The sequence below is a fragment of the Halorubrum pallidum genome (genome assembly GCF_055380345.1).
The window spans coordinates 114,484-227,746 of the sequence record NZ_AP043944.1; the positions used below are offsets into that span (position 1 = coordinate 114,484).

Genomic DNA, 113,263 nt, shown 5'->3' on the forward strand with positions numbered 1-113,263 from the left:
GTGTCATTCGCTGAGGAGGCTGGAGTAACGGAGACGGAACAGCTCCGGACAAAAATTCAGGAACAAGCCTACGAATCACCGGTTCGAGAGACGAGTCAGGCAGCAGCCGACGCCGGCGTTTCGGGAACCCCCGCCCTTGTGATCGATGGTGAAACAGTCAACCCGCTGAGTGACGAACAACGAACTCGTACCCTTATCGAACAACTCGCAGATGGATCGTGATCGGATCTGGCTCGTATTGGGTAGTGCAACCCTCATCGCCGGGATCGCAACAGCTGGGAGTCTCTGGTTTAGCCTCGGACTGGTACCGTGTGACCTCTGTTGGTACCAACGAATTCTGATGTACCCACTAGTAATGGTTATGGGTGTCGCAGCGATCGAAGCTCGCCCTACTGTTTGGCGGACTAGTATTCCCTTGTCAGTTCTGGGTGGAGTGATCGCAACGTATCACACAGTGTTGCAAGCGCGACAACCACCTGCTCCCTCAAAGGACCGTGTGCCGCTGTACAATAGCAGTTCCTGTAGAAAAGATGACAATTCTGAATCTCTCACTTCTGGCATTCACGCTCATTACAGCCGCAGGAGCTATCTGTATAATTGTATCTGTGAGACAAACGAAGACAAAACCACGCAACCAATGATCAAACCCAATTTACAAGCACAACCCAGTATCAGAACTCGACGTATCGCTTTCACAGATCGATCAGTGACCAGTATTTTCAAATGACAGAATCAACGACACGGATTCAGTCTGTCGGGAGTGCAGTTGGGCTCACGTACGGCTCAACGGTTATCGGGTCGATAATTGTCACCATCGCTGCCGCACTGCTGGGCGCATTCGGGGTCGATGTAACCGCTCGTCCATCGTTGCGCCTCGTAATGAGCACGATCCTATTACAGGGGGTAACATTCGGAGGGCTCTCAATCCTCTATCTCAGATTTCGCGATCTCGACTTCGAATTCGTTTCGCTTTCGATTCCGGACAGGCGGGATATTGCTGTAATCATCGGGGGAATAGGTACACTTCTCGGATTGCTCATTGTCGCATCACGCGTTATCTCCTCACTCGGACTGGAATCGGCGGAAAACCAGGTAGTAACAGTTGGCCAGCAGAATCCGACAGCGTTTCTGATTCTCATCCCTCTATCGTTTCTGCTAGTCGGTCCGGGCGAAGAGCTGTTATACCGAGGACTGGTTCAGGGAACACTTCGAGAAACGCTACATCCAACCCGTGCAATCGTTCTTGCGAGTGCCCTCTTCGCGTCGATCCATCTCTTCTCGTTGAGTGGAGAAGGAAAGCTTGTGTACGTCGGTATCGCATTCGTGCTAGCTCTAGTACTCGGTGCGACCTACGAGTACACCGATAACCTCGTTGTTCCGGCTCTGATTCACGGTGCGTATAATGCGATACAGTTTACGAGCGCATATTTGACGGCCACAGGTGGAATGTAACTGTTTGCTACCCGTTGACCCCGGATACTAGCTCTCGTGACGGAGAACTAAGCGTTTGCTTGCCGGATCCGTCCGGCTGTTACCGAACATGTTAGCGTGCCCTCTCACAGACAGAGATTCTGCAGTCTCCCTTTATCGCGACAGCACAACGTCCAAATGGACCATGACCCGATCTTTCGGTGCCCCTGGAACTGGACTGTCCCGGCGGGAATTTCTCGCTGCAACCGGCGTGACGGGTGTATCGGCGTTGGCAGGCTGTTCATCAAAAACAATTAACGCGCCGACGGCGGCCGCGAACGCCCCGAACGAAGGACAGACGTCGTCTGACCTTCCCTACACCAGTCCTCCAACGGTGGTCAACGTCGACGAGCAGGGAGGTTCCGTAACGATGGGGACGCAGCCGGCGCGACACGCCGTCCACCCGCTCGATTCAATGGGTGGCCCGGTCGAGTTCCCGCGCGTCTGGGCGTGGCAGGCCGACGACAACGACCCGAGCGTTCCGGGCCCGATCCTCCGAACGACCGAAGGTAACGACATGGAAGTGACGCTCGACAACACGAACGGACGCCGGCCGCACACGATCCACTTCCACGGCGTCACGAAGACGTGGAAGAATGACGGCGTTCCGACGTCGACCGGCATCCAAGTCCCGGCAGGCGAGAAACACACGTACGAGATCCCGGCGAACGTTCCGGGGACGCACTTGTACCACTGTCACCTCCAGACCCACCGCCACATCGATATGGGGATGTACGGGATCTTCCGGGTCGACCCCGAAGGCTACGAACCGGCGGACCGGGAATACTTCATGACGATCAAAGACTGGGACTCGCGGGTCCCGAAGAAGTGGGCCGGTGAAGCGGACTTCACGTACGACACGGCCTCGCGCAATCCGGACGTCTTCACCGTCAACGGGAAGAGCGCACCCCGAACCCTCCATCCCGAACAGGGCTCTCCGATCATCGTCGATAAGGGAGATTTAGTCAGAATTCACCTCGTCAACGGCGGGTACATGTCCCACCCGATGCACATCCACAACCACCGCTTCCAGCGCGTCGAAAAGGACGGTGGAGTCGTCCCGGAAGCAGCCCGACACGACATCGACGTCACGAACATTGCCCCCGCCGAGCGGCACACGATCGAGTTCACGGCCGACGCGGACCCCGGCATCTACCTCATGCACTGCCACAAGGTCAACCACGTCATGAATGGGACGTTCTATCCCGGCGGGATGCTTACCGGAGTCGTGTATCGCTCCGTCATGGATTCGGACATCTTCAGCCAGCTCATGGAGTACGCCGGATACGAACCGAACTGATAAGATCGGACATTTTCACAAAACAACCTGATCGGGCTCTCTCCAAAACGTTTTGCCCGGACGGAAATTTCCGCGGAGTCACTTCAACGATTTCGTGAGGGCCGAAAGAGACAGATAATTGTATGCGGATCGCTAAACTTGGGTAATGCTTCCGAGAGGACGCCAACAGGATACAGACGGTGACAGAGAGGGCTCTCATCGAAGGTTCTCCCGCTTATGTATCCTGTTTTCAGTCGGGGTTATCCTCCTCTCTCTGATCCCGACCGTGGCCGCTCACGGTGGCTCCGAAGCGTCAGGCCTCTCGCAATCGCACGGACTGGCGATCGTTCTGATCGGCGTCCTGTCAGTCGGTACTCTCGTACTGCTCAAACGAAGCGGGCGAATCTCTCCGACAGCCGCTCTGTACGGGATTGCGGTCGGCATCGGGATTACTGTCGCCGGAGCGATTCTGTTCGAGGGGCTGGCCCCGGACCCGACGTATCAGGCCAGTTCGATGCCGTTCCCCCGGTCGTGGTATCAGCCGCTCGCGATCGTAACGGGTCTTTCGGTCGTGGTTGTGAGTTTCATCGTCGGGGTCGTGCGTTGGACAACATGTCCCCGGTACATGGTTCTCGGAATGATACTTGGAGGATGGATACTGTATCCGTACCTACTTCCGGGTTTTAGCGGCTACACGAATCCGATAGGTTACGGGATTGTCCTCGCAACACCACTGCTCGTTGGATATATTCTCTGGAAAGATGTGGGCCCGACGCTGTCCGTGATTCTTCAGGATCCGGTAGCACGTCGGTTCGGATTCGGTATCGGAGCCATGGTGAGTATCTTTTTTATGGCGACATCGGGGTATCTGTCGTTCTTCAGTGAGGAAGGTGCCCCCGAAGAGACAACTGTGGCCGTCTTATCCGTACTGTATCAGATCGTACGGTGGCCCACACTCGAAATACTCCTTCCGGACGTTCCGTTCTTCATCGCTATCTCTCCGGGAGTACTACTGGTACTCGGATCGCTTGGCGTTCTCGTGGGCCTGAATGCGGCCGCCGTTGCTCACTCTTGGCGTCTCAATCGTGAGGCAGGAGCGACACAGGGCACCGCCGGGACGGCGACGGTCGTCGGTGCGTGTACGTGTGGATGCTGTGGGCCGCTCGTCTCCCAAGTCGCAGTAATCGCCGCGGGTCCCACGATTGCGGCGCCGATATACTGGATCTTCGTCGATTCGGCGTCGCCGCTCAACTCGATATTCCTCTTGGGTAGCATCGCGCTATTCACCGGGACGCTCATCTATTCGATCGATTCCGCTACACCTACCCGAAAAGACGTGTTTGAGGTTAGTGCGGATTAGATAGACTCAACTACATCTGTTGATATCCTCTGTCGGTGATTGTTCACCGAGGTCTTGTTGAAATAAAGAGCGTATTGATCAGCAATATCAATCGGATAGAGACAACGCAGGGCGAGCATGGATCTCGACCCTGTGAATCTCACGGACTGGGCTGTACCACTACGGACTAGCGCGGAACTCACCGTGCTTCATCCCGAAGAAGAACGCGATGACCGAGAAGACGATCATTGAGGGGAGGACCATCATGAAGACCGTCGAGGGGGTCATCATAACCGTTAGCGCGACTGTTGCGACGGCGACGATCACAGCAAGTGGAATCACCGAGCGCGTGAAGTCGAATTCCATATCAGGAATGGTGGCTGGACAAACAAAGTGTTTAAGAAAGCAAATCTGATGATCAACTGATTTACAATTATCGCCGTGAAATCACACTGGCCGAGTGCTACATAGATCCTCTGATGGCACCGTAGAAAGGGGTGTTCTGACGAGAACACCCCGGCCCGATCACCGGTGATTCTCTCATCAAAACGGAGCCGTCACCACACAGGGACCAGCTGACAGCGACAAACGACACTTCTTGCCCGGCTATCCTGTCGATTTCTCTTGCTTCGCCTCCGATTCCAGGAATCTGGAGGCTCGCTTCAGGTTTCTCCCCATTGCTTTCGCTATCGAGGCGTTTTTCACCTTGATTTTCCCCGTGAACTTCGTTTTCTCACCGTCTTTGTGATACATCTCGTTCATCAATGACTCAACTCCGGCACGTAAGTTCAGGAACTCCTGTTCCGCTGGATCATCCAACCGCCTCCGTCGCTGAGCCACTTCTACCCGCCGTTCCCTGAACCCGTAGCTATAGTGTTCTTGCTGTTCCTCGACGAAACAGTTCTCTTGGTGCTGGCAGCCATCACAGAACTTCTTGTCCATCTTCCCCGAGATACGGCCGGTCTCGTAATGGTTCTGCTCGAATGGTTCGTGTCCGGCAGGACACGCAACCATTCTCGTCCCATCCCACTCTGGGGCGGCAAGCGACATCTTCTCCGCCGCAGGCCGTTGACCCGTGATTCCTGTGAAGTGCTGCGTGATCTCCTGATCACGGCAGCACTTTTCTACTTCCTTGTGCGTGTACCCACCATCTACGAGCAGGTCACGTAATCCCGTTTCCTCGGCGAGATTCCTCGCGTCTTCGGCCAAGAGGTCTCCATCATCCGTGTTGTTCGTATCGACTCGAACCGCCGTAATTAGACGAAACGGATTTTCACCATCGCATGTCTCAGCGATATTCGACTTGTAGCCGAAGTAATCTTCCGCGTCCTTGGAACGATACGTCGCTTCGTCGTCGTGAGGGTTTTGCAGTGAGCTGCTGTCGATCTCGTCGGACTCTTCCAGTCCGATGTGATCGTGTCTGTCTTCGGCGTCTCTTTCTAACGACTCGGAGTCGGGTTCATCTTCGGCAGTCTCTGTAGAGTCACTTGAAGAGGTGTACGTTTGGAGTGGCTGCCAGCCCGGTGACTCGTCACCGGGATGGCCCTGATCATGCCTTGTTTTGCCGCCTAGTGACGACGTTCTCAGACGCTCTTACTGTAATATTCCGTTAGATTAACCCGGAAATGGACGCCGTCTGGCGATATGGCATCGCTCAGACGGCTTGCTTGGATGTGTCGAGATCTTGCCAAACAGCATGTTGATGATCCGGACGTACCCGCCGCGCCGGACGGCGCGGACGGGTACGCCGAGTGGGTGCAGATCGCGTTGATCCTGTACCGCGTCGAACTGGAGAAGAGTCTCCGTGAGACCGAAGACTACCTCAACGAAATGCCCGGCGTCCTCGCCGTGTTTGATCTTGACGACGCACCGCACTACAGCTCGTTTTGTCGGTGGGAAAAGGAGTACCGAATGCGTGAACTCCGCCGCCTGCTCCGCGCTTCGGCGGAGCAGGCGGGCTGGAGTGGTGAAGCCGCAATTGACGCAAGCGGCTTTCAACGCGATCAAACCAGCTACCACTACCGCGACCGCGCAGACTTCTCGTTTCAGTCGATGAAGACGACGATTTTGATCGACGTGAATTCGCTAGCGATCAAGGACGTTCATTTCACGACGCAGAAGGCATGGGACGGTCATATTGGGATGCAGGTCTTCCGCCGGAACGCGGAAGACCTGCGCGTGTTATCTGCCGACGCAAACTACTCATGGAGCGATCTCCGTGAGGAGTGTCGCTCCAACTCAACGCGACCACTGATCAAGCACAGAGAGCAAACACCGCTACAGAAGGCTCACAACGCCCGGATGAATGAGGATTACAACCAGCGCTGGATGAGTGAAACGGGCTTCTCGCAGTTGAAGGAAGACGACGGCGAGAAGCTACGCTCCCGGAGCTGGCACGGCCAGTTCCGGGAGCTCACGCGGAAGTGCATCATCCATAACCTAACGCAGGCGGCGAGTTAGGGCTCGCCGCCTGCTCCCCCTTCTCCGGACATATTTGGGAGAGGCATCGCCATCGTCATCTGATCAAGGGAGTAAGATGGCATAGTTTTGACTCTTCGAGCAACACCGTCAGCGGCAGCTACTACATCTTCTGAGTGTAAGAACCGTGCTTTAACGCCGTGAAACCGTGAGTTACCGACCCTACCCCGACGCTGTCTTGCGTTCAACAAGGCACCTGATCAGCAGAATCCTGATTATCGTCATCGTCTTCGAGATCAGGAATGCGATAGCATTGTTCGTCGAGGACACGCTGTAGATGAGCGAAGCTGTTCAACCCGGCGTATTCATCCTCGTCTCCGAATCGATCAACAAGCCACGCAGTATGCTCGGCGAGCGTTTCCATCGTTGCGGGAATTTCGCCCGGTTCAAGATGATAGGACAGCTCTAAGTTCTCGATGTCGGCGAACTCGTCATTCCAGCAGGAAGTTCCTGTGCGATCTCCCGAAGGAGATCGCACAGGAAATTGTGAAGCACTTTAGCGAGGAGATCGACACGAGACAGTTGCTTGATGTTGGCCTCAATGAACGTCGAATCCATCCGTTGAGTACTCGCATCAATCTCAAATTCACCCTGAAAGTAGGTACGGTGATTCTCGAAAACCTCGTTTAGCAGGTCGTGACCGGTCTCTTCTTCGTATTCCATCAACCGACGGCGGAAATTGGTGAGTGTCTTCTCACAAATATTGTCTCCGAGTGTCTCCTTTCCTAATACGTTCCTGACGCGAAAGTCGAAGACGTAGGCGTGTTCGAGCTCTTTGTCGGACATACCGGCAGGTGTTAGATAATCTCCAAGGAGACAAGCTCGTTGACTGGCTTGTTCGGACGGCTATACCCGTCGTGGTATAGCCGTTCGAACTTTGTTTCATCAATTTGGGTGAAAACATGTTCGCAGAAGTGAGTAGACCAGTGATTCTGCAGTTTCTTTCGTATCCTGCCTGAAAGGTCTTTCAAAGGCGAAAAGAGCATCTCTTGCTCATGTTCAGTATTTTCTCTAAACACGTTATTACCCAATTTATTGACTTAACGAAACTCTGATGTAAATAACTTACAAATATTATTTTAGACACCTCAATTGAAGTCACATAGAAAACTCAGGTAACTCATCAATACACCTTTCTACGGTGCCGTCATCCTCTGAATTTAGCACGAAAAATCTATCAACTCCTGAGGATTTCAACCGAGCGACTCAACTCTGTTCTCGTCTTGGCTCGTACATGCTACTGAAGCAACTTTCGTCGGGTGTTCACAGCGACTAGACCGCCGCCGGCAATGACTGCGATCGCTGCTGACAGCGGATTGAAGAACCCGACGGCCAACGCCAAGAGAGCGATTCCGTTGTAGGAGAACGCGAGGAGGTTGTTCTGTTTCACGCGACGACGAGCCGCACCCGCTAGGTCGAAGGCGGTTTCGACGGAGCGGATGTCGTTGTCGACGATAGCGATATCGGCGGCGTCAGCAGCTAACGCCGTGCCGCCGCCCAACGAAATACCGAGGTCGGCGGCTGCGAGTGCCGGGGCGTCGTTGGTACCGTCCCCGATCATCGCGACCTGACCGTCTGATTTGAGTCGCCGGATCGTCGCCGTCTTTCCTTCCGGTGGAACCTTCGCGAAGACGTGCGTCACGGCTTCGTGCTGCTTGAAGAAGTCCGTCGCTTCCTCGTCGTCACCGGTCAAGACGACGATGTCCGTGTCTCGTGCTCCGAGCCGAGAGATGGTGTCGTCCCAGCCGTCCCGCGGCTCATCGCCCACGACGATCAGCCCCTCTGCTGTCCCGTCGCGACCGACGACGACCGAAAGCTGACCGAAGCCCCGAGCGTCGGCGACACGAGACCGGATGTCGTCGTCCACGGTCCACCCCTGTTCCGCGAAGAGATCGAGGTTTCCGACAAGATACGGAGTTCCATCGATCACCCCTTCGATACCGGACTGGTGATTCGTGAACTCGCTTATCTGGCCTGTTTTCTCTGTCTCATTACCGTTATTGTCCGAGTTCGATTGATCGTCAAGGCCTTGGTCGGTCGCATTCCTGTGGGCGAAAGCCGTTGTGATGGCGTTTGCAGCGGGATGTGATGCTCGTTGTTCGAGCGCTGCGACGGCGTCAAGGAGGTCCGCAGGAGCGTCCGCTTCGATCACCTCCATCTCTCCGGTCGTGAGGGTCCCCGTCTTGTCGAAAACAACGGTATCGATGTCTCGGAGTCGTTCGAACACCGTCTCGTCGAAGATAATGATCCCCCGACGGAGTGCACTTGCGAGGCTCTTCGCGACCGAGAGCGGCGTCGCAAGTCCGAGGGCCCACGGCGAACCGGCGAGGAGGACCAGCAGTGCGAGGAGGATCGCGTCCGGGATGCTCATGTCGAACGCGATTACACTGGCACCACCGATCGCAACGGCGGCTCCGACAACGAGAAGTACCGCGTACGACGCGAGTTGGTCGGCGTGGCGTTGGACGCCGTGAGTCGCGCTCTGGAGGTCCCACACGGCTGTGGTTATCCGATCGATACTGCTCGTCACGTCCGTGCCGACACGAACCAAGGCCGCGCCGTCCGTGACGATCGATCCACCAATGATCTCGTTGCCGGCGCGTTTTAGCACCGGAAGCGACTCGCCAGTGACGATCGCTTCGTCGACGGTACAGCTGTCTTCGACCAGTTCACCGTCTACTGGGACTCGTTCACCCTGTCGAACGAGCACGACATCCCCTGAATTGAGGTCCTCCACGCGAACTTCCTCAGTCTTCCCGTCCGAGTCATACGTTCGTGCGCGCTCGACTTGTGATATCGTGAGTTCGGTGAGGCGATCAAGGGCGCGCTGCTTGATCGACGACTCGTAGAACACTATCGCGGTGACTGCGGCCGTGACGACGATCGCGAGGTCGTAGAAAATGTCGTTTTGTCCGAGGATGACAGCGGCCGTACTGTACGTGTACGCGCTGATCGCGGTGATCGCGACCAACAGGTCGGTGTTCGGGCGTCGCATTTTGAGACTGAGGTATGCGCCGCGCAACACCGGGAGACCGGTGAAGAGGAGAATAATGCCGGTCATCACGAAATACAGCCGGAGGAAGACGAACGCTCCCTCGCTATCTAGACGGAAGGCACCCTCGAATATTTCGAGCGCTTGCCAGTCAAATATTGACGCAAGGTGAGCGGGATAGATAATTGCGACGTACGGGACCAACAGAAACGCACCGAAGAGGAATCCGACGGAGTATCGCATTCCCAACAGCTGGTCGTCTCGACGCTTTCGAATTCCACCCATCTCTCGTGCTCGGCGCGTCGTCCCACCGGTTTCGCTCACGTCTGACGAGGCATCCTCACGGAGATACGCCGTATACCCGAGGGTACTCAATACATCACGCAGCGACTCCTTCGAAACAGTGTCTGGGTCGTGTTCAACTCGGATCGTCTCGGTGACGTAACTCGCCTCGGCACTGATCACTCCCTCTTGTTTCTCAGCGAGAGATTCAAGATACGCCTCACACGTCGCGGAGTACATGCCGTCAATCCGGAGGAACGTCCGAGAACGATACTGATCGGGAGGAACAGTGTCGTCTCCCTCATCAATCTTGTTCTCAGTTGTGGTCTGGGTGACATCGAGAGAATCGGGAGCCCCAAGCGTCGTGTGTACATCGTGGCACCCGCTCGAACAGAACGAGCGTTCACCATCAGCCTCGAACGTGGAAGACTGAATCTCTCGACCACACAAATAACATTTTTCAGTCATATATTAGTGGGAGTGGTTCATGCTGTCTGTCTGAGAGCACACCGGTCTGAATGGACACTATGAACCATGTTTTTTATAGAACGTATTCGGATGATAGGGTGTCTGTCGCTTATGATTCGGTAAGTGGGTCGTGTTTATGTGGTTGTTGATACTCTCTGTGGTGGATCTGTGTCAATCAGTCGTATCCACACCTACGTAGCATCCTCGGAAATATGCGACCACCACCCTCGCTCGCTGATCGCTATGTGTACTTGAGCGATGATCCCCAACAGGGGCAGTTCCAAGAGCGGACCGATCACAAGCGCCAACGGAATGAGTGGTTCATTCGGGAACGCGACGACGGCGATCGCGAGTGCAGTCGGTGAGTTTCGCGACAGGATAGTGTTGTTGAAACACACGAGTTCCTCGTACGAGAAATCAAGCATACGACCAATAGCGAATCCGACACCGAGGTTGATCACGTAAAAGGCGATCACGGGAATCGCCATCACAGCGAGCAGTCGCGGATTCTCGACGATTACCTGAATTGAGGCGCTAAGGCCCCTTCCTCATTCGTCTTTAGTTAATACTCTTAGTAATACTTAGTAGCTTCATATTCGATCCAGATTCGACACGTTCGTGCCGGCAATAGGTGGAAAATGGCGGTTTTGAGGGTTGCTTGTCGTTCGATATCAGCAACAACAGAATCTCAGCCGTGATTTCTACTACATCTAATACTCTTAGACATAATTTAAACTCAAGTATTACTACTGGGCTTAACTAAAGACGAATGGCCCCTTCCTCAACGAGCGACCGAAGGGAGCGAGTAAGGAGGGGATACAGCGCCGCGGCTCTGTTGAAATCCTCAAAGAGTTACATGTTTAGCCTGTAATTCGACGAAATGAAGGCCCTCCCGAAGTCGCAGATTCTCCGTTTTGCTGAGAAGGCGATCCATCTGGCGCGTCGAGCGGTCTCCCGATACTCCTCGAAATTTTCTAAACACCGCTATACACTTCCCCAACACGTTGTTCTGTTGTGTCTCAAAGTTCAAAAGAACACAACCTACCGTGGCTTGCTTGACGAACTGATCGAGATGCCACGCATCCGTCGAGCTCTTGGATTAGCTGAACTTCCTACTCCTTCAACGCTCTGTAAGGCGTTCAATCGACTTGATATGACCGTATGGCGTATCATATTGACTCTCTCAGCGACGCTACTTCCGACGAGCGGAGTTGTTGGAGTTGATGCATCAGGGTTCGACCGCAGTCACGCTTCGAAACACTACACGAAACGCGCCGAGCTCACGATTCAGCAGCTCAAAGTGACGCTGCTGGTCGATGCGAAGGTGAACGCAATCCTAGATTTACACGTGACGACGACCCGGAAACACGATAGCCAGGTTGCGCCGTCACTGATCAAACGCAATCCCGAGAATATCGACATTCTGCTCGGTGACAAGGGCTACGACGACCAGAAGATCAGGCGGCTTGCTCGTCAACACGAGGTTCGTCCACTGATCAAGCATCGTGAGTTCACATCGCTCCATAAGGCATGGAACGCGCGCTTAGATGCTGATCTCTATGGCCAGCGGAGTCAATCCGAGACAGTCAACTCTACGCTCAAGCGGAAGTACGGTGCGTTCGTCCGCTCACGACGATGGTGGAAGCAGTTCCGTGAACTCACCATCGCTTGTCTCAGTCACAACATCGACCGATCACTCTGAGTGGTCAAGACATATGATTCACAGACCGCTCAGGATCAGGGAGTAATGATTCTTGCCAGTCTTCATTCAGTCTCTGCTAAACACCGTTGCTGGATCAAACGGCCACCACTCGCGGTTTCGGATCGCCAAATGGATTTGTGCAATGAAGCCTAACAGCGGAAGTTCCAACAGCGGCCCAATAACCAGTGCGAGCGGGATGAGCGGCTCGTTCGGGAACGCGACGACGGCAATTGCGAGGGCCGTCGGTGAGTTCCGTGAGAGGATCGTGTTGTTGAAACAGACCATCTCCTTGTAGGAGAACGAGAGTACTTGTCCGACGCCAAACCCGATGCCGAGATTGATCGCATAGAAGACGAGAACGGGAACCGCGAGAAGAGCAAGTAATCCGGGGTTTTCGAGGATTAGCTCCCCCTGCGAAGCGAACATTGCGCCGATGGCGAGACTGAGGAAAATAATCTGGAGCGGACTCAATTTCGGCAGGAAGTGCTGCTTGAACCACTGCGTCCCCTTTTGTCGGGTCAATGCCCACCGAGCAAGTCCACCAACCACAAGCGGGACGACGAGTACGAGAACGACGCTTTCGATCAGCAGCTCCATCGGTAACGCGACCAGTTCGCCCGCGAAGACGTACAAGTAGAGTGGAAGCAGTATCAACTGGAGAACGAGGTTGTACGGGAGAATAGAGGTAGCCAGCGGAACATCTCCGTCCGCAATATCGGTGAAAATGAGATACCAATCCGTACATGGTGTCACCATCAGCATGATGAGTCCGACCCACAGGGCAGGGTGATCTCGAAGGAAAACCGCGCCGAGTGCCACCGCTAACAGCGGACTCCAGATGAAATTGACCAGAAGACTAGACCCGACTACACGACGATTTCCGAACGCTGCCCGGAGGCGAGAGAGTGGGATTCCGGTGAACGCGGCGAACAGCATCACCATCAAGAACGGGAGAATGAGTGAGTCCGCAATCGGCGGAACACCAGCGATCTGACCGAGCACTAACCCACTCAGAATCGCAATAATAACGAATACACTCTGGTACTTCTCGACGAAATCCATTCTGTTGCGTCTGTGTCGGGAGCCATCCTAAGGATGTTGCTTATTGTAATGACACTAAAGAGATAGATTGGGAATACAATAGACAATTTTGTGACAACGTGAGACAGTCACTGGCCATTTCTGGTCCATATGTAGCGAGTGAATTAGTCTCAACTGCAGAAGATCCCACGAGCGCAAAACCGAGGGGGAGAGAAGGAGACACGTGGAGGCTCTCGTCGATGGCGACCGCGTCGAAATGGTGGTCGTTGATACAGTTGGAACGTCGTTCATGAGCTGGAATACAGTCATATCGAACGCGCGACGGAAGGGTATCTGTCTCGGTTTCGGATGCGTGTCTGATTGCGCAAATCGTCTGTTACAATCTTGCTCTGTCGGCGTCGCCGTAACGTCTCGTCCGAGAGTTCGGTGCGGCCATTCTAGCCGGACGATACAAAATAATAAGTGTACCCTCGTGAAGGGGCGCGCAAGAGTCGAAAGGCAAACATGATAGATCCAATTATCCTGCAACAGGGGAGCGACTGGCGCGCGCAGGCGGAGGTCTTCGACGAGATCTTCTTCGTCTTCCTCGCGCTCGGTACGCTCGTCGGCACAATCGTCGTCGCGTACACGCTGTGGAACGTGTTCAAATATCGCGACGACGGCAGTGAACCGAAGGAGGACTTTGACGCGCCGATCGTCGGTGAACTCCCGACCGGACAGGGCGGTCCGAAAGCGAAGAAGCTCTTCCTGTCGTTCGGATTGAGCGCGATCGTCGTCATCAGCCTTGTCGTGTACGCGTACGGACTCCTCCTCTACGTCGAAGAGGGTCCAGACACGAGCGACGCGGGGAATATCGAAATCACCGTCGAGGGGTACCAGTTCGGTTGGGAGTACATCTATCCGAACGGTTACTCCACGAGGGGCGAGATGATCGTTCCGGCCGATCAGCGGATCGACCTCAACGTGACTTCACGCGACGTGTGGCACAACTTCGGCTCGTCGGAGTTACGGATAAAATCCGACGCCATCCCCGGAGAGTACAGTAGTACCTGGTTCTCCGTGAGTTCCGAGGACGTTGAAGCACAGGGTGGCGAAGCAACTTACCGAGTCGAGTGCTTCGAACTCTGCGGCGCGGGCCACTCTGCGATGACTGGTCAAATCACGGTGCTCCCGCAAGACGAGTGGGAAGAATGGTATGCTGGAACCCAAGGTGAAAACACTTCTAGTGTCGACAGCGCTGGCGCCGGAAATGCCTCCAGCGTTGACAACGCAGTCATTCGAGGTGCCCCCGCATGAGCGAACTCCCGCCAACGACTTCCGTCAAACGATGGCTCGTCACGACCAACCACAAGGACATCGGCATCCTATACACGATTACTGCCCTGTTCTTCCTACTGTTCGGCGGTGTCCTTGCGCTGCTGATCCGTGTCCAGCTCTGGGACCCGATGAATCAGATCCTGTCTGGGCTCGCGTACAACGAGGCCGTCACGGCCCACGGACTGATAATGGTGTTCTGGTTCCTCTCCCCGTTTGCCTTCGGCTTTGCAAACTACTTCGTGCCGCTCCAGATCGGTGCCGACGACCTTGCGTTCCCACGGCTTAACGCGCTCTCCTATTGGATGTACCTGTTCTCCGGCGTACTGTTGTCAATCAGCTTCTTCCAGGGCGGCACGCTGAGCGCTGGCTGGACGATATACGCTCCGCTCAACATACCCGCGTACACACCGAGTATCGGCTCAACGGGAGCGATACTGGCACTCGCGATGTTCACCATCGGAGTCACCGCCTCGTCGGTGAATTTCCTCGTGTCTATTCATCACTCGCGTGCCGAAGGAATGGGGATCATGGATATGCCGATGTTTACCTGGACCATCCTCGCGACCGTGTGGATGATGCTGTTCGCGTTCGCTGCATTGCTCGCTGCGGGACTCATCCTCGCGTCCGACCGCGTGCTTGGGTCGGTGTACTTCTCCGCAACAGAGGGCGGGTCCCTGCTATGGGGCCACCTGTTCTGGTTCTTCGGCCATCCGGAGGTGTACATCGTCTTCTTCCCGGCTCTCGGTGCGATGTTGGAGCTGTTCCAGACGTTCTCAGGGCGCCGGCTCGTCGGACGGAAGTGGGTGATCATCGCCATCTGTCTTGTCTCCGTCCAGTCGTTCCTCGTATGGATGCATCACATGTTCCTGACGACGATCAACCTGGAGATCAAGACGCTGATGATGGCGACCACTATCGGGATCTCCTTACCCTTCGACCTGATCGTGTTCTCGCTGATCTACACGCTCATCAAGGGACGAATACAGTTCACGACACCGTTCCTCTTCGCGTTCGGGGCGCTACTATTGTTCATCCTCGGCGGCATCACCGGAGTGTTCCTCGGCGCCATCGTCCTCGACTACGAGTTCCGTGGCACCTACTGGGTGGTCGCGCACTTCCACTACGTGATGTTCGGGGGGGCGACAGCCCTGATCGGCGCTGCGTACTACTGGTTCCCGAAAATAACCGGGAAGATGTACGATGAACTCCTCGGGAAGATCCATTTCGTGCTGTTCTTCATCGGGTTTAACGCCGTCTACTTCTCGATGTTCCTCGGCTGGGAGACGCCGCGCCGTGTCTTCGAGTACAACCCCGAACTCCAGATCTATCACCAGTTCGGGACGATCGGTGCATTCGTACTCGGATTCTCCTTCTTCATCATGTTCTACAACTTCGCGAAGTCGTACGTTTCCGGCGAGCCCGCCGGCGACAACCCGTGGGACTACTCGCGGACTGCCGAGTGGGCCATCTCTTCACCGCCGCCGCTCCAGAACTGGCCAAACCGGCCGTCCTACGCGTCCGGCAAGCTCGAATTCGTGAAGGATTATGTGCCCGACAGAGGTCCGGCAGTGAAGACCGACGCCAACGGGAACGGGGCGACTGACGGTGGTGACACCCACTCCGAGCACATCAAGGAGTACCCGTACTGGGACAAGCACCCGAGCCACGCAAGCATATGGCCGCTCACACTCTCGTTTGCAGTTGGTGTGTTGTTCCTCGGGCTTACCGGATTCCGCGATAACGTTGTCTTCGAGGTCGGCGAGTCGCTCGCATCGACGAGCGTGACGATCTCGAATCCGGTATACCCGATACTCATCGTTGTCGGATTGGTCGGACTCGTCTGGACCGGGGTGAAGTGGAGCCTCGAGGACTTCTATGCCCCACCGACCGAGTTCGCCGAACGGTGGCCGTTCGAAGGTGTCGAGAAAGTCAAGCTGGGGATGTGGTTCTTCATCGCGTCGGACGTGATCGTCTTTGGCGCGTTCCTCTCCGCGGCCATCTTCGTCCGGTACAACGCCGGCTGGATGACGTGGGAGCCACTGGCCGAACCACTACCGGGACTGATCAACACGTTCGTGCTGCTCACCTCATCGTTCACCGTGATCTTGGCGCTGGTCGCTGCTCGCCGGAAGAGCCGGCAGGGCCTGCTTGCGTCACTCGGCGCAACGATAGTGCTTGGGTTCACATTCCTGGGTATCAAGCTCTGGGAGTGGAACAAAGAGATCTTCGAGCGGGGCGTGACGATTTCGGCGAACGCCCACGGTGACCCAATCCAGGCGTCGATCTATTACGTGACGACGGGGCTCCACGGGATCCACGTAGTTATCGGCCTCGTGATCGCCATCTTCCTGTTCGTCAGGGCGTATCAGGGGCACTACTTAGAGGACGAGCGGCCGATCGAGTACTTCGGCCTCTACTGGCACTTCGTCGACATCGTCTGGGTGTTCATCTTCCCGCTGTTCTACCTCTTCTGAGGACAGCGGCGGAGTCACCGTATTTGACTGTGTTGAATCACCATACAGCAGCGGGGTAGGCCACTAAATCAAAGGAGTTGAAGCGGGAAGATCCGGTTGCCTGTGACACAAATCTCCCGCTTCATCGGGGAAGTTGTGCCGGTTGCTCAAAGAGTTACTGGCGATGGAGGCGAATCTGCCGCCCCGGAAGGCGGCGGCGGATTCGCCGACTATGCACTCGTTTCCCTTCACTGTCTGCGGATTTACCTCGATTCATCGTACCGCATTACGATCGACCTGCTCAAAGAAATGCCACAAATAACCGGAGAGATCGGCCTCAACGCGGCCGATCTCCCAGCGCCGTCCACGTTGTGTAAGGCGTTCGACCGGATCAGTATGAGCGTGTGTCGAGTGCTGCTGCGCCAGTCGGCGCAGCTGCACGATCTCTCTGAACACGCCGCGATCGACGCCACGTTCTACGAACGCTCAGCAGCGAGCCGCCACTACTGCCAGCGAATTAGCTACCGCGTTCAAAAGCTCAAAGTCACGAAATTAGTCGATACAGCGTCTTAAGCCGTCCTTGACGTTCACTGCTCAACGAACCGGGAAGGAAGCGACGCAGACCTTGCTGAGCAGATCGCCCGCCGGAACGCGGGCGATCTGCGGTCTCTTGCGGCCGATAAAGGCTATGACAAGCAATCGCTTCGTGAAGGATTACGCGACCTCGGGATCAGACCGCTGATCAAGCACCGTATCTTCGCTCCGTACGACCACGCACACAACGCCAGAATTGACGATAACAGCTACAATCAGCGCTCTATGACCGAAACCGTGAACTCGGCTGTGAAGCGCTCGCTCGGCTTCGCCGTGCGAGCGCAGACGTAGTTTCGTGAGTTCCGAGAAATCGCTCTGATGTGTGTCGTCTATAACATCAAGCGCTTCGTTAAACAGTGAATCACTACGCCTTACAGCGATTCAACACAGCCTGTCTAAGTTAACACGACCGTCATCTGCTGGGCGAACGTCACGTATCTGTCTGGCGCAGCCCCGCCAGCCGGCGTCCAACAGTGCGTCGAAGACTGCGTTCGTGAACACCCTGCCGTCGAAGGTGTCCACGACACTGCCGTCTACTATATGGGGGCTAATCTCGAAGTTGAACTCCACGTCGAGGTTCCCGGAGACTACACACTTCGCACTGCCCACGAAATCGAAACAGTGCTTATCGACAGGCTTCGAGATCTCCCCGCCGTCGGCGACGCACACGTCCATCTTGATCCGGCAGGAACGGACGAGTGGAAGGACGCCGACGAGGACGGCTCACCCGTCGAGTCTGACGGATCCGGAGACCAGCTCCACGACCAACGCACGAATACAGAGATACGCCACACTCCTGGTGTGTAATCAGTCGGCCGTCTGATTATCGTGGTCCGGCTGAAGGAACATTACGTTGACTCTCCCCACAGCGTCGAAATCGCGAAGCTGGTAGACGAGTTCGCGAATCCGTCCAGCTGACCCCTCACAGAAGATTGTTTCGAGACACCACTCGCCATGATGCATATGCTGAGTCGTCCCGATGATATCATCAAACTCGTGTTGGACAGTGTGGAGATCCCCGATGACGAGCGTGTGCTCGTAGTCGAAGGCGAGCGCAGCGACTGCGGTCCCGTCAAGCCCTTCGAGGGTGGTATGACGCTCTATATACTCTTGGATCGCCTCCCGAACAGCACGCGAGCGCGATTCGAGTCCTTCGTCTTGCCACGTTTCGTCGAACGACTCGAGAATTTCTCCGGGAATATTCAGGCTGGTTCGCATTAAGGGAATGTTAGCCGGGGACGCCTATGAAACTCATTATTACGGGATCCCCGAATCGGCCATAACAACCCCTATCAGTCCGTCAGTCTCGTATTCTTCTATATGGTGACTGGAGTACTTGGTCTTGCACTCGGGGCGAGTGTGCTCGGGCTCTCTCACGGGCTCGCCCCGGGCCACGGGTGGGCAATCGCGGCGAGCTATGCACTCGACAAACCGAACAAGTGGTTCTACGGCGCTGCATCGAGTCTCATCCTCGGGATCGGCCACCTCATCAGTAGTATAGCGATGGTGGTGGTCTACTTCTGGGCGCTTTCGTACTTCGGGCTCACACAACTCAGCTGGATGAATTACGTGGCGGGCGCGCTACTTATCGGGCTCGGAATCTGGCAGTATTTCAACGGGCATGACCACGGTACTGGATTTAATCACGACGGAGAAGAAGAGGAAGATAAGCACGCCCATGATCACGCGGACGACCACGAGCACACACATCGCACTGAAGAGACGTCCACGTGGGGGGCTCGCATTCGACGCGCCCTCCCATTCGTCGGTGAGTCCAGCCACGACCACTCGCACGGTCGCGTCGACGAAACGCCCGAGCGTGGCCTCTACGGGATGGTTGCACTCGCGTTTGCGCTTGGCTTCACACACAACGAAGAGTTTGACATTATTGCCATCTGTACCGGCTCGGCATACTGTCTCGAGTTGATGCTTCTCTACTCGCTCGCCGTCATCGTCTCCCTCGTCGGAGTGACTCTCCTGCTTGTGGCCGGCTATGAGCGGTACGAAGAGCGGCTCGAAGGATATGTCGAGTACCTCCCTACATTTACGGCAGCGATCCTCATCGTGATGGGGATCGGGTTCATCCTCGGGGTCTTTTGAAAGGACTGAATCTATACTTCCACGATGCGCCTATCGCAGGGTTATGTAGACGGTCGGTCGGACACTGTCCACCAAAGAATTGGCAGTGAAATTCCGGAAAGTGATACGAAGAGTGGATGTCCGAAAGACACTTGAGAAAGCACAGGAGAGCTCCGGGGTTGCCCCTGAGTGGATCCTCCTAATACTGCGCGTGGTGATCGTCGCGAACAGAGCTGTAGACGTGACAGTACTCCTTTCGACGTTCCTCGCACCGACGTTTCTCATCCAGCTGGTTAGCCCTGTCTTCCATGATGAACCTGCCGAGATTACGGGTTCCTCGAAATCGCACGCCTCGAGGAGATAGCGACTGCTTCGAGTTAGATTTTCTGGAGCGCGAGGCAATACCCAAACCTGCGATGAAGCTCGGTATGTGCCCTATTTAGCTTAAGTGAATATAGGAAATTGTTTTTATACAACATACGGTGAGGTCAACCGTTGTCCGTCAACCATCCACAACTGGGTACTGAAGACAGATCTCCAGTCGCTCGATGGGGTAAATCCGGATCACGTTGCGGTCGACGAGACTGTGATCCACTGAATGATAACCGAGAAGGGCTTCGTTGAAACCAAAGACGTGGGGCGAAGGACGGACGTAGATCTTACCGAGGAGGGGAAAAATACACTCTCCGCGTTTAGGCATCTCATCGAAAAGTGATTAGTATAGTTAGCGCTCAGTCGAATCGACCTCTTCCAGAGCTTCTGTAGCAACATCACCTAACTCCCCTGCCTCGATATGTGAATACCGTTCTCGAACCATCTCTTCGGAGTTATCGAGATACCGGGCCGCCACCGTGTACCCAAACGCGCGGACAAGTACCTCGCCCATTCCACGTCGACCACCGTGGGGCGCGAGATAATCGTGTTTCGGGTGGTCGATATCGACCTCTGCGGCCTCCGAGAGCCGTTGGAGAATCGTCCGTGCGCCGTCCGTCGTAATCGACGGCGGCCGAATGTCCTCATCGAGCGCCAGCAGTAGATCGCGAGCGTATTCTTCACGGCGCTCAGTAATTGCTTCCGGGAGTTCCCCTCGTTCGGCTAGCTCATCCTGGATGAGTCCTGCGAGCGTCCGTTGGTCGAACGTCGGGAACACCGGCCAGCGTTCCGTCGGTGGGTCCATCAGCCTTCGATAGCTCCGCAGTGGAGAGATTACTGGGTCGGGGAGACTGGCGGCGTCCCATTGCTGCTTCTTCCGGTAGACATCCATACTACCGTCGTCGAGCGAAATTTCCTCCCACCGGACGCCGCGCCGGCGTGGGTCGTTCGGATCCCGGAGCAGTTCCCCGACGCGGACAGCGGTGTACGCGAGAACGAACACCAGCGCCCGGTCACGAGCCGCCTTCAGCGCCGCGTAGCGCGCTCGCTGTCTGTCAAGAGGGTCAGTATCCCCCGGGAGTGTGGTGAACGTCTCGATGGCGTCACGGGCTCGCTCGTCGACGTACCGGGTCAGGGCGTGGCGCTGCTCGGACGTCCAGGCCTGCTGATCACCGGGCTTGCGACCGTCGTCCTCCGGCAGCGGCGCCATCGCACTCGCCCGCTGCGCGTAATGGGCTTCGAGATATCCCTCGTTGACGCACCACCCGCACCACGCGGAGATATAGCGATAATAGGTTTGTACGGTATTCTGTTTGAGCCCGCGATCGCCGGCGAGATGCCGGGCGTACTCCCGGAAGACGCGTTCATCGAGGTCTTCGAAGGTGGGCTCCTGGTCGACGTCGTCGGATACGATCCCGGTCCAGTCGTCGGCGCCGCGGTCGCCGGCGGCCCACTCGGCGAACCGCTCGAGCTCGCGTGCAGCGTTACGTCGGTAGTTCCCGCCGTCGCCACCGCGGCCTTTCCCCTTATCCTGGAGGTAGCGCTCGAAGAAATTCTTGAGTGACTGATCGGCGCGTTCTCGGGGTGTCATGGTTCCTCGTTCGCGTACTGGTAGGTCGGACGGACGTCCTCGAGGAGCTCTTCGACGATTTCCCAGAGAACCAGGGAAGGGGTCTCGTGTTCGAATGTAATCTCCCAGCGATCCTCCGTATCGGCGACTGAGTACTGGAAATGCGCCCGTCCGAGATCGGGATGGTCCTCGTCCTGGTGCCAGCCGGCGTGAAAGCCCGTGTTCGGGTCGGTGTAGTTGATACGGAACCAATCGTGAGGGTCCTGCCGATACCACTTGACGGTCAGCTCCGGCGAATCAGGGCCTGTCGGGGGATCCAGACGGGCCGGATCGAAAATCGCCCGCAGCTGCTTGGCCTCGATATCGTCAGGAACGTACTCGACGGCCGTGATCTGGGGAACACGGTCGAGGACGTCCCGCTTCAATTGGGTGTAGAGGTTCGCGTTCGGATCACCACCTGGATGCGGGACCGACATTCGTTAGCTGCTGGCCTCAGCGGGCTCTGTCGTCGGAGCGAGGAAGTCCCATTCGCGGATGGCGAAGCCAACGATCTGGATACGCCGCTGAAGGTGCTCCCACTCGCGGGCAATCTCACGGCGACGATCTTCCTCCTCAGCGTCAAGAGACTCGTCAGCGAGCGTCCCGCGAAGCTGGTTCGGTGACTCGACCTCGAATTCATTCTCCCAGTCGCGAATCTGCGTCTTCATATCGGCGAGACGGTCCGTGAGTTCCTCGACAGTGTGCCCGCTGTCTCGAAGCCGCATCGCCTCCTGCATTGCTTGGCGGCGGTAATCAGGGTAATACGTGGTGTGAGTCCCGCTTTCGTCACGGTGGAGGATGCCATCGTCGACGAGCCGATCGAGGACGCGTTTGGTCGGCTCGTGTGACCAGCCCGCTTCCGAGGCGATCCAGTTCGCCGTCTGAGGCTCCGAAAGCTGCCGGGCGGTCATCCTCACGCGGTCTTCACCCGTGGTCTGGCGTTCCATCAGGCCCTCGGAGTTCGATTCGTCTTCGGACATACAACACCGTTCGCGCTTTATCTTAATATAGGTTGAGGTCATTAGTTCTATATCGAATGCGTTTCTTCGCCATCGCCTCGACCTCGGCTGAGGAGAGTCAGAGAAATCTCAAACCCCGTTCTTGGCAGTTCTACCCCGGGGGAAGCGCCGTCGTGAGGCGGTTGCAGCATTCGTGCTTCACCGACGGCGGCGGGGTACTTCAAACTGGTCGTGATTACGGGCATAATCAGGACCACTTTCTGTTTTCGAACCTTCGGGAGAATTCGGGAGTCTAGAGTCTCTTACCGTCGGAATTCCGCACCACGGGATATTATATATCGTATATCGCTATACAAAATCTCAGGCCTGGAAGTTGAGACTACAGTGGGTTTAGCGGGGCTGTGATGCGTGGTTTCGACCGAATCGGTGAGTGGATACTGCTTCAGGTTGCCGTCCAAACGGCCATTCTTGTTAAAGTTCCTACCATATGGGCGATTTTCTGCAACTTAGGGTAGCGTTGCCACTCGGACGACGCTCTATCACGGGTAGAGTACCGTACTACCCGATTCCAGTCTCCTTCTTCAGCAGCGTGAGCGTATTGTCGGCCGTCACAATCGGCGCGCGTTCGTACTCACCAGTCAACTCGACTTGGACGAGTAAATCGACTGCTCGCCAAATCGAGTACAACAGACACGCAAACGCGAAGTAGAAGAATCGGAGCCCGAAATCCGTCGACGTCGTCGCAGCCATGAATCGCTTGATCGACCGATAGCCACTCTCAATCTCCCACCGGTATCCGTACTCACTGAGAAAACCACCACCCCGGTTGGACATGAACACCGAGTACTGTCGATGGTCGTCGTGCTCAGAGTCTTCTTTCCGGCGATAGATCAGCGTCGTCTCGTGCCACTCATTCTTGCCGAGATGGAGTTTGCGGTCGGTCTCGTATCGGTCCTGGTCACTCTGGAGCAACCGCTTGGCCTGGGCTTTCTCACTGGTCTGCATCCGCTTTGGCACGACGTAGGAGAGTCCGCGCCGGCTGATCATCTCCAAGACGTGCTGGCTATCGAACTCCCGATCCATCAGCACGTTATCGACGTGAATGAGGTCCTCAGCGGAGTCGAGCAGGTCCTTGACGATCTCCTTCCGTGACTCGCCTTTCCGTACCGGGCGGGCATCAAGGACGAGCGGGACAGCGTTGCCGACCAACTGGACTGTTGCCCACTGGTAGGCGTATTCGTCGGTCTTCTCCTTCGTCCCGATAATCTCGTCCTTGTGCCCACTTCGGTCACCCGTGAACGGGTCAGCTTCCGTGATATCGATCGCGATGATTCCCGCTCGAAAGAACTGCTCTGTCTCCGCGACTTCATCCAGTAGACGTTTCACTGCTTGGCGGTACATCTCGCGAATCTCCGCGATCGAGAGGTCACGAATATGCTCGCGATGGGCGTGCCCGAGTGGTGTCCGATCACGCGTTGACTCGCAAATGAAGCTCCGAGCCCCCTCGTTGGCAGCCAAGTTCTCGCGGAGACCGAGATAGGTCTGTAAGTCCCAGTAGGCGTTCTCATGGATCTCACAACCCTCACCACGGTCCAATGAGAACGCCGGGAAAACGACGCGGCTGATGTGATCTGTGATCGCTTCCGCCTGTTCCAGTACAGTCTGACCGTCTAGGTCGGACTCATCGGTGTCGTTACCTCGTTGGGGGAGCGTCTGTTTTGGGTCACGCGGAACGCTTACACCCGCGTTCTGGGCATTGATCAGGATTGTCCGGGCGGCTGTCTCAACCGTCTCACGCAACTCACCCGTGAAGCGCTCGTGCCAGCTGCGCCACAGCGTCGACTGATTCGGAATTCTACCGAGCTCGAGTTGCTCGCGAAGTTCAGGGTGGCACTCGAGGAATTCGACGAGTGCCGTCTCGTGGTCCCATCCATGGAGTTCTTTCAGCACGAACACTCGAAAGAGGGTGTTCATCTCGTAGCGCGTCGACTCCGTGTAGCGGTCGTGGGCCTCGAATCTGAAGTAGGCGATTGGGAGTGTGCAGATGAACTGCTCCAGTGAGTCGTGTTCGTGGTGAGTAAACCAGACTTCCGAGACGATTTGAATATCCGATTCTAATCCGGCGAGTGAGGTTTGATCGTACAACGGCGTCGAATCATAGACTGGCCACTGGACGTACGGCTGTTGAGCGATTCGTCGAAAGACCGTGCGCTGTGACTCCCAGGTCGCAACCACTACGAGATACTGGCCACGACCCGGCCAAGAATCCGTCTAACTGATCAGTATAGAGGATATATTCAGCAGGCGGTCGCCGTTCGTTTCATGTGACCGAGGTGGAACGGTGGTTCGGTAGGTGTGCAGACTCGATGAGTAGGCCAGCGTGTTCGTCATCGAACTGCCGTCACAGAGTCGACGGTGGGCACCATATGATATATGAATCGGTGAGCGGAAAGCAAAACCAGTGAGGACCGAGTATCAGAACCTCCTCCTGTTCGGCATATACAGCGTCTGTGGTGCGCTCGTCTTCGTCGGCGCGAAGCTGGGCATGCCGGACGTGCCGCCATTACTGTTCGCGGCACTCCGCCTCGACATCGCCGGCGTGGCGTTACTCGCCGTCGCCGGCTGGCGTTCGACGTACTGGCTCCCCCGCACGCGCCGCGATGTGCTCGGCGTGGGGGTCGTCGGCGTGTTCACGCTCGGTGTCATGAACGCCATCTTGTTCGCCGGCCAGCAGTACGTCACCAGCGCCGTCGGTGCGATCGCCTACAGTTTCATGCCAGTCCTGACGACGGGATTCGCCGTCCTCCTGTTGCCGACAGCCTCGCTCGACATCGTCGACGCATTCGGCATCCTTCTCGGATTCCTTGGAGTCGGTATCGTCGCCCAGCCGTCGGCAGCAGCCATTCATGCAGACCGTCTCATCGGATTCGGACTGATGATCGGGAGCGTTGCGATATTCGCACTCGGCACCGTGCTGACCCAACGGGTGCAACCAGCGCTTCCCCGACTCGCGCTCACCGCGTGGGGTGTGCTCCTTGCTGCGGTCGTAAACCACGGTATCGCCGTCGTCTTCGGCTATTCGCTGACCGCGATTACGTGGACGTCCACCGCCATTACTGGCGTTGTCGTTGAGAGCCTCCTCGCGACAGCCGTCTTGTACGCCGTCCATTTCGAACTCATCGACAGAATCGGGCCTGCTCGGACGAGTCTCAATTTCTATCTGCAACCAATCGTCGCAGCACCGATCGGATTGGTCCTGTTCGACAACCGATTGGCGACCGTGAGTCTGGTTGGCTTCCTCATCATCTTCGTCGGGTTCGTACTCATCGAAAGAGAAGTGATACTCAATACCTGCTACTCCGCTACGTAACAACAAACTCGACCCGGATTCCATGACCGGTACGCGGGAGAGTTTAGCAGGAGATTCACTAGTTACTACCCCGAAAAGAAACTGTGCGTGAACTTTTCTATGACACGCTCGCAGAAAGTAGTTTTACTCAAATCTCACTCCGCTACAGAGTGGCGAATACAAGTCGTCCTTCCCATAGGCTATATTACTTAGTAGTATAATTTGGTTATTGATGGCAAAGACTCAGATCCAGCTGGCCAAAGCAGGCGAAATCACATCTGCTATGAAACGAGTTGCCGAGCGCGAAAACTATGATCCGGACTTTGTTCGACAGCAGGTTGCCGACGGACAAGCCGTCATTCCGAACAATCATGCGCACGAATCGCTTGACCCGATGATTATAGGACGGGAATTTTCTACAAAGGTCAACGCGAACATTGGCAATAGCGACACGACTAGTGGTATCGAAGGCGAACTCCAGAAACTCCACACTGCGGTCCACTATGGTGCCGACACTGTGATGGACCTTTCAACCGGCGAGGATCTTGATGACATCCGTAGCGCTAATATCGAGCATTCACCCGTGCCGGTCGGAACCGTCCCGATTTACGAGGCTGTCAAGCGTGTTGACAGTCCCGCCGAAATCACCCACGAACTGCTGCTCGACATTATCGAGAAGCAAGCCAGGCAGGGCGTCGATTATATGACTATCCATGCAGGCGTGCTGATGGAACATCTTCCACTGACAGACGGCCGAAAGACTGGAATCGTCTCGCGAGGGGGGTCTATTCTAGCCCAGTGGATCGAAGAGAATGGGATGCAGAACCCGCTGTACACGAAGTTCGAGGAAATCTGCGAAATCTTCGCGGAACACGACGTGACGTTCTCATTGGGCGATGGCCTCCGTCCCGGTTGTCTCGCAGATGCGAGCGACGAAGCCCAGTTCGCCGAACTCGACACACTCGGCGAACTGACTCGGACCGCATGGGACCACGGCGTCCAAGTCATGGTTGAAGGCCCCGGACACGTCCCAATAGACGAGATCGCCGATAATGTCGAACGCCAACAAGACGTCTGTGACGGTGCACCATTCTACGTCCTCGGCCCGCTAGTCACCGATGTCGCGCCGGGCTACGATCATATCACAAGCGCGATTGGGGCGACCGAGGCTGCTCGTGCAGGAGCGGCGATGTTGTGTTATGTTACACCGAAGGAACATCTCGGTCTCCCTGACGAAGAGGACGTGAGAGACGGTCTCGCAGCCTATCGGATTGCAGCCCACGCTGCTGACGTCGCGAATGATCTTCCGGGTGCACGTGACTGGGATGATGCACTTTCCGAAGCGCGCTACGAGTTCGATTGGCGCAGGCAATTCGAACTCGCACTGGATCCCGAGCGTGCCCAAGAATACCACGATCAGACATTGCCTGGCGACAACTACAAGGAAGCTCGTTTCTGCTCGATGTGTGGTGTCGAGTTCTGCTCGATGCGAATTGATCAGGACGCACGGGATGCCGACGGTGAGATGTCTTCGATTGATGACGAGACTAACCTTGACGCTTCGCCTGCTGCGGATGTGAATCTCCCGCCGGTTGGAACCCATGACACGAGTCGCGTTCCTGATGAAGTCGAAATCAATGGTGTCACATTTACTCCTGCAGAATCACACGCAGACGATTAACCTTCAACAGTTCTGGAATTTATTTTTGGGCCACTCAATACGAGTGATCGCGACTTCGAAACCTGTGCTGACTATGTATCCTGTACTTACCGATTCTTCTCGGTCTATTTCAACCATTGTAGCGTGACCGACTCAGAGCGTCTATCTATCAGTCTGGACACTAGTGATTTCGAATCGTGCGCCTTCCTCGTCGCTGTCGGTCACGGTGATCTCCCACCCGTGAGCGGCAACGAACTGCTTGACGATATACAGCCCAGGCCCTCACCGTTGGTTGAGTCCTCCAATTCAAACACCTGCTCACCTACGTCTTCAGAGATACCCGGCCCAGCGGCTGCCACGTAGAAGCCGTCCTTCAACTCACCAATCGTCATAGGCACGTCCGCAATCCCGTATTCGACCGCATTCCAAATCAAATTCTCCACCACTTGCCGGAGCCGACTCGCATCAGCCTGAATCGTTTGCTCTATGTCGATGACCAGCGTCGTATCGGCTGTTGGAATGGTCTGCCAGCACTCACTGTCTCCGCAAGATCAATCGCCTCGACCTCGCTCCGCCTCACCCTCCATCCTTATCTGAGCACTGCCGTGAATGGAAACCCAAGAATTATATCTTCGTCAACTGGCTTGGCTAGCGTGGTTTACGAGACAGGAAATCGCACCGTCGACGACGCTGTCGCCCGCATACTCGACGGCGAGACACTCGACCGCCGGGATGGACTCGCACTGATTGCCCAGCCGGTCGAGCCCCTCGCCGAGGGAGCGGACTACGTCCGCTCCCAGCTCGGCGACGACACTGTCGACGCGTGTTCCATCGTGAACGCGAAGGCGGGCAACTGCGCAGAGGACTGTGGGTTCTGTGCGCAGTCAGTCCACTTCGACACTGGTATCGACACCTACGGCTTTCTCGACCCCGAACAAATCCTCAAGGCGGCCAAGCAAGCCGAACGCGACGGCGCCCAGCGCTTTGGCGTCGTCGTCGCCGAGAAAGGCGTCTCCAAGGAAAAACGCCCCGACGAGTGGGACGACGTCATCCGCGCAATCCGCTTAGTACGAGACGAAACCGACGTCGAAGTCGACGCCTCCCTCGGGATCCTCACCGAAGAAGAGGCCGCGATTCTCGCGGACGAAGGGCTCAATCACTACAACCACAACATCGAAACCTCGCCGCGTTTCTTCCCCGAAATCGTCGGGACCCATGACTTCGAAGACCGCGTGAAGACGCTCGAAGTCGCCAAGGAAGCCGGTATGGACCTCTGTGCCGGCGTTATCCTGGGCATGGGCGAATCGCCTACCGACCGCGTGGACGCGGCCATCGCGCTCCAGGACATCGGGGTCTCCTCGCTCCCCGTCAACATCCTCAATCCGGTCGCCGGGACGATGTTCGACGACCGAGAGGAAGCACTCATCTCCACGGCGGAGACCATCAAGACCATCGCGGTCTACCGACTGCTCCACCCGCACGCGCGAGTGCGGCTCACCGGCGGTCGCGAGGTCAACTTCGCTGAGGACGAGCAACACCTTCCCTTCGAGGCCGGCGCGGATGGCATCCTCACCGGGAACTACCTCACAACCGAGGGCCAGTCCCCCGGCGACGACATCGAGATGATGGAGCAGGCCGGCATGGAGCCCAATACCGAGGTCAACGATTTCGACCCGGAAGAAGTGAAATCCCGTGATGGCGACTCGGCCGACCCCGCGGATACGGCGGTCGGGACAGCCACGAGTAAGGCGGAACTGTCTGATGACTAACACAGAGATACAGCAACAGCTATGAACGACATCAACTTCGCCGTTCTCGGCACTGGTGGTATCGGCCGTCGCGCACTCGAATTCTCCGCGGACAAAGACGAACTCACCCCTATCGCAGCCTGCGACCGCCATGGGGTTGCCGTCAACCACGACGGCCTTGATGTGGACGAACTGCTGGCCGCAACGGAGGGGAACATCGCTTCCGACGGCGGGACTACCGTTGAATCCGGCGGTGACGACATCAAGGAACACGGCGACGACAAGGGCGTCGTCGCCTCCACACAGGCCGAGCCGACGGAGACGCCCATCGAGGACATCATCGCCGAACACGAGGCCATCGACGCGGTACTCATCGCGCTGCCGAACCTCGAACACGACTTCATTCCGACTGTCGCCGAGCGCTTCGCGAACGCAGGCTACGAGGGCGTCCTCGTCGACGTGCTCAAGCGTTCACGTGTCATCGGCATGCTGGACGACCGTGAGGAACAACTGGAAGAATCAGGCATCACATTTGTCTGCGGTGCGGGCGCGACACCCGGCCTCCTCACGGGCGCGGCGGCACTCGCCGCCCAGTCGTTCATCGAGATCGAGGAGGTCGAAATCTGGTGGGGCGTCGGCCTCAAATCCGGCTACGAGGACAACCGCGGCACCGTCCGCGAGGACATCGCCCACCTCCCCGACTACGATATCGAATCGGCACGCGCCCTTTCGGACGAGGAGATCGAGGAAATCGTCGACGCTCACGACGGCGTCATCGAGTTCAACGACATGGAGCACGCCGACGACGTGCTTCTCGAACGGGCGGGTATCTGCGACGCTGAGGACGTGACCGTCGGCGGCGTCCTTGACCTTCGCAACGACGAGAAGCCCACAACGACGACCGTCAAAGTCACCGGTCGCACGTTCGATGGCGAGGTCGGTACCAACACGTTCGAACTCGACGACGACACGAGCATGGAAGCCAACGTGAACGGCCCTGCACTCGGCTACCTGAAGGCTGCCGTCCGCCGCAACTGGACCGGCGATTACGGCGTCTACGGGCCTGCCGAGCTCATGCCCGGGTTCTGAACCGTGCAGCAGCAGATGGATCGAGGGTTCGACCTCGAAGCACGCCTCCAGTCCCGGGAAGAGCGTGGGCTCCGTCGCGATCTCGCTCCTGTCGACCGTGTCGAGCCGAGGGCTCGCCGGGTGCCCGACCCCGGTTCCGACGTACCGGCCTTCGACGCCGATGCCGAGGAAATGCTGGTGTTCGCAGCCAACGACTACCTCGGGCTCGCGGGAGAAGCCAGACTGGCCGAGGCAGCCGCCCGGACAGCCCATGAAGTCGGCACTGGCGCGGGCGCCAGCCGGCTCGTCGTGGGCGATACATCCGCTCACCGCAAGCTCGAACACGCACTCGTCAAATCGAAAGAAACCGAGCGTGCGCTGGCGTTCTCCTCGGGGTACGCCGCCAACATTGGGACGATTACGGCGCTCGCCCCCGACGCGATCTTCTCCGACGAACTCAACCATGCCTCCATCATCGACGGCTGCCGGCTCTCCGGCGCCGATATCGAGGTGTACGACCACTGTGACGCCAGCGACCTCCGGGCGACCATGGATCGCCGTGCCCGCGAAGCAGATGGGGAGGAATCCTGGCTGGTCGTGACAGATTCGGTATTCAGCATGGATGGCGACATCGCTCCACTCAGAATGATATGTTCGGCCGCTGAGCGCCACGGCGCGTGGGTGATGGTCGACGAAGCCCACGCGACGGGCGTGTACGACGGCGGCATGGTCGGTCAGCTGGGACTCGAAGACCGGATTCATGTCCAGTTGGGGACCCTCTCGAAGGCGCTCGGTGCCCAGGGCGGGTTCGTCGCCGGGAATGAGATGCTCATCGAGTACCTGGCGAATGCGGCCCGTTCGTTCGTCTTCTCGACCGGGCTCTCCCCGCCTGCGGCGGGTGCCGCACAGGAGGCGCTACGTATCGCACGGGAGACGGACCGCCCCCAGACGCTCCAGGATCACGCCGATTACCTCCGGTCGAGGTTTGAGGACCTCGGCTTCGAGGTGCTCGGTGAGACCCACATCCTGCCCGTGCTGGTCGGAGACCGGGAGGATGCGGTCGCGCTCGATGAAGCGCTCCGCGACCGCGGGGTGCTCGCCCCTGCCATCCGCCCGCCGACCGTTCCGGTGGGGATGTCACGGCTGCGCGTCGCTCCCACAGCCGCACACACGCACGAGCAACTCAACCGCTGTCTCGATGCGTTCGAGGCCGCCGGCGAGGAGGTGGGGCTGCGATGAGTTTCTTCGTGCTTGGCACCGGGACAGGTGTCGGCAAGACTGTCATCACTGCTGGCCTCGTGGGCTGGCTCCGCGACCGCGGCCGCGATGCAGTCGGTATCAAGCCCGCACAGACTGGCTTTCCACCGGACGACGACGCTGGCTTCGTCGCCGAAGCCGCGGGAAGCGAGGACGCCAGTGTCTGCCTGCGCTATCTCGAACCCGCGCTTGCCCCGGCAGTTGCCGCAGACATAGAAGATGCTGCCCTCTCTTATGACGAGATCCTACAGGGTTGTCGGAGCGAACTAGAGACTGCCGACCCGGGTGTCGTCGAAGGGATTGGTGGTCTCCGGGTGCCGCTCGCTGAGGGGAAGGAGGTCGTCGACCTAGCCGCCGATCTCGGATTACCGACGCTCGTAGTCGCACGCTCGGGACTCGGCACGCTCAATCACAGCGCGCTGACCGTCAAGGATCTCGAACGACGCGGTCTTGACGTGTGCGGTGTCGTCCTCAACGATTACGCTGGCGAAACGCTCGCCGAGCGGACGAACCCCGACGTACTCGAATCGATGGTCGATCTGCCTGTGTACACAGTGCCAGGACTCGACCTGGACACGCCGGGCAAAGCGGTGACAGCGGTAAAGGAAAACCTTCCGCCGAGCGTATTACCTGAATAGCGCCTACGACGGACGCAGATGAATTGACAGATTCCGGGATTGATCCGCCTCAAAGCCGTATGCATTGAGAAGAACAGTCTCAACTTCTGGTGGGCCTGTAGTTGCTAATACCGGGTATTTGCTGTACGGGATTCCCAGTTTTTGGGCAAATTAATCACGCTTCATCTGCTAATCTCGGGGAAAAGCCCGCTACATAACTATCAAAAAGTCATCTACACACAAAATCCGGTAAATTTGAAGAACAGCGTACTGATGGCTCTACGCGAACGGGCGAATGCGAAAGTCAGAGAGCGGCTATATCAGCCCGGTCAGCTGCCGATCGATAAACGCAATGAATCGCTGTGCAGTTATCCGCGGCTTCGACCGGAAATCCACGTCAAGCCCAGCCTGAACGAGAAAATCGACCATCAACCAGGCGTTGTACAGGAGGACTGCGAATCCGAAATGGAACAGTCGGACGCTGAAATCCTTCGACGTCGTCCACGCGGTGAACTCCTTGATCTTCTTGTACGCCGTTTCAATCCCACCACGACGATTGTACTGCTCGACCTTCCGCTTCGTCTGTCTGCGGTCAAGCGCGATTTCATCCTCTGCGTGCGTGTTCGTATAGAACGGAACCGCAGCCTGATCCTCTTCAGGAATGAGTTCTTCGCCCTCATCAGCTGTCTCACCGTACCCGTACTGGTCGTCGTCAGGGTCACCGGGTAATCCGATGAGCGTTGTCGTGACGCGCTCGTTCGACACGCCGTGTTTCACCGCGCCACGTAATGCCCATTCTTGCTCGACGGACACGATTCCGCGCTCCATGTCCACGTTCCTATTGAGCCAGCGTTTTGTTCGGTCATTCCGTGGAGCTGGCATCAAGTACCTCATGTTGTGCTGTTCAAACGCTGAAATTGTATCTGCGGATGCGAACTCTCGGTCAGCGTACACGCATCGCGGTGTCACGTAGTGTTTCGTCATGGAGAGGAGTTCTCGAACGACATCCCCAATTACGTACGATTTCTCTTTATTACCTGGGTACGCTTGATTGTCGGTGAAGTCTGGGTTGCCGACCGGCAGCATCCCGACGACCATGTGGACGCCGTCTCCAACGAGTGTTGCAGTAGCGAATTTATGACACCACTTGTACTGCTTATGATCGGGTGTGCCGGTCACCCATTCTAGTCCGTCGCGTTCACCATAGTACGCGACGTATGTGATATCAATCGCCATGAAAACGGGGTCTGGGAAGTCAGCGTACGGTTTGATGCGGGTCAACGCACGGCGCGCTGCGTTATTCACCATATCGGTGATTCCCTGAACGGAAAGTTGGTGAATTGCGTTCAACAGCGTTTCTCCTCTCATTCCGTCCTCATAGAACGGGTCTTCAGTCGGGTGAATATCTTTGTTCTCCGCGAGTTTATCGCCGTGGATGTCCGCACCGCCATTCGCGGCTTCACCCTCCATTCCCATGACGGCCATCAACTCTAGAAAATCGTCTTGGTCGTAAATGGCATGCTCAGGACGAGGGATATCAAGCTCGGGAAACACGACACCAGCCATTTCGTCTAGCACTTCTTTCGTTTTCTTCCGAAGGAGACGTTGCTCTGTGCGTTTCGATTTCCCATCTGTTTCTTCGATTTTTAGCCCGGTGTGTCCGCCGATTGGACTGTCGCGTTCCGTGGCGATCTCGTCGATTGTTTTCGCTGTCGGTTCGATAGTCTCCTGTAGAGACTCGAATCGTTCTCGCCATGCACGAGCGAACGTGTCTCCGTGCGGGATTTCCTCCTCGTTGAATCCGAACGCTTCAGCGATCTCTGGGTTCGATTTGAGACGGTCGGACAGCCCAGTAACGGATTCATCCTCGGTTTTTGCCCACAACATTGCCAAGAACATCGGCTCGAAAGCGGTTGTTTCAGCGTGCCACTCAGGGTACGAGTCATCACGCTGGTACATTGAGACATCAAGTTCCTGACCGAGCTCCGCCCAATCAGTACCATGCTCTATGACCTCGTCAGCTTGCTTTGAGATCATATTCAAAGCAGGATCTGCACCGAGCTCATCGACAGTAGACGGATCACTCATCAAGCCACCCGTACACGCGTGAACGCGCGCAATGCGTCCGTGGGATACGACAGAATGCGATTGCGTCAACCATAGAGACAGAAACTCGAATATGGAGCATATGTATGCGGGTGTAGTTTCCGAATAGAGGGTTAAAAACGGTTGTATAAGGCCTATTGTCGGCTGTTCACCGATTTCTTGGCATCTCAAAAAATTCCAAATTGGAGTTAGACTGTATTTCTAAATGACTCGGTCTTGAAACCGAACTTGATGGATGTAACTCTTGAGGAGTTTCTACAGCGGAAAGGCGCAATTGGAATCCTAACGCTCCTTCACGAGCGCCCGATGACGTATTCGGAAATTGAACCGGAAATCGAAGTGACCTCGTCGACGATTGTTACACGGCGTGATGAAGCTGCGAAACTAGGTCTGATAGATGTCTCTCTCGGAAGAGGAGAAGTCGGGACGAAGAAAGTGTACACCCTGACGGATATGGGTGAATTCCTGACGGACAAGATGGCACGGGAGGGAATCCTCAGCAACTATCGAAAAATGCGGACGCTACAGCAGGTGTTGGACGAGCAGACAGAAAGCATCACACAGTGGATGAAAGAGAATCCGTCGCAGCTTCTACAGTTTGAGACTGCTGACGATGGAACTGTTATCAGCAGAGATGAGATGAAGGGGAATTCAGACGGTGAGACAAGTACACAATCTTCCCCATCACCGAATGAACGTGAGGAAGCACCTGACGCTGACAAGTACACAAGCAACTTGGATGACCCAGAAACTGAGCCACCTGAACGGCCGAGTGAGGGAGAAAACTTCCCACCTGAAGAGGAGTTACCTGTAGATCTGACACCAATCCAAGATTCTGATTCAGAAACCAGCGATACAGAGACGGACGATGGCGGGGGAACCACCGATGATGCATCGAGTGGGTCTGCTTCCGGATCAGAGCGTGCTCCCGATTCCGATCAATCAGCAGACTCAGAGGAATTGGGACAAGAAAAACTCGGAGAAGTATCCTATGAGAAATATCCGCCGAACGAAGAGGACGACACTGATTCGTAGGGGGTTACAGCTCTATGGCTCTGTTGAAATCCTCAAAATATGATAGGTTCTGTCCCCCTGCGGTCAATACAGTTTACAACACTATCGATATGCTCTCCGACTATGAGATCGTCGATGGAATTACTGTAAAGGAACGCGGGAAGATCTATCGAATGCCTGAAATTCTCGCAATCGTCGAAGCACTGTGACCTAATGGGCTCTGTTTTCTGAATGAGAGCGGTTAGTCATCTTACCAACGACAAGTTTGATCAGGAATACTATGGTTACGGCAAAAGCGATGTGGAATATCATAGTCACGACACCCCCACCAAGCGTTATTGGCAAACCGTATATGATGAACTCTAGTGGTGAAAGCAAGTAACTGAATGCGAGGTTGATGTTCTGGCTGCTGGTTTGAGTGAAGATGGGACTGTACCATGGGTACAGCCAAGCCAATGCCCAAACTGCTGCCACCTCCTTGTTGAAGACGTACTTTTTTAGAGATTCGCTGTCCACCATCGGTTCATTAATTTTCAGTATGACATAAATATATTCGGTTGATTGGAATTCAAATCCCGTCGATAGACAACGAATCTATTAGAACTTGTTGGGGCCTGCGCAGTTCTCACCGATTGGCTGTTTCACCTAATATTGTGTCTGAAGAATAGGATTTCAACAGAGCCAGCTCTATTGAAGTCCTCAGTAGGTGATACGTGTTACTCCCGTTACGGTCAATACAGGGGACTCACGAATCGCTCACTACAGTACAGAAGAGTTAGCATTTACCCAGTTCGATAATAGAGAGGTCGGAATAATATGTAACACAAATGTATAAGTGGCGCTATTATGAACTTATTTGTATGAAACTTCGAAAAATAGCCCTTTGGTGTGCGGCTGTCACAATGGTTTTATTCCTGATAGCTACGGGAGGTTCATTTATAGCGGGGATTGTATTAATTCCCACTGTCGGTGCTGGTTGGTTTGTCTTTAAGCCTGTCCCAGAAGATAAGAGAATAGTAGTGGTGACAATCGCTATTGTTGGGGCGCTTATTGCAGGTTATATCGCTCCGCTTGGAATTGAGGAGTTAGGTCAATACTTGGAGCTACGTGATCAGTTAGTGATTGGGTTGATTGTACTTGCCCTAACTGTTTCTCTAGGTACATCATTAGAGGCAATTAGGAGAATCACACCCGTAGAATAACGTAGAACTTTGACGATCTGTTGAAAGTATAGTCGGGTAAACTTCTACGCCGTTACGGCTGATACAGACTAATAAGACTCTGTTGAAACCCTCAGCAAGTGATATTTTCTGACCCAGTTGCGGTCAGTACAGGAGACTCACAAATCGCTCAGTACAAGTGAGATACGCACAGATCTGTCAGTACGTACCCTTCAGCAACCAACTGTTTCAGAAGAGAACATACCTAAAGATTCTGCAGGGCAAAGATCCGCTACTTCGTACGAGACTCGCTATTCGGCTCTGCTGTACCCCCGGACTTCTGAGCCGCTAGTTTGGTGAACTCATACGAAATAATTGCCAAAATACTAAGTGATTGCCAAAGAATTATTTAAATAAGAAAATGAATTCGATTGCACGTGTCACCGGGCGAATTCAAGACCTCTCCCGGTGGGAGATAACAATCCTAGCGGTTGCTGGGTTGGCGATTGGACTTGTATCCTCGCGGGTAGGGCTCCTTGGTCCACTCGCAGCAGTTCTATGGGTCCCGTTTATCGGTGTCGCTACAATTTGGATTCTCTTTGACTCAAGAGAACAGGGATTCAAATATCCGTCTGTGGTCGCACTAACAGTTGCTATTCTGCTGTTGCTTATCATTCCGGGAATTGTAGCACTTGCAACCTATTATTATAAAACCCGAATCCAATAAAATGCAGACAGATGATGAGTTGTACCGGTCCTTCTCTTTTAATTCAGATCACTCACAAACCGCTCAGTACAGACCAAAGGCCCACAATCATTATTTCGTCAGGCAACCACCATTATGTATGACAAGAATAATTTGGCTCTGTTGAAATCCTATTCTTCAGACATATTATCGGCTGAAACAGCCGGTCGACGAAGAGTGCTTATTGAATCCGGTTACGCGTCCTGTTCATCTCAAACCTCGCTGAAACCCCGTCCGATCAAGTACCCAACTACTGTAATCACGCCAGAGATGATTGCTCCGCTTCCAACTGGGAATATGAAAGCGCCCGGCCCCGCCATGATCGGGATGAACAGATTGAGTGTGAAACCAAAACATGGGCCGAATGCGAGTATCCAATTCCCAACGAGATCTGCGCCCTGAAACGCCCGGAAGACAACGATGGCGGTAATAAGGAGCGCACCCACCCAGACTATAGCCGATTGTACTGAAGTCGAGGGCTCCAAGTCCCAGACCCGCAACCCAGTCAACGTCCCAAGAACAAAGAGAAAGGCGGCTGTAGCCGCTAAAATCTCACTTGTTCGCTTGTTCAAAATCATATACATTCAAATTGTCCTACATTACGTATGTGCCTTGTGGGTCAAACCGAGATGGTCTAAGCGATCTGCGAGTTTCCTGTATTGACCGTAGCTGTGTCAGGATGTGGTCAGCTGCTGAGAGATTCAACCAAGCTCTGAGATTCAGCCCTCTCGATCCACGTAATTACGGCTCGTTTCTCCGAACGCGGTACGCTTGGTTGGCGTATTGAAATCGGCGTGTCTCGGCGTCAAAGCCAACAATCTCGTCGGCTGTTCGTTTGTTTGTGCGGAGAACCACCCGTTCAACGTCCGAACTCATATGCGCGAGCAGGTTGCGGTATCCGCGATTTTGCATCACCTGTTCAGCGATCATTTTGCGGTCGGCCGTCTGTGCTCGTTCAAGTGTGACTATGCCTCGATCCCCATCATCGGACTCTGTCTGCCACTCCTCGACGGTGACGGTCACTGTGTCTCCGTCTGACTCGCTTGTTACATCGTCCGTTGGTACGACCGAGATCGTCGGTGCGTCGAACTTGACGAGAGCGGCACTCTCTGATGTTGTGTGCCCGTACCCCGCCACGGCGGCGTAGTGGCCTCCACCGAGGTACGGAAAGTGATCCTCATGGTTGCTATCCATCTCATCAGCCGCTACCTCTATTGTCCACGATTCACTTTCACCCGCCGGGAGGTTTTCACAGATGCCGTCGTGGGCGTACGGGCCGATGTGAAACCATTGATCTTCCTGTAATTTGTATAAATCCCAGCCGCCGCAGCTGGTGGATTCCTGTGACCGATTGAAAAACGTAAATTCAATTTGAGTGGGTAATTCCGCTCGTTCGGTGCTTGGGCGGACGAACGCCTGTGTTGTTTCATCAGCTTTGTGGTACCAAGTAACGCCACCCTCACCGGGAAGGTCAGGGATCGACATACCAGAGAATTCTGAGTCAGATTCTGGCCCAGTTGAGTTCGTTGAATTAGTAGACCCAGTTCCCGGCGTATTGCAACCAGCGAGCCCGCCGAAAGTGGCCGAGAGACCAGCAAGGAGAGTCCGTCGGTACATATTCACCCGTTCCGCCTTATTATAAAAGGTCTTGTGGGGAGTTCTATGCTTTCAAACGGATTTCAAACCGAGACAGTTGGTCGTTGAGGGTGTGTACTGAGCTATCTGTCCTTCACCTGTACGGACAGAACCCAGTTCAGATATATCACTCTCTGAGGATTTCAACAAGGCCAATAATTTGGGCACTCGCAGCAGCGTACGTTCTTGTTGGACTCGGTTTATTTTACAGTTTAGCAATAGATTCTAGCGAGCTATTTTTGGGAATGACTGCTCTCATTTATCTTCTAATGAGTCCGTTAGCATATCTTATTTATAAAAAACGAGTGGTGAACAAGTAATCGGTCAATTCGCAGTCTTCAGCGGTCAACTGTTTCGGGCAAGAATCTGTCTAAACATGAGGACGTCCACAGGGCTCACTTACTCGACTGTGCGGTAGGTTCGTCCCCGTGTGTTGCCTTCTGCCTCGATTAGATTGTAGTGCTCAAGCTTCGATAAGTAGTTCCGGACCATGCGTTGCGTCTTCGGATCACCCACGCGATTACAATACTCCTCGTACAATTCATTCGGTGGGATTTCGCCGTACTCGGTGATGGTCTCGTATAGGACTTCCTGGTGGGTAGTGAGACGATCAACGGTTTTCTGCTTGATTTCCGATTTCGCTTCCGGAGTCACTTTCCGAATAACGTCATCGGGGATTTCATTCATCTGTTGAGCGTTAGCAGTGCGAGCAGCTTGCCGAAGGATTCCAATTGCTACGCGAGCATCACCAGCCGCGTTATTCGCAATCGATTCGAGTTTCTTTTTGTCGATAACATCGGGATTAAGCCCCCATCGGACACGATCTTGGAGGATAGCAACCAATTCATCGTGGTGGTATTGTCTGAAATGGATGCGAGTGGCGTTGGCGAGACGACTATTGATCCGGTCATCAACATCTGCGAAGACTCCCTGTTCATTGTTTGCGATGAGGATCATTGTGAGGCCGCGAATCCGGTACAGATCGTACAGGAGACTCTTGTCTTCTAGCTGGTCTACTTCATCGAGGATGACGACGTAGGGTGGGCCGTCGTAGTCGCGGAGACGGTCGAGGAGCTGGTCTCGCGGGGTTGACTGTCGGTGAATATCGATTGTTTTGTTGATGCCCTCTAGGAGAGTGTAGAGCGTTTTGAAGCGGCTGTAGTCCTCCCAGCAGTTGACGTACTGGTGGTTGAGGTCAACGACGTTCTCGCGGAGTCGTTCAACGGTGAACTGTGCGATGCAGGTTTTCCCGACGCCGGATGGGCCGTGGAGGCATCCGTCTTCAGTTAAGCAAGAAACCGCGTAACTGCGGTGGTTTATCGGGACATCTTTCGGAAGGAATGAGGAAGTCCAGTCTGTGCACGACAAGGACTCCTCATCTCGAATTATGCGTCGGCTCACTACACTGTTTCCCTCTGAGTTCCTCAAACAGCACGCCGAGGAACTCGGCGTGGTCGAACGTGACCGAAAGCTTCAGATTCCTGCCTTCGTCTGGACATTCGTGTTCGGCTTCGCCGCAGGCGAAAGCCGAACACTCGCCGGGTTTAGACGCTGTTACAACTCGACTGCCGATGAGACGATCTCACCGAGTGGGTTCTATCAGCGGTTGACTCCGACGCTTGCGGAGTACCTCCGCGACCTCGTCGAGCGCGGTCTCGACGAGGTCGCTGTTCCTGACGCGACAGCTGCTGATATCGACCGGTTCAGAGATGTGATGATCGCTGATGGAACGGTGTTGCGGTTACATGAGTTTCTTTCAGATCAGTTCGAAGCCCCCCATGAGGAGCAGGCTGGAGCGAAGCTCCACCTGCTCCATAATGCCACAAAGCAGACGATCGAACAGATTGATACTGCTGACGAGAAAGCACACGACAGCACCCTGTTCAAGACAGGGCCATGGCTTGAGAACCGTCTCATGCTGTTCGATCTCGCCTACTTCAAGTACCGCCGGTTTGCGCTGATCGACGAGAACGACGGCTACTTCGTCAGCCGGTTGAAGAAGAACGCGAACCCGGTGATTACGGCAGAATTACGGGAATGGCGCGGCCGCGCCATTCCCTTGGAGGGCAAGCAGCTCCGAGCTGTTCTCGACGATCTTGACCGGAGGTACATCGATGTAGAGGTCGAAGTGGAGTTCAAACGAGGACCGTACAACGGGACGCAGTCGTTGGATACGAAGAGGTTCCGCGTCGTCGGCGTCCGCAACGAGGACGCCGACGACTACCATCTGTATATGACGAATTTGACGAGGAAGGAGTTTTTTCCGGCTGATTTAGCGCAGATCTACCGATGTCGGTGGGAAGTTGAGTTGTTGTTCCGTGAGCTGAAGACGCAGTACAACTTGGATGAGTTCGACACGAGCGACGAACACGTGGTGAAGATCTTACTATACGCAGCACTGCTGTCGCTGCTTGTAAGCCGCGATTTATTGGATCTGGTCACTGAACAGGCGGATGATGAGCTCGTGTTTCCGACAGAGCGCTGGGCGGCGACCTTCCGGTCGCACGCCCAGCTTTTCCTCCACAAACTGGGTGAGTACCTCGGCTACTCACCACCGCCGCTGGTTGAACGACTGATCGAAGACGCTCAAAAGATCCACAGGCAGCGACCGATCTTACAAGAGACGCTCGCTACCGCTACACGTCCGAGGTGTGAGTCTTAACTGAAGACGAATGGCCGTGGAGGAATGCGGGGTCAGTAGAGTTTCCATCAAGAATGGGCTGTAGGACGCTTGAGAGCGTGTTGACTTCGGCGTCTCGGTGCGTCACCTCCCGTGGGATGAACTCCGGTTGGAGTACCCGAGCGTCCGTGATCATGGCTGTCGACACGAGAGGCGAGGCTAATAAATGGAAGTGTGGTGTTTCCGAATCTTCCGAATATGTCCTGGCGTTCTGAAACTGTGAGTTCACTGTCTCTCAGCAGAAGAATCGGCTGGGCTTTGTTGAAATTCTTAGTGGGAGCACATTTCTGCCCGGTTCCGATCAGTACAGAGGACTCACGAATCGCCCAGTACAGGCAATCCCTTACCGTATCTGCGGCCTGTATCTTGTACCGCTATCGATACATCACTTCGGACTGGGAGGAATCTTAGTGGTCAATACGCGCTCTCTACTCACCGGATAGTCTCTTTTCTCTTATTAAGTTAAATAATTCAACCAATCCCATAATTATATGCTGGTGAACAATTAACATGGTTGTATGCCTGCGAATACCCCGACACGAACGGCCCTCCAAGCCACCAAGTTACTGTTCGCCGGAGCAGTTCTTCTCGTTGCCGCAATGACGTTCAATTATCTTCCGCAACCATACTCTACGTGGCCAGCCATTGGATCAATACCAGTTAGTCCTGAACTCGTCGTTCCGGCACTACTCGGTGTCGTTGTCGTAATTGAAGCATTGGTAGAGAAATTCAGCATTGCGTCAGTCTTCCTTGCTATCTTCGGAGGGCTAACGTTCCTACTCGGTGCAGCGAGCTTATACACGTTGTACGCAGTCGAATCTGGTGGGGTATTCTTCATTGGATTCTTCACCATTATCGCAGGGATTCTCCTTGCTATCGGAGTTTTTCTCCACACAATCGTACGAACAGAACGCTTCAAAACTGCTTCTAAGGAACTAATAAACTCGATCTCTAATTAGTTTGGTTTGGCTGGCTCTGTTGAAATTCTCAGTAGGTGAGACGTCTTAACCCGGTTGGGGTCAGTAGAGAGGATATATCCAACAATCAGTACACATACTTCTGTCGACGTTTCGTACCGACAGAAGATCGTCACTCCGTCGAGCGTGTCTGAACGGCGAATCCAATGGCGGCATCCATAACGACGAGGAACATCAGAAGCCCACCGGCGGCTGCCGAGAACAATTCACCCCAGTAGACGCCACCTGACGAGTTCAATCTCTCCATGATGGCCCACATCGAAACGAGAAGGCAGGGCACCGAGACGGTAGCGAGCACGATGTCGGTTGGCTCACGGGTGTATACTCCGCGGATAAGTACCAGAAGTTCGACGAACAATGGCAGGATAATGAGGGGCAGTGATCCGATATCAAGGAAGGAAATGACCAACAGATGTGAGGGCGGGAATGGCAAGGTACGTCAACGTATAGATTACTAACTGTTATTTCTTTTTGAGGCTGAAGACAGATTCGAAATCGGGTTTCAACAGAATAATAAACGGAGGTGCGTGGTTATGTTGGAATCTCTGAGTCGATGTATCTCTGACCTGCGTATCCGAGGATGAAGCCAAGAACACCAAGTGGAACACCAAAGGCTAGCCCCCATCCGGTGCCGAGTAGGAGTGTTTCACCAACCCCCGGATCGACGGTTTGACCCTCTCCAATAATGTGGATGAAGAGCGCAGTCACGGGGGCGATACATAGCAAGAGACTCGCTACGAGGCTACGATTCTGATACGCCTGCCACGCAGACAACAGAACTAGTATTCCTACGGCCCCGTAGACAATCACTCGCCCCGGAATGAGCGCATAAACCGTCTGGTAGTAGTCGAACAGATAGAAGGTGAAGATGACGATGAAGAGGCTAGCAGCTAGTACTCCCCACCGTTTAGTCAAACCGAGATCATCACCGACGAGGAACGCTCCAATTCGGTTCTGACTCTCTTCCATATAGTGTCATTTGATTACATTTCTCATTAACCTTTCGGCGAGATTACGAATCTTCGCTCTCTCCTGTGAGCAATGCAGGAGACTCACGAATCGTTCAGTACAGGTGAGACACCGATTATTTGGCGCTACTGATGGAACCATGTAAATGCTTATAATCCAATAACTCATAGGTGGTACATATGGCCCTCCGTATTTGTGAGGTGTTCCTCGATTAGTAATATGAGTACCAATAAAGATCAAAAAATTACAAAGCGCAGATTAATGAAAATTGGGGTTGCTGCCTCAATTTCCGGATTTGGTTCTTGGTGGTTGTTTTTGCGGTCAGATCAGGATCCATTAGATAACCTCCCGGAAGAAATAGACTCAGTGGAGTTTGGTTGGGGTGAGACTCTCACACATAAAACCGACGAAAACATACCCCCATCTGAGAAACCCATGATAAACTTCGACAGTGAAGAAAACGAAGTATATATCGAAGGTATTCTAACTTATGGTTCAAGTACATGTAATGCGATAACAATTAGGAATCTTGATTTTGAGGATGTAAAGAATGAATTACATATTGGGGTTGGTTGGATAGAGGAGGGGAATAAGTCAGGATTGTTCACCGGTTCATGTACTGATGATTTGGATCATAAGCCATATTTTGTTACTTTAGAATTGGAATCGAGTCTTCCAAGTAGAGTAGAAATAGTTGAAAATCATTTCGACCCCACTGAAGATGACGATACTCATGTTGTGACTAATAGAATGGAATACTCTGAGTAATCACTCTCAAAGTTAGGTCTTTACTCTATAGCAGCAGTAATGATAGTGTAGGTCTTCTAATATCTTATATAGATGGAAGCGGTTCTGATGAAAAGGGACGTTTGCCCCAATTTATCCGAGTGAGATACCGTATCTCCCAGATAACGCACGACGATGGGCCGCTATCTTCCTGTTGTTGGCATTTATTAGTGGATTTGTCGTCTCATCCTTAATATGGATTATTGGTCTCTTCTAAATCACTCAGTCCGCTCAGTTCGCACTCTTCAGCGACCGGCTGTTTCGGAGGTAAGTGTGTCTGAGGAAGCGTATTTAAACATAACCAACATTTTCTGACGGGTGGTTTCGGTGGAGATCGTCTAAATTGAATCCCGTACAGCAATCTTGGCATCCGCAACTACAGGTGGGCGTCCATTTTCGAGTTGTTTTACCGATCTATAACGTAGAAACCCGTTCTCTCTGGTCAGATACGCGAATATAGTTCGTCGGGCAGCGATGGACGCATCCAGAATTCATGCGTCCCGTGCCCTTGTGGAGGTGCATATATGAATAGAATACTTTTCATGCTATTTGACCTATTCCAGTAAACCTCCTTCCTGAAGAGATGGACATCCCCCCGTCGTTCTCCTTGAAAAGAAATAGAATGCTATTCAGACTATTTTGAAATCGCATTCTTTCGTTCTTGCTCGAACCGTTCAGCCACCTCGTCAACCAAGTCTTCCTCTACAACCGTGCGCAGCAACGCATCAGTCATCTCACGGACAACGATATTCTGATAGCCGCGAGTACTTAGCTCGCGCTCTAATTCGTAGTTCAGCCAGGAATCGAAGTTCTCGATAGTCTCTTCGCGAGCGTAAAACGGCCGTTGATTGGCTGCCTCGTATGAAAAGGCAGTATCTGTCATCGGGTCCAGTTCCTCGACGTCCCCCTCATCCGGTTCGTCGACGTGTTCGGTTGTCGTGTCTGAGGCGGGTGGCTCGCGCGGTTCCTGTTCACTCTTCGTCTCGTCCTGATCGTCAGCATCGTCATCCAGCGTCTGACTAAGATCTGCGAACGGGTCACCGTCGTCAGCCATGCCGGACCACCTCACCGGCCTCGACGATGTGCGCGAGTTCGTCGAAATTCTTCAGTTGATCACAGTTGGCGTCGTAGTCCAATAGCGGTTTGCGTTCACCGTACGCTTTCGTGATACTCGTTCGGTCTCGGATACCTGGTGTCGGACTAATGTCGCCGCTGCCCACAGCCTCCCAATCCGTGATTCGAGCGAAGTTCGGAATACGGTCCTGCAAGCTGTTGTGGGAGTTCAGCCGTTCGAGGAGCTGGCGATCTTGCGTTTGCTGGTCGATACGCCCATCCAGCATATTCGGGACGAGTGCGAGGACGTCGACGTCCATGTGCTTTCGCAGCGGAGCAATCTGGCGCTCGATAGTGCGTTCCAGTCCGGACATCGCCTCGTTGCCGGGCGCTAGTGGAAGAACAAGATTAGACGTCGCGACGAGAGCGTTGTCGGTCAGTCGCGAGCGATATGCGGGCGAGTCCGTGACGATGAAGTCGTATTCGTCGCCCAGCAGCGGCTCAACGACTTCGCGCTTCAACAGAGCAGACGGCTGGAAGACGTCACCGACGACGATTTCTCGCTCGACTTGCTCGAGATCCTCGCTCGAGGGAAGGATATCGAATTCATATTCGGTATCGTAGACGACTGAGGTTGGATCTGCCTCATCGAAGAATACCTCACCGATGCCCTCGTCTGTATTGTGATAGTGGTCATCGAACCCGAGACCGACTGAAGCGTGTCCATTCGGATCGAGGTCAATGAGGAGGACATCATGGTCGTGGGTGGCGAGTTGACGCGCGAGATTCACTGCGATGGTTGACTTGCCAACGCCACCCTTCAGCATGCAGACTGAGACAGCCCGAGAATTCCCCGCTGTATCCACGGATTCGTACGGGCTATTTGGGCTATTCGTGCTATCTATGCTATTCCCGCTATTCGTTCCCGCCATGCTATTCTGGAATAGTGCCCTATCCCCTCTTATAACTAAGGGCAGTGAATAGCCCGAATCGCCAAGATAGACCGAATAGTTTGAATAGTAAGAATAGCATGAATAGTATGAGTAGCAAAGGTAGCCTGAATTGTTAAAATAGCATAAGTAGTATCGATAGAAAATCTCTATGAATAGGATGCTATCTTAGAATAGTATCCGATTTCAGAATACCCCTAATAGTGCAGGGCTAGTACGTGCCGCAGGCGAGAGGATTCGTACCTACTCCGTCCCTTTGTCAATGACGGCCTCGTCCAGTCTCTTCCAAACAGTATCGAACAGCGGTGGATCACCGGTCAGGTCTGGAAGTGAGGTTTCCCACTGGCGCTGAATGTCCTCGCGCTGGTCACCCGGCAGACCTGTGGTGAGATCGACGTCAAGGTCGTCGTGGTCGCACTTTGCTTCGAAGGCAGGCAGGACAACGTCGAACTCAATCTCAACAGATTCGGTCTCTAAGAGCTGATAAAGATCGTAGTAGTCTCTGGCAGCACCCCGTTGGAAGATCGCCCGAAGTTTCTCCGCGAAGATCTCTTCGACACTATACGCCTGCAGTTCGAACTCCGGGATATCCTCGTAGGAGTGCGTATGGTGAACCGAGTCGAATGCGACGTACTCGTCGACCATCACGTCGAGACTGGTCGTATTCGGATGGTCAAGCACCGCCCGATACTGGATGCTCATGTCGACGTAGTGTGTCGGATAGTGTTGCTGGCGGGACTCGTGGTGCTCGCTGATGGTGAACTCAATCCCGGAGCGCTCGGTAACTGTGTCAAGGACATCACGGAGGTCGTCTTCTGATTCGTTGTACTGACCTTCGACGCCGAAATCGAGATCCTCTGAGAATCGCCACGACTGGGGGAAGTACAGTTTGCTCAGCGCCGTTCCACCTTTGAACATGAGGTTCTCGCCAAAGTCACTCGTGAAGATACCCCAGAGAATCCAGGAGTTGACGTAGTTCTTCTCAGCATAGCCCTGGCGGACACCTAGCTCACGGGCAAGGACACGGAGTCGGTTTTGACTGATCATTAGAATCAGGACTCCGTCGGACCGAGCGTGCCCGGGTCAACGTTAATTCGGAGGCGATACTCACTGTCGTATAATCCCTGCTCGCTCTGCGTCGGGTCGAGCAGCGAATACCCGCTCGTGAACGACGCGACGAGCGTCTCACGCGTTGGGAGGTCGATATCCAGTTGGTCGGCAAGGTAGACGATTCGCTTGGTCGCCGCACCGTTGTCGAGTCGCTGGAGGTACTCACCGACGGTCGCCCACGAACAGTCCTGGTCGTCCGCGGCGACCATTGCTTTCGCGAGTTCTCGGATACCACCGCAGTACTCGGGATGGTCGGCACAGTCGACGAGCGTCTTCTCCAAGTCGGCGATGTTCACGGCGGTCCCCTCAATGGACGTCGGCTCGTAGCCGAAGAACTTCCGCTCGGTGACCGTCGCAACGCGATAGGGGACGCCGTGAATCTCGCGACTCTGGGCTCGCGTTGGGGTGACGACGTAGACGGTTCGAGGAACCTGCTCGGTCAGCCCGTGATGGCTGAGGGCGCTGTAGTAGCCGATGTACATCGGCTCAGCGACGTGCGAGGCGATGAGATACTCGTGGGTCGTATATACGGCCTCTTCACCGGCAGCGAGTGGGATGATGAGATATCGGCCGGGGAGCAGCCGATCCAGCCACCCTTTCTCGGTGAGTCGGGAGGCGATCTCGCGGGCGGTGTTCGGCGCGACCTCGAGTGTCGCCTCGATATCGTCGATCGAGATGATTTGGTGGCCCTCCGCGGCGAGATGCGAGAGGAGTCGGCTCTCACGGGTCGAAAGTCCCTGCCGTATAGTTTGGGTCTCTTGTGTGGAACTCATACCTGCATTTCGTACATAGAATATGAAGCCCGGCAGGCTTCAACGTTGCGCCTCCTCCACCCTGCCGGGCAGACACCGGATTATGAGCCTAGTTAGAGTGATTGAGGGCCGGTATCGACAACGCTGGCAAATGCGACGTTCTCTTGGACCTGGTCGATTTCGATGGTCGGCTCGTCACCGGGCTGCGCACCTGGAATGATAACGACATAGCCGCGTTCGACCTTCGCGATTCCATCGCCTTGATCGCCGACTGTCTCGATCGTCACGTCACGGACTTCCCCTTCAGTGACCGGTGGGGTAGGTGGTCCAGAATTTCGTTCGGACGAAGCGGGCTGCTCCTGTGCTGTGCGTTCGTCAGCTGTCTTCGTCGAGGATTGTCGTTGCGTGAGTACGCCGATCCGGTATGTTTCACCAGGAGAGATAGCGCCGTGATCAATCTCAGTTTGCGGAACTTCGAGTGTATATGTCTCTCCTCGTTTTTCTACAGTTGCGCTAAACAGACTCTGGAGCGACTCTGGAACCTCAACCATACGCTGACCTACAGCCCCTGGTAGTTAATCGGTTATCTTCCGCGAAGATAGGTATCTATTCAGGAAGGCTCGTGTTTCCTGGAATTTCCGGAAAACTATGAGGTGCAATTCCAGCAGAATCGCCTGCCAGCGATACAGTATCCGGGTAGAACCCAATTACAAGTGCTTCCTTTCCGGAAGCGACCCGGTCACTCTTATATGACCTGCCGCAGAATCACTTTTATACCGAATTCATGATACGCGATGCTCGCGTCCTCCGCGCCGGGTTCGTCCCTCGAGAAGTCGAGCATCGTGACGCCGAAGTCAACCACCTCTCCAGCGTTCTCGAACCCATCACGAATGGTGAACCCGCCGATACCGCCATCGTCACTGGACCGAGCGGCACTGGGAAAACCTGTATCTCACAGTTCGTCACCGAGCGCCTTCGCGAGGAGGTCCTGGACGTCGAAGCGACCTACGTCAACTGCTGGCGCAACTATACGCGCTATCGGACACTCTACCAGATTCTCGATGATTTCGGCGAAACCATCGATATCCACCGACAGTCGACGCCCCATGACGAACTCATCGATCGGCTCCAACAGTACGACGGGCCACGGACAGTCATCATCCTCGACGAGGTCGACCAGCTCGAAGATCCGGGCGTTATCTACGACCTGCATAGCCTGCCGCAGTTCGCGGTGATCTGTATCGCTAATAAGGAAGAAGACCTCTTCAGCCGCGTCGACGACCGCCTCGTGAGTCGACTTCGATCCAGCGAACACGTCCGGATGGACAAGTATCACGACGAGCAACTCCACGACATCCTCGCTGCTCGTGTGAAAGGAGGGCTCGACCAGGACGTCATTACGACTAACCAACTCGACCGTATTGCCGACGCCGCTGCTGGTGATGCTCGTCTCGCGATTGGCATCCTTCGGACCGCCGCGAGCAAAGCCGACCGCGAGAGTAGAGAGCGAATCACCGATGATATCCTCCTCAACGCTGCGGAAGACGCTCGCGCTCAGATCAAGCAGAAGAATCTCGACTCGCTTATCCCGCACCAGCGGGTCGTCTACGACGTCGTCCGGGAACACGGGCCCCTCGGGCCAAGTGAGATTTACGACCACTACAAGCGGAAAGTCGACGATCCACGGACAAAACGCACCATCCGCACGTATCTGTCGAAGATGACGCAGTACAACGTCCTCGAGGCAGAGGGTACGAGTCGTGACCGCGAGTACTCGCTCGTCGATTCGACGGCACCATCAGTAACCCAATAAGCTGCGAAAATCCAAGATATCATAGACACGTTCTCATATCTTCGTTACACCCAGCCGGCAAACGCTCGAACCAAGTGATATTATGAAATGTCCATCAGCGGTTCGACTGAAATACGATAGGTTTGAAAATGTGATGCCTAGAGAGATCAGTAGTATAAGAACCCTTTAGATAGAATGGTTAGGAATGCTAATTCTGTTTTCTAGTGGGAACGGATAAGTGGTGTTTGTTTTAATCTATCCTCTATGCGCGGAATTGCTGAAAGTTGGATCGATGAATGTGTGGAGGATAGCGCTGAGGGGTCTATGCTCCAAGTGTGGGCAGAGGTTGATGGTGGCTGGAGAGTATATTTTGCTCTTGGGACGACACAATCTTTGGATGAAACGGTCCATGAAGTGCGTCAAGATTGTTTCGTGGCGGTCGATCCTGTCCCCCTAAGCGATCTATTAACACTGATTCCGGTAGATCCAACTGATAGAGTCGATCGGTTTGAGTCGACGCTGGAGCGAAGTACACCCGATGACGAGCAGGTTATTGATCAGCTTCAGGGCGATGTGAGGATGGAGCGTGTATACCCGAATGATGATCTACAATGGGGTTCGACGCGACCGGCTTTACAGTTTGAGCACTGGGTGAGGGAAGATGAGATTCCAGAACTCTCAGACGACCAGCAGGCGAAGGCCCATGAGATAGTTGAAGAGGAGATTGGCGTTGATTTGACTCGGTATCACGACTACTGGGGAAGCTTGGTTATCCAGTTTGAGGACTTCCGAGTCGACGCTGAGTTCGACAATCAGTGGAGAGTAGACCTGAACGCCGACCTCGTAAGTCGGGAAGACGTTGCTGTGGTATTGGAACGAAGGGAGTACGGAGAGCTTCTATGGCAGGACTCTATTGAATTTGAGGAGGATTCTGGTGGCGGTGAAGGAGCGCGAAAAGTCGTGATTTCGTATGGTGGCGACGAAAGCACTGGTTTTTGCGAGGTTGAGCAGGCAAATGGATCAAGTGAAGAACTCATCAAAGTCCTAATCAATGGAGAAACTGTAAATCAGCAGGATTTCCCCGTGGCTCGTAGAGTAGTCACCGATATCACCATCGGTGGCACTGGCCAAAGTGATTCTAGCTCCGATGAAGATCCGCCCGAACTGTATCCAGAATCAGACCTCAGTGGGCATCCCACTATAGTAGCTGGGGAGCAGATTTGGGATAAAAGGAAAATTGATTTCGGAGGCGGGACTACGTCAAGGGGGTGGATAACTGAGGCAGAGAGTGCCGTTGCGGATAGGGCACTTGACAGTATTCAAAGAGATGTTTCTTCAACCGTAAAGGTGGTTGACCCGTATCTGGATGTCGACGGTCTGACGGACTTCGTAGACAGTCTAGATTCTGATATCGATGTCTGGTTCATAACTTCGGTATTACGAAATGCATCGCAGCTGGAAAGCGAATTGACCAGGTACAAGAATCAGGGACAAACCGTGGAGATTCTAAGGATCATGGACCAGAATGGCGGTCCGAAGCTAACTCCGCTTCACGACCGGTTCATTATCACCGAAAAAAGCCGGAGTTGGATACTGGGGACGTCTTTCAACTCGTTAGATACGAACGTCTCGATCATCTCCGAGCTCCCTATGCGTGTTACTCAGACTTTAGATAGACAGTTCAACCGTTGGTGGACAGAACCAGTTGAGCAGAAAGACGAGAGGCAGAATTGCAATAAATCTAGAAGTGGAATCAGCCAGCTCTGATTAGAGGTAATGACGAGACTATAGCCAGCATTGGTTGACGAAGCTGGTACAGTTTTCCTTCGAAATGAACCTGCTAAGTAGACATTCTATCCGAAAATCAGTATCGGTCATCTCGAGCTAAATTCGTCGAGTCCCGATTGTTCGTGATCTAGGGGTTCGATTACTGTGGCGTCGTCATTCCCTGAACTGTTGACCCGCGTCGAAACTTCGTACGCAGTCAAGTCCTCCTCCGGATAGGGCTGGCACAATTCCTCGCGTTCGTCCGGGCTAGCAGTGAGCCATGTCTCCTCGTCGCCGTCGGGGAGGACAACCGGCATCCGGTCGTGAATTGGTTGCATCAGATCGTTCGGTTCGGTCGTCAGGATAGTCACGCACGGGATGGCTGATTCCTCTCCTTCCCAGACCTCCCAGAGGCCGGCCATCGCGAACGCCGGGGCGTCCTCGCGGTAGATTCGATACGGTTGTTTGGGCCCGCTGTCCCGCGTCTGCCACTCGTAGAACCCCGACGAGAGAACGAGACAGGGGCGCGAATCCCAGGCATCGCGGAAGGCTCGTTTCTCGGCTGCCGTTTCAGAGCGAGCGTTGATAATTCCCTCGCCGGGGTCGTCCGCCCACGACGGGAGGAGGCCCCAATGATACTGGTCGATCTCGTCGGCGGCCCGGTTGGTGATGACGTCCAGCTGCTCTCCAGGGGCGATATTGTATCTCGGGACGTATCCGCCATCCGTGACGACCTCCGCTTCAAGGTGCTTCTCGAGGTCCTCCTGGGTGGCGAACAGCGCGTTTCGCCCACACATATCTCCCTTCTCGAGGAGAGTGAGCATCAAAGTATGGTAGCTGTGCGGCGTAGAATGAGAGCAGGAAAGCCGTCAACAGTGTTAACCAACAGTTAGGAGTTACCCTACGGAGTGTTGGTTAATACAGGTGGCTGCCGTGTACCTAAATTCAGTTCCTGAACCGCTTCTAGACGGTACGTTCCGAGAGTCAGAATCTGAATATTGGAGAGCGTTTCTTCGGCCCCTAACCGAAGGTGGTTTAGTACTCTTCGCTAATGCAGCTGTTTATCCATTCGATAGCGACCTGGCCATCCATTTCGGTGAATCGATCGATTTCTCGATGATGAGCGATGGCGTTGCGGAATTCTGCGAAGTCCTCAAACCGGGTTTGAACCGCTGATTTCGATGGTAGATAATCCCCGAAAACGTCCCAGCGAGCGTTGATAATCTTTGCGTAGTCCATCACGTTACAGAAGTCAAGTTTGTCTCGATCAGAGTCGACAGTGAACTCGGGATTACTGTCTTGCTCCTCGCTAATACGCCGCTGAACGTTCGAGTTCACATCGTTCGGGACTTCACCCCAGAACGTGCCTCCATCGCTTGCTAGAGTGAGTTCTGTATCAATGAAGTCCCGAACCAAAACCTCCGTCTCTTTGACGGCGCTCTGAGGGTCATTTCGGAGATCAGACTCGAGAGCAGAATACTCCCCGATTAGTTCCATGAATTCGGAGTATACGAGTTCCGCCCGCTGTTCCTGGAACGTATCATAATCGTTGTCCCAGATACCCGAGTCCTCGTCATGGGGGATAAGGTGCGAATCCATGATTCGCTCAAACTCATTTACATCATTTGCGAGTCTTCCAAAGTACTCTTTTGCGGAGGTGTCCGAGAGACGGCGGTTAAGCTCGGCAGGAATGAAGGTAATGTCCATAATGCTCTTCCGCTCCTTTTTCGAGTAGTCTAACCCCCGAAGATAGGCGTTCGGAAAGATGTGATGCTTGTTGAGACGGAAGTCAGCGTACTCGTTTTCCGTTAGGTCGATTTCTGAGCCGTCCTCGAAGTGAAGAGGTCGGTTCCGTGCAAGGAGACAGAGGAATGCATTCCTGAGGCCTGAAGTGGACCGCTTGATATTGGTCGTTTTGAGGCGTTCTGTGCTAATCTGCGGCGTGAAGTTGATTTCAACATCTTCTCCTGCGATGATCCTGTCGATCAGTTTGCTATCTTCAGTCATTCTGGTCTGTGCAGAACTGCTGTACCGACCCGAGAGAGCGACCCGCCAGAACCAGCGGTCTATCTGTTCCTGGTGGTCTGGGTCGACATTCCTGCGATCTGTCTCATACATATAATATGCGAGCACAGGAATCATTCCTTCGTACGGAATGAACTCGGACCGTTTCACTCCGTGTTGTTTTCTGAGATAGCCAATCGCGGAGATCATAGCCTCCTTGGTATCCTCCCAGTTCTCTCTGACATCATCGGGATCGAGATTCTTCTGAGCGTCCGTGCTGCACGTTCCATCAATGTTGAGAGCCAGGGTCTGGGTCACGGTACCTCTGTCAATCTCCCCGAACCCGATCTGGTCTAAGTGCTCGAAAATATCCTCGTCGATGCGGCTACGAAGATTGAAATCCCTTGACCAGATGTTGGCGTTAACTATATCGAAGCGGCTGAGTCGCGTCCCTTTCTGATTGATCCGCTCGAAGATGTTTATGACGCTCTCAACTTCGTTCGTCTTGACGATGATAAGCGGGAGTTCGTATTTCGTCAGCGCATCGTTGCAATCAGTGAACGCCTCATATCGATCGCCCTCTAACTCGTCGCGAACCTCCCGTTTGTCGTCCCAGATGTCACAGACTCGTACAAGGTGGTCGGCTTTGCCTTCTGCAACTTTGAACGTCTCTTCGTCAAGGTCAAAGACGATGCGGCTGTAGTCCGTGTCCGCATATTTCATTCCGTTGAGCGTAACGTAGAGCGAGGTTAGCCGTTGTTGGCCGTCAAGCACGAAACTGATTTCGGGGAATTCGGACCGCTGGATTTCTTCAAGTGAGGGCTGCTGGAGTTCGTCGACATCTCGGAAGAAGTCCCACATATCGTGCGGGACTCGCCAGAAGAAGAAACTCCCAATGGGGTAACTCTTGTAGATACTGTCGAAGAGATCGACGACGTCGGTTCGGTCCCAGACGAATTCTCGCTGGAACTCTGGAATGCGGTATTTTCCTTTCCCGACCTGAGTAATTACGTCGTCAAGACGTCGGTCATCGACGTCCAAGCTCACATTCCGCATAGAGAATCACATTCGCAGTCGAGTTATAAATCTGTGTGGTTGACCCTTTTCCGCCTCGTCAGCCAGCGTATTCTTGAAACAACCCGGAAACGTGGGTTCAGAGAACTATAACCCGAATACTGCACGCCGTTTAGACTACCAGCTCTATCGTTCTATGAAACGTGGAAACGACACGCCACGCCTTATCGGACACTTCTCCGTCTAGTGAGGTATGTCCGAGGGATCTCCATCGAGGTCGCGATCAACGAAGAGCGAGCTGGCGGTGAACCAGCCGACGCGTGGCGCAGACCGCAATCAGCAGTCACTCACCGGGACGGCCGACCAGCCGCCTGACGAGTTCTTGTTTCCCTCACTCGATAACGGCATCACGCTCCTCGATATCGAGGGAGGGCGTGGCGTCCCCATTCTCCAGTCGCTTGTGCTCGACCACCTCCTGCTGAGCGACGGACCGGCCTTCTGGATCGACGCCCACGGCCACGCGACAACCACCTCACTCGCCCGCCTCACGCCCAGCCAGCGCTTACTCGACCGGATTCACGTCGCCCGCGGCTTCACCGCCTACCAGCACTACGGCGCGCTCTGTGACCTGCCCGACGCCGTCAACCAGCACGTCCAGCAAGCCACGGCCGCGGACGCTGTAGCAACGCACCGAGAACGGCAGAGCCACGAGCAGGAGACCTCGCCACACACGCCGTCGCTCATCGTTGTCCCGGCGCTCGATGCCCAGTACTGGGACGACGATACCCTGGGGGAAGAACACGCGCAGACGCTCCAGGCGCGAGCTCTCGCTCGTCTCAGTACCTATGCACGGGGCTACGATGTCCCCGTCCTCGTCACGCGCACGACTGCCAACGAGTTCACGGCGCCGATCGAAACGACCGCCGATCATCATCTGGAGTGTGAACAGACGCGGATGGGGCCACGTTTCGTTGGCGACGAGTTCGAGACGCTCGTCTATCCCGTCGACGGCGGCGCGTACTACCAGACCACATTCGCGTACTGGCGAAAGATGCTCACTGCCCGTGCCGACCAGGTGGGCCTCCAGCCGGCGTCACCCCCTACCCCAGGAGATTCCGGCGGAACTACCGATATCGGGACCGGCGTCATGGCCGACGGCACGAGTACGACACTCACCACGAACCCACTACTTGACGCGTGGGCCAACACAGGAGGTCGGTGACGGTGGGGCGGACGAATCCGACGTTCCGGGATGCGCTTCGCGCTATCGAAGAGCGGTGGGGAGAGTATCGCCGTGCGCTCCGGCGCCGCGACCAACCTCGGTTCGACCAGCTGTTCACGTACGCCCGCGAGCACGCCGACGCGAGCGGATTGTTGAACCACCAGAACCCCATGCTTCCGTCGCTTCTCAGCGTCGATCTCGAACAGGAGTCACGCCTCGACGCACATGACGAGCGCCTCGACGATATCGAGGATGCAATCGAGGCGCTACGAAAGCAGCACGACGAAATGGACGATAAGCCACAGCCAGCTGACGACTGATACCGATGCCGTTCAAAATCGACTTCCTCGACGACCGCGTCCTCGAATGGGAAGCGACGACCGACGGCGCCGTGGCCACTGAGCGCCGGGACTACACACCGCGGTTCCATGTCGCCGCTCGCTCGCCAGAGACTGACGTCGATCTCTCTGGACTTCAGGCGTTCTACGAGCGCCATCCGGACGTCGTCGCGACCGAGTACGTCGACCGACACCCTGGATTTCGTCGTGACCTGGAGCGGGTCCTTGCCGTCGACGTTTCACACATCGACCGGGTGACGGCGCTCGCCCGCCAGACGCGCCAACTCTCCGAATACCTCATCGGCGATATCGCCTGTTTCAACGTGGACTTCTCGCGGGAGTTCCGCTACTGTCTGGAGAACAACGTCAATCCGACGCCGGCGAACGAGCTGTCGACGCTCCACCTCAGTATCCCGGTGACCGAGACGAACAGTAAAACCTACACCGAACTCGGCGTCGACGGCGAGACCGTCACGGGCCCGCCGGAGGAACTCCTCGCTGCTGTGCAGGACGCGCTCGACGTACGCGACCCGGATGTCCTTGTGTGCTCGACGAGCGAGATCATCCCGACGCTCTACGCGATGGCTCGCGACGCCGGCGTCGACGGCTTCACGCTGAGTCGGTGGCCCAACGTCGACTACCAGCAGCTCGCCGGTCGGTCGACGTATTCGAGTTACGGCCGGGTGGGACACTCCCCTGCCCGCTACAACGTGCCGGGACGGGCTATCATCGATGAGTCGAACGCGTTCTTCTTCGGTGAGACGAACCTCGACGGCATCCTCGACCTCGTCACTCGGTCGAAAAAGCCAATCCAGGAACTCGCGTGGGCGTCGATTGGGAACGTCCTCACTGCCATCCAGATCTGTGAAGCACACAAGCGCGGTGTGCTGACGCCGTGGAACTCCTGGCGACACGAGTTCTACAAGCCGATGACCACGCTTCACGACGCTGACCGCGGTGGCTTCATCTTCGCGCCCGAAGTCGGCCTCCACGAGGACGTCCACGAACTCGACTTTTCGAGTCTCTATCCGAATATCATCTGCACGCGGAACGTCTCGCCCGATGTCATCCGGTGTGACTGCCACAGCGACCGCGACGATGTGCCCGGCCTCGGCTACGCGATCTGTGACGACCGCGGCTACCTCGTCGACGTCCTCCAGCCAATCATCGATGCGCGCGACGAGATCAAGACCGCAATCCGTCGCGAAGAACAGCGGGAGAACCCCGACCAAGACTGTCTCGACGAACTCGAGGGGCGGTCGGCCGCGCTAAAGTGGATTCTCGTCGCGTGCTTTGGGTATCAGGGATTCAGTAACGCGAAATTCGGCCGAATCGAGTGCCACGAAGCAATTAACGCGTTCGCTCGGGAGATCCTGCTCATCGCGAAACAGCGGTTGGAAGCGGGCGGATGGCGCGTCGTTCACGGGATCGTCGACTCGATCTGGGTGACGCCCGACCCGGACGTCAGCGACGACGAACGAGGATCACTGGAGACGTTGGCCGCCGAGATTACGGACACCGTCGATATCCGTCTCGAATATGAAGCCGAGTACGAGTGGGTGGCGTTCGTGCCCCAGCGCGAGAGCGACGCTGGCGCACTGACGAAGTACTTCGGGAAGGTCGCGGGCGAGGATGAGTTTAAGATACGCGGCATCGAGGCCCGGCAACGATCGACGCCCGAGTTCATTGAAGACGTCCAGCGCGACTGTCTCGAGATCCTCGGTCAAACGCAATCTCCAGACGCGGTTATCAGTCGCTTGGAACGGGCGATTTCGGAGCTTCACGCTGGAGATGTCGATTCCGACCGACTCGTCGAACGAAACCGAGTCTCCAAGCCTGTCGAGGCGTATACGCAGTACACCCAGAACGTGGCTGCACTTGAGCGTGCTCGCGACCAGGACCTCGCGGTCCATCCCGGACAGGATGTCGAGTATGTGGTCGTCGACGACGAGAAGGCGTCACGAGAACGTGTCGCCCTTGCTCACGAAGAGACGGACCAATATGATCCATCGTACTATGAGACGCAGCTGGTCCGAGCTGTCGAGAGTGTCATCTCACCGCTTGGATGGAGTCGGTCGGATATTCGACGAAGGTTGGCAAAGACACGAACGACTAAGATTACCTCGTTCTGACTCTTCGGTTACAACAAGATACGAGTTGGACCACACACCCCCCTCGTTCGGAATGAGATTATACCCTCCATACCACTTGATTAGACGACGTGGTTCCACTCGATGAGAAGGTTGCAGTAATGAGTTCGTCGGGTATACGCCCTCGACGTATGATCTACTGCTTCAATTCAAAGGATAGAATAGCTGTACTTCCAGTGTTAGGCGTATTCACGAATACTTCTAACTAGTGCCGTATTCTACTTAGTGATCTTTTAGCGTGACTAGGTAATAAAGCTAGGGTTGTAACTAGACAATTGATCTTGAAAGTCTACGCCATCTTGCGGTTTGGAGAGAATGACTCGTTCTAGTTAAGAACCGCCTAGTTGGTTGATGGAAGATCGCGTCCATCCGGTCAGTCTTACGGGATCTCATTCCGAATCAGGGGGGTGTGTCCCTCCAGCTCCAATCTACATCCATCTTGATTGCGCTGGCATCAATATCGTCCATTAGTTCGGTGAACAGCTCACTCCGAATCAGGGGGGTCTCTATAGAATTCCCGATTCTTGGCTAATGAACCAACTCGTACTACCTCATTCCGAACGAGGGGGGTTATCTGAACCCCGCTGATCATTTGAGCTGCTGGCAATCCTCTCGTTCTAGGAAATAGCTTACTCCGAATCAGGAGGGTGAGGTCATCAGAAGACGCAGATTTGAACGACAGCTCACTCTGAATCGGGTATTATCGGGTATGGCGGTGTCACCTATCGATTTTCCGCTGTTTAGCACCGATATCCAACGAATCTCATTCCGAATTAGGGGGGTAACGACTAAGTAGGTTCCTTCCCAGGATGAATATATGACAGACAACGAGGAACCAGATGGTGGAGGTGACTCGTCTATCACGGACCAGCAGCTGGATGATTTCGATACAAACAGGGAGGGCAGTTCTGCTTCTGAAATCTCGTCGACCTCGGAGGAAATCCAACGACAAGACTCGAACGATCCGGCAAATGACCCGTTGTTCGTTCGGGAGGGCGATGAAGACGGTTCTTCAACTCATATCTGGGCAGATCGAGATTTACTCTCAATTGGAACAGTACCTGGCCCTGATCGCATCGTCGGTCGTGACACGGAAATCCAATCGGTTGCTGGAGAAATCCGACACCTCATTCACGAATCACAACCAAACCACGTCGTCATTTATGGCGAAACCGGAACTGGAAAATCACTTGTCAGCCGTCACGTGTCCGACCGACTCGTTGATACTGCCACGGCACGTAACGTTCCCGCTGCAAGCGTCTACGTTGAGTGCAAGAAGAATAATACCGAAACACGAGTGGCCCGAACGATCGCTCGTGCGCTAAGCGACAAATCTGATTCTGATATAGATATCCCTCGTATCGGTTTAGGTTCCGCCGAGTACTACGATTACGCCTACGACATCATTGACGAGTACTACGATGGGCTCATTGTCATCCTTGACGAAATCGACATGGTTGATAACGCTGAGGGGCTCCTCCATGAACTCTCGCGGGCTCGAGAAGCTGGTCACACCGACGCCTATATCGGAATCATTGCTATCAGCAACGACATCGATTTTGGACAAAAACTCAACGCACGCGTTCAGAGTTCGATGCGGACAACGGACTTCGTCTTTGAACCATACCAAAGCGATCAGATCGAGCAGATCCTAGAGTATCGACGAGACGCGTTCCATGATGGTGTCGTTCAAGACGGCGTCATAACCGAGACTGCCGACCGGTCGGCGGATGAACACGGTGATGCAAGGAAGGCAGTCGATGTTTTGCGGATTGCTGGTGATATCGCTGACGACGCCGATGCAGAGGTCGTTAGTCCAGAACATGTCGACAAAGCAGTCAAGCGAGCAGAGGTCAATCGAGTCAAGGAGACGATCGAGAGCACCTCACCCCAGTCTAAACTCGTTCTCTACACTCTCGGTCGCTTGACTGGCTCGAATAATCGCCGCTTCCGCACCTCTGGTATCTACAGTCAATACGAGACGACCTGTGGCGACGTCGGTGCTGATCCTCTCTCATATGATCGAGTGAGCCAAATTCTCAGCACGCTCGCGCTAATGGGGATTTCTGAGTCACATCAGGTCGGTGGCGGACACAAACAGGGTGTCTATCTGGAACACCAGCTTATCAAGGACAAAGATGTAGTGATGAAGGCAGTTGTAGAGAGCGATGAACGGCTTTCAGAACTTCACAACGGAACCTACGAGATTTAATCAAGCATCATGAGGGTTCGTTCTACCTAGAACCCTTCTACTGAAGCTCATTCCGAATCAGGGGTGTCAAATCTTCTGAGAGGTGAACAAGCTCACTTCGAATCAGGGGGGTTGTTCACGAGAGAACCAGACTAGCTAATCGTCTGGACTGACCGGTCCTTTATACTTTGAGCGCACCTTCTCGCCTTCCCGCCACTGCCAGTAGTAGTAGCGATTGTCGTTGATCTCCTTGATCGTGATTGTGGCCTTCGAGGGGACGTCGTCCGGGAGATCCTCCGGTCGCTGCTCGATCTGTTCTTCCTCGTCCTGTTCGGCCAGTCGGGCTTCGCGTTCGCGATGTTCGGCGAGCGCCTCGGCGTACCGGGCGATGTGCCGAAGCACCTCCGGTGAGTGAGTATCAAGCGTCTCGACGATGTCGTCCGGAAGCTCTTGCGGTGGGGATGGTGGGGAGTAGGACATGGGTCACTGGCGTGTTAACCAACACTGGTACTGGAATCTTAGTGCTGTTGGTTAATCTGGGTATTTATCGAATCGAGAGCTCTTCGAGGACCGCCACAGTTGCTTCGAGTTCTCTCCGCCGAGCTTCTCGTTCGTCAATTTCCTGTTCTAGTTCGAGAATCCGCTTCAATAGCTGCTCCGTCACGTCTGCTGTCGCGGGAAGCCGTCCATCGGGGCGTGGGACGTTTCCGCTCCGAATTTCGATGTCGACCCGTCGTAGATGCTTACAGCCACCGCTCGGCCGGCGCTTCGTGAAGTCTGGACACGTACACGTCTTGCTCGCGACGTCGACCTCGTAGGTGTTCCCCGACGCCGACTGCACCTCGTACACACCACCTTTCCTGAGCAATGAGACGTCCATCTCCTCAGTTCGAGCGCGCTCGGTACGGGGTTCGCTGTCTTCCTGGTGGTCTTCATCGCTAACCGACGGCTGCTGCAAATCTCCTCCGGGAGTCGTGGTCGTGGAGGTGGCAGCAACAACGCCGCCATCGGCGGCTAATCCATCTCGTTCGTGTTCGTCTCGATCCGTCGCTTCAGTCTCGCTTGTCTCATTTCGTCCGGACATGGATTATTCTGGGTCTGTCCGACGTGACGAGTGCAGTCACGCCGCCACCCGCCGCGGCGCGAAAAAACGACACCTGAAACGCACTACTGCAGAAACCTCTGTTACTTCGTCTGCCGGAGAAATACAGACTCGTTACTCGTCGACGGTTTCGATGAGCTCCTCAGCAGTCGACCCGATTCGACCAAGCCGGTCCTGAATCGCGTCTGCGTCGTCGTTCTGCCACGCGGCCAGGTAGAACGCGGACCCGCTCGTATCCAACTGGAAATACCGCCCGACGATGTAGGCGACTGCCTCGGCCTCAACTTCGCGTTTCGATCGCTCGGTCTCGTCGGTGACGTCTGCGTGGAGGAGCGCGTGGGCGTACTCGTGAATCAGCGTCACGGCGAGATCAGCCTGATTCGCGCGGGCTTTCGCCTCGACGACTGGTTGGAGATCACGCTTACTCCGGTATTTGCAGACGCCCTTGGCGTCGCCATGCTCCCAGTCGGCAGCGTCGACGATGCGGACCGTCACGTCGATCTCAGCGGCTGCATCCTCGAGTGCGGGTACTAGGTCGTCGGCGTCGCCAGTCGCCTCAGTCTCCAGCTCAGGAAGCGGCTCACCCTCGGTCTGAGACACGTCGAAGACAGCAGTTGGCTTGAAGCCGACAAGCCCTTTCGACCACTCGTCAGGTGATGTCTCGTCGTACTCACAGTCGCTTTGTTCATGGTAGCTAGGCGAATTCTCGCATTCCGGGCACTGCTTGGTGATGATCGGGGCCCAAATCCAGATCGCCTGCTCGCCCTCCTGGACGTGCCGGTCGAACTCATTCCGCCAGGTGTTGTACCCCGCGACCTTCGTCGCGTCAGGGCACTGGAGATTGATGAGGAGTGTATTCCGGTGCGAATAGTCGTGGAACCGGGATTGAACATCAAGCCACTCCTGGAACTCTGAGCTGGACTGCGCATCGTCAACGTGGTCGACGAGCTCGTCGATCCACGCTTCGATGGTACTGTGCATCTCGTCATGTCGAGTGTCGGTCTCCTCGAATGAGACCGACGGGTCACTGGTCGTAGCCATAGTGTTCACCGAATCGAATTCACGGCGATTGCGTCAGTTCAGGACGCGCCGCACCCCTTGGGGCGCACAAAAAACTCGCGGCGGCGGTCACCGCAGGACTGCTTTCTCGTCAGCGAAGCCGACCGCGACGAGGTACTCGAGGAACTCATCGAACTGCTCCACGTCGCTGGGCGTGTCGGTCGCGAGGTGTCGCGCCCACTCGGTGGCCCACTGGAACGCGGGATCAGTCCCGCCCTTCCCGTGGATGTACCACCAGCGAGCCGCTTTCAAGACGACGAGCGGGTTCGTCGGCGGCTGCTCACTTGCGAGTCCGCGAGTGATTGACCGGATCTCCTCGGGAACTTCGGCGGGCTCGACCTCGCCGGATTGTGTGTTCGTGATATCGACTGGAATCGCATCGATCGAGACGTCGTTCACACGTTGTTGTTGACTCACGGGAATTCACCTCAGTCTGAAGACTCGTTATCGAGCCTTCGCCCTCTTCGGGGGCTCGAAAAACTGGACGACGGCGTCACACCGGCAGGAAGAATCCGCTCAGGGTTACGGAGTGACTCCGTCGCACCCTGTCATAGAATACGCTCGTGCCCCTCTTGGGGTGGTGTCTGCAACGGGAGTGAAATACCACCCTCTCTTACTGGCCACTACTCATGCACGAAACCGAAGAAAAGACGCTGAACAGCCTCGTACCACTCGGTCTAATTCATGCGTTTCAGAGTTGGTTTCGCGGGTTTCAGGGCCAGCGGGTCGGAGACCCGCGGCCCTGTCCGAAGTGCGGTGAAACCACGGTCTGGAAGAACGGCTACCGAACGGATCGGCTCTTCGCCATCCTCATCACCGAGGATGGCTTCGACGAGATCACTGTCGAGATTCAGCGGTATCAGTGCTCCGAGTGCAGACATTCCTACGATGGCGATATCGGGGAGCTGTTCTACGAGGACTGTGAATACGCCAAACCAGTCGTTGATCTCTGCCTGTTCCATGCGGCGAAGAATCCGTTCCACGCGTGCGAACGGATTCTTCAGAATCAGTACGGTCTCCAGGTTGACCGCGATACGATCCAACGCTATGCCGAGCTGTTCGGCGACGAAGTCGCCGAGCAGCACAGCGTCACGATTGCCGGCTGCATCCTCTCGATGAACTTCCTCTCGCTGTTGTTCGGTGTCAGCACCGTTGACGAACTCAAAACCGAGTTCGCCGACGAACTCGCTGCCGAGGACATCGACGGTCTCGTCGGGGTCGCCGACGAGACCTATCCGGCGAAGAAGGGCGCAAAGAAAGACCTCTACGAGGAAAATATGCGCCGGAAACAGGAGGGAGAAAACCCGAAGAAGTGGCCGGAAGGGTTCACTGTCGGATGTTCCTATCTGACTCAGCTGGGTTGTTTCGCCGGACTCCAGTGTCGGAACACCGCCTTCGCGCGAGCGCTGGCGCTCGCGCTCGTCTTCCCGCTCTTGGGTGTGGATTATTGGCTCACCGACGACAACGACTGCTACAACGACATCTTGCCGGATCGGGTGAAGTGTCTCGTCCACAAGCTCCGGACACGCGCTCGCAGCGACGAGCGCGTGTCCGAACTGCACGAGGCGGGCGAGTTAGAGGAGTTGCGGGAGTATCTCGAAGACGAGTACGAGACTGCGTACGAGGAGATAGTGGCGACACTCCGTGAGGAGCACCCATCGTTCTGGGACGAGGACGAAGAAGAGTTCAATGGGCCAGTGAGTACGAATGCAATCGAAGGGGGGAACTGGCGGCTGAAATACGGCCTTGGAGTCCCGTACGCGCGGTGCCATGCGGCACGCGCGCGTACATCGTTGTTGGCGCTGCGTGAATCGATGTCGACGTTCACAAACGGCGAGCCGGCGGAGAGCTTCGCTCACCGCCACGGCTCATTTAGCTTTGAGCAGGTGTTGGGTGAGTCCTCGACACAGCCGCTACCGCCCCGGAAAGAAGATCACGTAACTCAGGCGGCGTAAGAATCGGAAGGAGGAAGCAGCGGGTAAGGCTCTGCGTTTCACCCGAGTACTCCTCAGCACCTGAGCGTCTAGCATAAATAGTTATGTGAGTTGCGCACCTACCTACGGACTGGGTATGACCGACGCAAACGTCGCCCTCCTCGTTCGACTCCAAGCACAGTCCGGCAAAGAATCCGATGTCGAGGAATTCCTCCGTTCGGCACTGCCGATGGCCGAGGAAGAACCGGACACCACCACGTGGTTCGCGCTCCGCATGGACGATTCGACGTTCGGCATCTTCGACACCTTTCCGGATGAATCCGGTCGGGAAGCGCATCTCTCGGGCGAAATCGCTGCTGCCTTGGAGGAAAACGCGGACGAGCTGTTCGCAGAACCGCCGGAGATAGAAGAAGTCGACGTACTGGAGGCCAAACTCCCCTAACATCTGAAATTGGACAGACAGAAGCAGCAAAGACGAATCTCACATCTCGTTCACGAACGCCGGACGTGGCGATGGACCCTTTCGCGCTACCGCGCCGTTAGTGGCGACCTTCCTCGAACTCCTCGATGATTTTATCACAGAAGGCGGGGATGTCGTCGGGCTTGCGGCTGGTCACCAGTCCCTCGTCGACGACGACTTCCTCGTTGACCCACTCGCCGCCCGCGCCAGTCCACAGGGTCGGAGAACTCGTGGGCGAGTCGATCAGCGTAGCCGCGCGAGTAGCCGACGACGAGGTCATCAGGGATCGCGTGAATCGCCGCACGGCACTTCGGGACGATCACGAGGTCAGCCGCTGGATAGCTTCCCTGAATCTCGCGAGCGGCAGCAACGTATTCGTTGACCTCGTCGACGTCGTAGGCGTCACCGATCACGCCGACCTGTGGTTCGTACTCGAAGAAACGCTCGACGTACCGATCAAGGTCAGGATTGCGAAAGTCGTTATCCAGCATCCCGACTGGTAACTCCAAGTTTGTGTACTGGTGCTGTTGGTAGGTACAGTCCTCGCGAAAACCCGTGAGAAACCCGAGTCGGAATGCGTCAAGCGCGAAGGGAACGCGGTGAAGGAATGCTACGTGGTCGGCCTGCCGGGCTGCCGTAATTTCAGTCGCGATGCTGCTGGTCGGACGTGCTGAAAGCGCCATCTCGAATCACCCAGAAGACGCGGGAGTACTCGCCCCGCGCCCGCTCTCGGGGCGAGAAAATACCACCAGCGGACGCCACTATTAACCAACAACAGCAGCTTTACCGCTCCTGATGTTGGTTAACTCACCGGTGGTATCGAGCCTCGAGTGGGTCGATCTCTCCGGCGTGGACGAGACTCGTCTCTGAGTCCGCCTCTTCGTGAAGAAGATCGACGAGTGCGAACTGCGCGCAGGCAGTGAACGAACACGCCTCGTTCTGACACCAGACGTCGGCGTAGGCGATGTCGGTCTGCTCGCCTGCATAGACGGGTTTCCCAATACCAAGCTGCGAGTCGCAGCCGTCGCGAGGGCAGATCGGTTCGATACGCGTGAATGTGGGCGTGTCTTCCATTGAATTCATCAGTAAGGGTCGTAGCTCGGCGTGATATCGCCGGTCAGGACGCTGCTCTCGATGGCGTTGCTCTCGCCGCCTTCGAGGTCGATGATTCGATAGACGGCGTCGCCGCTCCACTCGCAGTCTTCATCGGAACACTTCGCGCTCGCGTACGCGCCGTTCTCGTTGTTCAGATGGACACTCTGGAGATCGAGTCGCTCGCTACAGAGTGGGCACGTCGCCGGAACTTGCGCATAACGGTAACCTGTACTCACGTCAACGTCACCTTGGTCAGCGTCGATGCCACGAAGCCCTTCGACGAGATGGCCGACTCGCGAACGGAATTCGGTGAGAAGCGCGTTGCGGGCTTGCTGGTCGACGGGGAGCTCGGCGCTATCGAGAGTGATCGTTATTCGACACGCTGTCGTCTCGTTGGTTTCTTTCATTTGGCTCGCCTCTGGGGGATACGTTCGATTCCCCCGCACCCCTTTGGGGGCGAAAACTATCCCAAGCTGTAACCCTCCGGCGTTATTGATCGGCTTTACTCTCAAGAACAGCAACGATATCGGATAGATCGAAGAGACGAAGATCATCACGCTCGTCTACAGCTTCCTCGGCCGAGCGTTTGAACCCAGAGCGGCTGAACAAGGCGAATTCATACGTCGGTTCATCACCTCCGGTGGGTGCCCAGCGGCTGGGCGACGTCGTCTTCGAGATCGGCAAACACGTCATAGCCGAGGGGGGTGTTGGTAAATTTCGCTTCGCCAGCGATCAGCGTTGACTCGTCAGTTGATGCTCCAAAGTTAGGAATCAGACTATAATAGTCTGAACTATAATATTCTGACCCCCTAATACGGTGGGTCAATCATTCGAACATTCACCCACTAAGGCTCCGACAGATATTCCCGAATGTTTCGTCAGTCGTCCTGTGAGCGGATTTCGCTGGCCCGCTGTTCAAGCCGACGAAGGATCTGGATGCGCTGCTGATTCGCGTTCTCGTAGGCGACGCAGGCTCGGAGCGTCTCCATGTCGTGAATCGTCGCGATACCAGCGTTGATGAGTCGGGTGTTTGGTGGTTCAAGACGCTGTTCCGGTGTGAGACCGTCTGATTCGACGGAGAGATTCGACGAGTCGCTCATTTTTGTTCGCCTCCGCTCTCTCAAGGCGACAATAAACAGCGGCCAGGCCACTCCCGATCGAAGAAATTTCTTGTCAGAACTCTAGGTCAGTTCGGACGGTAGTTCGCGTCAGTGTCGACGCTGTCGTACATGCGGCCGAGCATGTCGAGCGCTGACTGGAAGTGCGCGTAGTGCTCGTTTGCGAACGCCACGGTTTCTTGGAGCGGGATGACGGGCCGTCCGTCGACCATCTCGGCCTCGATCTGTGGCCGCGGCTCGAGTACCACCTGTATCGCACCATTGAGGTCGCCGGCGGGCTGGCGTTCCTGTGCGGTCGGGATTTCGAATCGATCGAGGAACGCCGTCCAGGCGTTGAGATTGGACTCGTGAACGGCGATGAACAGCGGATAGTCCTCTGGGTCGCGAGCGACCTGATAGCCACCGCGGGTCCAGACGTAGACCGCATCGATGCCAGTGTATGCATACTCCATCCCTGCGAACTGCGGGAGGACATACGCCTCCGTGATGGATGGCGGCGAGATGTCTGCTGCCGCCGTCAGGAACTCGAGACCGACGTCTCGGAGCGTCTGATCGACAAGCTGGAGGCCATCATCGTACGCGACGTATCCCGCCTCTTCGAGGCGATTCACGACGCGCCGAATCGTCTCCCGGTTCCCGTCGATCTTCCGCGCGACGCCTGAGATGGAATCGCCCGGGTCAAGCGCGAGGATAACCTTGAGTTCCTTTTCACCGCACACTTCGTACATCCTTTGGTTACACAATTCTGTGCAATAGTCAAAAGAAGTACTATTCGTGTGGGTCGCCTGGCTGGATCTGGCGAGTGTCCTCAGCGAGGTCGTGGATATACTCGCGGAGGGTTTCCATATCCTCGCGGGCGTCTTCGAGCGTCTTGCCCTTCACTTTGGCCGTGATCTTGTCTTGATCGCGGGTGCCAGTACCGCGAGTGAGTTTGACGGTAAGTGAGACGCCGACATCGCTTCGCTCGACGTACTCGGTTGGTGCCTGACGCTCACGGTTCTGCGGCGATTCTGCGCCCGTACGAGGCTGCTGGGTGTGTTCTGACATTGATTGCTCTCTGTGATCGTTAGTTGACGGACGGTGCGACTGGATCGTCGACTATCTCACGAAGGGCTGCATCTATCTCGCGTCCCGTGAGTCGCCAGCAGCCGTCAGGTCCTGTACACTCTAGCTGGCTCACCACTTCGGTCTTGAACGCCTTGTACTCCCCAAGTGCCACCTCCTCATCGTCAGTGTAATCGAGCAGAAGGGCGAGTGCGAGTTGAGCCGGCCCGCTGCCACCATATCCCCATTCGAAGCCCGAAGGACTGTGATTCGCCAGCTCGAGACTCCGCTCTGGCGTGAGCTGTTCTTGGTCCGATTGCTTCTCGACAATGGCGCGGCCTCGACGACGGTAACCGACGTAGATGACGTCGGGATCAGCCGAGGTCCGTGACTGTACGTGTGAGCGTGGGTCGCTGATTCCACTCATAGGTTGGTTCGCGGGAGGCTCGTTCGATCACCCCCGCACCCCTCTCGGGGGTTCAAAAACAGGACGTAGCTGCGTTCGGCAACGTATTTGACAGTTGCAACGTACTGTCCAGGTATATCGGAATGGCTGTACTGGACGATCTCTCAGGGTTCGAGTTCGAGGACGTGATGGAGGACGTGTTCCGCAACCTCGGCTACGAGAACGTCCGCCAGGCAGAGCGGACGGCCGACGAGGGCCGCGACGTCATCATGGAGGAGGTCGTCGACGGTACCCGCCGCGCGATCATCGTCGAGTGTAAGCACACGGGGACGGTTGGGCGACCGGTCGTCCAGAAGCTCCACTCGGCGATCGCGACGTTCGACTTCGACGGTCCGAAACGCGGGATGGTCGTCACGACCGGCCGGTTCACGAACCCTGCTCAAGAGTACGCCCAGCGGCTCCAGCAAAATGACGATCCCCATCCAATCGAGTTGCTTGATGGCGAGGACCTCCGAGAGATCGCCGACGAGATCGGTCTCGACCTCTACAACGGGCGCATCGAGATTCTATGCAACGATACCCTACGCCCGTACGACCCGGCCGCCGACGTCGACGCGCCCGTCGCGGAGGCGTTCCGCGACATCGATAACATTGAGGCCGCTGACCTCCCAGAACCACATTCGGCGGTGACGTTCCGCCCGGTGGTCGCGGTCACCGCCGACACGAACGCCGTCTTCGAGACATCGGTGGGCGTCATCCACCGCATCAACGACCGATCGCGATTCGTCGCCCACGCCGAACGCGGGCAGCCGCAGGTCGTCGACGAGGACGTCGCGACGCTGGTCACCGAGAACCTCCACGCGACGGTCGACCTCGACACCGAGCAGTTCGCGGAGGTGTTCGACGACGTCGAGGAGAACCGGTTCGGCCAGACGCAGACCGAGTACAAGGAGTGGGCCGTCGAGCGGCTCCAGCAGCACCACACAACGACGGTCACCTACACCGGCGACAACAACGTCACGTACAACAAGACCTGCGAGCCGAACCGCTCGGACGTCTCCGTCCAGTCGATCGAGCCGGTGTACCTTCCCGAGGTTCGGCACACCACCGACCACCAGGAGTACACCTACCCCTACGAGTACTACACGGCAGGCCCGTCACGAGTGACCGCCGAAGACGGCATCCATCGGTGCGTCCACTGTGACACGAGCGGCGGCGACGAGACGTACACCTACTGTCCGAACTGCGGGGCCATCGCCTGCAACAGCCACACCAAAACGGAACGGTTGGAAGGCGAGCCGGTTTGTACTGGTTGTGCGGTCACCGAACGGTTCGCGCTGAAGACGAAGTACTTCTACGACGACCAGAATCTCGAGGCGTTCCGCGAGGAGTACGCCGCGATGCCGCTTCACGAGAAGGCGATGGAGAACAAGTGGCTGGCCGGGGGGAGCGTGGTCGCGACGCTGCTGCTCGTCGTCGGACTCCTCGTCATCGGCGGCATCATCTGAGCGGGCTCGGTGTTCACGCCGGCACAGCGACCATCTCTTCGAGTGCGTGCTCAAGCGGGCCGTTGAACTGCCAGCTAGCCCGCTCGAAGGCCTCGTCGGTCGGCCCACCGGGGGAACGCGGAGTGACCGCTTACTTTGACTGTCCATTCTGCAGGCTCGTCGAACGGGTTCCGCGTCGGGAGTTCGACGACGTAGAGGTACTCCTCGTCGCCATGGATTCCGTCAGCCGGATTCTCGACACCGTGTCCCAGCAGGAACAGCAGCTGGTCCAGATGCTCCATATTGGACGGGTCAAGGAGATCCGCTGGCTGTGTTGCGTCGATCGTTCGATCTGGGTCACCATCCAGATACAGGTCGATCGTCGAGAGCTTGTCGAGGAACACGAACGACGCTGCCGTGTACTCCGGTCCTCGCTCGGCGCGGGTCGAGTCGAGAAGTTCCTTCAACTGCGCAAGATCGCGAAGCACGCCCTCCGGGTAGCCGTCCGAATGCCGGTAAACCCGTGCGACACGCTCGTCATCGTTTGGTTCCCCGTCCTGGTCGACTCTCTGGACAAATCGGAGTTGACTTCGTGTCGACATCGATTACCGCCGGCGCAAGAATAACACCACGCAGCTGTAGACCACGTGAATCCACGGGGAAACTGTCCCGATCTAATGAGCTGGTAGCCCGTTTTCCAGCAGTATTTCGGGCATATCGTCTAAGGCGGGCTGGGTCAGCTTGTATGCCCATCGTGCTGGACGGCTGCTCCGGTTCCCGGTGCTACTTCTGTGAGGGCTGTAGTCGATGAGCAGGACCTTATTCTGGATCAGCTTTTCTCTGGCTTCAGTAAACTCTTCCAAGGTTAGATCAATATCTTCGTCTTCCAGTTGATCTTCGATATCTTCCTCCTCGTTGTAGGTGCTTACGTACCTGCTGGACCCGTTCATCCAACTTAGGAAATCACGGGACTGCTCTTCGTTAATCAGGTCTCGTAGCGTGGATTTCTTCGGGTCTGAGTGGTAGATACCGAAGTCTGAAGAGTCAGAAATCATCTCCTCGATCAACTCCAGACCATAGTCCGGGATTTTGTAGTACCAGTGGTTGTAGGCGTTTGAGTTGTAGTGGTTCTTGTAGATCAGTCCGGTACTGACAATGTCGTCGATATCGACTTCTGAGCCGCTGTAGATCTCCCAGGTTCTTTCGACTCCTTCTGGATTGATCGAAGTGGATTCCCTATCCAGTCGGTCGCGGATGTAGAGTGAGAGGATGTAGATCCCATCTCGGACTTCTCTCGGAGAATCCTTGATGGATTCTTTGACGTGTTCTTTGATTTTGGAGATGCCGTAGGAGGCGACGGTGTTCTGGATAGTGTCGCCTACCTTGAGGCCCTCCTCGATTTCGTCGTACATGTTCTCCATGCCACGCTCTTCGAGATCGGTCTCGACATCGTCGACGACCTCGTCTTTATCTTCCCCGAAGATCTCTTCAGCGGATTCGTAGATGTACCTCTTGGACATCCCGTAAGAGAACATATGCAGAATCCAGAGCCGGTCCAGATTCGATTGATAGTCACCGACCAGCTTCTGGATCTTCCGCGACGGCGAACCGCCGAGACGTTCACGAATGCTCTTACGGATGTGCTCCGACCAGTTGATGTCTTCCTCTCTGTCCATCTCGTCTTTCATCTGATCCGGGACGCGGACTGTTACTCGTGGCATTGTACATCCACGTATGTACACGTATGAACGCTACACTAAAACATTTCTGGTTCTAATTATATTTCTGATATGAGGGCCTGTATCTGAAGGAAACACGAAAGAGATCGCGGTTGTCTAGCTTCATCATTATAGGTTCTCCCTGACTTTGAACAGTATTTGAGAAGCATGTCGGACCTGCTTTTGGTATTCCTCCATCTCGCTTTCGGTGATGTTGGTCTCAATAGAGTGAGCCTCGGCGTTGGCGTTCTGGCGGAAGGAGTCCAGTTCGTCGATAAAGTCGCCGTCAAGTCCTCCGGACAGATGCTGGAAGTCAGCTAAGTTGTCCTCAAAGTTGTTGATGAGGGTGCTGAAGTTCTGAAATCGATGGTTCTCCGGAAGGTAGTACAGTTCTATCTCCTGTTTTCCGTACTGCTTTCGTAGGATGTCGATGAGCAGGTTCTCCAAGAGCTTTCGTGTCAGTACGAGGGTTGCGTCGTGGACCCCGATACTGTAGCACTGGTTGATGTCTTCAACGAGATCTGGGTAGAACGTGCCTGGAACGTTATTGATGTCTAGGAATTGTTCGGACCGGAACGATGAGTAGGGAACTCCTGTTCCGGCATCCCCGTTTTCCAGTATATCTAAAGCTGGGTATTTTTCGAGTAATTCTGGGTCGGTGTCGACAAGGGTGTACATTCTCCGCATCAAGTCGACCGCTTTTTCTTCGTCCTCCCCTGCCACTTCTCTGAGAAACTGAGCTGTATTCGCCTGCTGGTCGTCGTCCTTGAACTCCCAGCTTTTGTAGAATCGATTGATGTCCCACAGGGTTTCTTTGACGCCGAACTCTGTAGCGACCATCTCCCAGTCATCCGGGCATAGATCTGAGCCTACAGCGAACCGGGAGAATTGGCCGATAAGAGCCTCCATAGGATCCTGAGACATAGAGAAGGGTACAGAAGTCAGCCTCCTGTAACTATCGCATCCTCCAATGGATACAGCAGAGTTCCTAAATCTATCCCAAACTGAGAATCTTCATTAGATTGCTATGCCAGATGCGACACGTTGTCGGGCTCCTCGACGTCGTCGAACTCACCACGTTCGACCGGCTCCCAGTCCTCTCCCGGTGCTGGACTCCACCAGTCGACCACATAGTCGCCCGGGGCACCGAGGACCTTCACCCGCGCCGATCCACCCGGAAGATCGCGACGGAGCTTCTCGTCGACGTGGAGGTTCCACGTCGAATCGGTGTCGAAGCAGGCGAGGACGGCCTCCTCGTAGCCGCGTGTCTCTCGGGATTCTTGGAGTTCGACCTGCGTGTTGCAGTTCTTGCAGAACATCCCCTCGAAGGGGATGTGACTGAATATCTCGTGCCCGCAGACCGGACACCAGAGGAACTCGAACAGTGCTTCGCTGTGGCGGTCGATGACTTCCAGACTCATCTGTGGATCTGGCCCGATTGAGACGGGCCACCCATCCCGGCCCAAAATAAACGTCATCGCAGATACGTTCCAATCAATCAGCGCTCGGCGCCGTACACGATTCTCGAGGATGTTTCGTACCCACAGTTCCGACACTCGAACCAGCGCTGAACCTTCGCGCCGTCAGCCGTTTTCCCACCGATTGCTACATCGCTGTTCGGACACTCGGGACAACTCAGTTCGGGCGCTGGCCGTTTCCGGAGCTCGTCACGGAACGATTTCGCGTCTTTTGTCTCGTACCCCCGCGACCACACTGGGTAGCCGTCGACGAGGATTGCGCCACGCCACTTGTAGCGGTATGAATCCGGTGCTCGGTGTAAGACCGCTCGAGCGCCGGTCTCGGTATTCCGGTATGCGAGTGTGGGCGTGCGGCTCTCGCGCTTCCAGTTTGTGATCCGGGACATCTGTTAGAAGTGGACGTCGGCGGGCACGATCCAGAGCTCCTCGCTCTCCTCCAGCACTCGATCCAGCTGCTCACGGTGACGGATCCCGTTCGCATATTCGTTGTACAGGAAGATCGTTGGCCCGTCGTAGGCGCCAACCTGGTGGAAGGCGTGCCGAGCGAGATCTTCGTCGCGCATGATCTCCTCATCGGAGAGCTCGTCGATGGCCTCTTTCACCCGGTCGAGATTCCGCTCGAACTCCTCTTTCGTCGCCTCCCAGCCACGCTCAAGCAGGTCTTGGCCGGCATCGGAGTCGACGGGGGCTGCAGTCGGCAATTCACCCCATCGCGCCTTCCCCGCAACGGACGTGTCCTCCTCATCGAACGTCACGTGGTAGTCGAAGACTGCGCCGGCGTGTGGGTCCGCGCCGACCAGGCGGTCGAACACCGACTTTCCGCTGGCCAGTGCGTCGTCGTGGGTCGATTCTTCTACCAGAGCGTAAATTACCATGTGCATCTCGAACACCTCGAAACGCCGACGCACCGGGAGTGGTTGATCGTTCGCTCCTGCTGCGCCGGCACCCATCGCCGGCGCTCGAAAAACCCTGATCTAGCGGTCGATTCTTAGGACTCGTTCGTTCGATCGACTGTGATGGTCAGGTTTCCGGACTCGTAGTCAGCTTCGAAGTCGACGGTGAACGCATCCGAGTCATATGCGGCGTGGTAGGCGCGGTGACGCCTTAGCGAGCCCGTCGCCTTGAAGTGGAAGAACGCAGCCGACGTGTAGGGCTTACTCTGCGTCTCGATTTGCGTCTCAACTGACGCCGGAAGTGCAATCTGTGGCGTGTCGGTGTCAATACTCGCAGCGAACTCCTTCGCTTCCTCGACGGTCGCCTGTGAATGTGCGGGCGTCTCGCCAGTGAGCACGTTCACCGGTGTCTCCGTCTCATCGGTGAACAGGACATCGTGGAAGGTGCGCGTCCCGAGGACTGCGTCGGGATCTAACTCGCAATCGTGGAATGGATCGTCGTCTGAATTCTCGGGCATCAAATCACGAGCCAACGGTGGGGCTCAGTCCTTTCTGCCCCAGACAAACCACAACTAGTCTCGATGTAGCGGAGGTAAGTCCCGAAAGAAGAGCGTCCTGCCCGCACTTCCCGCCGCAGAATCAGGCGTCGATGATTCGATCGGGCTCGATTCGTGACAACCGCATCGCGTTCCCGGTGACGCCGAGGCTCATCCCCATATCTCCGACAACGACTGCCAGCGCAACGCTGACCAGGCCCAGCGGCACGCCTAACGCGAGCAGAAGCTTCACGCCGAGGCTCGCCCAGATGTTCTGCCGGATCACGCCGTTGGCCGTATGCGACAGGTCGTACAGGTACGGGAGTTTCCCGATGTCGTCGCCCATCAACGCAATATCAGCCGTTTCGAGGGCGGTGTCGGTGCCCGCCGCGCCCATCGCGATGCCGACCTCCGCAGTGGCCAGCGCGGGGGCGTCATTGATGCCGTCGCCGACCATCGCGACCTCCCCGTACTCCGCCTGTAACTCCTCGACTGCGTCGACCTTCTCGTCGGGTAGGAGTTCGGCGCGATATTCATCGACACCGACCTGCTCGGCGATGGCGCGGGCGGTGCCCTCGTTGTCCCCGGTCAGCATCACCACGCGCTCGACGCCCAGCTCGTGCAGGCGTTCGACAGCCCGCTTCGAGGCCGGGCGCACCTCGTCGGCGATGGCGATTGCACCCAGCAGTTCCGACTCCGTCCCGACGATAACGACCGTCTTGCCCTCCCGCTCCAGTGAGGTGAGCGCGTCCTCGGCGAACGCCCCGTCGTCGGCCTCGGTCGCCTCTTCCGCCACGACGCCGCCGTCTGTCTCGCGGCGTGCTCGAGCGAGGTCGAAGCCCAGCTCCTCGAAGAGCGCGGGCTTGCCCGCATAGTACGTCTCGCCGTCGATCTCGCCCCGGATGCCCTTCCCCGTGAGGCTCTCGAAGCCACTCGGGTCGGGCAGGTCGCCCACGCCCGCCTCCTCAGCACGGGCGAGAATCGCCGCAGCGATGGGGTGCTCACTGCGCCGCTCCAGCCCGGCGGCGCGACGGAGCAGATCATCCTCAGTGGTGTCGCCGACCGGGACGACATCGGTGACGGCGAGTTCGCCCTTCGTGAGCGTCCCCGTCTTGTCGAGCGCGACGGCATCGACTTCGCCCATCGCTTCGAGGTAGTTGCCGCCCTTGATCAGGACGCCGTTCTTCGCGGCGCTGGTGATGCCCGACACCACCGAGACGGGTGTGGAGATGACGAACGCACAGGGGCAGGCGATTACCAGCAGGGTGAGCCCGCGGATGAACCAGGTCTGCCAGTCGCCGGCGAAAGTGAACCCGTACCCGGCCACGTCCACCGAGATGGGGTCGGCGATAACCAGCGGCGGGATAGCGGCGGTCAGGATTGCCAGCACGACGACGAGGGGTGTGTAGTAGCCGGAGAAGCGGTCGACGAACTGCTCAGACTCGGTCTTCTTCGCCTGTGCGCCCTGTACCATCTCGATGATGCGCGAGAGCGTCGAATCGCCAGCGGTCGAGGTGACCTCTACCTCGAGGTACCCCTCTTCGTTGATCGCGCCGGCGTAGACCTCGTCGCCGGCAGTCTTGTCGACGGGGACGCTCTCGCCCGTGATCGGCGACTGGTCGACTGCACTCTCGCCGTCGATGACCGTTCCGTCGAGCGGAATCTTGTCGCCGGGGCGGACGACGACGGTCTCGCCAACGTCGACCTCCTCGGCGGGAACGGTCACTTCCTCACCATCGCGAAGGACGGTCGCCTCGTCGGGCGAGAGTTCCATCAGCTCGCGCAGGGAGTCCCGTGCCCTGTCCATCGCGTAGTCCTCGAGCAGCTCGGCGATGCTGAATAGGACGGCCAGCGTGGCGGCCTCGACGAAGTAGCCGATACCGGTCGCCGCGATGATCGCCGTCCCCATCAGCAGGTCGATGTCGAGGCTTCGGTTCTTCGCGGAGTAGTACCCGCTACGGACGACGGGGATGCCGCTGGCGGCGACGGCGCCGAGGAACAGGACATCTGCGATGTGGAGCGGGTACTCGAGGACGCTCGCCACCGTGACGTTCTGTCCGGTGAGGAGGAATTCGAAGAGGAGGCCGAGCGTGACGAACGCCGCGCCGAGCCACGTCTTCTTCGCGCGAGGACTCGTCCAGACCTCCGATGGTGGCGCGATGTCGACGCCGTCGGTCGCCTGGTTGTCCTCATCATCGCCCTCAGCGTCCGAGCCCCCGACGACCTCGTAGCCGGCGCCTTCAATCGCCTTGATTACGTCGGCTTCGCTAGTCCGATCAGGGTCGTACGTGACGTTGGCCGTGCCGGTGGTCGGCTGGAGCGTGGCGTCAGTAATGCCGTCGACACGCTGGAGGCTCTTGTCCACCTTTTGGGCGCAAGAGGGACAGTCCATCTCGGGAACGGCGAGGCGGGCGGTCAGCTCACGTCGCTGTCCGCCGCCGCTCGTTTCTCCTGCTGCGTCCGGATTCTCTGTCATTACCTCACGGTAGGAGTGGGAGTTCCATATGTCTTTGTTGGAATATTCCAACTGCGGCCCTCAGTGCGATGCCAGCCGTTCTTCCGCTACCCGCTCGCCGGCGACATGTTGCTTCGCCAAATGTTCTTCCGCCCGACGGAGTCGGTAGGTGAGTGTTGACCGTGGCACGTCGAGATGCTCGGCGAGTTCGCCGACGTCGACCTCGCGGGGTGACTCGTAGTAGCCGTGTTCGACAGCGGCCTGGAGTGCGGCCTCCTGTGCTGGCGGCAGGCCGCTCGGTGTCCCGTCGCCTCCCCCAGCTGATGTCGTCGTATCCGCGGTGCGGAGCATCTCCATCTGGGCGCATTCCCCGACGGCAACCCCGAGGGAATCGAAGAACGCCGCCACATCGCCCTCGTCGGAGTGAATGAGCCGCCACGTGTAGTGGCGGCCCTCGTGACGGGTCTCGAACAGCACACCGTCGCCGAGGTGGTCGCGGGCGATGTGGGGGACTGAGGCACAGGCAGGGGTCCGCTCCCAGTCGGAGTAGAGGATGAGCGTGTCGTCCGTGCGGTCGAGGACACGGGTGGTCTGGGTTGCGCCGCAGTCCTCGGTGGCGAGACAGTCGGCGTAGTAGTCGCTGTTGCGAAACGCGTCCTCGATGGCGTCGAGTGCGTCCGGAGTGCCGGTGGCATGGTCGACTCGCCAGAGCTGGTCGGCAGTGGCGTGCAGCGAGAGTGAACGAACGCGAGCGTCGGGGTGGTCTGCGAGGGCGTCCGCCACCCTGTTGCAGCCGGGCTCGTATTCGAGAGCGAAGACGAGTTCGCGCATACCCCGACTAAGGCCTGCCACGACATAACCCATGGCTTGGGGCGATGTCTACTGGCGGGTATCAGATCACGTCGTCCGGGTCGTGAACCTCCTGCATTCGCTGTGCTTCGGCCGCGTATTGCTCCTGGAGGTCGGGGTCATCGACCATGCCAAGATTGCCGGGTTCAGCATCGACTGCTGCTGTCGTATCTCGGACGTCGGTGAAGGACGTGAGTGCGCGTTCCTTCCGATAGTACTGTTCTCCATCGGGTGTTGCGTAGGTGAGGATGATCAGGTTCTGCTCGTCATCGGAGTACGTCCGTTCGACAAGCCAAACACGAACGTCATCTTCAGACTGATTTGACATACTTAGACGTCCCCCGATATCCACTAAGGGATTGGTGTTACGGCTTGCCGAGACTCGCTGTCTCGAAGGGTGATTCTCCGGTCGGAATGAGCAGCTCCTGTCGGTCTCCGACCCGCTCAGCGAGCTTCCGTTTCAGATACTGTATCGCCGTTGACGGCGTGAAGACGCCCTTATCGAGCATGTCGCCGACGACGTCTTTGAGGGCCGCGAACTGGCCCTGCAGGTGGCCGTCGCCGACCGGCTCGCCGTCGTACCAGCGCACCGTCGCGAGCGCGCCGTTCCCGACGGTCTCTCCCTGTTCGACCGTCTCCGAGTCGTACTGCAGCCCGAACCACAGCGTCCGATAGGCGGTCACCTCGAAGGTGGGTGACACCACGAAGATCGCCTCGTGGTGGAGATAGTCGAGGTGGTCCGCGACGATCTCGTCGAGGGTGAGCCCGGTGGCACGGGGCTTCGGCTTGACGACCGACGACGGACGATCCTCGCCGGCGAGGTAGCCGTCGACGCCATCTGCTTCGAGGCCATCGGCCAGTTCCGCCAGCAGCTGTTTCGCCCACTTCGAGTCGGTGTCGTCGCCACCGAACGGTGTTTCGGCCGAGATTCGGTGCTTGAGCTTGAGATTCGCTGCACCGGCTCTGTTGAAATCCTATTGGTCAGACACTATCTGCTGTGAAACAGCCGGTAAGTGGGGTTGCGTATTGAGCGCTATCGACCTGTGGGAATCACGCTGAAACTGAAGGCTGTCGTCCCGCACGCAATCCGACAAAGTAGATGAGGATGAGTAGGAGTTCGACCGCAAATAGCCCGATAACGGTGTCGAGTACGAGTACAAGAGCAAATCCAAGCATGAAAACGAGGATGCCGGAGATTAATGGCGAACGAGCCCCATATCTTCCCGCCAGGTAATAAACGAATGATGAAATAATGGCTTGTGCGGCGAGGAATACTAGGCTGATAGCGGGCATAGAAAGCTGTACTTGGCAGCGACATATATAGTTTCTCCGACTCAATGAAACGTGCTCAAGAACGACCAAATGACCATTATATACAAGGAACTGAGTGGTACGTGTATCTCCTGTACTTAGCGAGTCGGGGCCAGTTCCTGTTAGCTCGTGAGGGTTTCAACAGAGCCGCTGCACCCCAATGGCTGTAGTGGAGCGTGTACTGTCCGTCTGTGCGTTCGTACGCAACGAGTGCGCGGTGGCCCATTGAACAATCTCCTTGCAGGACGACCCACGACTGGATCGCCCCGCACCCCTCCCGGGGGACGAACAACGCTACTCGTCGATCGGGTCGGGGGAACTGAGGTCCGCGTGGAGGACTTCGCCGTCGCGAACGACGTACCGTTTCGCCAGCACGGGAAACCGGCACTTGGTAAATCCGGCTGTCTGGATGTCGAATTCTTCGTTCGGTTCGAGATACTCCGCGAGCGACCGGAGGAACTCGTGAGTGACGATGCCACCGTCGTAGTCAGGAAGACCGTTCTCACGGGCCTCGTACACTTCGAAGCTGTCGTAGCCCCAGATAACGAGTTCGCCGTCGTCGTCCACTTCCCAGTTGAGCGTCCCGAAGCAGTGGTTCTCACAGAGCTCGCGGACTGCCTGTGGATCCGATACGAGCGCGCCGGTCGATGTCGTTGCGGCTTGCAATGTTGCCATGGATTGTTCTCGGGAGCGGTCTCGCGCCCCCGCACCCTTTCAGGGGGCGAGCAACTGCTCACGCTGTGACGGCCACATGACGTTGCGCTGCCGATGCGTCGAGCTGTCAGGATTCTCTGTTGATGTCACCGTCCCTCGTCGTATTCGGTTGGGTGAGAAAATCTACCTGCTCGAGGAGCGTCGTCGCGGTGCTAATTCGCTCTCGATCAGCGGGCTCCAATTGGTCGCTGTCGATACTGGTGAGGCTACTGAGCGCGCGGTGGAGTCGATAGCCGGGGGTGTCTCGTGGATCCATGTGTGCGCCTCCGCCAATTCTCGGCGCCGAAAAACACCGGCGGGCAGTCAGCAGGTGTGGTATCGTCGGGTGGTCGCGAGCTGGCTTCTGTTAACCAACAACTCCGAGCCGACACCAGAATTGTTGGTTAATTTGACGTCGTCTTTACTGATCGGCTTCGGGTTCGGGCCCGTAGCGTGGCGTGCCGCACCGCTGACAGCCCCACATTGGCTGCCCGGTCCACTCGTCATCGGGGACAGCCTCGAATTCGCGGAATCGATGCTTAGTCTCCCGATCACACTCTCGACACTCGAGGTGAGTTCTGTTTGGGCGCTCGCGTCGTGGCTGTTCGGTATCGGTCTTGTCAACGGATTTCTGGAGCGCAATCGCTGGCACCAGCCAGAGGTCGTTGTCTGCGTCCTCACGTAGGCTTGCAAGACGAGCTTCGGTGCGAACCTCGCTCCCGGTTTCCTCATAGAGAAACGTCGTGTGCTCGCCGTCGTGACGGGGCTGCGTCGTCTCTGTCCACGCCGTCCGCTCACGAGCAGCCGCGAGCAGCTGATTACCACATTCAGACGTGACTCGTGTCGCCGAGGGGAGCGAGGGCCACTGATCGACAAGCTGTGGGGCCGGTTCCTCGTCGAGATCGTAGATTAGCTTGCAGTCATCGACTACTGGGTCATCGTCTGCCTTCGCGAGGAGGGTGGCCGCAGCAGATCCCTTCGCGACGGCGCCGTAGAACGTCGACGCCTCAACGACTATGTGGATGATATGGAGGAGAGTCTGTTCGGCAGTCGATGTGTCCTGATCGTCGGCTGCTTCGAGATGGTTCGTGAGACAGAACCGGCACTTCGACTGGCCAGCGGGGATCGACGCTCCACAGGAATCGCACTCGGTCTCACCTTCTGTCGGGTCGTCTGGATAGCCCGCGTCGACGCCACCAGAGCGTTGCCGCCGGGGCTCGCCACTACTACTGGCGAGTTGATCGTCGGGAACGTGGGTCGCTTCGCCGAGCGGTCGGAGGGCTTCGTAGTCGGCGTACTGGTCGGTCATAGAGTGATCTGGCCGTATCATGCTTCGTCTTCGGGTTTAAATAATGGCTCTCACATCAATCAGCCTACAGACATACAATCGAAAATCAGCAGTGTGGGCGTTAGACAGCCAGTTCGTCCAGTGTGTCGCGGTGGGTCCGCACGGTGACCACCGAGACGTTCGCAACGTCAGCGACGTCCGACTGGGTGAGCCATTGCCCGTCTTCGCGTCCGGCTTTGTACAGACAGGCTGCAGCGAACCCGGACGGCCGAACCCCGGTGGTTGCCCCAGTCGATTCGGATGCTTCCGCCAACTGCCGAGCCCGCTGCCGGATTTGATCGGAGACGTCGAGCTCCGAGGCCAACCGCGGAACGAACGCACTGGGCGTCACGGGTTGGGCTGGCAGGCCAAGTTCCGTATTCAGCGTCGTGTATGCGTTCGTCACCCGCGATTGCTCGACGCGCGCCGACTCGGTGATGTCGTCGAGCGTTCGTGGTCGCCCGTTACACCGACACGCTCCGTAGACACTCGCGGCGGCCATCGCCTCAATCGACCGGCCCTGCAGGAGTTCCTCGTTCTGAGCGCTGCGGAAGAGCTGGCAGGCCTGGTCACGGATCGTCTCGGATAGTTCGAGCGTACTACTGATCCGGCGGACTTCACTAAGCCCGTGTGCGAGGTTGCGTTCGGCTTTCGACTGAAACCGCCCACGCGTCTGTTCACGGCGCATCCGAGCGAGCCGCCGTCGCTTCTGTCCTGAGAGTTCGTTCCCGTTCGCATCGGTCCCGTGGCCGATCTCCGTCGACAACCCACGATCGTGCCGCGCCGCTGTCAACGGAGCACCCGTGCGCTCCCGTTCGTCTTCGTCGAACCCTCGCCACTCTGGCCCGTGGTCGATCCGCTGCTCGTCGACGACGAGTCCACAGTCCTCGCAGACGGTTTCAACCGCGTTGGTTGTAACTTGCCCGTTACACTCGGGACACTGCGTAGCATTCGAGTCGGTCTGGACGTCTTCGTCGAACGTCGTTTCGTAGATCTCTCTGGTTGCCATGGATACTCACGAGGGGACTCACGCGGATCGCGTCTCTCGGAGTGCCCCTCACCCATCAGGGGCACATACACACCACACGGAACAGCGCTGACACTGGAGGGCTGCGGTGGCGAAAGCCCGGCCGCGAAACGGCGCGTGAGCGCCGTGAGCAGCCCGGACCGTGGAGGTGGTGGGAGGTGGCGGTGACCGCGTACACACCAGCAAAAAAGGGGTGCGCCGACCGGCTATTCCCACCACCGACCGCGCTCAGGGAACATAATGGTGCTCCACCCAGTGACAGCCAGTGAGACGCGCCCCTCGTACCAGTTCCGGGCTACCTTGTGAATACGCACCTGCTCGCCCTCTTCAATCCACGGCGCATCTGATTTCTCCCAGATCGTCACCTTCGTTTTTCCACTGTCGTCTGCGATCAGCCCGACTTGAGCGATGGCCGGCGAGTCCGCATCCCAGAGTACTTCGACTCGACCCTCGATGCTCACCTCTTTGCGATTGACGTCCTCGAGCTTCCCAATGGGGATCACCGTCCCAGGCGCCGTCTGCAACTCCTCGAACACCCCGACGACTGCACTCGTTAGGTCTTTCCCACCGACGACGGCTTCACCCAACCGCCGGCCAATCGCTGCTCGCGACCAGCCATCCAGTTTTTCCGCCAACCGCATCGACTGCTTGTTCACCGCCGCCAACTGCTCCTGCGTGAGCTCTGCACGAGGATCGTCTCGCTCCGGGTCAGCCATCGGATTCACGCTCGCTGCCCGCTTCTGGAACTTCACACGCCGCTCAGCGCTTCGCTTCGCTGCGATGTCTCGCGTCCGCTTCGCACGCCCCTCCTGCTGACTGAGTTCTGCCTGGGCACTGATGTGTTCCAACTTGGCCTCTCGTGCCTTGATGCGCTCTTCCTGTTCGAGGGTCTTCCCGAACAGGTGATCCGGGCCTTCCTCGACGCGCGCGTCTGGGTGGTTGGAATCGACTTTGGCCTGGACTTCCATGTCGACCGTCGCCCGGAACTCCGGGGTCTCGTCGACGACTTCGAAGCCATCCTCGTCGACCTCGCCTTCATCGTGTTTCTCGAAAGCCTGTTCATCGACCGAAACTACATCCGTGGTGACGTTGTTACTAGACATTGGAATCTACCCTGATTCCTGAAGGCGCTCAGCGCCCGACACCGCGATGCTACAACATCGCGGATTTCCTCGACGACAACGACCGACAGACTCGTCTGCGCGCTCTCGCTCGCGCCTTCGCGAGCGCCCCTTGGGGCGCGAGCGAGAGCGCGCCATAGGGAGGCCACTCAACCAGCACCGCGCGCCGACCCGCCCGGAGCGAGCGGCCAGCGGGATATGCCCGCTCGTGTCCGGCCCGATGTGCGGGTCCGTGTCCAGGGCGACTGTCGCCGAGAACGCGCGCCGCGGTGTGGCGCGCGACAGCGCAGGCGGCACCAAGCGCTGGAACGCGAAAGCCCGCAAGGGGCGCAACCGACGGGGATACCCGCTGGCGCCGAGGGCACATGCATTTTAGCCCGGAACGGGCGCGGGCGGTGCGGAGAGCGCCCGCACGCCCGGAATGGTCGGTCGCGAGCGACGCGGAGGGCGGAACGCGGCGAGCGGTGCGGGCCATAACGGACACACCTGTCCACCCAGCCGCGACACTCAGCGACCCAACTACTGCCCTGGCGGACTCAGAAAGGGCGAGGCCGTCTCGGTCACCGGGAAAGCAGGCTCTCCCGAGCTAACGGGCGGCGCGCCGCCCGTGAACGGCCGAGGGCCTTCATCGTGTTGCTCACCCAGCAACCTCAGCTGAGTCAGTCATACTCGTTGCGAGATAGCGAAGTTATTTAAATATCGGTTCGTATCTACGCAACAGATGCTTACCGAAGGCGAGGTTCGCGCGCTCACCGTCCTTCACGGTGAGCAGACAGTCTCCGAATTTGCGACCCAGCTGGACCGCAGTCTCAGCTACACGTCTGAACTTGTCGATCGTCTCGAAGCGACCGGACTCGTCGAGACGCGTCGACAAGGGAAAACAAAGCAGATCCGGCCATCGGACGCGAAAGCACTCGAACTCCTCGCAGACATCACCCAAGAGTATTCGCACATCGACTGGCCTGAACTGTTGTCGGGTGCGACGCTCCGCGTTCTCTACTATCTTGAAACACCGCGGGTCGTAATGGAGCTCGCACGCCGGGCCAACATTCACAGGAGTACCGTCCATCGCGCCCTCGATCCACTTCAGCATCGAGGGATCATCTACGAAACTGACGAGGATGCATATGTGCTGAACGAGGGATTCGAACAACTGAGTACGCTTGCTCGGGAACTCGTTCACCACGACCATCGCCAGACCGTCGAACAACACACCGACACCTACACGATTCTCTGGGAGTCACTCGACGAGTTCCTCGTCCAGACCGCAGATGAGATTACCGCCGAGGACTTCCTTTCGACGGGGCCAGAGCGTTTCCAGACCTACGACCTGCCCCTTCTGGCCCGCGACCGTCGGTACTATTTCCATTCAGAGACGATGAATGATCTCTCGCCGGCGATGCTGTGCTGTCATATGCTCGTAATCGATTCGGGCGCACGTACCCAGTCATACTGTCTGCTCCTGCTCAGCCACGTTGACGTCGACCGTGACGAACTGCGTGACCAGGCCACAAAGTACGGCGTCGACGATCTCGTCGAGGACTTGCTCACGTATCTCGACACGAGTGGCGAGGAGCGGGCATCTCGACTTCCCGAGTGGGAAGAGTTCCAAGAATTGGCTGCGGACTACGGGGTGTCAGCATGAGGGCGCGATTCGACAGTTCGTACATTCGGTCGGAACTCGAGCGCATCGGCGAGCAGCTAGACGACCCACTCACTGTCTTCTTGATCGGCGGTGGGGCAATGGCGTTCCAGGATCTCAAGACCACTACCAAGGATATCGATCTCATCGTCGCATCCGGTGATGACCTCGGGCAGCTCCAAGCAGTACTGCTCGAACTTGGTTACGATATCGTTCGGGAACCGGACGAAGAATACGAAGCGCTCGGTGCTCAGCGAATCCTCGAGAACGATGATGGGTGTCGAATCGACATCTTTCACCAGCAGGTAATCGATAAACTGGTTCTTTCTGACGGGATTCGGAAGCGTAGCGAGCGGTACCTCAACCCCAGCAACTTGGTGGTCGAACTCGTGAGCCCAGAGGACATCTTCCTATTCAAGGCGGTCGCCGGACGGGTGGACGATATCGAAGATATGTTTTCGCTGCTGCAGACTGACCTCGATTTCGACGTCGTCGAAGCAGAACTCGCCGCGCAGATCGACCTCTTGGATCAAGAGCTATTCGTAACATACGTGAACGAGGCGTTGGCCGATCTCACCGAGCAACACAACGTGAGGACACCCCTGCATGAGCCGGTCGCGGAGATTACAGAGCGCGTATACGAGGAACTCGAAGTGCTTCACGCCCTCGACGAACCGAAATCTATGCCTGCCCTCCAGCAGGAACTCGATTACACCACGGTTGAATTACAGGATATCGTGAGTCGTCTCGAGGAGAAAGACGCAGTCAAGGAAACCGCTGATCGCATCGAGCGTCTTTCGACGACGATCTGACGGCGAGGGATACCGGAATCTATGGCGTAATGCCAAGCGGTGCGGCTTATTGGATACTTTCCCTATCCATGGATAGGGAGACTCCCCATTAGTCGCGGTCAAGCGCGACGTCGACTTCGTCAACGAGGTCCTCCATGGAAACGGTGTAAGCGTCGGCAATATGTCTCACTCAACGAGATGCTCATCGAGGTCGTGCGTCCAGTACGTCGCGGGCCCGCCAGGACTACATCGCGCACACAGCTGCAGCGGCCCCTCGAGATGGCCGAGTTCCACACGGAAGCGCGTGAGCGCCGCGAGGGCGTCGACGACGAGCCCACAGCCATCGCAGGCGTAGCGATCGCGCTCGTTGGGGTCCGGCTCCATCTGGATCGCGCAGTCGACGCAGATGGGGTGGGTGACCCGCTCATCTTCCCCCCATGTGTGGGCCTCGCCAGTCTCGGTGCTGGGCGGAGCGTCGCAGAACGCACACCCTGTAAGCGTCTGCTGCATTACTCCGCCTCCGCGTCGGCGTCGCGGCCGGCCGTCCAGCCACGGTGGAAGACGGCCAATTGCGTCGTCGAGTCGAAGGTAGTAACACTCGGCTCGTGAACGAGAACGCGATCCTCGGGAACGGGTGTGACGACGTCCGCGTCGATGAGGTCGTCGACTAGGCTGCGGGCCGTTGCGTCGTCGACGTCCGCGGTCGCGACGCTCGCGGCGTCACGGTCCTGTGCGAGGAGTTCGGTTTCGAGCTGTTCGTGGTCGGCACTCGTGTCGTCGTGAGGATCGGGACCAACCATGGTGAATCACGCCGCGCACGCTCTCGCGCGCTGCACGCCTCCCGGCGCCGATAAACAGCCCAGTCGGAGGGCGTCAGTCCGACCCTGGGTCGCGGTACTCGAAAACGGCAACGTCGCGGAGGGATAGGGCGGTGGGCGTGGGTTGAGGGCATAAATTCTGGCAACGTCATTAACCAACACTTCGACAGAACTGGTCCCGAGTGTTGGTTAAGAGTGTGGCCTATGGAGTCCGGAGTTCCTGAACCGGCTTCACGGTGAACGTGTCCGGCTCGCTGGCTGCTGCTTCTCGTGTGCGTTCCGCTTGTCAGCTACCCACCCCTAAAGGGGTGGGCTTGTCGGTGGACTCCCGTTCTGCCGACACGTACTGGTCGGACGCCACGTCAGTCGCGTTCACGGTCATGATCCCCGACTTCAGGGCGTACTGACAGAACGCCCCTCCAGCGGGGGACTTCTGCCCCCGCTGGAGTTTCACCGCGAGTTTTCGGGCCACGTTTTTCGCCGCGTTGTAGTCGGCGTTCACCGAGTACGAACAGTCCAAACAGGCGAAATGTTGCCCGTCACGGTTTTCGTCGAGCGTACACCCACACTTCGAGCATTGCTGGCTCGTGTAGGACGGTTCGACTGTCTCAACCACGATGCCGTGTTCCTCGGCTTTGTATGCGACTTGCTCCTGCAACGCACGGAAGCCCCACTGTTGGAACTTCTTGCCGTCGATGATGCGCTCTCGAATCTGTTCCAGGTCCTCGAACGCGATGTGGGTGCAGCCGTGACGCTTGGCTTCCGCGACGAGTTGTTTGGAACACCGATGCAGGTAGTCCTCGCTCCAGCGCCCGAACCGGTCCCCAATTCGGTGGTAGGTCAGGTGGGCGCTTCGCGTGCCCGTCTGTTGCAGGCTGGCACGGCGTTTCTCGAACTCACGGCGCTGGTGGTTGAGGTAGTCGGCGTTGCCGACGAACCGTCCTGTACTGGTCACGGCAATATGGTCGTCAACGTTACAGTCCACGCCAAGGACGCTCGAATCCTCGGCTTTCTCAGGACTGGCAACGTCGAGTTCCCGTTCCATCGCCGCGTGCAGGTAGAACTTGTCGGATTCGCCGTCGTAGTGGATGGTACTGGTCGAAAACGAGTAATCCTCGTTCAGCAGGTACTGGCCGTGTGGTGTGCCTTCGGGATTCTCCGGTAGGTCGTACTCACACTCGACTCTACCGTTGACGGTGGCGATGCTCACCTTGTCGCGGTAGTAGGTGGCGGCTCGCTTGTCGTAGACGATGCTGAACGTGTCGTAGTGGGGCTTGCTGGTGTTCTCACCCTCGGCAAGTCGGTCAACGCAATTGCTAATATCGTCGGTGGCGCGTTTGATGGCTTTTTGGACGAGGTTGGCGTGGAGGCCGTCCGTCTCGTGGCGAAGTTCATCGTAGATGGCGGCTTCGGCTTCGCTCTTGCTGGTGACACAGTCCTCGTCGGGATAGCGCCACGCCCAGTCTGCGGTGCGGTTGGCACAGTACTGAAACTTGCTGTTGGTGGCGTGGAGGTCGCTCTTGCGGTCGTCGGGTACGTCAAGGCGAACCCGTACCGTTCGAGTTACCTCCCACGCCATACCTCACAGTAGTAGCTACTCTTTATTTATAATTTTGAATGGTATTGGGGAGTCAGCCCTGCCGTAGTCGGTGGATTGCCGCTCGGAGCTTACGCGCTTCCTCCCACCCCTGAAGGGGTGGGCTTCCGCGCTGTTACCGCTGTGAGCTGGGTGACGAGTTCGTCGCGAACGATCTCACGAGGAACGGTTGTCTCGTGCCAGCCCAGCCGGGCGTCGAAGTGCCGCTTTTGGAACTGCTCGCTGACGTCGTCGACGGCGACGTACTGCGTGTGGTTTGTCCCCCGGACCTGGTGGGTGACGACGACTGCCCCCACGTGCTCGTGCGTCAGCTCGATTAGGGCACACTCCACGAGCGCGACGAGCGACGCGTGATCGCGGTCGTTCGGGATCGCCACCTCGAGGTCTGCCCACGGAGCCTCCCCGTCGGAGTTGGTTGCTGCTTGCTGTACCGTCTGCGTTTGGGTCGTACGTTCCGAAGCCATCGTCTATCGGGGGCACGTGATGCGCCCCGCCGCCCCCTGGCGGGGGTGACAGACGTGCCGCTGCGGTCGCAACGCTACTTGGACCGACCGCCGAATAACCGACCCAACAGTGAGGATGACTCTGACTCACTACTGTTCTCACTCGTAGTAGCGGCGTGCTCGCCCTGGCACTCCTCCTCCTCCTCCTGGCCACGGGTGCCGAGTTCGTCAGTGAGTCGCTTGACCTCCGCTTCGAGAGCGTCGATGCGCTCGGTTTTCTCCGTGAGTGTCGCCTCGAGCTCGTCGACGCGATTGCTCAAGATCTGGTTCTTCTCGGCGAGATACGCGCGACTCCGCTCCGAGTCAGCAGCGCCGACGTCTGGCGACGATGTGGCGGGGATCTCGTCCGCGGTATCGTCGCCGGCGTCCGGGTCGTAGAACTCCGACGTAGTCGCAATTGCTCGCTCGATGGTCTTCTCCCCATACGTCGACCCATCAGCGTAGTGGACCTCGTCCCACTTCTCCCGAAGCAATCCTGACTGGCGAAACAGGTGATCCATCTGCGTCCGGTCGCCACCGGTCCAGAACGCCAGCAGACAGCACAGCGCCATGTCGGCCTCGGACTGGCTGTCGTAGCCGGCTGTGTTCCCGTTCCAGAGCCGCTCGAACTTCTCGCCGTTCGATGCATTCCGCGCTTTCTCGAGGAGGTCCTCGTCTTCGAGGTCGACGTCAACGGCGGCTGCACCGGTCGTCGGTGACTCGTCGTCAGCGCTACCACGCTGTTCGGACTCTGCTGCCGTGTCACGCTCAGTCTCCTGAACGTACTCACGGTGAATCGCTCTGAGCGCGTCCTGTCGACGTGCGACGCACGTTGGTGTCCGCTCGACGTGATCGCCAGTGACGGTGAAAAAGCGTGCCGTGTCGTACAGTTCGACGCTCCCGCGACGGTTCCGCCCGTCGGGAAGTTCGCCCCTGATGAGGACGTGATAGCCGGTGCCGGACGGTGACACCTCCGTATAGGAGTCGAGGCGCTCGATGATGTCTAGTGCCGCGTCGTCGACGTCGCCGGTTTCAGGATCACGGCAGTCGTCCAGGTCGACGCCGACGATGGGATCGTCGTCGGTAAACACGAACCCGACGCCATCGGCGTGTGCCGTCTCAGTGTAGTCGAGCGCTGTCTCGAAACTCGCCCAGGTCTCCGACTCTGTTGATGACGCGAACCCCCCACCTCCCGGCGTCACCGGAATCTTCGTCGGCTTGCCGTCCCGCTCCTCTTCGCGCCAGCACACCCACTGGTCCCGTTCGCGTAGCGTCTCCGGAATCGCCTCCGGCTCGTTGACGATATTCTTACTCATGTTCTCACAGTACCTTGCATGGCTCTCACTAATTCTGAGCCAGCATAGAACTCACTCAACTCTACTCCTCGATCCAATCCCTTGGTCCCAACGGGGACCCCCCGTTCTATCCTAGTTGGTTTTCGCTCGGTGATACCCCTGACCAGCTTCGCCGTCTGGTGGTTTTTCCCCTGACCGCTGATACGGGCGGGAGTACCCTTTCTTAATTTCCCCTGACCAGCAGCGCCGTCCTGCGATTTCGTATGTTCACTTGATGTTAGATACTGTTGCCCCTCCCAGATGCCCTGACCGGCGGTTCCGTCTTGCGGTTTTCTCGGTCCATAACCGAGTATTAACTCTTGATTCTTACCCTCTCGTGCTGTTACTGGTCGTTTCCCCTGACCGGCAACGCCTTCGGGCGGTTTTTTGATAACCCGTCTCGAATTCAAGTACCTCATAGATTTCTCTTCATTCAATCAATTGTTGCCCTGCTGCCGTGAGCGAAATACCTGTATAGCAGTTCACGCGGGTTTCGTTTTGACGAATCCGACTCGTATCATACGTTACGAACTCCCCGAGAGAACGGGAGAACCACGCTTTCGATTGAACTTCTTTGTCGTGTCTGATTGCCCATATCCGATACGCATTATAGAGATCATCCTTCGGGAGTTCCGCCTCCTCTTCTTCGGTAACGTACACGTCAACGAATGACTCGAAATCGTCCGCGTCGTGATCGAGTTCACTCCCGTTAGTTTGGGAGATTTGCTCTGAGGAATCTTCCCCCGGCATATCCTCTCCCGGAGCAGATTCGGCCCGATAGTCAGTCTCCGCCCGGTCACTATTTTCGTCGTCGTTTTTGGAGTCCCCCTCTGATTCATTGTGGGCGGTTGAGTGATCAAATAGGGTTGTGAGAGGTTTCGTTGTCCCGTCCGTGTAGACGACTGATGACTTCTCATCGGCAAGAATCACGATTACGTAGCTGTCGCAGCTGTACTCTGGGGTGGAGAACTCGTCTTCCGGAACGAACGGCTTTTTGATCCGAATCCAGTCGTCCTCGAACGCCGATTTCGTCTCGTAGATGTGTTGTTCACCGTGCTCATAAACGACGTACTCGTCGGCAGCGTGGTCGTAGCTGTAGATGGCCGGAACACGATCTTTCGAGAGTTTTTCCAGCGACTCGAGGCGGATATGTTCCGTCCCGCTGGCATCACGAAGGACGATCTCGTCGCCATCACGCTGCCAGATGTTCTGGGTCCCGTTCTCGTCGTCGGTCGCCGGTCGCACGGCCGTCACTCCACCTTCTTCGGTCGCTCCACCGCTGAACGTGAGATTCGAGTCAGTCGTGTAGAACCGTGTCTCACCATTCTGGAGGGTACGGACGGGAGGTGTGAGAATGCCGTCAACACGCTCGGCCCACTCAGTTTCGTCGTTTCCTGGTCGAACGACAAACAGCGGGATATCACCTGCTGCTTGGGCCTTCCGGAGATTCGTGAGCACTTTCGCGGGATTCTCGGGTGTCGTCGTTTCGACTTCGATGGCGAATCGGTCGGAAACGTCGGGGTGGCTCGCCCTCGCGTCAGGTTTCTCGCTGCCATCCTGTGCGAGGATCGAGACGGTGAAACCGAGTGCGGTGAGCTCTTCTTCGATCTGAAGGAGTGCTGCGTCGTGGGCACTCCCACCAGCGGCCTGCACGCCACCAGTATCGGGTGTCGCGACCTCTTCTCCGGCGTCAGTGAGCCGGATGCGGAGCTCGTCGGCGTCGATATCGACGGTCGTATCGAGGTATCGTGATCGTTCTCGGATGTCCGCGAGGGCATCATACGATGGCGGCTCGGCGTCGACGTCGTCGAAGAGTCGTCTGAGTTCGTCGTCAACTGCTTCGACGGCCACCCAGCCGTTTTCCTCACGGCAGCCCTCTCGAAGCTGCAGACTCCGAACCACGTTCGCAATCGCGACGTCCAGGTCGTCGCTCGCGATATCGAGCACCTCGTGTCCGTCGGCAGGTGTGCTCGTTGTTGAAGTGTCTGGCTCAGCCGGCACACCGTGTTCGTCATTGATGTCCTCGTGCATCGAGGAGAGTGTCTCAGTGAACTGCTCCTCTTCACGCTCTGTGAGCGGGGATTCGCTCTCGGGGTGGCCCGGTGGAATCGGGAGTGGTTCGAGACTGAACGGATACGGCCCCGTTTCACCGAACGTCGGGCTTGGCAGGCTGGCGATCCACTCCCCTCGTGGCAACGAACGAATCCGATTGGCGAAATCCGCGGGGTCCATCTCTTCGTGGGCCATCGCTCGCGCCAGTTCCCGGTCGACGTTGATTTTCCCGATGAGTGAACTGCCGATGTTGTTCAGAGCATTCAGGTAGATCTTCCGCCCACCTTCAGCCTCCATCTGTTCGGGGAACTGCATCGACAGACCAACAGAGAGCCGGAATCCCCGGCCTTTCTCGAGGAGATCATTCATGATGTCGGAGACCACGACCGATGCTGCCTCGTCGACGAGCAAGTTCACGACGTAGTCGTCCGAGTGCTGGGGGAGGGCCTGTTTGCGGTCCTTGAGAGCTGCATCGAGATTGGTCAGGATCACACCGGTCATGATCCGGGCGGCGTCGTCGCGGAGGTCGCCGAGGTCGAAGAGGATGACCGTATCCTCGTCGAGGACATCCCGAAAGTCGAACTGGTTCTCGGTATTATTGAAGATCTGCCGCAGGTGCGTATCCTGTGAGATGTAGGCGAGACGGTTTCCGACACCGCCCATCACGTTCGCGAAGGTGTTCGAATCTAACTGGAGCTGCCGTCGAATCGTCCGGGTGACTTCCTCGTCGCTCGACCGTGGGGCGTCGCCGATGTTCTCGTTCGGTGGCCCGGCCTCCCAGAGCTGGTCGACGACGTGTTCGAGCTGTCGGTGGGCGAAGTAGTCCGTCGACGCTCGGTAGAGCCCGTTCTCACGCCCGTATTCCTCGTCGAACAGTGTCTTGATGAGTGTCTTGATGAGAGTTGGGGCCACAGTCGCCCGCTCGTAGCGGTCGGTTCCCATCACGAGCTTCAAAATCTCTTCGTAGTGGTCGGCCTTCCGTTGGACGGCGTCTTCGCGGCGCCGTCCGCTCTCCATCGACGGTTCGAGATCGAAAAACGAGAACCCGGGGAGGACGTCCGGGATCGGGAAGTGGACGACGTTCTCTTGGAGGTCGGTCATTCCGAACCGACGCGCGTGAGCCCGCATATAATTCTGGGCCATGTCGTCGTTCTTCGGGATGATGAGGATCGTCGGCCCCTCGGTGTTGGCGTACAGCGACAGCATATCGTTGATGAGGGCTTTCGACTTCCCAGAGCCGGTTGTTCCGAACCGGCCGTAATGAGTGGGCAGCAGTCCGGGTGGAATGTGTGTCGGCTCGTCTTCGGCCTCGCCGGTGTCGTCGAGGGCATACCCGATTGCCATCCCGTCGCGGAATTCACTCATGAGGTCCTGGTGGGGGCGTGGCAATGGATTCCGACTCTGCTGTTCCGCACGCGTCCCACGTGCCCCCTCGACAGTCAGCTGTTCCGAGGAGGGCACGAGTACGAAATTCGCGAGTTCTCGGCCACTCAGGACGAACTCGGGTCGGGTCGTCCCACGGCCGGTCGTGATCTCACGATCCAAGAGCCGCTGCAGCGCCGCTCGTGCGTTCCGTTCTTTCGTGGCTGCCCGGAAGCCGCTGTCGCGTACCCGTTCGGCCGCAACCTCGTAGTACGGTCCGTCAAGCGGGTCGAATACCGGGACAAGTGATTGCATCCGATCATCGAGATCATCGCGACCGTCGTCCCCGGACGGAATCCCGATCGCTCGGATGTTCGCGGTGAACGACCGCTTCGGATTTTTCGCCTCGATTGCCGCGACACGTTTTGCAACGGCGTCGCTCAGCTGGTTTCTGTCCCGGCTCTCCGACTGATCGTCGAGTTCGAAAAGGGAGCCAATAATCTCCTGAGCGAGTGTGTCTCGGCCGTCGATGACGTCCTCCTTGCGAAGGTCGGCATCGGACTGCCAGCTCTCGCGTCGCTGGAAGACGGCCTGGAACGCTACTGGTGCTGTCGCCTCCATCAGGTGGTCGACAAGCGACGCGAGCGCACCACCTGGCTGATCGACGGCTGGGAGTTCTGCTTCGTCGTCGGCAGTGAATGGCGAGAGTGAGGTCATCCAGTCCTGTTTCCGAGTGGCCGACCCCTGCCACCGCACGCCGAGTGGGGAGACGGTCTTGGTCGCTGGCCGGGCGAGTATCGTCCCCTCTGTTGTCACCGTTGGTTTGGCAAGCGTCGTGAGTGGCTCATCCTCGGGAATCGCATCTGGTGGGGCGAGTTCGAGGGCGGTGTCTCCGATCTCGATGATGTGGTCGGCAGACAGGTCGCCGACCGTCCCTCCTTCCGCGACTGATTGGGCGTCTGCTTGCCTCGCTTGACTGTCTTCGTCAGTCCCACGTTCGTATTGCTCGTCAGGACCGAACTCGTACGTGAGATCGCCCGACTCATAGTGATCGACGAATGTCTCTCGGTCGAATTCCACAGGCTGCACGAGTCGGGATGCGACGTCGACTTTGGTACGCTCGATGTCGAACGTCTCGGGATAGATCGACCGGAGACGTTTCTCAAGCGTATCCAGATGGTCGTCAGCACCGTAGTAGAATTCGACGGGGTCGTCTGCACCCTCGCTGAGCGCGAGGAATTCGAATCGTAGCGGTGTTTTGCTGTGTAGCGGATTGAGTTTGTCAGCTAGCCCTGTCGAGTTCGTTAAGGTCAGTTTGTGGAGACTCTCCAGTGCCTGCGGCAGCCGCTCCGGATTGAGGCGTTCGGAGGTAGGCGTCACGCGGAGGTACTCACGCATCGTCGTCACCTCCCGCTGCGCCACCATCAGTCTCTGCTGGCGTCTGCTCAGGTGGGCGTTGTCCATTGTCGGTCGCTCGGCTTTCAATATCGTCTTGGAACGCCTGCACGTCCGCGTCCACGGCGTTCTCACCAGTCCCGGGGAGTGAGGCTCGCCGTTGCTCGGTTGGCTCGAAGTCGATGACCTGCTTCTCCTTGGGCATCGCTTTGACCTGGATCCCACGCCACTCGCCGTCGACGCCAACCAGTGCTTCGGAGAAGCCGGCGTCCTCGTTGCCGGGGACGGCGTCCTGGACGAACCGCATCTGTGCGTAGTTCAGCCCGAACTCGTCGGCCCACTCCTTGTCCATCCCGTCGAGGCGGTGGAACTGCTTGACGGCACACTGATCGAGGATCGCCTCGCTTTCGGCGTGCTCGAAGAACTCGTCGACGGTCTGGGTGACCAGCCGGATCGAGAGGTCGTGGTGGCGGTGGTGCCGGAACACCGTCTCGAGGAACGCCAGACTTGCGGCGTCCTGCATGATGTAGCGCGCCTCGTCGATGTAGAACACGACCTCCTTCTCCGAGACCTTCGCCCGTTCGTACACCAGCGAGATGAGTAGCTGCATCGTCAGTGCCGTGCTGCTGTCGACGCTGCCCTCCTGCTGGGCCAGATCGAGGTAGATGACCTTCTCGTCCCGGATGTCGAAATCCGATTCTTGGCCGAGGTTGGCGTGGCGACCGTCGTCCTCGAAGGGGCGCAGCTGATCGAGGAGCCACGTCGCGTCCTCTTTGATCTTCCCTGCCTCTTCGTCGGATCGAACGACGAACTCCTCAGGGTCGTCGACCATGTCCTCGAAGACGTCCATCATATCACGGATGGTCGGACTCGGATTGCTGTGCGTCGAGATGTCGTCGGTGATGCCGTTGCGCTGGTAGGCACGTTTGAGGGCGAGTTCGAGCGTGGTGCGCCGGTCTCCCAGTGAGATGCCCCGGAGGGCAAAGAAGTTCGTCAGGAAGCTCATCGCGTCGTCGAGTTTCTCGTTGAACGGGCTCGCGTCCTCGCCCATCGCCCGCTGGACGTGTTCGGGCGTCTCCCGAATCTCCAAGGGGTTCAGCCCGAGCGTCCCGCCGACTGTGATCCGCTTGGCGTCGAGCGCCTCCGAGACACCGGCCCAGTTGTTCAGCGGCTCGAGGATGATGCCGATACGGTCCTTACTCTGCTCGATGGAGCGGATGAAGTTCTGCTTCGAACTGAACGACTTCCCCGACCCCGTGTCGCCGACGGTGAACATCGCGTACCCGTTGTCCCGGGCGAGCGGGTCGATGACCACAGGACTCTGGTTGTCCTTGTGAATCCCGAACTCGACGCCGCCCTCCTCGAGGATCGTCGCGTTGTGCGGCGAAGACAGCAACGCGCCGACTGCGCCGCCGAGCGCAATCGACGTCCGGCCGAACTCGTTGTCGCCGATGGGCGCGGCGGATTGGAGGGCGAGATCTTGCCGACAAATTGCGGTCTTCGGCGTGAGGTTCGCCGGATCGTCGCGGAGGGCACTCTTGACCGTCTGGACGGCATCTCTGAGTTCGTCTTTCTCGTCGGCCCGGACGGTGATGAACATCCCTTGGTCGAACACGTTCGCGCCGTTCTCGACGGCCTTGTACGTCGCTGCGGCCTCGTTGGCGCGCTCCTGCAGGTAGGCACTCCGGATACTCTGTTCGAGGTCAGCATCGACCTGGAGGTCGTCAGCGATGTCCTGTAGTTCGTTCCGGGCTCGCTCCTGATTTTTCGGCGTGATGTGGGCCGTCAGATCGAACTGGACGTCGGTCATCTCGAAGAGGTCGCTCAGATACCCGTCGTTGGGATAGTCGGCATAGTTAGCGATGTACAGCGTCGTCGTCCACTGCTCGCCGACCCGTGCGGCTCGCGTTTCCCACTCGACAGCTCCGGGCGCGGTGACGGTTTTGTGCGACTCGGAGATGTCGTCGAGGAGCTTGCGTTCGGCCTCGCCTTCTTCGAGTGTCTCCTCGTCGAGGACATCGGTGAAGTCCACGTCTGGTTCATCATCCGCAGTGAAGCGGTCCCAGAGGTACTTACTGCCGGCGCCAAGGCCGAGACCCACTACAAGGGCAAGTACTGCACTCTCTGCTGGTGTCAGATTCTGGAGCCACCCGGCGACGGAGCCAAGCGCGCCACCACCAGTCTGGAGGATCCCGTTACGCATCGTGTGGGTCCTCCCGGCGCGAGTGGCCGATGATCGATTGGTCGCGAACGACACGTTCCGCCTCGTCGTAGTCATGTTCGCGGCCGTTCCAAAAGTCCATATTCAGAACGAACAGCTCGACCGTGCTGAGTCGACGTGCGGACCACCCCGACGCCTGCTGGATGAACTCGGAGCGAACGTCGTTCACGCGACTGTCGAGCTTCTCGAACATCTGCGCACGACGTTCGACGTCGGTGAGGTCCTCGCGGCGGGTGACGAACGGGTTGAACAGGAACCCGATGACGGGGAACTGGGTCAGCTTCTCGGCGGGGGTGCCCTCGTCGCGGAAGCGGTCGTACACTTCTATCGGGCTGACTTCAACGCCGATGTAGTACCGGACCTGCTGAATGCCCCGGTCACGCATCTCCTTCGGCCGTGTTTCCCGATATTCTTCGAGGAGTTCCCGGAAGATCGGGTTCTCCGTGACGTCTTCGTCCGTGAGCCGATCCTCGATAGTCTCGGTGATCTGCTCGACCGGGAAGGAACGGGTTGTGGCGTGGAGTTTGAGCTTCGAGTCTAGCTCTTTGTTGGCGAACTCTTCGCCAGCGTCCTGGAGCTGTGCCCAGTCGTCGGACATCGCGAAATCCATGTTGGCCGGATCGATCTCGATGAACGCCTCCATCGCGCCGTCTTCACGCTGGATGGCACCAGCACCCGGCCACGCCCGCTTGATGTTCGTGAGGTCCTGTGTCCGCTCGTCCGGCTTGAACGGCGTGTAGTTCGCGAGTCCGCCTTCGTTGCGCTCTGACTCGTTGGTACTCGTGTCGGCTTCGGCGGGCGCACTGAACGTGATCTGAGGTCGCTTGAGGTACCTATAGACGTCTTTGGTCCACGTCCAAGCGTTCAGGTGGGTTGGTGAGACGTAGATGACGGCAACGCCAAAGCCAAGCCCGCCAGCGACGAACGGGAGGGCAAGCGACTCGATCCCGGTGAGGCCAGCGATAAACAGCCCAATAATGGGGAAGGCGATGAGCATGCCGACGTCTCCTTCCTCGATATTGAGATACGGGATGCGACTCTCCTCGCCGAACTGATCCATGATGCGCCGTGCGGCCGCGTCTTGATCTGCTGACATTGTTAGTGGATTCCTCGATCAAACTCCATCCCACGGTCGTCACTCGCCGATTCCGCTGTCGCTCCACCAGGGTCATTCTCTGTTCGACGGTACGATGGCGTCCCGCCATCGTCTCCTCCATGCCCACCGCGGGCAGCTGCCTTTTGTGCGACGGCGTGGCCAGCGGCGGCTTTCGGCCCCCACCGAGCGGCGGTCGTCGCGACGCCGGCGCCACCGACATAGGCACCGGCGGCGACACCACCAACGAGTGCTGCGCCTTTCGTCGCACCGCCGACGACTTTGGCCGTCAGCGGCGTCGCGTATTTGAACGTCTTCCACGTGATGTAGAGGGCGACCAGTGGAAGCGACGCCGCGACGAGATATTTGAGGAACGCTGTTCCGGGTGTGAGCGTTCCACCGCCGTAGATCAAATCGTACCCCTTGAGGACCATCGCTGCTGGGAGCGGGAGGACAGCCAACGGGACAAACCGTTTGCAGAACCCCATCGCGATATCGGATACGACCGGAATGTTTCCGTAGGCCAGTGCAAATGCAATCGGCATTCCGTACAGGTAGACATACAGCAGAATCATCCGGATGTAGAACAGCGCCTCCAGCGCCCACATCGAGATTCCACCAATCACGGCGAACAATAGTCCCAGCCCTGGGTTTGTGATAGATACCTCCAAGAATCCAATCATCGCCTCCGTAACCGAGGAAAGCTCCGGCATCAGGGCGATAGTGAATCCGTCAACGAGGTAGAGTGCAAGAGTTCCAACCCAATACCACGTAATGATTAGAAAAGCACCGACCCAGGCCGTCTTCTTCGTTTTTCGGGCTTCGTAGGTACTTCCAATATTGAATATCCGAACCGTGTGACGGCCCTGAACGCTCATCACGAGGAGCAAGAGGGCAACCAGCATGATTTCGCCGCCGATGAGAGCATCGTGAATCGCTGGCCAGGGTGCATTGGTTGGTTCACCGAAGACAAAAGCTCCGTTCGTCTCTGGAGTAGGTGTCCCGAACATTCCCTCAGTCAGAGTTTCATACCCTGATCTGAGACCGTCCATGAACAGCCCAATGAACCACTCAACGACGCCCTTGATACCCTCAAGGACGACATCAATGAGATCGACCATCGTTATACCTCAGTGATCGTGACCTCACAATCAGTCATATCGTCGGAACCAGTGTATTGAACGTTGTAGGTGCTTGAGACCTGATTTCCACCGACCCGTGTCTCAACGATAACAGTAAACTGGCCACTATTCCCGTCTGGGGAGCATCCCATCCCGTCCTCAGTTTCTGTACCGAACGGAAACGAACTACTGAACAGGTCGGCCGTCTCGCCGGGGGAAACTACTACCCGGTCGGTTTCGTGCATTCCACTGCCTCTGGGGTTCTCAATTGGATTGGGAACGTCCCCGGAGAAGATTAGTTCAGTTATCGCTTCCGGACCGCTTCCTGTGTTCTCTACCGTAACGAATGCCTCGCCATTCTTGATCCGGTCCGTCTCGCTCTCACCATAGACTTCGTCCCACGGCTTATCTGGGTTATTCCGATAGAGTCCGACATCCTGTATCTGAATCTCTGGACGGAGTTCAGTCGTGGTCTCAACTACTGTCTCCTCGCCTTTCAACGCGAGTACGCGGTACTCACCGGGCGCATATGCGGTGCCGATCTCGAATGAGACCTGCTGAGCACCTGCGGCTACGTCACGCTTCCCGAATAACTCGCCGTTCGGTTGGATGAGGTTGACTTGGTCGACGTCGGCCTCTTCGGAGAGTTCGACGACGAGTGTTGTCTCCTCGACAGCGATGCGCGTGAGTGGGCCGTTGCCATCTGGAGAGGTCGTTCCATCACCAGGCGTCCCAGAACCGCCATTGTCGTTCAGACAGCCAGCGACGCTTACGAGCGCAGCACCTGCGACTGTTCGGAGGGCGGTTCGCCGACTGATGTGTGGGTGGTTTCTAGTCATGGACTATGGGTTCCGTTGGAAGATGTCTTCTGGACCGAGCATTCGGAGGAGCCGCTTGCCTGCGTAGAACATCACAAGAAACGGGATGAGCTGCCAGCCGACCTCGAAAATAAATGCGAACCAACCGTCGATGGTGCCGAGCGGATGCCAGCGAGCAGTAGCCGTCGCACTCACATATGCGGGGTTGTGCCCGAGCCACGAACCCGGATGGTACCGTGCCGTGTAGATACCCGGCTCGTCGATCGTCACAATCGCCACCCCGGAGGCGTTGGTCTCGACGCGTTGCTCCGCGATGGTGATGTAGCCGTTGCGAGTGTTCCCGCCAATTGGATATCGTCGGTCGGGATCGCTGAGCACGATCGGTGCGCCGGTCTCGTTGTCTCGGAGTTCGATGCGGAGTGTGGCCTGACTTTCGTTCTGCTGGAGCACCTCAACCGTCAGATTACTGCGCCGGAGCTGCCGCTCTGAGCTAGCGTCAGGTGCCACAATCGAGGCGTTCACGCCCCGTACGATCCCCGCCACCTGGAGCGCGTCGCGGTCGACGTTCTCCGCGCGAACCGCAACACCGTACGTCGTCGTGTACGACTGGTTGACGATGTCGATGTTGATGTTCTCACCGAGCGTTCCGTCCGGAGACGGTCGGTCAGTGCCCCAGGTGTCGATAATCTCTGGGCCATCGCGAACTGGTTCAGCACGCGGGCCGATTCGCGACGGGTACGCGTGAATATAGACCGGAATCGCATCCGACTCGACGGTGGCGCTGTCGGTTCGGTTCGACCTGACGAGTGTATCCCAGTTGGTGTTCCGAGCGGTGTAGAACCGCCAGACGCCACGCACTCGTGCGCTTCCATTCTCCGTCAGCGTGTACCCCTGCCACGGTCTGGACTGGAAAATGGCCACACCGGCGTCACCATTGGGATACTCGGCGTAGTAGGGGTACGCCGAGAGGTCGTAGATCTCGACGGCGATCGAATCCGAGACGTTGAGCGATTCGGTTCGGTACGTGACCTCGACATCAGTCTCGTCGCCTCGGTCGATTCGCGTGGTCTTCTTCAACCGGACGCTGATCTCGGCTTCAAGCGTGAGGTTTGCACTCCAGTCATCCTCGATCTGGTAGTCGAGGGCCGGCGTGTGCGAGCCGTCGCGCTCGACGATGGTTTCGCCGTCCTTCTGCAATCGAACCTCCTCAACCTCGTTGCTCGCGAGCGACCACTCGATCGTCGTGTTCCCCGAAGAGCTCCCGTTCGGGACGCGAACGCGATAGTCGACGAACCCCCGCATCGTGCCGTTCGGCGCGATATAGAGCGGCGTGTCACCCGACTCCAAGTGACCTCGCGTCGACGGCTGCACTGCGAACACCGTGGCGTGGGCGTCCTCGATGAACACCCCGTCTTCGAGCGACGCGTGGCGCGGATGCACAGACGTATCCGACCCACCGGGTTCGAGATCAGCGAAATCGTTTCGCGTCCACGTTGCAGCTGTCGCCGGCGGGCGCGTGAACGTGATGTCCGTCCCGTTTGCGAGTTGGTGCATCGCGGTCCGGCTCTCGCCGTAGCGCTGCTGGTACTCCTCCTGGGTGATGTAGTTGTCCGCGTCGCGAGACCACAGCGTCGCTGATTCATTCTCAGTGAGCCCATTCCCCTCCGTGCCTGGCCGTGGCGGGCTTGCAGTGACGAGACCCGTGACTAAACTCGTCACGAACAGGGCGGCCATTAGCACGGAGAGCTCTCGTTGTGTCATGGGGGCTCGCGACGGGGGTGGTAGTCACCTACCAGGGGGCGAGGTCGACGCACTGCGCCAGCGGGAGGTTCATCATCGACCCAGCGACGGTGTAGAGTGGCCCGAGGGCGACGAGGACGACCGCGGACTTCATCGCGGAGCGCTTGTGGCGCTTGAGTCCCTTCTTCTGGTCGGGCGTGATCGTGAACATCTCGATGAGGGAGTCGGCCTGCCACACGACTGCGAGGCCGACAATACCCAGCGCTGTGGTAAGCTGGAAGAAGCCCTCGATCATGCTGGGAAGGTTGTCTGCGCTACAGACAGCGTTCGTCTGTGCGGCGGCGGGTTCCACAGCGAACAGGCTCAGGACGACGACGATGAACACAGCTTGCCTGGGAAGCCTACTCGATGCCGTGGACTGGCTGTCGGGGCGATTCGAAGCCGTCTCGGAGGGCGTATTGTCCTGTGACATAGCGGGTTACTCCTCTGCGTCGTCGACGAGTGCTTTCAGATCAGCGTAGCGGTTGGTCTCGTCGACGATCTCGTCTTTCGTGTAGCCCTGTTCGCGGGCCCGTTCGAAGAGATCTCGAAGCTCGTCGGGGTCGACGTCGCGAAGCTCCATCTCATCTCGGAGGGCGCGGCGATAGAGGGCGGAACCGTTGATATGGCTGTTCCACGTCAGGTACAGATCATCGATGTCTTCGATGGTGACTGCCCGTGTGATCATATGTGCGGGGTGGGTATGCACCGGTTGAGCCCCGGTCCATGGTGGTGCGATAGCTAGAAGATCGGTATATGCTTTCTGGCCACCAACTGGCGCAAAAATCTAAAGTAAATTATAACCGGAGAGTTCGTTCACCTCGCAAAGGCACCGTTAACCAACAATGGGGTTAGATTCCGTTGACTGTTGGTTAAGACTGAAATCGCGCTCTACTCGAGTTCCACGACCTCTCCACGCCCGTTGTCGAGGATTTCTCGCACCTCGGCCAAGAGTTCCTGACCTTCCTCGTGGAGCCTTGTTCCTTCATCGAGGTCACACTCGTCCGCATCGAGCTGTTTAATGATTTCTTCGACACGGGCCAGCCGGTCGTGGATCTCTTGGTCGTTTGCCACGTTTAGATCACCCCCAACCAAAGCCCAGTGATGGCCAACAACAGCAACAGCAGCACAGCGATTGCGGCCTTGTAGTAGACCGGCGGGAGCCCCTCGGATGCGGCCGCCTCGTCGACTGCTTCGGCGAGTTCCTGTTCGTGTTCGTGCTCCTGCTGGAAGGTTTCGTACGCGGCGTCGAGTTGCTGGGCCAACGGCTTGACCTCGCCCGCGAAGAACTCCTCGCTGGAATTCACGATATACTCGCCAGCGGCCGTCGGCGTGATCGTCGCCACATCCGCGACTTGATCGGCGATTAACCGGTCGTCAGTATGCCCGATCGCCGTGACGGTCGGGGTGTTCGCGGTGAAGATAGCTTCCGCGACCCGCTCGGTGTTGAACGCCTGGAGGTTCGAATCACTCCCGCCGCCACGGCCGACGATGATCGAGTCGACCTCCTCGGAGCGGTCCAGATGGTGGAGGCCGTTCGCGATGGACGTGGGCGCCTCAGACCCTTGGACGGTGGCGTCCTTCACCAGGATGTCGACGGTAGGGTCCTGTTCGTGGATCGCGTTCTGGATGTCATAGCGGGCATCGCCACGGAGGGAGGTTACGACCCCAACCCGCTCTGGGAACGCCGGCGGGCGCTGTTTCTGCTCGTCGTCAAACCACCCACGCTCTTCGAGTTCGCTTCGCAGTCGCTCGACGGCAGCTGCTTGATCGCCGTCGCCGACGACGATCACCTCCCACGGCTTGAGGTCGATTTTCCCGCCTTCGACCCAGTAGTCGATGTCGCCTTCGAGGATGACCTCGGTCCCGTCCCCGAGGTCGACGTCCATGTTGCGGTAACGGTTCGCCCAGAGCATACAGGGGAGCTCGGCGTTACCGTCGGTGAGCGTGAAATAGAGTGCCGTACTGTTCTGGTGGAGGTCTGTGACTTCTCCGATACAGCGGACACCGTGGAGGGCAGGCGTCTCCTCGACGACAGACGCGATTCGGTCGTTCAGCTGTGAAACGCTGAGGACCGCTCTCGAATCGGGGTTGACCGCCTGCCGTTCAGTATCCGGTGCTTCCGCCATGTGCGTCTTCTAATACTGAAGAGCAACTTCAAAAAGCTACGTTCGAGTGATGAGGTCGACTGTGGTACCCCGGACTACAGGTCGCGGGGCTGGACCGTCTTCCGATCGTTCGCTTCGGCACGCTCGGCAGCGTCGTCGAGGAGTTCGGCGGCCTCTTCGTTGAGGGCGTCGTAGAAATCGGCCGAGACGTTGTGATCCGACAGTGCATCCTTCACAGCTGCTTTGACAATCAGGTCAGACATTCCATCACAGGATTCTCTTGTCCACCATATAAAGGTTCGAAGTTTCTCGCCGGGATTTCGGCCATAGTGCTGCCGAGACGCACTCAGGATACCAGAGAGCACTTAATCACCCCGTCAAAAGTAGGGAAACAGACGGATGCACGATTTAACCGGATTCCAGCGAGATATCTTGTACGTGATTACGGGGCTCGAAGAGCCACACGGGCTCGCAGTCAAGGACGAACTCGACGACTACTACGAACAAGAGATCAATCATGGGCGGCTCTATCCAAATCTGGACGACCTCGTCGACAAAGGGCTCCTAGAGAAAGGCGAACTCGACAAACGGACGAACGTGTATACGGTCACGAAACGTGGATTACGGGAGATCGAGGCGCGACGAGAGTGGGAAGACCAGTATCTTGAGGATGAGCAAGCAGCCACGACATCGTAGAGCCGAGTCAGTAGATTAGGGTAGAAGAAGCAAGACTGCTTTACCGATTCCTCACAAAGGTAGAGTGAAATGGACCGGCTCGTCTTCTATCATCATCCACAAGCCGAAAATTTCTCACTCAGATATAGCTCGGCATCACTAGCAGATATCCGGTCTCGACGAGAGCAGTCTGACGAGTCGACCAAGCTGATTGGTTACCCGTTTGAAACATTGGTCTATGTACTCTATGAGGGCGATACAGAGATCGAATCTGCCCAAGATATTGACTTCGACAGGGAGTGACTGAGTGACCGTATTCGTGACCTCCCTCGTGCTGGGCAAGTTGTCGCATTCCGACTGGTGGAATTGCTTGAGGCCGCTGTCGATGTTCGGGACGCGGATGAGTTCCGGCTCTACAAGGAGTTCGAACCGCAGAAGATACAACAGGCACTCGACCACGTCACGTGGGGAGCATCAGTTCCTGAAGTCGCCGGCGAAGTGATGTCGAATTTGATCCTCCGACATTCCCTCCCGAATGCGAATCATCGAACTGGCATCGCGATGCTGCAGTTCTGTATTGAGAGTGTGGACCCAGATTTTGAGATGCCACGAACGCACGTCGACGACGATTCCTGGCGAGAGTGGGTCGATCCCTATATCGTCGATTCCAAGCGGCTCATCACGGTCCGCCGGAACAACCTCCGTTTCAAGCAACTCGAAGAGCTGGACGTCGACCTCGTCGAACGGAAAGACGGGATCCAAATCCGATTAGCCGAGTTCGAGCTGGATATGCACTGGCGAGAAGCCCTCACAGAGTATGCTGGGCAGCACGAATCTCACTGTACGGACTTCGCGCAGGCAGTTCTCGAACGAGCAGGACGGGACGATCTACTTGACCGTCAAGGACCAACGAAACAAGAGTTCATCACGTATCTGGAGAACGGACTGGTCGAACGAGACTTCAGAGAAATGTTTTGATCAGTCGCGAAGCTCGGCGACCGACTGACCAACCTCACGGACGTGTTCACTTCGCTCGAGGTCGAGTTCCTCGGCGAGGTAGTCAACCGTCTCTTCGAGGCTCATATCGGAATAAAGTCCGTCTAACGGTATAAACCTAGTGCTGACGCAGCAGTGTCGCCCATCAGAGGAAGCGTTTGTGTATACCGAACTATACACCCTTCGGGAAAACTGTGGAACCGGTGACCGCATTGCGATACCCACCGAAATTACGCAGGTCGCCATCTGCTGTCCAGCAACCGAATTCAATTGAAAGAAGCTCCGAAGCGATCGGGAGCGTTTCAGTCTGCAGGTTGTGCGTCAGTCGCTGGTGTCCCGCTTGGAAGCTCGGGGATGGACAGGTCCACGCGGCGGAGCAGCTGTGCGTTGATGGCGACGATGACCGTGCTCAACGACATCAGGAGCGCACCCACAGCGGGGGAGAGCAGAATCCCGATCGGTGCCAAGACGCCTGCTGCAAGCGGAATCGCGAACACGTTGTAGCCGGCGGCCCAGACGATGTTCTCCTGCATCTTCCGGTAGCTCGCCTTACTGAGTTTCACGAGTCGCACTACATCCATCGGGTTGTTCTGCACGAGAATGACATCCGCCGACTGGACGGCGACGTCGGTGCCGCTCCCGATGGCGATCCCGACGTCGGCTCGCGTCAGCGCCGGCGCATCGTTTACACCGTCACCAACCATCCCCACGAGCTTCCCCTGGTCTTGGAGTTCCTGGACTTTCTCGTCTTTGTCTTCGGGGAGGACCTCGGCGAACACCGTGTCGATGCCCAGTTCGTCAGCGACAGCGTTGGCGACGTCCTGGGAGTCGCCAGTCAGCATCGCCACTTCGATTCCCAGATCGTGGAGGGCGTCGACGACGCGGAAACTCTCTTCACGGATTACGTCGGCCATCGCGAACGCGGCGATCAACTCACTGTCACGAACGAGATACACCACCGTTTGAGCGTTCTGTCCCGCCTCGTCAGCGAAGCGCTGGAGATGGGCGGGGATCTCGCTATCGAGCTGGGTCAACAGGTTCGGCCCACCGACGTACACCTCGTTTCCATCGACGTTTGCGCGAACCCCTCGCCCTTTGATCGCCTCGAAGGCGGTCGCGTCGGGAGTAGTTAGGTCTCGCTCGTCGGCGGCCTCGCGAATCGCTCGCGCGATCATGTGTTCGGAGTCGCTCTCGACGGCTGCCGCCAGCGCGAGTGCGTCGTCCTCGTCGACACCGTTGACGGTCGCCATATCCACGACGCCGTGTTCGCCCTCGGTAAGCGTCCCTGTCTTGTCGAAGATGATGGCATCCAGATTCCGTGCGTCCTCCATTGCGATGCGGTCGCGAACGAGCATCCCGTTGCGCGCCGCAAGTGAGGTGTTGATGGCGACGACCAGCGGGATGGCGAGCCCGAGGGCGTGTGGGCAGGCGATGACGAGCACCGTCACGACTCGCTCGATGACGGTCGCATCGAACGAGACCGCGACCGTCCACGCGATTGCGGTCACGACTGCCGCCCCGAGCGCGACGTAGAACAGCCAGCCGGCCGCCCGGTCGGCCAGCACCTGCGTCTTGGACTTGCTCTGCTGGGCTTCCTCGACGAGGCGCATAATGCCCGCGAGTGTGGTCTCCTCGCCCGTCGCACCGACGCGGACACGGAGGCTGCCGTCGCCGTTGATGGTGCCGCCGATGACCTCATCGCCGGGTTCCTTCGAGACGGGTTTGGACTCGCCCGTGATCATCGACTCGTTGACGTCCGAATCACCTTCCTCGACGGTGCCGTCAGCAGGGACACTTGCGCCCGGCCGGACGAGCACGAGATCGCCTTCCGAGAGCTCCCTGACGGGAACCTCCTCGGTTTCTCCGTCGTCGGTAATACGCTCGGCGGTGTCTGGCATCAGTTTCGCCAGTTCGTCGACCGCGCTGGAGGCCCGCCGGACCGACCGCATCTCGATCCAGTGGCCCAGCAGCATGATGTCGATCAGCGTGACGAGTTCCCAGAAAAACGCAGACTGCGTCGGGAAGACCACGCTCGCGAGACTGTAGACGAACGCGACGGTGATCGCCATCGAGATCAACGTCATCATCCCCGGCGACCGGTCTTTCAGCTCCGGCACCGCCATCTGGAGGAACGGCATCCCACCGTACGCGAAGACGATGACCGCGAAGACGGGGTTGATCCACTCGCTCCCCGGGAACGCGGGGACGGAGAACCCGAGCCACTCCTGCAGCATTTCGCTGTATAGCAGGACTGGGATCGACAGGAGCGTCGAGACGAAGAAGCGCCGGCGGAACATCTGCTCGTGGCCCTCGTGCATCCCGCCATGCCCCTCACCGTGGCCCTCATGGGAACCGTGGTCGTGTCCTTCGCCCTCGTGTCCAGCGTGCTCGTGCTGCTCGTCGAGCACCGTCTCACTCTCCGCAGCAGGGTGTGCCTCTTCTTCCAGTAGCTCCTGTTCTACCCGCTGCTCGTCCGACTCGGCGTCCGATTCATCCTGCTCGCCGTGTTCGTGCTGGTGACTGCTGTCGTCCTGCTGGTGTTCCCCTCCAGGGGGATTCTCATTTGTATCTTTGTGGTCGTCCATAGCCCATATTCTCTGTAGAGGTGGATCCGCTGGCCCCCTGAATCTTCCCCACTGAAACTGTACAGCAGGACCAGCGTAGCGAAGCTTCAAAGACAACGGTTGGCCGTTGTCTCGGAGTGGTCCGCGCGATTCTCAGGCGTAAGCGGTGTACCCGGCGTCTTCGACGGCCTCCACGAGAGCTGTGACATTTGCCTCACCATCGACGCTCGCCTGTTCGCTCTCCCTGTCGACGGTCACGTCAGTCACGCCGGATACCTCTTCGAGGGCCTCTTCGACCGTCTGCTCACAGTGACCGCACGTCATGCCTTCCACGATGATCGTCGTCGTCATACAGGGATACACACGGCCTCCTCTCTTTAGCGGATTTCCCCTTCGATCATACTGATATCGTGGGGCTCAAACTTTAGATTCAAAGTGATACCTGCGGCCGTAACGAACTAGACATCGGATGCGCCAGGTGTCAATAGCGAGGTGGCTCAAGTATCGTTGTGACGCTCTCTGTACGTCTTCGCCGCTAAAAAGACATAGAGTGCGCCGATAGCCCGAATGCCCAAGCGGAATCGCTCGTTCCATTCTATCGACTCTGGACGCTCGTACAGGAACGCGGTGGCAAATCTCTGATACAGGTCGGGAAATAAGAGGACTATCGCACCGAACACGCCGGTAAGATTCATCAGCAATGCGTATGCTCGCCCGTTAAAGAGTGAAAGCGCAGCTATCAGAACACCCTCCGACCGGACTGCTGGACGTATCCACCCTCTCACTGTTCCCTCGTCTGGATTCGAAATGGCGAGTTTCTCGAAGAGCTCGACGATTTCGTCCGGGAACAGCGCTGAGATAGCGCCGAGGACACCGACGAGTGTTCGAATCATACGATATGGTACGACCGATATGGATATAACTCCCACTGCGACGCTACACTATCGAGAACGAGGGGAGTCCGAACAGTAGCGGCTTCGAACCGGGCACGACGCGCAGAGGCCGCTTGTCGAATGGGCGTCCTGAATCCTTATGGATTCGGGGCATACAGGGCGTAGAGGATAGACAGCATCCCGGCTGCGGTGACGAGTGCTGCGACGAATCCTGCTTCGAAGATCGACACCTGGAGGAGTTCGAAGAGGACGCCTTCAAGGAGGCCGCCAAGCCCGACCAATGCGAAGCCGGCGGCGACGTACAGGAGTAACTGCGTGTGATGTCGTTGGTACCCGCGATAGGCCTGATATGCGATGACCAGTGCTAACGCGGTCGTGAACAGTTTGCCGATGACGAATAGCGTGTGGTCCATGATTCAGTCTCCCCGCATTTCCTCGAAGATGGTCGTAATCCGGTCGGCGGGGTCAGGCTGGATGTCGATGTTGACGTCGAAGCCCTCCGCCTGCAGGAGGATTTCGATGCGTTCGAGGCGCGCCTCATACTCGCTGTAGTGCCGTCCCCCGGGGTCGACGTGCGTATACTCCTCGAGGAGGCCCTGCTCGACGAGGCGGGTGACACGGCGCGAGACGGTCGGGCGTGACATGTCACATTCCTCGCTGAGCTCCTTCGCAGACAGGCGGTCGGTCTTCGTCGCCACGAGGATGTCGCGGGCGTACTCGTCGTCGAGTGTCGCGAAGATTTCCGACGGGTCGGCCTCCTCAGTCACACGTCTCTACTCGCGACAGGAGCGTAATATAGCCCGCCGATTTTCTGACCCAGAACGCCGGCTCGCCGTTATATCGTCTCTGCCTCCGTACTGATAGTTGAAGGTGCAATAACTATGTCCACACTCGACTCCGGCATGAATCAGCTCGAGAGCAGAGTCGGCGGTCTGACCGTCGGCGGGAAAGTTCACAGTCTCAGTGCGTGGTTCGTGCTCGCGCTCCGTCTCATGATGGGCTACGCGTTCGCGTACTCCGGGTTCACGAAGATCACCGGCGAGTTCGCCGCGGGCGGTTACCTCACGAACGTCGCGGCGACGAACGGCAACCCGCTCGCGGGGATGTTCGCGTGGATGGGGAGTACGCCGTGGTTCGTCGAGTTCGCGAACGTGGCCGTCCCGTGGGGCGAGCTGTTCATCGGCCTCGGCCTGCTCGTCGGCGCGTTCGTCCGCCTCGCGGCGTTCTTCGGCGCGCTCATGATGCTCATGTTCTACTTCGGGAACTGGGACATGAGCCACGGGTTCATCAACGGGGACTTCGCGTACATGCTCGTGTTCCTCGCGGTCGCCGCGTTCGCCGCGGGCCGCATCCTGGGCCTCGACCAGTACATCGAGAACTACGACGTCGGTGGCGAGACGCTCGTTGAGCGCTACCCCGCCCTCGAATACATCCTCGGCTAACCACGCCGAACTCTCTTCAGGAGTACAATAATGTGCTGTGTTGAATAGCGATCTAATCAGCTGTTATCACGGAGTAGAAGGACGAAGCCGAGGAAATCGATTCTGTCCATGGAAGTCGATCTCCTCGACTTCGTTGAGCAGTGTCGTCGCCTAGTCAAACAAGCGTTGGGAAAGCACGCGGGCGAGCCCGCCAGCGGCGGGTTCGCCCGCTGGAAACACGTTGTGCTACACTGTCTTCGGCTCGAAGACGGCCACAGCTACCGAGAAACGCCGAATCGGCTGAAGTATATGGCCGAGATTCGTGACGCACTCGGCTTAGATCCAGACGATCTCCCAGACTACAGCACGATCTACAAGTCGTTTGATCGGCTGAAGATGTGGGTGTGGCGGGCGCTGCTGCGCGTTTCCGCGCAGCAGCACCCGCAGTCCGGACACGCTGCGCTCGACAGCACGTTCTTCGATCGGCGACGTGCCTCATCGTACTTTCGTCAGCGGGCAGGACGAACGATACAGACGCTGAAAGTGACGACATTGACTGATGTGGAATCACTAGCTGTTCTCGACGTTCACATCGCAGCGCGGTGGAAGCATGACACGAAGACGGGACCGCAGGTCGTCCGCCGAAACGCGGACGACCTGCAGTCCGTCGCCGCCGACAACGGCTTCCAAGACTGGCACACCGAGTACGAAATCGCCGCACACGACATCGATTACCTCGTTCATTATCGCGGCTCGTCAGCGAACGCAGCCGCGAAAAACGCTCTGAACCGGGCAAAGGGCTACTCTCAGCGGTGGATGGCCGAAACATCCTATTCGACAACCAAGCGCTCGCTCGGCGATGCCGTGCGAGCGCTTGGCTGGTATCGGCAGTTCCGTGAAATCGTCTTGATGTTCGCCATCACCAACATAGAACCACTGTGTGAGCCGTTGTAACCGTGGCTCAGCATCTATTCAACACAGCACAATAATGCAAAATCCAATTCAAGCACGCGGGATTCGTTCTCTGGGACTCATCGTCATCGGAGCACTGACGCTAGCCGTCATCATTGGAATGACTCTGACGCACGCTGCTGTTCCAGATACAGTGATGTGGGACTGGCATGACGGGATGTGGAATGATGGTCACATGGCCGGGTGGGGAATATGGAGCTGGGGGATGATGTTGATCGGTTTGCTGTGGATGGCACTTCTGATCGCCCTTCCCGTCTACATCGTCTACTGGCTGACAACGCGGTCGCCATCGGACGGCCCCACCGAGGATAGCGCACTCGCTGTCCTCCAGGAACGGTACGCTCGCGGCGAAATCGACGACGAGGAGTTCGAACGCCGGCGCGCCCGACTCACGCCTGACGGCGGCCGTTACTGACTGTTCTTCCCCTATTCGTCGACTTCCGTCTTCACGACGGTCGCTGGGCGGGTCGTCAATCGAAGGACGCGGTCGGTCACGCTTCCGAGCAAGGCCCGGTATTCTTCCGGCCGGTGTTTCGTTCCAAGTACAAGTAGATCCATATCTTCGGCATCAGCATACCGTACAATCGTCTCAGCCGGTCGGCCGTGCTCAATTGCTTTGACAACATTGACACCGACCTCCTTCGCTTTATATTGGATGTCTGCGATTGTTTCCGTTCCAAGTTCTTCGAGGCCATGTTCTGGGCCTTCGGCTTCATCAACGTACTCGTCACCGCTGTATGCTGTTACGACGTCCTCATCGACTACATACAGAACATGGAGATCGGCATTATGGGCCTCTGCTAGCGCGATAGCATGGGATTCAGCTTCCTCAGAAGCGACTGTCCCGTCAGTCGAGAGCAAAACCGTATCGTACATTTATCTTTACTTATTGAGACTAGATTATAAAAGCCAGCGCTCTTGGATAGTGGCGTAGCTGGTAACACTTTTTGTAACTTCACAAAGTTTGGAGATTGTCGTCTCTCAGGGTTGAAGAGTGGAGGATTTCTATGACGACCAGCTGATGCTAAGCTATTTCCTGTTATGAGTCGTACTGATTAGCATGGGTACCAGACCAACTGACCTCCGGATGGACATTGGTCGTATTTCTGATGAGTCGGTCGCCCGTGTCACGCCTGACGCCACGGTTGCCGAGATCGCTCACACGATGATCTCCCAATCGCGGTGTGCCAGGTACGTGGTCGTCGAAGAATCCGATCAGATCTCTGGTATCATCACCGATCGAGACCTGATTGCTAACCTGCTCACCGAGGAAAGCGAGTTAAGTGTGCTCACAGCCGAGACGAGTGGAGACGACGTACGAGCTGCTGACGTGATGACGCGTGACCCACTTACTGTGCCAGCAGATGCTGAGATTCCAAAAGTCCTGAGACAAATGAACGAAGCGGGTGCTCGACACGTCCCGGTTGTTGAAGACGGGAGCGTTATCGGGATGATCACTCTGGACGAT

At 57.1% G+C, this 113,263-nt stretch carries 113 protein-coding genes and 12 pseudogenes (2 of these 125 running past the window's edge); 44 read left to right on the forward strand and 81 right to left on the reverse strand.

The features are described 5' to 3' along the window. From ACZ45C_RS00590 to ACZ45C_RS00610, 5 genes are all read left to right on the forward strand, one after another. Positions 1-222 carry the end of a DsbA family protein gene (locus ACZ45C_RS00590; protein WP_206664949.1) on the forward strand. 522 nt of this gene lie to the left of the window's left edge, so 222 of the gene's 744 nt are visible here — the last part of the coding sequence; its start codon lies beyond the left edge, outside the window; the stop codon is at positions 220-222. Then, a complete protein-coding gene (locus ACZ45C_RS00595) occupies positions 212-727 on the forward strand; it encodes a disulfide bond formation protein B (RefSeq protein ID WP_343771647.1) in 516 nt (171 codons plus the stop codon). The genes ACZ45C_RS00590 and ACZ45C_RS00595 overlap by 11 nt, the downstream gene beginning before the upstream one ends. Before the next feature lie 152 nt (positions 728-879). Continuing rightward, entirely contained in the window at positions 880-1,452 is a 573-nt protein-coding gene (locus ACZ45C_RS00600; protein WP_206668691.1) for a CPBP family intramembrane glutamic endopeptidase, read from the forward strand. 163 nt (positions 1,453-1,615) lie between these two features. Then, the gene (locus ACZ45C_RS00605; protein WP_058365064.1) at positions 1,616-2,770 is read left to right on the forward strand and encodes a multicopper oxidase domain-containing protein; all 1,155 of its coding nucleotides are present in this window, start codon (positions 1,616-1,618) and stop codon (positions 2,768-2,770) included. Positions 2,771-2,915: 145 nt separating this feature from the next. Beyond that, the gene (locus ACZ45C_RS00610; RefSeq protein WP_241659220.1) at positions 2,916-4,109 is read left to right on the forward strand and encodes a hypothetical protein; all 1,194 of its coding nucleotides are present in this window, start codon (positions 2,916-2,918) and stop codon (positions 4,107-4,109) included. A 159-nt stretch (positions 4,110-4,268) separates the two neighbouring features. On the opposite strand, the gene ACZ45C_RS00615 is transcribed toward ACZ45C_RS00610, so the two are convergent. Further along, positions 4,269-4,454 carry a DUF7333 family protein gene (locus tag ACZ45C_RS00615; RefSeq protein ID WP_058365063.1) on the reverse strand — a complete coding sequence of 62 codons (186 nt, stop codon included), beginning with the start codon at positions 4,452-4,454 and terminating at the stop codon, positions 4,269-4,271. Positions 4,455-4,694: 240 nt separating this feature from the next. After that, positions 4,695-5,675: a transposase gene (locus ACZ45C_RS00620; RefSeq protein WP_464374308.1), complete on the reverse strand. Its 981-nt coding sequence runs from the start codon at positions 5,673-5,675 to the stop codon at positions 4,695-4,697. A gap of 57 nt (positions 5,676-5,732) precedes the next feature. Between ACZ45C_RS00620 and ACZ45C_RS00625 the strand changes: the two genes are divergently transcribed. Continuing rightward, positions 5,733-6,548 (forward strand): IS5 family transposase, encoded by an 816-nt coding sequence (locus ACZ45C_RS00625; protein ID WP_464374304.1) that lies wholly within the window; start codon positions 5,733-5,735, stop codon positions 6,546-6,548. Between the two features lie 166 nt (positions 6,549-6,714). After that, positions 6,715-6,843: a hypothetical protein gene (locus ACZ45C_RS00630; protein ID WP_460560824.1), complete on the forward strand. Its 129-nt coding sequence runs from the start codon at positions 6,715-6,717 to the stop codon at positions 6,841-6,843. A 128-nt stretch (positions 6,844-6,971) separates the two neighbouring features. Here ACZ45C_RS00630 and ACZ45C_RS00635 read toward each other — a convergent pair whose 3' ends face one another. The 3 genes and pseudogenes from ACZ45C_RS00635 to ACZ45C_RS00645 form a co-directional block, all read right to left on the reverse strand. Further along, positions 6,972-7,352, reverse strand: coding sequence for a hypothetical protein (locus ACZ45C_RS00635; protein WP_206664951.1), 381 nt, complete (start codon positions 7,350-7,352; stop codon positions 6,972-6,974). Between the two features lie 451 nt (positions 7,353-7,803). Next, a complete protein-coding gene (locus tag ACZ45C_RS00640; RefSeq protein ID WP_460560822.1) occupies positions 7,804-10,308 on the reverse strand; it encodes a heavy metal translocating P-type ATPase in 2,505 nt (834 codons plus the stop codon). A gap of 191 nt (positions 10,309-10,499) precedes the next feature. After that, positions 10,500-10,832: pseudogene (locus tag ACZ45C_RS00645) on the reverse strand (arsenic resistance protein); the annotation flags it as partial. Positions 10,833-11,188: 356 nt separating this feature from the next. Between ACZ45C_RS00645 and ACZ45C_RS00650 the strand changes: the two are divergent. Beyond that, positions 11,189-12,010, forward strand: coding sequence for an IS5 family transposase (locus ACZ45C_RS00650; RefSeq protein WP_080508277.1), 822 nt, complete (start codon positions 11,189-11,191; stop codon positions 12,008-12,010). Positions 12,011-12,076: 66 nt separating this feature from the next. On the opposite strand, the gene ACZ45C_RS00655 is transcribed toward ACZ45C_RS00650, so the two are convergent. Continuing rightward, positions 12,077-13,072 (reverse strand): arsenic resistance protein, encoded by a 996-nt coding sequence (locus ACZ45C_RS00655; protein ID WP_144800187.1) that lies wholly within the window; start codon positions 13,070-13,072, stop codon positions 12,077-12,079. Between the two features lie 483 nt (positions 13,073-13,555). Here ACZ45C_RS00655 and coxB point away from each other — a divergent pair, with 483 nt between their 5' ends. The 4 genes and pseudogenes from coxB to ACZ45C_RS00675 all read left to right on the forward strand — a co-directional run. Then, positions 13,556-14,347, forward strand: coding sequence for a cytochrome c oxidase subunit II (coxB, locus tag ACZ45C_RS00660; protein WP_058365907.1), 792 nt, complete (start codon positions 13,556-13,558; stop codon positions 14,345-14,347). Further along, positions 14,344-16,842 carry a cbb3-type cytochrome c oxidase subunit I gene (locus ACZ45C_RS00665; RefSeq protein WP_144800188.1) on the forward strand — a complete coding sequence of 833 codons (2,499 nt, stop codon included), beginning with the start codon at positions 14,344-14,346 and terminating at the stop codon, positions 16,840-16,842. The genes coxB and ACZ45C_RS00665 overlap by 4 nt, the downstream gene beginning before the upstream one ends. Positions 16,843-16,944: 102 nt before the next feature. Further along, a pseudogene (locus ACZ45C_RS00670) lies at positions 16,945-17,775 on the forward strand (IS5 family transposase). A 66-nt stretch (positions 17,776-17,841) separates the two neighbouring features. Continuing rightward, a pseudogene (locus ACZ45C_RS00675) lies at positions 17,842-18,222 on the forward strand (cation transporter dimerization domain-containing protein); the annotation flags it as partial. On the opposite strand, the gene ACZ45C_RS00680 reads toward ACZ45C_RS00675, so the two are convergent. Then, on the reverse strand, positions 18,223-18,633 hold the full coding sequence (locus tag ACZ45C_RS00680) for a CopG family ribbon-helix-helix protein (RefSeq protein WP_058365909.1): 411 nt from the start codon (positions 18,631-18,633) through the stop codon (positions 18,223-18,225). 102 nt (positions 18,634-18,735) lie between these two features. Between ACZ45C_RS00680 and ACZ45C_RS00685 the strand changes: the two genes are divergently transcribed. The 3 genes and pseudogenes from ACZ45C_RS00685 (at position 18,736) to ACZ45C_RS00695 (ending at position 20,209) form a co-directional block, all read left to right on the forward strand. Beyond that, complete coding sequence (locus ACZ45C_RS00685) at positions 18,736-19,515, forward strand: hypothetical protein (RefSeq protein WP_058365910.1); 780 nt, start codon at positions 18,736-18,738, stop codon at positions 19,513-19,515. 290 nt (positions 19,516-19,805) lie between these two features. Continuing rightward, positions 19,806-20,086: pseudogene (locus ACZ45C_RS00690) on the forward strand (IS6 family transposase); the annotation flags it as partial. Positions 20,087-20,092: 6 nt separating this feature from the next. Then, positions 20,093-20,209, forward strand: coding sequence for a DUF6293 family protein (locus ACZ45C_RS00695; protein ID WP_379765143.1), 117 nt, complete (start codon positions 20,093-20,095; stop codon positions 20,207-20,209). Between the two features lie 9 nt (positions 20,210-20,218). Here the strand turns inward: ACZ45C_RS00695 and ACZ45C_RS00700 are convergent, their stop codons facing one another. The 4 genes from ACZ45C_RS00700 to ACZ45C_RS00715 form a co-directional block, all read right to left on the reverse strand. After that, entirely contained in the window at positions 20,219-21,457 is a 1,239-nt protein-coding gene (locus tag ACZ45C_RS00700; RefSeq protein ID WP_144800126.1) for a phage integrase SAM-like domain-containing protein, read from the reverse strand. Continuing rightward, on the reverse strand, positions 21,454-21,912 hold the full coding sequence (locus ACZ45C_RS00705) for a hypothetical protein (RefSeq protein WP_058365911.1): 459 nt from the start codon (positions 21,910-21,912) through the stop codon (positions 21,454-21,456). The genes ACZ45C_RS00700 and ACZ45C_RS00705 overlap by 4 nt, the downstream gene beginning before the upstream one ends. 3 nt (positions 21,913-21,915) lie before the next feature. Continuing rightward, complete coding sequence (locus ACZ45C_RS00710) at positions 21,916-22,497, reverse strand: DUF7342 family protein (protein ID WP_058365912.1); 582 nt, start codon at positions 22,495-22,497, stop codon at positions 21,916-21,918. Positions 22,498-22,992: 495 nt separating this feature from the next. Next, positions 22,993-24,669 carry a transposase gene (locus ACZ45C_RS00715; RefSeq protein ID WP_464374305.1) on the reverse strand — a complete coding sequence of 559 codons (1,677 nt, stop codon included), beginning with the start codon at positions 24,667-24,669 and terminating at the stop codon, positions 22,993-22,995. A gap of 226 nt (positions 24,670-24,895) precedes the next feature. On the opposite strand from ACZ45C_RS00715, the gene ACZ45C_RS00720 reads away from it, so the two are divergent. After that, a complete protein-coding gene (locus tag ACZ45C_RS00720) occupies positions 24,896-25,804 on the forward strand; it encodes a DMT family transporter (protein WP_426963364.1) in 909 nt (302 codons plus the stop codon). 262 nt (positions 25,805-26,066) lie between these two features. Next, a complete protein-coding gene (thiC, locus tag ACZ45C_RS00725; protein WP_464374309.1) occupies positions 26,067-27,464 on the forward strand; it encodes a phosphomethylpyrimidine synthase ThiC in 1,398 nt (465 codons plus the stop codon). A 200-nt stretch (positions 27,465-27,664) separates the two neighbouring features. Here thiC and ACZ45C_RS00730 read toward each other — a convergent pair whose 3' ends face one another. Next, positions 27,665-27,889, reverse strand: coding sequence for a hypothetical protein (locus ACZ45C_RS00730; RefSeq protein WP_464374306.1), 225 nt, complete (start codon positions 27,887-27,889; stop codon positions 27,665-27,667). 207 nt (positions 27,890-28,096) lie between these two features. Here ACZ45C_RS00730 and bioB point away from each other — a divergent pair, with 207 nt between their 5' ends. Genes bioB through bioD form a run of 4 tightly spaced genes read left to right on the forward strand, consistent with a single transcriptional unit; the run spans position 28,097 to position 32,154 of the window. Further along, positions 28,097-29,212, forward strand: coding sequence for a biotin synthase BioB (gene bioB / locus ACZ45C_RS00735; protein WP_460559379.1), 1,116 nt, complete (start codon positions 28,097-28,099; stop codon positions 29,210-29,212). A 21-nt stretch (positions 29,213-29,233) separates the two neighbouring features. Next, a complete protein-coding gene (locus ACZ45C_RS00740) occupies positions 29,234-30,280 on the forward strand; it encodes a transcriptional regulator (protein ID WP_460559381.1) in 1,047 nt (348 codons plus the stop codon). Between the two features lie 15 nt (positions 30,281-30,295). After that, positions 30,296-31,498, forward strand: coding sequence for an aminotransferase class I/II-fold pyridoxal phosphate-dependent enzyme (locus ACZ45C_RS00745; protein WP_460559383.1), 1,203 nt, complete (start codon positions 30,296-30,298; stop codon positions 31,496-31,498). Continuing rightward, entirely contained in the window at positions 31,495-32,154 is a 660-nt protein-coding gene (bioD, locus tag ACZ45C_RS00750; protein WP_464374307.1) for a dethiobiotin synthase, read from the forward strand. The genes ACZ45C_RS00745 and bioD overlap by 4 nt, the downstream gene beginning before the upstream one ends. A 294-nt stretch (positions 32,155-32,448) precedes the next feature. Here the strand turns inward: bioD and ACZ45C_RS00755 are convergent, their stop codons facing one another. Then, positions 32,449-34,221 carry a transposase gene (locus tag ACZ45C_RS00755; RefSeq protein ID WP_206668668.1) on the reverse strand — a complete coding sequence of 591 codons (1,773 nt, stop codon included), beginning with the start codon at positions 34,219-34,221 and terminating at the stop codon, positions 32,449-32,451. A 249-nt stretch (positions 34,222-34,470) separates the two neighbouring features. On the opposite strand from ACZ45C_RS00755, the gene ACZ45C_RS00760 reads away from it, so the two are divergent. Then, complete coding sequence (locus ACZ45C_RS00760; protein WP_144798062.1) at positions 34,471-35,274, forward strand: winged helix-turn-helix domain-containing protein; 804 nt, start codon at positions 34,471-34,473, stop codon at positions 35,272-35,274. A gap of 14 nt (positions 35,275-35,288) precedes the next feature. Continuing rightward, positions 35,289-35,462 carry a hypothetical protein gene (locus tag ACZ45C_RS00765; RefSeq protein ID WP_186310971.1) on the forward strand — a complete coding sequence of 58 codons (174 nt, stop codon included), beginning with the start codon at positions 35,289-35,291 and terminating at the stop codon, positions 35,460-35,462. 1 nt (position 35,463) lies between these two features. Here ACZ45C_RS00765 and ACZ45C_RS00770 read toward each other — a convergent pair whose 3' ends face one another. Next, complete coding sequence (locus ACZ45C_RS00770; protein WP_144798063.1) at positions 35,464-35,772, reverse strand: hypothetical protein; 309 nt, start codon at positions 35,770-35,772, stop codon at positions 35,464-35,466. 341 nt (positions 35,773-36,113) lie between these two features. Between ACZ45C_RS00770 and ACZ45C_RS00775 the strand changes: the two genes are divergently transcribed. Beyond that, the gene (locus ACZ45C_RS00775; protein ID WP_460560790.1) at positions 36,114-36,455 is read left to right on the forward strand and encodes a hypothetical protein; all 342 of its coding nucleotides are present in this window, start codon (positions 36,114-36,116) and stop codon (positions 36,453-36,455) included. Positions 36,456-37,370: 915 nt separating this feature from the next. Here the strand turns inward: ACZ45C_RS00775 and ACZ45C_RS00780 are convergent. From ACZ45C_RS00780 to ACZ45C_RS00790, 3 genes are all read right to left on the reverse strand, one after another. After that, entirely contained in the window at positions 37,371-37,736 is a 366-nt protein-coding gene (locus ACZ45C_RS00780) for a hypothetical protein (protein ID WP_144798066.1), read from the reverse strand. A gap of 163 nt (positions 37,737-37,899) precedes the next feature. Further along, positions 37,900-38,643 (reverse strand): hypothetical protein, encoded by a 744-nt coding sequence (locus tag ACZ45C_RS00785; protein WP_144798067.1) that lies wholly within the window; start codon positions 38,641-38,643, stop codon positions 37,900-37,902. A gap of 549 nt (positions 38,644-39,192) precedes the next feature. Continuing rightward, entirely contained in the window at positions 39,193-40,161 is a 969-nt protein-coding gene (locus tag ACZ45C_RS00790) for a Cdc6/Cdc18 family protein (protein WP_460560788.1), read from the reverse strand. A 19-nt stretch (positions 40,162-40,180) separates the two neighbouring features. Between ACZ45C_RS00790 and ACZ45C_RS00795 the strand changes: the two genes are divergently transcribed. Beyond that, positions 40,181-41,455, forward strand: coding sequence for an IS4 family transposase (locus tag ACZ45C_RS00795; protein WP_460560795.1), 1,275 nt, complete (start codon positions 40,181-40,183; stop codon positions 41,453-41,455). Here the strand turns inward: ACZ45C_RS00795 and ACZ45C_RS00800 are convergent. Then, positions 41,448-41,609: pseudogene (locus ACZ45C_RS00800) on the reverse strand (AAA family ATPase); the annotation flags it as partial. The gene ACZ45C_RS00795 and the pseudogene ACZ45C_RS00800 overlap by 8 nt on opposite strands. 382 nt (positions 41,610-41,991) lie before the next feature. Between ACZ45C_RS00800 and ACZ45C_RS00805 the strand changes: the two are divergent. Continuing rightward, positions 41,992-42,432, forward strand: a complete 441-nt coding sequence (locus ACZ45C_RS00805) for a hypothetical protein (RefSeq protein ID WP_144798069.1) — start codon at positions 41,992-41,994, stop codon at positions 42,430-42,432. Positions 42,433-42,562: 130 nt separating this feature from the next. Here ACZ45C_RS00805 and ACZ45C_RS00810 read toward each other — a convergent pair whose 3' ends face one another. Further along, complete coding sequence (locus ACZ45C_RS00810; protein WP_206668669.1) at positions 42,563-42,859, reverse strand: hypothetical protein; 297 nt, start codon at positions 42,857-42,859, stop codon at positions 42,563-42,565. Between the two features lie 122 nt (positions 42,860-42,981). Beyond that, a complete protein-coding gene (locus ACZ45C_RS00815) occupies positions 42,982-43,419 on the reverse strand; it encodes a DUF8071 domain-containing protein (protein ID WP_144798071.1) in 438 nt (145 codons plus the stop codon). 219 nt (positions 43,420-43,638) lie between these two features. On the opposite strand from ACZ45C_RS00815, the gene ACZ45C_RS00820 reads away from it, so the two are divergent. Beyond that, positions 43,639-44,187: a hypothetical protein gene (locus ACZ45C_RS00820; protein ID WP_144798072.1), complete on the forward strand. Its 549-nt coding sequence runs from the start codon at positions 43,639-43,641 to the stop codon at positions 44,185-44,187. 652 nt (positions 44,188-44,839) lie between these two features. Here ACZ45C_RS00820 and ACZ45C_RS00825 read toward each other — a convergent pair. The 5 genes from ACZ45C_RS00825 to ACZ45C_RS00845 form a co-directional block, all read right to left on the reverse strand. Further along, entirely contained in the window at positions 44,840-45,259 is a 420-nt protein-coding gene (locus ACZ45C_RS00825) for a hypothetical protein (protein ID WP_010890437.1), read from the reverse strand. Then, positions 45,252-46,085 (reverse strand): ParA family protein, encoded by an 834-nt coding sequence (locus ACZ45C_RS00830; RefSeq protein ID WP_012289551.1) that lies wholly within the window; start codon positions 46,083-46,085, stop codon positions 45,252-45,254. Before ACZ45C_RS00830 ends, ACZ45C_RS00825 begins: the two co-directional genes overlap by 8 nt. A gap of 366 nt (positions 46,086-46,451) precedes the next feature. Further along, entirely contained in the window at positions 46,452-47,255 is an 804-nt protein-coding gene (locus tag ACZ45C_RS00835) for a nucleotidyl transferase AbiEii/AbiGii toxin family protein (protein ID WP_210113744.1), read from the reverse strand. Positions 47,256-47,260: 5 nt separating this feature from the next. Further along, positions 47,261-48,091: a type IV toxin-antitoxin system AbiEi family antitoxin domain-containing protein gene (locus ACZ45C_RS00840; RefSeq protein WP_210113745.1), complete on the reverse strand. Its 831-nt coding sequence runs from the start codon at positions 48,089-48,091 to the stop codon at positions 47,261-47,263. Between the two features lie 92 nt (positions 48,092-48,183). Next, positions 48,184-48,621: a TRAM domain-containing protein gene (locus ACZ45C_RS00845; protein WP_460560784.1), complete on the reverse strand. Its 438-nt coding sequence runs from the start codon at positions 48,619-48,621 to the stop codon at positions 48,184-48,186. Positions 48,622-48,854: 233 nt separating this feature from the next. Between ACZ45C_RS00845 and ACZ45C_RS00850 the strand changes: the two genes are divergently transcribed. Then, positions 48,855-49,883 (forward strand): Cdc6/Cdc18 family protein, encoded by a 1,029-nt coding sequence (locus tag ACZ45C_RS00850; protein WP_379765294.1) that lies wholly within the window; start codon positions 48,855-48,857, stop codon positions 49,881-49,883. A 243-nt stretch (positions 49,884-50,126) separates the two neighbouring features. Beyond that, positions 50,127-51,629, forward strand: a complete 1,503-nt coding sequence (locus tag ACZ45C_RS00855) for a hypothetical protein (protein WP_379765291.1) — start codon at positions 50,127-50,129, stop codon at positions 51,627-51,629. A 107-nt stretch (positions 51,630-51,736) separates the two neighbouring features. Here ACZ45C_RS00855 and ACZ45C_RS00860 read toward each other — a convergent pair whose 3' ends face one another. Next, positions 51,737-52,426 carry an SOS response-associated peptidase gene (locus ACZ45C_RS00860; RefSeq protein ID WP_379765289.1) on the reverse strand — a complete coding sequence of 230 codons (690 nt, stop codon included), beginning with the start codon at positions 52,424-52,426 and terminating at the stop codon, positions 51,737-51,739. A 238-nt stretch (positions 52,427-52,664) separates the two neighbouring features. Further along, complete coding sequence (locus tag ACZ45C_RS00865; RefSeq protein ID WP_115864490.1) at positions 52,665-54,689, reverse strand: GmrSD restriction endonuclease domain-containing protein; 2,025 nt, start codon at positions 54,687-54,689, stop codon at positions 52,665-52,667. A 211-nt stretch (positions 54,690-54,900) separates the two neighbouring features. Between ACZ45C_RS00865 and ACZ45C_RS00870 the strand changes: the two genes are divergently transcribed. The 4 genes from ACZ45C_RS00870 (at position 54,901) to ACZ45C_RS00885 (ending at position 60,569) form a co-directional block, all read left to right on the forward strand. Next, positions 54,901-55,869 (forward strand): hypothetical protein, encoded by a 969-nt coding sequence (locus tag ACZ45C_RS00870; RefSeq protein ID WP_012289555.1) that lies wholly within the window; start codon positions 54,901-54,903, stop codon positions 55,867-55,869. Between the two features lie 2 nt (positions 55,870-55,871). Further along, positions 55,872-56,189, forward strand: a complete 318-nt coding sequence (locus tag ACZ45C_RS00875) for a hypothetical protein (protein WP_049892647.1) — start codon at positions 55,872-55,874, stop codon at positions 56,187-56,189. Positions 56,190-56,194: 5 nt separating this feature from the next. Beyond that, on the forward strand, positions 56,195-58,339 hold the full coding sequence (locus ACZ45C_RS00880; RefSeq protein WP_460560781.1) for a type B DNA-directed DNA polymerase: 2,145 nt from the start codon (positions 56,195-56,197) through the stop codon (positions 58,337-58,339). A gap of 835 nt (positions 58,340-59,174) precedes the next feature. Beyond that, positions 59,175-60,569, forward strand: a complete 1,395-nt coding sequence (locus tag ACZ45C_RS00885; RefSeq protein ID WP_230892711.1) for a Cdc6/Cdc18 family protein — start codon at positions 59,175-59,177, stop codon at positions 60,567-60,569. 135 nt (positions 60,570-60,704) lie between these two features. Here ACZ45C_RS00885 and ACZ45C_RS00890 read toward each other — a convergent pair whose 3' ends face one another. From ACZ45C_RS00890 to ACZ45C_RS00905, 4 genes are all read right to left on the reverse strand, one after another. Continuing rightward, entirely contained in the window at positions 60,705-61,028 is a 324-nt protein-coding gene (locus tag ACZ45C_RS00890) for a hypothetical protein (protein WP_460560779.1), read from the reverse strand. A 64-nt stretch (positions 61,029-61,092) separates the two neighbouring features. Next, entirely contained in the window at positions 61,093-61,632 is a 540-nt protein-coding gene (locus tag ACZ45C_RS00895) for a hypothetical protein (protein WP_464374301.1), read from the reverse strand. 132 nt (positions 61,633-61,764) lie between these two features. Continuing rightward, positions 61,765-62,691, reverse strand: a complete 927-nt coding sequence (locus tag ACZ45C_RS00900; RefSeq protein WP_460560775.1) for an ArdC-like ssDNA-binding domain-containing protein — start codon at positions 62,689-62,691, stop codon at positions 61,765-61,767. A gap of 87 nt (positions 62,692-62,778) precedes the next feature. Then, on the reverse strand, positions 62,779-63,126 hold the full coding sequence (locus ACZ45C_RS00905; protein WP_049987709.1) for a hypothetical protein: 348 nt from the start codon (positions 63,124-63,126) through the stop codon (positions 62,779-62,781). A gap of 212 nt (positions 63,127-63,338) precedes the next feature. Here ACZ45C_RS00905 and ACZ45C_RS00910 point away from each other — a divergent pair, with 212 nt between their 5' ends. Both ACZ45C_RS00910 and ACZ45C_RS00915 read left to right on the forward strand, forming a co-directional pair. Next, positions 63,339-64,664, forward strand: coding sequence for a hypothetical protein (locus ACZ45C_RS00910; protein WP_049987710.1), 1,326 nt, complete (start codon positions 63,339-63,341; stop codon positions 64,662-64,664). Positions 64,665-64,779: 115 nt separating this feature from the next. Then, positions 64,780-65,085, forward strand: coding sequence for a putative quinol monooxygenase (locus tag ACZ45C_RS00915; RefSeq protein ID WP_004054295.1), 306 nt, complete (start codon positions 64,780-64,782; stop codon positions 65,083-65,085). Positions 65,086-65,182: 97 nt separating this feature from the next. Here the strand turns inward: ACZ45C_RS00915 and ACZ45C_RS00920 are convergent. From ACZ45C_RS00920 to ACZ45C_RS00960, 9 genes and pseudogenes are all read right to left on the reverse strand, one after another. Then, positions 65,183-65,335, reverse strand: a pseudogene (locus ACZ45C_RS00920) (DJ-1/PfpI family protein); the annotation flags it as partial. Then, positions 65,295-65,786 (reverse strand): annotated as a pseudogene (locus ACZ45C_RS00925) (DUF6610 family protein); the annotation flags it as partial. The pseudogenes ACZ45C_RS00920 and ACZ45C_RS00925, both read right to left, overlap by 41 nt. A 124-nt stretch (positions 65,787-65,910) precedes the next feature. Next, complete coding sequence (locus tag ACZ45C_RS00930) at positions 65,911-66,186, reverse strand: hypothetical protein (RefSeq protein WP_012289564.1); 276 nt, start codon at positions 66,184-66,186, stop codon at positions 65,911-65,913. Continuing rightward, positions 66,186-66,752 carry a hypothetical protein gene (locus ACZ45C_RS00935; RefSeq protein ID WP_464374302.1) on the reverse strand — a complete coding sequence of 189 codons (567 nt, stop codon included), beginning with the start codon at positions 66,750-66,752 and terminating at the stop codon, positions 66,186-66,188. The genes ACZ45C_RS00930 and ACZ45C_RS00935 overlap by 1 nt, the downstream gene beginning before the upstream one ends. Further along, a pseudogene (locus ACZ45C_RS00940) lies at positions 66,688-66,955 on the reverse strand (ATP-binding protein); the annotation flags it as partial. The gene ACZ45C_RS00935 and the pseudogene ACZ45C_RS00940, both read right to left, overlap by 65 nt. Before the next feature lie 121 nt (positions 66,956-67,076). Continuing rightward, a complete protein-coding gene (locus ACZ45C_RS00945) occupies positions 67,077-67,298 on the reverse strand; it encodes a DUF8129 domain-containing protein (protein ID WP_144906789.1) in 222 nt (73 codons plus the stop codon). Between the two features lie 86 nt (positions 67,299-67,384). Next, positions 67,385-68,044, reverse strand: a complete 660-nt coding sequence (locus tag ACZ45C_RS00950; RefSeq protein WP_188880012.1) for a helix-turn-helix domain-containing protein — start codon at positions 68,042-68,044, stop codon at positions 67,385-67,387. Between the two features lie 40 nt (positions 68,045-68,084). Beyond that, positions 68,085-68,363: a DUF7389 domain-containing protein gene (locus ACZ45C_RS00955; protein ID WP_144906793.1), complete on the reverse strand. Its 279-nt coding sequence runs from the start codon at positions 68,361-68,363 to the stop codon at positions 68,085-68,087. Positions 68,364-68,382: 19 nt separating this feature from the next. Further along, on the reverse strand, positions 68,383-68,787 hold the full coding sequence (locus tag ACZ45C_RS00960) for a DUF6166 domain-containing protein (protein ID WP_144906795.1): 405 nt from the start codon (positions 68,785-68,787) through the stop codon (positions 68,383-68,385). A gap of 122 nt (positions 68,788-68,909) precedes the next feature. Between ACZ45C_RS00960 and ACZ45C_RS00965 the strand changes: the two genes are divergently transcribed. Further along, positions 68,910-70,274 carry a restriction endonuclease gene (locus tag ACZ45C_RS00965; RefSeq protein WP_460560771.1) on the forward strand — a complete coding sequence of 455 codons (1,365 nt, stop codon included), beginning with the start codon at positions 68,910-68,912 and terminating at the stop codon, positions 70,272-70,274. A 13-nt stretch (positions 70,275-70,287) separates the two neighbouring features. Here the strand turns inward: ACZ45C_RS00965 and ACZ45C_RS00970 are convergent. The 18 genes and pseudogenes from ACZ45C_RS00970 to ACZ45C_RS01055 all read right to left on the reverse strand — a co-directional run bounded on the left by ACZ45C_RS00970 (position 70,288) and on the right by ACZ45C_RS01055 (position 83,643). Then, positions 70,288-70,855 (reverse strand): annotated as a pseudogene (locus ACZ45C_RS00970) (hypothetical protein). Positions 70,856-70,927: 72 nt separating this feature from the next. Continuing rightward, the gene (locus ACZ45C_RS00975; protein WP_460560769.1) at positions 70,928-71,974 is read right to left on the reverse strand and encodes a hypothetical protein; all 1,047 of its coding nucleotides are present in this window, start codon (positions 71,972-71,974) and stop codon (positions 70,928-70,930) included. 126 nt (positions 71,975-72,100) lie between these two features. Further along, positions 72,101-72,880 (reverse strand): hypothetical protein, encoded by a 780-nt coding sequence (locus ACZ45C_RS00980; RefSeq protein WP_460560767.1) that lies wholly within the window; start codon positions 72,878-72,880, stop codon positions 72,101-72,103. A 116-nt stretch (positions 72,881-72,996) separates the two neighbouring features. Then, complete coding sequence (locus ACZ45C_RS00985) at positions 72,997-73,392, reverse strand: DUF7567 family protein (RefSeq protein ID WP_460560765.1); 396 nt, start codon at positions 73,390-73,392, stop codon at positions 72,997-72,999. 77 nt (positions 73,393-73,469) lie between these two features. Next, positions 73,470-73,835: a DUF7568 family protein gene (locus ACZ45C_RS00990; RefSeq protein ID WP_460560763.1), complete on the reverse strand. Its 366-nt coding sequence runs from the start codon at positions 73,833-73,835 to the stop codon at positions 73,470-73,472. A 3-nt stretch (positions 73,836-73,838) separates the two neighbouring features. Continuing rightward, on the reverse strand, positions 73,839-74,330 hold the full coding sequence (locus ACZ45C_RS00995) for a hypothetical protein (protein WP_006183446.1): 492 nt from the start codon (positions 74,328-74,330) through the stop codon (positions 73,839-73,841). Positions 74,331-74,437: 107 nt separating this feature from the next. Next, a complete protein-coding gene (locus ACZ45C_RS01000) occupies positions 74,438-74,860 on the reverse strand; it encodes a hypothetical protein (protein WP_006183447.1) in 423 nt (140 codons plus the stop codon). A gap of 121 nt (positions 74,861-74,981) precedes the next feature. Continuing rightward, positions 74,982-77,354: a heavy metal translocating P-type ATPase gene (locus tag ACZ45C_RS01005; RefSeq protein ID WP_015299293.1), complete on the reverse strand. Its 2,373-nt coding sequence runs from the start codon at positions 77,352-77,354 to the stop codon at positions 74,982-74,984. A gap of 60 nt (positions 77,355-77,414) precedes the next feature. After that, the gene (locus tag ACZ45C_RS01010; RefSeq protein WP_006183449.1) at positions 77,415-78,164 is read right to left on the reverse strand and encodes a helix-turn-helix domain-containing protein; all 750 of its coding nucleotides are present in this window, start codon (positions 78,162-78,164) and stop codon (positions 77,415-77,417) included. A gap of 61 nt (positions 78,165-78,225) precedes the next feature. Beyond that, positions 78,226-78,510, reverse strand: coding sequence for a hypothetical protein (locus ACZ45C_RS01015; RefSeq protein WP_006183450.1), 285 nt, complete (start codon positions 78,508-78,510; stop codon positions 78,226-78,228). Positions 78,511-78,547: 37 nt separating this feature from the next. Then, positions 78,548-79,153: pseudogene (locus ACZ45C_RS01020) on the reverse strand (DUF6735 family protein); the annotation flags it as partial. A gap of 79 nt (positions 79,154-79,232) precedes the next feature. Beyond that, positions 79,233-79,475: a sporulation control protein gene (locus ACZ45C_RS01025; protein WP_248896335.1), complete on the reverse strand. Its 243-nt coding sequence runs from the start codon at positions 79,473-79,475 to the stop codon at positions 79,233-79,235. A 76-nt stretch (positions 79,476-79,551) separates the two neighbouring features. Beyond that, positions 79,552-79,719, reverse strand: a complete 168-nt coding sequence (locus ACZ45C_RS01030; protein WP_460560758.1) for a DUF6735 family protein — start codon at positions 79,717-79,719, stop codon at positions 79,552-79,554. Positions 79,720-79,787: 68 nt separating this feature from the next. Then, positions 79,788-80,168, reverse strand: coding sequence for a hypothetical protein (locus ACZ45C_RS01035; RefSeq protein WP_006183452.1), 381 nt, complete (start codon positions 80,166-80,168; stop codon positions 79,788-79,790). Positions 80,169-80,274: 106 nt separating this feature from the next. After that, positions 80,275-80,463, reverse strand: coding sequence for a hypothetical protein (locus tag ACZ45C_RS01040; protein WP_096396460.1), 189 nt, complete (start codon positions 80,461-80,463; stop codon positions 80,275-80,277). A 144-nt stretch (positions 80,464-80,607) separates the two neighbouring features. Then, positions 80,608-81,495: a biosurfactant protein 1 gene (locus ACZ45C_RS01045; protein ID WP_135536577.1), complete on the reverse strand. Its 888-nt coding sequence runs from the start codon at positions 81,493-81,495 to the stop codon at positions 80,608-80,610. Between the two features lie 100 nt (positions 81,496-81,595). Further along, positions 81,596-82,522: a transcription initiation factor IIB gene (locus ACZ45C_RS01050; protein WP_049983730.1), complete on the reverse strand. Its 927-nt coding sequence runs from the start codon at positions 82,520-82,522 to the stop codon at positions 81,596-81,598. Positions 82,523-82,746: 224 nt separating this feature from the next. Then, entirely contained in the window at positions 82,747-83,643 is an 897-nt protein-coding gene (locus ACZ45C_RS01055) for a DNA-binding protein (RefSeq protein ID WP_460560755.1), read from the reverse strand. Between the two features lie 739 nt (positions 83,644-84,382). On the opposite strand from ACZ45C_RS01055, the gene ACZ45C_RS01060 reads away from it, so the two are divergent. Both ACZ45C_RS01060 and ACZ45C_RS01065 read left to right on the forward strand, forming a co-directional pair. Further along, on the forward strand, positions 84,383-85,306 hold the full coding sequence (locus ACZ45C_RS01060) for a winged helix-turn-helix domain-containing protein (protein WP_049983728.1): 924 nt from the start codon (positions 84,383-84,385) through the stop codon (positions 85,304-85,306). Then, entirely contained in the window at positions 85,303-86,115 is an 813-nt protein-coding gene (locus ACZ45C_RS01065; RefSeq protein ID WP_049983727.1) for a DUF6036 family nucleotidyltransferase, read from the forward strand. Before ACZ45C_RS01060 ends, ACZ45C_RS01065 begins: the two co-directional genes overlap by 4 nt. 165 nt (positions 86,116-86,280) lie before the next feature. Here ACZ45C_RS01065 and ACZ45C_RS01070 read toward each other — a convergent pair whose 3' ends face one another. The 17 genes and pseudogenes from ACZ45C_RS01070 to ACZ45C_RS01150 form a co-directional block, all read right to left on the reverse strand. Next, a complete protein-coding gene (locus ACZ45C_RS01070) occupies positions 86,281-86,604 on the reverse strand; it encodes a DUF7558 family protein (protein WP_049983726.1) in 324 nt (107 codons plus the stop codon). After that, the gene (locus tag ACZ45C_RS01075; RefSeq protein ID WP_049983725.1) at positions 86,604-86,894 is read right to left on the reverse strand and encodes a hypothetical protein; all 291 of its coding nucleotides are present in this window, start codon (positions 86,892-86,894) and stop codon (positions 86,604-86,606) included. Before ACZ45C_RS01075 ends, ACZ45C_RS01070 begins: the two co-directional genes overlap by 1 nt. Positions 86,895-87,114: 220 nt before the next feature. Next, positions 87,115-87,162 (reverse strand): annotated as a pseudogene (locus ACZ45C_RS01080) (hypothetical protein); the annotation flags it as partial. Positions 87,163-87,198: 36 nt separating this feature from the next. Continuing rightward, entirely contained in the window at positions 87,199-88,491 is a 1,293-nt protein-coding gene (locus tag ACZ45C_RS01085) for an RNA-guided endonuclease InsQ/TnpB family protein (RefSeq protein ID WP_460560752.1), read from the reverse strand. Between the two features lie 89 nt (positions 88,492-88,580). Then, on the reverse strand, positions 88,581-88,973 hold the full coding sequence (locus tag ACZ45C_RS01090) for a hypothetical protein (protein WP_460560750.1): 393 nt from the start codon (positions 88,971-88,973) through the stop codon (positions 88,581-88,583). 74 nt (positions 88,974-89,047) lie between these two features. After that, positions 89,048-90,307 carry a phage NrS-1 polymerase family protein gene (locus ACZ45C_RS01095; protein WP_460560748.1) on the reverse strand — a complete coding sequence of 420 codons (1,260 nt, stop codon included), beginning with the start codon at positions 90,305-90,307 and terminating at the stop codon, positions 89,048-89,050. A gap of 447 nt (positions 90,308-90,754) precedes the next feature. Beyond that, positions 90,755-95,137: an ATP-binding protein gene (locus ACZ45C_RS01100; protein WP_096396479.1), complete on the reverse strand. Its 4,383-nt coding sequence runs from the start codon at positions 95,135-95,137 to the stop codon at positions 90,755-90,757. Further along, a complete protein-coding gene (locus tag ACZ45C_RS01105; RefSeq protein ID WP_460560746.1) occupies positions 95,130-97,337 on the reverse strand; it encodes a VirB4 family type IV secretion system protein in 2,208 nt (735 codons plus the stop codon). Before ACZ45C_RS01105 ends, ACZ45C_RS01100 begins: the two co-directional genes overlap by 8 nt. After that, positions 97,330-98,451, reverse strand: a complete 1,122-nt coding sequence (locus ACZ45C_RS01110) for a hypothetical protein (protein ID WP_096396457.1) — start codon at positions 98,449-98,451, stop codon at positions 97,330-97,332. The genes ACZ45C_RS01105 and ACZ45C_RS01110 overlap by 8 nt, the downstream gene beginning before the upstream one ends. A 2-nt stretch (positions 98,452-98,453) precedes the next feature. After that, on the reverse strand, positions 98,454-99,569 hold the full coding sequence (locus tag ACZ45C_RS01115) for a hypothetical protein (RefSeq protein ID WP_096396456.1): 1,116 nt from the start codon (positions 99,567-99,569) through the stop codon (positions 98,454-98,456). Between the two features lie 2 nt (positions 99,570-99,571). Further along, a complete protein-coding gene (locus tag ACZ45C_RS01120; RefSeq protein ID WP_096396455.1) occupies positions 99,572-100,408 on the reverse strand; it encodes a hypothetical protein in 837 nt (278 codons plus the stop codon). 3 nt (positions 100,409-100,411) lie between these two features. Continuing rightward, positions 100,412-102,148, reverse strand: coding sequence for a hypothetical protein (locus ACZ45C_RS01125; RefSeq protein ID WP_096396454.1), 1,737 nt, complete (start codon positions 102,146-102,148; stop codon positions 100,412-100,414). A gap of 28 nt (positions 102,149-102,176) precedes the next feature. After that, entirely contained in the window at positions 102,177-102,599 is a 423-nt protein-coding gene (locus ACZ45C_RS01130) for a hypothetical protein (protein WP_460560743.1), read from the reverse strand. Positions 102,600-102,605: 6 nt separating this feature from the next. Next, entirely contained in the window at positions 102,606-102,854 is a 249-nt protein-coding gene (locus ACZ45C_RS01135) for a hypothetical protein (protein ID WP_049987855.1), read from the reverse strand. 203 nt (positions 102,855-103,057) lie between these two features. Then, positions 103,058-103,240, reverse strand: coding sequence for an exodeoxyribonuclease VII small subunit (gene xseB / locus ACZ45C_RS01140; RefSeq protein ID WP_096396452.1), 183 nt, complete (start codon positions 103,238-103,240; stop codon positions 103,058-103,060). Positions 103,241-103,242: 2 nt separating this feature from the next. Then, complete coding sequence (gene xseA / locus ACZ45C_RS01145; protein WP_096396451.1) at positions 103,243-104,295, reverse strand: exodeoxyribonuclease VII large subunit; 1,053 nt, start codon at positions 104,293-104,295, stop codon at positions 103,243-103,245. A gap of 74 nt (positions 104,296-104,369) precedes the next feature. Continuing rightward, entirely contained in the window at positions 104,370-104,537 is a 168-nt protein-coding gene (locus ACZ45C_RS01150) for a DNA-binding protein (protein WP_009488216.1), read from the reverse strand. 136 nt (positions 104,538-104,673) lie between these two features. Here ACZ45C_RS01150 and ACZ45C_RS01155 point away from each other — a divergent pair, with 136 nt between their 5' ends. Both ACZ45C_RS01155 and ACZ45C_RS01160 read left to right on the forward strand, forming a co-directional pair. Further along, positions 104,674-104,970: a helix-turn-helix transcriptional regulator gene (locus tag ACZ45C_RS01155; RefSeq protein ID WP_096396450.1), complete on the forward strand. Its 297-nt coding sequence runs from the start codon at positions 104,674-104,676 to the stop codon at positions 104,968-104,970. A 69-nt stretch (positions 104,971-105,039) separates the two neighbouring features. After that, positions 105,040-105,927, forward strand: a pseudogene (locus tag ACZ45C_RS01160) (DUF8172 family protein). A gap of 320 nt (positions 105,928-106,247) precedes the next feature. On the opposite strand, the gene ACZ45C_RS01165 reads toward ACZ45C_RS01160, so the two are convergent. The 5 genes from ACZ45C_RS01165 to ACZ45C_RS01185 form a co-directional block, all read right to left on the reverse strand. Further along, a complete protein-coding gene (locus ACZ45C_RS01165) occupies positions 106,248-108,530 on the reverse strand; it encodes a copper-translocating P-type ATPase (RefSeq protein WP_460560740.1) in 2,283 nt (760 codons plus the stop codon). A gap of 132 nt (positions 108,531-108,662) precedes the next feature. Next, entirely contained in the window at positions 108,663-108,860 is a 198-nt protein-coding gene (locus ACZ45C_RS01170; protein WP_004594582.1) for a heavy-metal-associated domain-containing protein, read from the reverse strand. A gap of 146 nt (positions 108,861-109,006) precedes the next feature. After that, on the reverse strand, positions 109,007-109,402 hold the full coding sequence (locus ACZ45C_RS01175) for a hypothetical protein (RefSeq protein ID WP_004594583.1): 396 nt from the start codon (positions 109,400-109,402) through the stop codon (positions 109,007-109,009). Between the two features lie 137 nt (positions 109,403-109,539). Next, the gene (locus ACZ45C_RS01180; RefSeq protein WP_004594584.1) at positions 109,540-109,815 is read right to left on the reverse strand and encodes a DUF7521 family protein; all 276 of its coding nucleotides are present in this window, start codon (positions 109,813-109,815) and stop codon (positions 109,540-109,542) included. Positions 109,816-109,818: 3 nt separating this feature from the next. Continuing rightward, entirely contained in the window at positions 109,819-110,169 is a 351-nt protein-coding gene (locus ACZ45C_RS01185) for an ArsR/SmtB family transcription factor (protein ID WP_092817278.1), read from the reverse strand. Between the two features lie 114 nt (positions 110,170-110,283). Between ACZ45C_RS01185 and ACZ45C_RS01190 the strand changes: the two genes are divergently transcribed. The 3 genes from ACZ45C_RS01190 to ACZ45C_RS01200 all read left to right on the forward strand — a co-directional run bounded on the left by ACZ45C_RS01190 (position 110,284) and on the right by ACZ45C_RS01200 (position 112,210). After that, entirely contained in the window at positions 110,284-110,844 is a 561-nt protein-coding gene (locus ACZ45C_RS01190) for a DoxX family protein (protein ID WP_092817279.1), read from the forward strand. Positions 110,845-110,952: 108 nt separating this feature from the next. Beyond that, positions 110,953-111,777 (forward strand): IS5-like element ISHla3 family transposase, encoded by an 825-nt coding sequence (locus ACZ45C_RS01195; protein ID WP_008443456.1) that lies wholly within the window; start codon positions 110,953-110,955, stop codon positions 111,775-111,777. A 118-nt stretch (positions 111,778-111,895) separates the two neighbouring features. After that, positions 111,896-112,210 (forward strand): SHOCT domain-containing protein, encoded by a 315-nt coding sequence (locus ACZ45C_RS01200; protein WP_156586790.1) that lies wholly within the window; start codon positions 111,896-111,898, stop codon positions 112,208-112,210. Positions 112,211-112,221: 11 nt separating this feature from the next. Here the strand turns inward: ACZ45C_RS01200 and ACZ45C_RS01205 are convergent, their stop codons facing one another. Beyond that, positions 112,222-112,671, reverse strand: coding sequence for a universal stress protein (locus ACZ45C_RS01205; protein ID WP_092817280.1), 450 nt, complete (start codon positions 112,669-112,671; stop codon positions 112,222-112,224). A gap of 184 nt (positions 112,672-112,855) precedes the next feature. Between ACZ45C_RS01205 and ACZ45C_RS01210 the strand changes: the two genes are divergently transcribed. Further along, positions 112,856-113,263: the 5' portion of a CBS domain-containing protein gene (locus ACZ45C_RS01210; RefSeq protein WP_379771240.1), read on the forward strand. Its footprint extends 93 nt past the window's final position; 408 of the gene's 501 nt are visible here — the first part of the coding sequence; the start codon lies at positions 112,856-112,858; its stop codon lies off the right edge, out of view.

Coding starts and splice junctions, on each gene's coding strand:
- ACZ45C_RS00740 (WP_460559381.1), top strand. CDS start 29,234: ATGAACGACATCAACTTCGCCGTTCTCGGCACTGGTGGTATCGGCCGT.
- ACZ45C_RS01040 (WP_096396460.1), bottom strand. CDS start 80,463: ATGGATCCACGAGACACCCCCGGCTATCGACTCCACCGCGCGCTCAGT.
- ACZ45C_RS01155 (WP_096396450.1), top strand. CDS start 104,674: ATGCACGATTTAACCGGATTCCAGCGAGATATCTTGTACGTGATTACG.
- ACZ45C_RS01070 (WP_049983726.1), bottom strand. CDS start 86,604: ATGCAGCAGACGCTTACAGGGTGTGCGTTCTGCGACGCTCCGCCCAGC.
- ACZ45C_RS00845 (WP_460560784.1), bottom strand. CDS start 48,621: ATGGTTGAGGTTCCAGAGTCGCTCCAGAGTCTGTTTAGCGCAACTGTA.
- ACZ45C_RS00965 (WP_460560771.1), top strand. CDS start 68,910: ATGGCTGTACTGGACGATCTCTCAGGGTTCGAGTTCGAGGACGTGATG.
- ACZ45C_RS00855 (WP_379765291.1), top strand. CDS start 50,127: ATGCGCGGAATTGCTGAAAGTTGGATCGATGAATGTGTGGAGGATAGC.
- ACZ45C_RS00760 (WP_144798062.1), top strand. CDS start 34,471: ATGGATGTAACTCTTGAGGAGTTTCTACAGCGGAAAGGCGCAATTGGA.
- ACZ45C_RS00890 (WP_460560779.1), bottom strand. CDS start 61,028: ATGTCCTACTCCCCACCATCCCCACCGCAAGAGCTTCCGGACGACATC.
- ACZ45C_RS01105 (WP_460560746.1), bottom strand. CDS start 97,337: ATGCGTAACGGGATCCTCCAGACTGGTGGTGGCGCGCTTGGCTCCGTC.
- ACZ45C_RS01170 (WP_004594582.1), bottom strand. CDS start 108,860: ATGACGACGACGATCATCGTGGAAGGCATGACGTGCGGTCACTGTGAG.
- ACZ45C_RS00745 (WP_460559383.1), top strand. CDS start 30,296: ATGGATCGAGGGTTCGACCTCGAAGCACGCCTCCAGTCCCGGGAAGAG.
- ACZ45C_RS00780 (WP_144798066.1), bottom strand. CDS start 37,736: ATGATTTTGAACAAGCGAACAAGTGAGATTTTAGCGGCTACAGCCGCC.
- ACZ45C_RS01130 (WP_460560743.1), bottom strand. CDS start 102,599: ATGTCACAGGACAATACGCCCTCCGAGACGGCTTCGAATCGCCCCGAC.
- ACZ45C_RS00915 (WP_004054295.1), top strand. CDS start 64,780: ATGACCGACGCAAACGTCGCCCTCCTCGTTCGACTCCAAGCACAGTCC.
- ACZ45C_RS00710 (WP_058365912.1), bottom strand. CDS start 22,497: ATGACCTCAACCTATATTAAGATAAAGCGCGAACGGTGTTGTATGTCC.
- ACZ45C_RS00945 (WP_144906789.1), bottom strand. CDS start 67,298: ATGAGCGACTCGTCGAATCTCTCCGTCGAATCAGACGGTCTCACACCG.
- ACZ45C_RS01000 (WP_006183447.1), bottom strand. CDS start 74,860: ATGCCCGAGAATTCAGACGACGATCCATTCCACGATTGCGAGTTAGAT.
- ACZ45C_RS01095 (WP_460560748.1), bottom strand. CDS start 90,307: ATGAGTAAGAATATCGTCAACGAGCCGGAGGCGATTCCGGAGACGCTA.
- ACZ45C_RS01035 (WP_006183452.1), bottom strand. CDS start 80,168: ATGGCAACATTGCAAGCCGCAACGACATCGACCGGCGCGCTCGTATCG.
- ACZ45C_RS01090 (WP_460560750.1), bottom strand. CDS start 88,973: ATGGCTTCGGAACGTACGACCCAAACGCAGACGGTACAGCAAGCAGCA.
- ACZ45C_RS00960 (WP_144906795.1), bottom strand. CDS start 68,787: ATGAGTGGAATCAGCGACCCACGCTCACACGTACAGTCACGGACCTCG.
- ACZ45C_RS00835 (WP_210113744.1), bottom strand. CDS start 47,255: ATGATCAGTCAAAACCGACTCCGTGTCCTTGCCCGTGAGCTAGGTGTC.
- ACZ45C_RS00830 (WP_012289551.1), bottom strand. CDS start 46,085: ATGCTGAAGGGTGGCGTTGGCAAGTCAACCATCGCAGTGAATCTCGCG.
- ACZ45C_RS00980 (WP_460560767.1), bottom strand. CDS start 72,880: ATGGAGGCTCTTATCGGCCAATTCTCCCGGTTCGCTGTAGGCTCAGAT.
- ACZ45C_RS01200 (WP_156586790.1), top strand. CDS start 111,896: ATGACTCTGACGCACGCTGCTGTTCCAGATACAGTGATGTGGGACTGG.
- ACZ45C_RS00640 (WP_460560822.1), bottom strand. CDS start 10,308: ATGACTGAAAAATGTTATTTGTGTGGTCGAGAGATTCAGTCTTCCACG.
- ACZ45C_RS00695 (WP_379765143.1), top strand. CDS start 20,093: ATGATAACCGAGAAGGGCTTCGTTGAAACCAAAGACGTGGGGCGAAGG.
- ACZ45C_RS00705 (WP_058365911.1), bottom strand. CDS start 21,912: ATGTCGGTCCCGCATCCAGGTGGTGATCCGAACGCGAACCTCTACACC.
- ACZ45C_RS01045 (WP_135536577.1), bottom strand. CDS start 81,495: ATGACCGACCAGTACGCCGACTACGAAGCCCTCCGACCGCTCGGCGAA.
- ACZ45C_RS01030 (WP_460560758.1), bottom strand. CDS start 79,719: ATGGGCCACCGCGCACTCGTTGCGTACGAACGCACAGACGGACAGTAC.
- ACZ45C_RS01010 (WP_006183449.1), bottom strand. CDS start 78,164: ATGCGCGAACTCGTCTTCGCTCTCGAATACGAGCCCGGCTGCAACAGG.
- ACZ45C_RS00895 (WP_464374301.1), bottom strand. CDS start 61,632: ATGTCCGGACGAAATGAGACAAGCGAGACTGAAGCGACGGATCGAGAC.
- ACZ45C_RS01175 (WP_004594583.1), bottom strand. CDS start 109,402: ATGATTCGAACACTCGTCGGTGTCCTCGGCGCTATCTCAGCGCTGTTC.
- ACZ45C_RS01055 (WP_460560755.1), bottom strand. CDS start 83,643: ATGTCTAGTAACAACGTCACCACGGATGTAGTTTCGGTCGATGAACAG.
- ACZ45C_RS01205 (WP_092817280.1), bottom strand. CDS start 112,671: ATGTACGATACGGTTTTGCTCTCGACTGACGGGACAGTCGCTTCTGAG.
- ACZ45C_RS01100 (WP_096396479.1), bottom strand. CDS start 95,137: ATGCGTGAGTACCTCCGCGTGACGCCTACCTCCGAACGCCTCAATCCG.
- ACZ45C_RS00595 (WP_343771647.1), top strand. CDS start 212: ATGGATCGTGATCGGATCTGGCTCGTATTGGGTAGTGCAACCCTCATC.
- ACZ45C_RS01110 (WP_096396457.1), bottom strand. CDS start 98,451: ATGTCAGCAGATCAAGACGCGGCCGCACGGCGCATCATGGATCAGTTC.
- ACZ45C_RS00900 (WP_460560775.1), bottom strand. CDS start 62,691: ATGGCTACGACCAGTGACCCGTCGGTCTCATTCGAGGAGACCGACACT.
- ACZ45C_RS01135 (WP_049987855.1), bottom strand. CDS start 102,854: ATGATCACACGGGCAGTCACCATCGAAGACATCGATGATCTGTACCTG.
- ACZ45C_RS00815 (WP_144798071.1), bottom strand. CDS start 43,419: ATGGAAGAGAGTCAGAACCGAATTGGAGCGTTCCTCGTCGGTGATGAT.
- ACZ45C_RS00825 (WP_010890437.1), bottom strand. CDS start 45,259: ATGGCTGACGACGGTGACCCGTTCGCAGATCTTAGTCAGACGCTGGAT.
- ACZ45C_RS01025 (WP_248896335.1), bottom strand. CDS start 79,475: ATGCCCGCTATCAGCCTAGTATTCCTCGCCGCACAAGCCATTATTTCA.
- ACZ45C_RS01180 (WP_004594584.1), bottom strand. CDS start 109,815: ATGGACCACACGCTATTCGTCATCGGCAAACTGTTCACGACCGCGTTA.
- ACZ45C_RS00880 (WP_460560781.1), top strand. CDS start 56,195: ATGCCGTTCAAAATCGACTTCCTCGACGACCGCGTCCTCGAATGGGAA.
- ACZ45C_RS00985 (WP_460560765.1), bottom strand. CDS start 73,392: ATGAGTCTGGAAGTCATCGACCGCCACAGCGAAGCACTGTTCGAGTTC.
- ACZ45C_RS00865 (WP_115864490.1), bottom strand. CDS start 54,689: ATGCGGAATGTGAGCTTGGACGTCGATGACCGACGTCTTGACGACGTA.
- coxB (WP_058365907.1), top strand. CDS start 13,556: ATGATAGATCCAATTATCCTGCAACAGGGGAGCGACTGGCGCGCGCAG.
- ACZ45C_RS00605 (WP_058365064.1), top strand. CDS start 1,616: ATGACCCGATCTTTCGGTGCCCCTGGAACTGGACTGTCCCGGCGGGAA.
- ACZ45C_RS00655 (WP_144800187.1), bottom strand. CDS start 13,072: ATGGATTTCGTCGAGAAGTACCAGAGTGTATTCGTTATTATTGCGATT.
- ACZ45C_RS00770 (WP_144798063.1), bottom strand. CDS start 35,772: ATGGTGGACAGCGAATCTCTAAAAAAGTACGTCTTCAACAAGGAGGTG.
- ACZ45C_RS00700 (WP_144800126.1), bottom strand. CDS start 21,457: ATGACACCCCGAGAACGCGCCGATCAGTCACTCAAGAATTTCTTCGAG.
- ACZ45C_RS00775 (WP_460560790.1), top strand. CDS start 36,114: ATGAAACTTCGAAAAATAGCCCTTTGGTGTGCGGCTGTCACAATGGTT.
- ACZ45C_RS00805 (WP_144798069.1), top strand. CDS start 41,992: ATGCCTGCGAATACCCCGACACGAACGGCCCTCCAAGCCACCAAGTTA.
- ACZ45C_RS01005 (WP_015299293.1), bottom strand. CDS start 77,354: ATGACAGAGAATCCGGACGCAGCAGGAGAAACGAGCGGCGGCGGACAG.
- ACZ45C_RS00615 (WP_058365063.1), bottom strand. CDS start 4,454: ATGGAATTCGACTTCACGCGCTCGGTGATTCCACTTGCTGTGATCGTC.
- ACZ45C_RS00795 (WP_460560795.1), top strand. CDS start 40,181: ATGCGTCGGCTCACTACACTGTTTCCCTCTGAGTTCCTCAAACAGCAC.
- ACZ45C_RS01190 (WP_092817279.1), top strand. CDS start 110,284: ATGTCCACACTCGACTCCGGCATGAATCAGCTCGAGAGCAGAGTCGGC.
- ACZ45C_RS00930 (WP_012289564.1), bottom strand. CDS start 66,186: ATGAATTCAATGGAAGACACGCCCACATTCACGCGTATCGAACCGATC.
- ACZ45C_RS00975 (WP_460560769.1), bottom strand. CDS start 71,974: ATGCCACGAGTAACAGTCCGCGTCCCGGATCAGATGAAAGACGAGATG.
- ACZ45C_RS01075 (WP_049983725.1), bottom strand. CDS start 86,894: ATGGTTGGTCCCGATCCTCACGACGACACGAGTGCCGACCACGAACAG.
- ACZ45C_RS00955 (WP_144906793.1), bottom strand. CDS start 68,363: ATGTCAGAACACACCCAGCAGCCTCGTACGGGCGCAGAATCGCCGCAG.
- ACZ45C_RS00665 (WP_144800188.1), top strand. CDS start 14,344: ATGAGCGAACTCCCGCCAACGACTTCCGTCAAACGATGGCTCGTCACG.
- bioD (WP_464374307.1), top strand. CDS start 31,495: ATGAGTTTCTTCGTGCTTGGCACCGGGACAGGTGTCGGCAAGACTGTC.
- ACZ45C_RS01115 (WP_096396456.1), bottom strand. CDS start 99,569: ATGGTCGATCTCATTGATGTCGTCCTTGAGGGTATCAAGGGCGTCGTT.
- ACZ45C_RS00860 (WP_379765289.1), bottom strand. CDS start 52,426: ATGTGTGGGCGAAACGCGCTGTTCGCCACCCAGGAGGACCTCGAGAAG.
- ACZ45C_RS01085 (WP_460560752.1), bottom strand. CDS start 88,491: ATGGCGTGGGAGGTAACTCGAACGGTACGGGTTCGCCTTGACGTACCC.
- ACZ45C_RS01065 (WP_049983727.1), top strand. CDS start 85,303: ATGAGGGCGCGATTCGACAGTTCGTACATTCGGTCGGAACTCGAGCGC.
- ACZ45C_RS01060 (WP_049983728.1), top strand. CDS start 84,383: ATGCTTACCGAAGGCGAGGTTCGCGCGCTCACCGTCCTTCACGGTGAG.
- ACZ45C_RS01165 (WP_460560740.1), bottom strand. CDS start 108,530: ATGGACGACCACAAAGATACAAATGAGAATCCCCCTGGAGGGGAACAC.
- ACZ45C_RS00820 (WP_144798072.1), top strand. CDS start 43,639: ATGAGTACCAATAAAGATCAAAAAATTACAAAGCGCAGATTAATGAAA.
- ACZ45C_RS01120 (WP_096396455.1), bottom strand. CDS start 100,408: ATGACTAGAAACCACCCACACATCAGTCGGCGAACCGCCCTCCGAACA.
- thiC (WP_464374309.1), top strand. CDS start 26,067: ATGAAACGAGTTGCCGAGCGCGAAAACTATGATCCGGACTTTGTTCGA.
- ACZ45C_RS01195 (WP_008443456.1), top strand. CDS start 110,953: ATGGAAGTCGATCTCCTCGACTTCGTTGAGCAGTGTCGTCGCCTAGTC.
- ACZ45C_RS00635 (WP_206664951.1), bottom strand. CDS start 7,352: ATGTCCGACAAAGAGCTCGAACACGCCTACGTCTTCGACTTTCGCGTC.
- ACZ45C_RS01125 (WP_096396454.1), bottom strand. CDS start 102,148: ATGACACAACGAGAGCTCTCCGTGCTAATGGCCGCCCTGTTCGTGACG.
- ACZ45C_RS00600 (WP_206668691.1), top strand. CDS start 880: ATGAGCACGATCCTATTACAGGGGGTAACATTCGGAGGGCTCTCAATC.
- ACZ45C_RS00755 (WP_206668668.1), bottom strand. CDS start 34,221: ATGAGTGATCCGTCTACTGTCGATGAGCTCGGTGCAGATCCTGCTTTG.
- ACZ45C_RS00680 (WP_058365909.1), bottom strand. CDS start 18,633: ATGCGAACCAGCCTGAATATTCCCGGAGAAATTCTCGAGTCGTTCGAC.
- ACZ45C_RS00950 (WP_188880012.1), bottom strand. CDS start 68,044: ATGTACGAAGTGTGCGGTGAAAAGGAACTCAAGGTTATCCTCGCGCTT.
- ACZ45C_RS00650 (WP_080508277.1), top strand. CDS start 11,189: ATGAAGGCCCTCCCGAAGTCGCAGATTCTCCGTTTTGCTGAGAAGGCG.
- ACZ45C_RS01050 (WP_049983730.1), bottom strand. CDS start 82,522: ATGGCAACCAGAGAGATCTACGAAACGACGTTCGACGAAGACGTCCAG.
- ACZ45C_RS00785 (WP_144798067.1), bottom strand. CDS start 38,643: ATGTCGATCCCTGACCTTCCCGGTGAGGGTGGCGTTACTTGGTACCAC.
- xseA (WP_096396451.1), bottom strand. CDS start 104,295: ATGGCGGAAGCACCGGATACTGAACGGCAGGCGGTCAACCCCGATTCG.
- ACZ45C_RS00840 (WP_210113745.1), bottom strand. CDS start 48,091: ATGAGTTCCACACAAGAGACCCAAACTATACGGCAGGGACTTTCGACC.
- ACZ45C_RS00625 (WP_464374304.1), top strand. CDS start 5,733: ATGGCATCGCTCAGACGGCTTGCTTGGATGTGTCGAGATCTTGCCAAA.
- ACZ45C_RS00990 (WP_460560763.1), bottom strand. CDS start 73,835: ATGTCCCGGATCACAAACTGGAAGCGCGAGAGCCGCACGCCCACACTC.
- ACZ45C_RS00610 (WP_241659220.1), top strand. CDS start 2,916: ATGCTTCCGAGAGGACGCCAACAGGATACAGACGGTGACAGAGAGGGC.
- ACZ45C_RS00850 (WP_379765294.1), top strand. CDS start 48,855: ATGATACGCGATGCTCGCGTCCTCCGCGCCGGGTTCGTCCCTCGAGAA.
- ACZ45C_RS01150 (WP_009488216.1), bottom strand. CDS start 104,537: ATGTCTGACCTGATTGTCAAAGCAGCTGTGAAGGATGCACTGTCGGAT.
- ACZ45C_RS00685 (WP_058365910.1), top strand. CDS start 18,736: ATGGTGACTGGAGTACTTGGTCTTGCACTCGGGGCGAGTGTGCTCGGG.
- ACZ45C_RS00935 (WP_464374302.1), bottom strand. CDS start 66,752: ATGATCTTCGTCTCTTCGATCTATCCGATATCGTTGCTGTTCTTGAGA.
- ACZ45C_RS01015 (WP_006183450.1), bottom strand. CDS start 78,510: ATGTCAAATCAGTCTGAAGATGACGTTCGTGTTTGGCTTGTCGAACGG.
- ACZ45C_RS00870 (WP_012289555.1), top strand. CDS start 54,901: ATGTCCGAGGGATCTCCATCGAGGTCGCGATCAACGAAGAGCGAGCTG.
- ACZ45C_RS00995 (WP_006183446.1), bottom strand. CDS start 74,330: ATGCACATGGTAATTTACGCTCTGGTAGAAGAATCGACCCACGACGAC.
- ACZ45C_RS00765 (WP_186310971.1), top strand. CDS start 35,289: ATGGCTCTGTTGAAATCCTCAAAATATGATAGGTTCTGTCCCCCTGCG.
- ACZ45C_RS00885 (WP_230892711.1), top strand. CDS start 59,175: ATGACAGACAACGAGGAACCAGATGGTGGAGGTGACTCGTCTATCACG.
- ACZ45C_RS00910 (WP_049987710.1), top strand. CDS start 63,339: ATGCACGAAACCGAAGAAAAGACGCTGAACAGCCTCGTACCACTCGGT.